Source organism: Granulicella sp. dw_53 (genome assembly GCF_018449545.1).
Classification (GTDB): domain Bacteria; phylum Acidobacteriota; class Terriglobia; order Terriglobales; family Acidobacteriaceae; genus Edaphobacter.
In genome coordinates this window covers 55,860-143,222 of sequence record NZ_JAAVUR010000015.1, presented here as the reverse complement: position 1 = coordinate 143,222, position 87,363 = coordinate 55,860, and the positions used below count along the sequence as shown (strand labels likewise).

75 protein-coding genes (1 of these 75 cut by a window edge) are annotated in these 87,363 nt (G+C 59.6%); 31 read left to right on the top strand and 44 right to left on the bottom strand.

From position 1 onward, the window contains the following. The 3 genes from HB393_RS20455 to HB393_RS20445 all read right to left on the bottom strand — a co-directional run bounded on the left by HB393_RS20455 (position 1) and on the right by HB393_RS20445 (position 3,578). Positions 1 to 459, bottom strand: a complete 459-nt coding sequence (locus HB393_RS20455) for a CVNH domain-containing protein (RefSeq protein WP_213807050.1) — start codon at positions 457 to 459, stop codon at positions 1 to 3. Between the two features lie 224 nt (positions 460 to 683). Continuing rightward, positions 684 to 1,322 (bottom strand): flavin reductase family protein, encoded by a 639-nt coding sequence (locus HB393_RS20450; RefSeq protein ID WP_213807049.1) that lies wholly within the window; start codon positions 1,320 to 1,322, stop codon positions 684 to 686. A 906-nt stretch (positions 1,323 to 2,228) separates the two neighbouring features. Then, the gene (locus tag HB393_RS20445; protein ID WP_255551412.1) at positions 2,229 to 3,578 is read right to left on the bottom strand and encodes a YncE family protein; all 1,350 of its coding nucleotides are present in this window, start codon (positions 3,576 to 3,578) and stop codon (positions 2,229 to 2,231) included. 123 nt (positions 3,579 to 3,701) lie between these two features. Here HB393_RS20445 and HB393_RS20440 point away from each other — a divergent pair, with 123 nt between their 5' ends. Next, on the top strand, positions 3,702 to 4,577 hold the full coding sequence (locus HB393_RS20440; protein ID WP_213807048.1) for a DUF92 domain-containing protein: 876 nt from the start codon (positions 3,702 to 3,704) through the stop codon (positions 4,575 to 4,577). A 262-nt stretch (positions 4,578 to 4,839) separates the two neighbouring features. Here the strand turns inward: HB393_RS20440 and HB393_RS20435 are convergent, their stop codons facing one another. Both HB393_RS20435 and HB393_RS20430 read right to left on the bottom strand, forming a co-directional pair. Beyond that, positions 4,840 to 5,502, bottom strand: a complete 663-nt coding sequence (locus tag HB393_RS20435) for a YdcF family protein (RefSeq protein ID WP_213807047.1) — start codon at positions 5,500 to 5,502, stop codon at positions 4,840 to 4,842. A 25-nt stretch (positions 5,503 to 5,527) separates the two neighbouring features. Then, on the bottom strand, positions 5,528 to 6,172 hold the full coding sequence (locus HB393_RS20430; RefSeq protein WP_213807046.1) for an L-threonylcarbamoyladenylate synthase: 645 nt from the start codon (positions 6,170 to 6,172) through the stop codon (positions 5,528 to 5,530). A gap of 198 nt (positions 6,173 to 6,370) precedes the next feature. On the opposite strand from HB393_RS20430, the gene HB393_RS20425 reads away from it, so the two are divergent. Beyond that, entirely contained in the window at positions 6,371 to 7,132 is a 762-nt protein-coding gene (locus HB393_RS20425; RefSeq protein WP_345945344.1) for an RNA methyltransferase, read from the top strand. Beyond that, positions 7,129 to 8,484, top strand: a complete 1,356-nt coding sequence (locus HB393_RS20420) for a replication-associated recombination protein A (RefSeq protein ID WP_213807045.1) — start codon at positions 7,129 to 7,131, stop codon at positions 8,482 to 8,484. Before HB393_RS20425 ends, HB393_RS20420 begins: the two co-directional genes overlap by 4 nt. Before the next feature lie 53 nt (positions 8,485 to 8,537). Here the strand turns inward: HB393_RS20420 and HB393_RS20415 are convergent, their stop codons facing one another. The 8 genes from HB393_RS20415 to HB393_RS20380 form a co-directional block, all read right to left on the bottom strand. Continuing rightward, positions 8,538 to 9,248, bottom strand: coding sequence for a nucleoside deaminase (locus tag HB393_RS20415; protein WP_213807044.1), 711 nt, complete (start codon positions 9,246 to 9,248; stop codon positions 8,538 to 8,540). Positions 9,249 to 9,323: 75 nt separating this feature from the next. Further along, on the bottom strand, positions 9,324 to 9,938 hold the full coding sequence (locus HB393_RS20410) for a thioredoxin family protein (RefSeq protein WP_213807043.1): 615 nt from the start codon (positions 9,936 to 9,938) through the stop codon (positions 9,324 to 9,326). An 83-nt stretch (positions 9,939 to 10,021) separates the two neighbouring features. Then, positions 10,022 to 12,130, bottom strand: coding sequence for a thioredoxin family protein (locus HB393_RS20405; protein WP_213807042.1), 2,109 nt, complete (start codon positions 12,128 to 12,130; stop codon positions 10,022 to 10,024). A gap of 91 nt (positions 12,131 to 12,221) precedes the next feature. Continuing rightward, entirely contained in the window at positions 12,222 to 12,638 is a 417-nt protein-coding gene (locus HB393_RS20400) for a CoA-binding protein (protein WP_213807041.1), read from the bottom strand. Between the two features lie 16 nt (positions 12,639 to 12,654). Further along, positions 12,655 to 13,164, bottom strand: a complete 510-nt coding sequence (locus HB393_RS20395; RefSeq protein WP_213807040.1) for a DinB family protein — start codon at positions 13,162 to 13,164, stop codon at positions 12,655 to 12,657. Positions 13,165 to 13,242: 78 nt separating this feature from the next. Then, a protein-coding gene (prfB, locus tag HB393_RS20390) for a peptide chain release factor 2 (protein WP_213807039.1) occupies positions 13,243 to 14,377 on the bottom strand; the annotation gives its coding sequence in 2 pieces (ribosomal slippage) (positions 13,243 to 14,307 and positions 14,309 to 14,377; 1,134 coding nt in all). An 11-nt stretch (positions 14,378 to 14,388) separates the two neighbouring features. Continuing rightward, on the bottom strand, positions 14,389 to 16,035 hold the full coding sequence (gene lnt / locus HB393_RS20385) for an apolipoprotein N-acyltransferase (protein ID WP_213807038.1): 1,647 nt from the start codon (positions 16,033 to 16,035) through the stop codon (positions 14,389 to 14,391). A gap of 189 nt (positions 16,036 to 16,224) precedes the next feature. Then, positions 16,225 to 16,380: a hypothetical protein gene (locus HB393_RS20380; protein WP_213807037.1), complete on the bottom strand. Its 156-nt coding sequence runs from the start codon at positions 16,378 to 16,380 to the stop codon at positions 16,225 to 16,227. Positions 16,381 to 16,443: 63 nt separating this feature from the next. On the opposite strand from HB393_RS20380, the gene HB393_RS20375 reads away from it, so the two are divergent. Together HB393_RS20375 and HB393_RS20370 are read left to right on the top strand one after the other, a co-directional pair. Beyond that, positions 16,444 to 18,882, top strand: coding sequence for an APC family permease (locus HB393_RS20375; protein ID WP_255551409.1), 2,439 nt, complete (start codon positions 16,444 to 16,446; stop codon positions 18,880 to 18,882). A 140-nt stretch (positions 18,883 to 19,022) separates the two neighbouring features. Then, the gene (locus tag HB393_RS20370; protein ID WP_213807036.1) at positions 19,023 to 19,289 is read left to right on the top strand and encodes a hypothetical protein; all 267 of its coding nucleotides are present in this window, start codon (positions 19,023 to 19,025) and stop codon (positions 19,287 to 19,289) included. 116 nt (positions 19,290 to 19,405) lie between these two features. On the opposite strand, the gene HB393_RS20365 is transcribed toward HB393_RS20370, so the two are convergent. Both HB393_RS20365 and HB393_RS20360 read right to left on the bottom strand, forming a co-directional pair. Continuing rightward, on the bottom strand, positions 19,406 to 20,047 hold the full coding sequence (locus HB393_RS20365) for a class I SAM-dependent methyltransferase (RefSeq protein ID WP_255551408.1): 642 nt from the start codon (positions 20,045 to 20,047) through the stop codon (positions 19,406 to 19,408). 20 nt (positions 20,048 to 20,067) lie between these two features. Further along, positions 20,068 to 20,466 (bottom strand): polymer-forming cytoskeletal protein, encoded by a 399-nt coding sequence (locus tag HB393_RS20360; protein ID WP_213807035.1) that lies wholly within the window; start codon positions 20,464 to 20,466, stop codon positions 20,068 to 20,070. 169 nt (positions 20,467 to 20,635) lie between these two features. On the opposite strand from HB393_RS20360, the gene HB393_RS20355 reads away from it, so the two are divergent. Continuing rightward, the gene (locus HB393_RS20355; RefSeq protein WP_213807034.1) at positions 20,636 to 21,661 is read left to right on the top strand and encodes a hypothetical protein; all 1,026 of its coding nucleotides are present in this window, start codon (positions 20,636 to 20,638) and stop codon (positions 21,659 to 21,661) included. A gap of 19 nt (positions 21,662 to 21,680) precedes the next feature. Here HB393_RS20355 and menC read toward each other — a convergent pair whose 3' ends face one another. The 3 genes from menC to mazG form a co-directional block, all read right to left on the bottom strand. Beyond that, entirely contained in the window at positions 21,681 to 22,811 is a 1,131-nt protein-coding gene (gene menC / locus HB393_RS20350) for an o-succinylbenzoate synthase (protein ID WP_213807033.1), read from the bottom strand. 127 nt (positions 22,812 to 22,938) lie between these two features. Next, on the bottom strand, positions 22,939 to 23,778 hold the full coding sequence (locus HB393_RS20345) for a GNAT family N-acetyltransferase (protein ID WP_255551407.1): 840 nt from the start codon (positions 23,776 to 23,778) through the stop codon (positions 22,939 to 22,941). Beyond that, entirely contained in the window at positions 23,775 to 24,695 is a 921-nt protein-coding gene (mazG, locus tag HB393_RS20340; RefSeq protein ID WP_255551406.1) for a nucleoside triphosphate pyrophosphohydrolase, read from the bottom strand. The genes HB393_RS20345 and mazG overlap by 4 nt, the downstream gene beginning before the upstream one ends. Before the next feature lie 119 nt (positions 24,696 to 24,814). On the opposite strand from mazG, the gene HB393_RS20335 reads away from it, so the two are divergent. Beyond that, positions 24,815 to 25,024 carry a DUF3311 domain-containing protein gene (locus HB393_RS20335; protein WP_345945342.1) on the top strand — a complete coding sequence of 70 codons (210 nt, stop codon included), beginning with the start codon at positions 24,815 to 24,817 and terminating at the stop codon, positions 25,022 to 25,024. A 65-nt stretch (positions 25,025 to 25,089) separates the two neighbouring features. On the opposite strand, the gene HB393_RS20330 is transcribed toward HB393_RS20335, so the two are convergent. After that, positions 25,090 to 25,875 carry an OmpA family protein gene (locus HB393_RS20330; RefSeq protein ID WP_213807031.1) on the bottom strand — a complete coding sequence of 262 codons (786 nt, stop codon included), beginning with the start codon at positions 25,873 to 25,875 and terminating at the stop codon, positions 25,090 to 25,092. A 312-nt stretch (positions 25,876 to 26,187) separates the two neighbouring features. On the opposite strand from HB393_RS20330, the gene uvrC reads away from it, so the two are divergent. After that, the gene (gene uvrC / locus HB393_RS20325) at positions 26,188 to 28,176 is read left to right on the top strand and encodes an excinuclease ABC subunit UvrC (protein ID WP_213807030.1); all 1,989 of its coding nucleotides are present in this window, start codon (positions 26,188 to 26,190) and stop codon (positions 28,174 to 28,176) included. A 3-nt stretch (positions 28,177 to 28,179) separates the two neighbouring features. Here the strand turns inward: uvrC and HB393_RS20320 are convergent, their stop codons facing one another. Then, a complete protein-coding gene (locus HB393_RS20320; RefSeq protein ID WP_213807029.1) occupies positions 28,180 to 29,079 on the bottom strand; it encodes a neutral zinc metallopeptidase in 900 nt (299 codons plus the stop codon). Between the two features lie 183 nt (positions 29,080 to 29,262). Here HB393_RS20320 and HB393_RS20315 point away from each other — a divergent pair, with 183 nt between their 5' ends. The 3 genes from HB393_RS20315 (at position 29,263) to HB393_RS20305 (ending at position 36,062) form a co-directional block, all read left to right on the top strand. Then, positions 29,263 to 30,855, top strand: a complete 1,593-nt coding sequence (locus tag HB393_RS20315) for a glycosyltransferase family 39 protein (protein WP_213807028.1) — start codon at positions 29,263 to 29,265, stop codon at positions 30,853 to 30,855. 48 nt (positions 30,856 to 30,903) lie between these two features. Beyond that, positions 30,904 to 32,268 carry an APC family permease gene (locus tag HB393_RS20310; RefSeq protein ID WP_213807027.1) on the top strand — a complete coding sequence of 455 codons (1,365 nt, stop codon included), beginning with the start codon at positions 30,904 to 30,906 and terminating at the stop codon, positions 32,266 to 32,268. Between the two features lie 428 nt (positions 32,269 to 32,696). Next, a complete protein-coding gene (locus tag HB393_RS20305) occupies positions 32,697 to 36,062 on the top strand; it encodes a sugar-binding protein (RefSeq protein WP_213807026.1) in 3,366 nt (1,121 codons plus the stop codon). Positions 36,063 to 36,185: 123 nt separating this feature from the next. On the opposite strand, the gene HB393_RS20300 is transcribed toward HB393_RS20305, so the two are convergent. The 7 genes from HB393_RS20300 to glgA form a co-directional block, all read right to left on the bottom strand. Next, positions 36,186 to 37,775, bottom strand: coding sequence for a glycoside hydrolase family 28 protein (locus tag HB393_RS20300; RefSeq protein WP_213807025.1), 1,590 nt, complete (start codon positions 37,773 to 37,775; stop codon positions 36,186 to 36,188). Positions 37,776 to 37,807: 32 nt separating this feature from the next. Beyond that, the gene (locus tag HB393_RS20295) at positions 37,808 to 38,977 is read right to left on the bottom strand and encodes an endo-1,4-beta-xylanase (protein WP_213807024.1); all 1,170 of its coding nucleotides are present in this window, start codon (positions 38,975 to 38,977) and stop codon (positions 37,808 to 37,810) included. 56 nt (positions 38,978 to 39,033) lie between these two features. Beyond that, on the bottom strand, positions 39,034 to 40,620 hold the full coding sequence (locus tag HB393_RS20290) for an alpha-L-rhamnosidase (RefSeq protein ID WP_345945341.1): 1,587 nt from the start codon (positions 40,618 to 40,620) through the stop codon (positions 39,034 to 39,036). Between the two features lie 81 nt (positions 40,621 to 40,701). Further along, on the bottom strand, positions 40,702 to 43,383 hold the full coding sequence (locus tag HB393_RS20285) for a glycoside hydrolase family 3 protein (RefSeq protein ID WP_213807023.1): 2,682 nt from the start codon (positions 43,381 to 43,383) through the stop codon (positions 40,702 to 40,704). 229 nt (positions 43,384 to 43,612) lie between these two features. Beyond that, positions 43,613 to 46,981, bottom strand: a complete 3,369-nt coding sequence (locus tag HB393_RS20280) for a carboxypeptidase regulatory-like domain-containing protein (protein ID WP_213807022.1) — start codon at positions 46,979 to 46,981, stop codon at positions 43,613 to 43,615. Positions 46,982 to 47,283: 302 nt separating this feature from the next. Beyond that, on the bottom strand, positions 47,284 to 48,594 hold the full coding sequence (locus HB393_RS20275; protein ID WP_213807021.1) for a hypothetical protein: 1,311 nt from the start codon (positions 48,592 to 48,594) through the stop codon (positions 47,284 to 47,286). A 383-nt stretch (positions 48,595 to 48,977) separates the two neighbouring features. After that, positions 48,978 to 50,426, bottom strand: a complete 1,449-nt coding sequence (gene glgA, locus HB393_RS20270; RefSeq protein WP_213807020.1) for a glycogen synthase GlgA — start codon at positions 50,424 to 50,426, stop codon at positions 48,978 to 48,980. A 100-nt stretch (positions 50,427 to 50,526) separates the two neighbouring features. Here glgA and rsmA point away from each other — a divergent pair, with 100 nt between their 5' ends. Then, a complete protein-coding gene (rsmA, locus tag HB393_RS20265) occupies positions 50,527 to 51,333 on the top strand; it encodes a 16S rRNA (adenine(1518)-N(6)/adenine(1519)-N(6))-dimethyltransferase RsmA (protein WP_345945340.1) in 807 nt (268 codons plus the stop codon). A gap of 24 nt (positions 51,334 to 51,357) precedes the next feature. Here the strand turns inward: rsmA and HB393_RS20260 are convergent, their stop codons facing one another. From HB393_RS20260 to HB393_RS20250, 3 genes are all read right to left on the bottom strand, one after another. After that, entirely contained in the window at positions 51,358 to 52,092 is a 735-nt protein-coding gene (locus HB393_RS20260; protein ID WP_213807018.1) for a hypothetical protein, read from the bottom strand. Beyond that, positions 52,089 to 52,598: a crossover junction endodeoxyribonuclease RuvC gene (gene ruvC, locus HB393_RS20255; protein WP_213807017.1), complete on the bottom strand. Its 510-nt coding sequence runs from the start codon at positions 52,596 to 52,598 to the stop codon at positions 52,089 to 52,091. The genes HB393_RS20260 and ruvC overlap by 4 nt, the downstream gene beginning before the upstream one ends. A gap of 61 nt (positions 52,599 to 52,659) precedes the next feature. Then, positions 52,660 to 53,439, bottom strand: coding sequence for a thiazole synthase (locus tag HB393_RS20250; RefSeq protein WP_345945339.1), 780 nt, complete (start codon positions 53,437 to 53,439; stop codon positions 52,660 to 52,662). Between the two features lie 414 nt (positions 53,440 to 53,853). Here HB393_RS20250 and HB393_RS20245 point away from each other — a divergent pair, with 414 nt between their 5' ends. The 3 genes from HB393_RS20245 (at position 53,854) to HB393_RS20235 (ending at position 56,422) form a co-directional block, all read left to right on the top strand. After that, positions 53,854 to 54,072, top strand: a complete 219-nt coding sequence (locus HB393_RS20245) for a DUF3185 domain-containing protein (protein ID WP_213807015.1) — start codon at positions 53,854 to 53,856, stop codon at positions 54,070 to 54,072. Between the two features lie 46 nt (positions 54,073 to 54,118). After that, positions 54,119 to 55,522, top strand: coding sequence for a carbohydrate porin (locus tag HB393_RS20240; RefSeq protein ID WP_213807014.1), 1,404 nt, complete (start codon positions 54,119 to 54,121; stop codon positions 55,520 to 55,522). Positions 55,523 to 55,591: 69 nt separating this feature from the next. Further along, positions 55,592 to 56,422, top strand: coding sequence for a rhamnogalacturonan acetylesterase (locus tag HB393_RS20235; protein WP_213807013.1), 831 nt, complete (start codon positions 55,592 to 55,594; stop codon positions 56,420 to 56,422). 172 nt (positions 56,423 to 56,594) lie between these two features. Here the strand turns inward: HB393_RS20235 and HB393_RS20230 are convergent, their stop codons facing one another. After that, on the bottom strand, positions 56,595 to 57,125 hold the full coding sequence (locus HB393_RS20230; protein WP_255551404.1) for a DUF3224 domain-containing protein: 531 nt from the start codon (positions 57,123 to 57,125) through the stop codon (positions 56,595 to 56,597). Positions 57,126 to 57,277: 152 nt separating this feature from the next. On the opposite strand from HB393_RS20230, the gene secA reads away from it, so the two are divergent. Further along, complete coding sequence (gene secA / locus HB393_RS20225; RefSeq protein ID WP_213807012.1) at positions 57,278 to 60,355, top strand: preprotein translocase subunit SecA; 3,078 nt, start codon at positions 57,278 to 57,280, stop codon at positions 60,353 to 60,355. Between the two features lie 627 nt (positions 60,356 to 60,982). Here the strand turns inward: secA and HB393_RS20220 are convergent. The 3 genes from HB393_RS20220 to HB393_RS20210 are packed head-to-tail and all read right to left on the bottom strand — an operon-like array spanning position 60,983 to position 65,034. Beyond that, positions 60,983 to 61,579 (bottom strand): hypothetical protein, encoded by a 597-nt coding sequence (locus HB393_RS20220; RefSeq protein WP_213807011.1) that lies wholly within the window; start codon positions 61,577 to 61,579, stop codon positions 60,983 to 60,985. Further along, positions 61,576 to 63,570, bottom strand: a complete 1,995-nt coding sequence (locus HB393_RS20215; protein WP_213807010.1) for an ATP-binding protein — start codon at positions 63,568 to 63,570, stop codon at positions 61,576 to 61,578. Before HB393_RS20215 ends, HB393_RS20220 begins: the two co-directional genes overlap by 4 nt. Before the next feature lie 3 nt (positions 63,571 to 63,573). After that, complete coding sequence (locus tag HB393_RS20210) at positions 63,574 to 65,034, bottom strand: sigma-54 dependent transcriptional regulator (protein ID WP_345945338.1); 1,461 nt, start codon at positions 65,032 to 65,034, stop codon at positions 63,574 to 63,576. Positions 65,035 to 65,192: 158 nt separating this feature from the next. Between HB393_RS20210 and HB393_RS20205 the strand changes: the two genes are divergently transcribed. Then, a complete protein-coding gene (locus HB393_RS20205; protein ID WP_213807008.1) occupies positions 65,193 to 65,522 on the top strand; it encodes a rhodanese-like domain-containing protein in 330 nt (109 codons plus the stop codon). Positions 65,523 to 65,624: 102 nt separating this feature from the next. Continuing rightward, a complete protein-coding gene (locus tag HB393_RS20200) occupies positions 65,625 to 66,170 on the top strand; it encodes a hypothetical protein (RefSeq protein ID WP_213807007.1) in 546 nt (181 codons plus the stop codon). Between the two features lie 22 nt (positions 66,171 to 66,192). Here the strand turns inward: HB393_RS20200 and HB393_RS20195 are convergent, their stop codons facing one another. The 3 genes from HB393_RS20195 to HB393_RS20185 form a co-directional block, all read right to left on the bottom strand. Continuing rightward, positions 66,193 to 67,170 (bottom strand): tyrosine-type recombinase/integrase, encoded by a 978-nt coding sequence (locus HB393_RS20195; RefSeq protein ID WP_213807006.1) that lies wholly within the window; start codon positions 67,168 to 67,170, stop codon positions 66,193 to 66,195. A 104-nt stretch (positions 67,171 to 67,274) separates the two neighbouring features. Then, positions 67,275 to 68,228: a site-specific tyrosine recombinase gene (locus HB393_RS20190; RefSeq protein ID WP_213807005.1), complete on the bottom strand. Its 954-nt coding sequence runs from the start codon at positions 68,226 to 68,228 to the stop codon at positions 67,275 to 67,277. 122 nt (positions 68,229 to 68,350) lie between these two features. Beyond that, the gene (locus tag HB393_RS20185) at positions 68,351 to 69,049 is read right to left on the bottom strand and encodes an EAL domain-containing protein (RefSeq protein ID WP_255551403.1); all 699 of its coding nucleotides are present in this window, start codon (positions 69,047 to 69,049) and stop codon (positions 68,351 to 68,353) included. Between the two features lie 202 nt (positions 69,050 to 69,251). Between HB393_RS20185 and ffh the strand changes: the two genes are divergently transcribed. The 3 genes from ffh to HB393_RS20170 all read left to right on the top strand — a co-directional run bounded on the left by ffh (position 69,252) and on the right by HB393_RS20170 (position 71,360). Beyond that, positions 69,252 to 70,637 carry a signal recognition particle protein gene (gene ffh, locus HB393_RS20180; protein WP_213807003.1) on the top strand — a complete coding sequence of 462 codons (1,386 nt, stop codon included), beginning with the start codon at positions 69,252 to 69,254 and terminating at the stop codon, positions 70,635 to 70,637. A gap of 85 nt (positions 70,638 to 70,722) precedes the next feature. Further along, positions 70,723 to 71,046 carry a type II toxin-antitoxin system RelE/ParE family toxin gene (locus tag HB393_RS20175; protein ID WP_213807002.1) on the top strand — a complete coding sequence of 108 codons (324 nt, stop codon included), beginning with the start codon at positions 70,723 to 70,725 and terminating at the stop codon, positions 71,044 to 71,046. After that, positions 71,043 to 71,360, top strand: coding sequence for a helix-turn-helix transcriptional regulator (locus HB393_RS20170; RefSeq protein ID WP_213807001.1), 318 nt, complete (start codon positions 71,043 to 71,045; stop codon positions 71,358 to 71,360). The genes HB393_RS20175 and HB393_RS20170 overlap by 4 nt, the downstream gene beginning before the upstream one ends. A gap of 49 nt (positions 71,361 to 71,409) precedes the next feature. Here HB393_RS20170 and HB393_RS20165 read toward each other — a convergent pair whose 3' ends face one another. The 4 genes from HB393_RS20165 to HB393_RS20150 all read right to left on the bottom strand — a co-directional run bounded on the left by HB393_RS20165 (position 71,410) and on the right by HB393_RS20150 (position 73,795). Further along, positions 71,410 to 71,943, bottom strand: a complete 534-nt coding sequence (locus tag HB393_RS20165) for a cytochrome P460 family protein (protein ID WP_213807000.1) — start codon at positions 71,941 to 71,943, stop codon at positions 71,410 to 71,412. Between the two features lie 204 nt (positions 71,944 to 72,147). Then, complete coding sequence (rpmG, locus tag HB393_RS20160; protein ID WP_213806999.1) at positions 72,148 to 72,300, bottom strand: 50S ribosomal protein L33; 153 nt, start codon at positions 72,298 to 72,300, stop codon at positions 72,148 to 72,150. 2 nt (positions 72,301 to 72,302) lie between these two features. Beyond that, positions 72,303 to 72,536, bottom strand: a complete 234-nt coding sequence (gene rpmB, locus HB393_RS20155) for a 50S ribosomal protein L28 (RefSeq protein ID WP_213806998.1) — start codon at positions 72,534 to 72,536, stop codon at positions 72,303 to 72,305. 44 nt (positions 72,537 to 72,580) lie between these two features. After that, positions 72,581 to 73,795, bottom strand: coding sequence for a GTP-binding protein (locus HB393_RS20150; protein ID WP_213806997.1), 1,215 nt, complete (start codon positions 73,793 to 73,795; stop codon positions 72,581 to 72,583). A 135-nt stretch (positions 73,796 to 73,930) separates the two neighbouring features. On the opposite strand from HB393_RS20150, the gene HB393_RS20145 reads away from it, so the two are divergent. Then, entirely contained in the window at positions 73,931 to 74,323 is a 393-nt protein-coding gene (locus HB393_RS20145) for a transcriptional repressor (protein WP_213806996.1), read from the top strand. Between the two features lie 119 nt (positions 74,324 to 74,442). Here HB393_RS20145 and HB393_RS20140 read toward each other — a convergent pair whose 3' ends face one another. Beyond that, a complete protein-coding gene (locus HB393_RS20140) occupies positions 74,443 to 74,943 on the bottom strand; it encodes a hypothetical protein (protein WP_213806995.1) in 501 nt (166 codons plus the stop codon). A gap of 453 nt (positions 74,944 to 75,396) precedes the next feature. On the opposite strand from HB393_RS20140, the gene HB393_RS20135 reads away from it, so the two are divergent. Next, positions 75,397 to 75,759, top strand: coding sequence for a diguanylate cyclase (locus HB393_RS20135; RefSeq protein ID WP_255551401.1), 363 nt, complete (start codon positions 75,397 to 75,399; stop codon positions 75,757 to 75,759). A gap of 86 nt (positions 75,760 to 75,845) precedes the next feature. Next, positions 75,846 to 77,096: a beta-ketoacyl-ACP synthase II gene (fabF, locus tag HB393_RS20130; RefSeq protein WP_213806993.1), complete on the top strand. Its 1,251-nt coding sequence runs from the start codon at positions 75,846 to 75,848 to the stop codon at positions 77,094 to 77,096. 1 nt (position 77,097) lies between these two features. Here fabF and HB393_RS20125 read toward each other — a convergent pair whose 3' ends face one another. Next, positions 77,098 to 77,670: a GNAT family N-acetyltransferase gene (locus HB393_RS20125; protein ID WP_345945336.1), complete on the bottom strand. Its 573-nt coding sequence runs from the start codon at positions 77,668 to 77,670 to the stop codon at positions 77,098 to 77,100. A gap of 111 nt (positions 77,671 to 77,781) precedes the next feature. Here HB393_RS20125 and HB393_RS20120 point away from each other — a divergent pair, with 111 nt between their 5' ends. The 3 genes from HB393_RS20120 (at position 77,782) to HB393_RS20110 (ending at position 80,268) form a co-directional block, all read left to right on the top strand. Further along, positions 77,782 to 77,925 (top strand): DUF3309 family protein, encoded by a 144-nt coding sequence (locus HB393_RS20120; RefSeq protein ID WP_213806992.1) that lies wholly within the window; start codon positions 77,782 to 77,784, stop codon positions 77,923 to 77,925. An 89-nt stretch (positions 77,926 to 78,014) separates the two neighbouring features. After that, positions 78,015 to 78,962 (top strand): dienelactone hydrolase family protein, encoded by a 948-nt coding sequence (locus HB393_RS20115; protein WP_213806991.1) that lies wholly within the window; start codon positions 78,015 to 78,017, stop codon positions 78,960 to 78,962. Positions 78,963 to 79,596: 634 nt separating this feature from the next. Further along, on the top strand, positions 79,597 to 80,268 hold the full coding sequence (locus HB393_RS20110; protein WP_213806990.1) for a peroxiredoxin-like family protein: 672 nt from the start codon (positions 79,597 to 79,599) through the stop codon (positions 80,266 to 80,268). 612 nt (positions 80,269 to 80,880) lie between these two features. Here HB393_RS20110 and pgi read toward each other — a convergent pair. Beyond that, positions 80,881 to 82,521 carry a glucose-6-phosphate isomerase gene (gene pgi, locus HB393_RS20105; protein ID WP_213806989.1) on the bottom strand — a complete coding sequence of 547 codons (1,641 nt, stop codon included), beginning with the start codon at positions 82,519 to 82,521 and terminating at the stop codon, positions 80,881 to 80,883. 227 nt (positions 82,522 to 82,748) lie between these two features. Here pgi and HB393_RS20100 point away from each other — a divergent pair, with 227 nt between their 5' ends. The 4 genes from HB393_RS20100 to HB393_RS20085 form a co-directional block, all read left to right on the top strand. Then, positions 82,749 to 83,678, top strand: coding sequence for an IclR family transcriptional regulator C-terminal domain-containing protein (locus HB393_RS20100; protein WP_213806988.1), 930 nt, complete (start codon positions 82,749 to 82,751; stop codon positions 83,676 to 83,678). 197 nt (positions 83,679 to 83,875) lie between these two features. Next, positions 83,876 to 84,976 carry a hypothetical protein gene (locus HB393_RS20095; protein ID WP_213806987.1) on the top strand — a complete coding sequence of 367 codons (1,101 nt, stop codon included), beginning with the start codon at positions 83,876 to 83,878 and terminating at the stop codon, positions 84,974 to 84,976. Positions 84,977 to 85,030: 54 nt separating this feature from the next. After that, the gene (locus HB393_RS20090; protein ID WP_213806986.1) at positions 85,031 to 86,656 is read left to right on the top strand and encodes an MBOAT family O-acyltransferase; all 1,626 of its coding nucleotides are present in this window, start codon (positions 85,031 to 85,033) and stop codon (positions 86,654 to 86,656) included. An 87-nt stretch (positions 86,657 to 86,743) separates the two neighbouring features. Beyond that, positions 86,744 to 87,363: the 5' portion of a carboxypeptidase-like regulatory domain-containing protein gene (locus tag HB393_RS20085; RefSeq protein WP_213806985.1), read on the top strand. Its footprint extends 493 nt past the window's final position; the window shows 620 of its 1,113 coding nt (coding positions 1-620); its start codon is at positions 86,744 to 86,746; its stop codon lies off the right edge, out of view.

The following is an 87,363-nucleotide window of genomic DNA, read 5'->3' as shown; positions in this document are numbered from 1 at the left end:
TCAATCAGCGCCGGCATACGAGATTGCCATTGTCATTGTCGACCCCACTCCCGCGTGGACAACCGTTAGTCTGAGTTGAGTGCTGCGGTAGTTTCCGTTGCTATCTTTGCACTGCGCGGCAATACTCTTTTGGTCATTAGCGACGATGATGTTCTTGCAGCTATCGATATAACTTCCGCGTGGGATGGCGCGGCCACTACCCCAACCTTGCCGGGCAAAGCATTGAAGACCACCATCACGATTGAATATCTCAGCGCCGCATGCACGGATATCAATCTGACTGGTAGTGAAGTTGGGACTGTTCTCCGGTTTGCAGTGCGCCGTCAACACAGAATCCTTAAAGCTCTGGACTCCGCATGTCTTTCGATAGCTCCCGTTGGGAGGATCGGCCGCGTGTGCAACAGCCGAAAAGCTCGCAACAAAAAGAGCTGTAGATAAAAGCATTGAGGTAGGTGTCATGGTAATCGGTCTCCTAACAGCCGATCACTCTACCACAGCGCATTAGGACGCAATAGCTAATTAGTTCTAAGACATTCCTCCACTCAGTCCTGGGTCTGTGAAGCCACGGTCACGAACGAGTTGCGAGCCAATCCGGAATTGGGAAACTCGCCTGGGATCACGAGGAGCAGTTACAGAAAACAAATAGCACGCGTTTATAAATCTTCCTAAACTCGCCGCACACTCTACCGCTCGCCCCTCTGCCATGCCTCATACGAGATCCGTGGCATCGTCATCAGCGCATCCCTAGTGTGGACATACAAACCCTTCCCATTCATCCTCCCGACCTGATGCATCTCGTCCGCCTTCACATAGGGCCCTGCGGAATCGATAAATTGATCCTCCACATAAATCCCCACCACCCTGCCCAGAACGATCCGCGTCTCGCCAATCTCGATCGTCAGGTGCTCCACGCACTCAAACGCCGCATGCGCCTCCGCGATCCGTGGCACCTTCACATGCTGCGACGGAGCAGTCGTCAGCCCCGCCAGCTCCAGTTCATTCACCTCCTCTGGAAACTCCGTAGAGCAGATATTCATCTTCTCCATCAGATCCTCCGTCACGACATTCACCACGAACTCACCCGTCCGTCGAATATTGCGCGAAGTATCCTTGGGCACCAGAGTCCTTCCAGGTCGATTCACGATCCCCAAACCCAAAATCGGCGGCTCCCTGCAAAGGTAGTTATACGAACTGAACGGAGCAGCATTCATCCGTCCGTCCACATCCATGCTCGTCACCAACGCAATAGGACGAGGAGCCACTAAACCGACCAGCAGGTTATAAACCGTCTGCATCGGGACCTTCGCCGGATCAAATTCCATTTCACTGTCTCCATTCTTGAGCAGCCAGCCTAGACAGCATCAGCCAAGTTGTAAAGAATTCCCCCCACACCCCACTTTCGGCTGGGCGGAGTCGGGTTTGCTGGACGGCAGCTCGCAAACACTGGACAGACTCGGAACAACGCGACGCCTCCCTCAAGCCCTGGAACAACTTCTACAACCTCCAAGGGCCTCATGGTAGCCTCGGCTACTAGCCGCCCATCAAACGGAGCCGACAACGGTGCAACGTCTCGATCCCACCCCCCTTGCCTGGGCGTAACTCGAATGGTTTCAATCAGCTGGCAGGCCTTCCCCTGGCTAAAATATTCCAATCATTAGGATTACGTCCAAATAGGTGTTTCCAAATGACTTACAGACGATGAAAAGCACCCGGTGCATTGGGGGCTTTTCATCTCTTGTTCTATTTTATGGGTTTGACCGAAACTAACGTGCCACTTTTATTTCTTTTGTTTTGATGGGGTTAAGTTGTTTTGGGGGTTGACATTTGATTTTGCTGGGTTTTTGGGGGATTAAAAACTGAGGTGAGAACACCGACAATAGATCTTTCGTCTTGGCTTCGGATGGGTACCCTGTATGTGGCTGTGGGAGAGCGGAGAATCCCACCCTTCGCGAGAGACAGAGGCGCGAAGGATGGCGTACCCGGGCTTGGGGGGTGCGTGAGAGAAAGACAACGGTGTTTGGGTTGGGTGGAGGGCTTGGTTCAACCGGAGTTGTGGGCTGGGCGAGGAAGGCGGTCGTGCTTTGCACGATACCCCACCCTATTTGCGATGAAGCTGCAAAAAGGGTGGGGCACCCGTTTTTGTGGTGGTCCCCACGTTTTGGTAGTTGCAGATTTTTATGGGGCTTGAGATTTTGTGGGTCGGATGTCCAGGCTTCCGTTTTCGGTTGTTAGGGTGCTGTTACGCGGACTGAGACGCCGATGCCTTGCAGGTTGATGGTGGTTCGCACGGTGTCGGTGTCGGTGTTGATGATGGTCATGACGCTGTTGCCGGTGTTGGCGACGGTGTCGGCAGTGACGACGTAGACCTTGCCGGTGGGCGTGCCCGAACTGGAGGCGATGTAGATGGGGTGACCGGTTACGGGGATGGTCGCGGTGACGGTGTTGGTGGTCAGGTTAACCACGGAGACGGTGCTGTCGGCGAAGTTCGCCACGTAGGCCCGAGGGTTGGTGACGTCTTGCAGGACGGTGACCATGACCGGGCTGTGGCCGACGGGGACGTTTGCCAGAACCTGTCCGAAGCCCGTTGCGTCGATGGGATTGTTGACGTCGCAGAGTGGATTGGAGACCTGGGCCGCAGCGTTGCAGAGCGGGATGTTGACGATGCTGAGAGTGCCGGGGTTGGTACCGTCTCCGGCGTTCGCGACGACGACCTCGGTTCTGGTCGGTGCGAGGTCGGCCCAGATGGGATTGACGCCGACGGGAATGGTGGTGTTGGGCGCATCCAACTGGTTGGTCTGCGCGTTGATGACGCTGAGGGTGCCATCGGTCTTATTGAGGACGAAGGCTCGCTTGCCATCTGCCGTCATGACGCCATAGACGGGACCACGGCCGACAGCCAATACGCTGGAGAGTGTGTTGGTGGTGGTCTCGATTCCACTGACCTCTCCGTTGGCCACGCCGGGATTGGCTCCCTGGCTGATGGAGTAGGCACGGGGAGCGTTGGTGGCTCCGACGACGTAGACCACGTTGGGCGCGACGGTGAAGGACTGCTTGAGGGCGAGAGGCAATCCAGTCAACTGAGCGACCGCGTTGAGACCCGGCTCTGCGATGTAAGTATTTCCACCCTGATTGAGGATGCTGACGGGCTTGGCGCCGGTGAGGAGCGTGGTCTGAAGGACGTCCTTGGTCTGCAGGGTGGTGGAGATATCGAAGGAGGTGACGGTGCCGTCGCCGTTCAGCGTATAGCCATTCGTTCCAGTGGGGTCGACCGCAAGGTAGTAGGGCGCGACACCGACCTGCGGCGTTACCACGATGGTATCTCCGGAGAAGTTGACCAACGTCATGAGCCCGGGGGTTCCGGCGTTGGGCGAACTGGAGATTGCCACGGCGTACTTCGTAGGCTGGAGTGCCGGGCCAACGGGGTTAATGGCTGTGACGACCGGGCGGTAGTTGTTGCCGCATCCGACCACAGAGACCAGAGCTGCGGCCGCCAAGGCGAACCGGCCGGCGGACTGAATCATGTGCCGGTATGCCCGCGGCCTGGTGGTTCCTGATGCTTCGATTCTTGCTAAGTGCAAAACTGCTCCTGCGTTGCAACCGTTAATGGCTATGCTCTAGGGTTGATTGTAAATCACGGCGGCTAAGGGCGGGAGATGATGGACAGATTGTGGCGAAAGGCGATACCGGAGGCGCGGGACGGGGTGCAATCGCGGGTCCTGGTCTGGGTGATGGGAACGGTGCTGGTTGGGCTGAGTGTCTGGACATTGCTGCTGGGCTGGCCGATGACCATTCACTCTCCGCTGTTCGGGGCTGTGGCGGTGAGTGCCTGTTTTGCAGGGCTGGTTTGGAGGCTTAGATCCGCGACTCCTGGGGGCGCGGTCAGCGGCGGGATGACCTGTCTGTTGCTGATGTTCGGGACGGCGTCCTATGGTGATTCCATTGCACGGACCGCGCTTACGCCGCTGCTGTTGCTGTTTGTCCTGACCTTTGTTTCGACTCGGGCTGGACGCAGGAAGAAGGCCAAGGCAGGGCTGGCGGAGAGCCGAAGAGGCAGAAGCGCCAGCCAGGTGATCGCCAATCTCTCGGCTGCGGCGCTGTGCGTTACGCCGGTGGCTTATGTTGGGATTCATGCCTGGGCACGCTTCTTCGATAGCTCCGTGCCGGTGCAGCTTTGGATCGAAGAGGCGATGAAGGTGATGTGTCTGGCGGCGCTGGCGGAGGCTACGGCGGATACGGTTTCGTCCGAGATTGGTCAGGCTTATGGTGGGGCTCCGGTGATGCTGCTGAGTCTGCGGCGCGTTGAGCCGGGGGTGGATGGGGCGGTGACTCTGCTGGGGACGGTGGCAGGCGTAGCTGGGAGCGTGCTGGTCGGGGTGGCGGGAGCGTGGGCGATGCATCTTTCGGCTCGGGTGGTGGGGATCTCGGTGGGGGCTGGGGTGTTAGGTTTGTTCTTCGATAGTGTGTTGGGTGGGACGGTGGAGAGGAGAGGGTGGCTGGGAAACGATCTGGTTAATTTTTCTTCTACGGTGTTTGCTGCGGGGGTGGCTGGGTGGGTTTATTGTTGGTTGGTTTTGTAGGGTGTGGTTGGGGTCAGTCGTAAATGGGAAGAGGGAGAGTGGGCTTTTCTCGATCCCACCCTTCGCTAGAGACAGAGGCGCGAAGGATGGGGCACCCGAGCGGTTTGGGTTGGGTGAGGAAGGCGGTGGGTTTTGTCTGAGGTTTCCCCATCTAGGCGGCTGTGAGGTGGGAAGGAAGGCGGTCGTGCTTTGCACGATACCCCACCCTATTGCGGTGAGACTGCAAAAGGGTGGGGCACCCGGATTTGGGGCTTCCTGATGTTTAGTCGTCGTTCTTGCCGTCCAGCCAGTGGTGCATCCAGGTTTCGTTGATGTGGAGGCGGAGCGAGGTGTAGCTGAGGATCTCGTGGAAGTAGCGCATGGCGAGGTCGTAGTTGCTGATGTGTCCGAGGGAGGGGCGGGGGGAGGTCAGGACGGTGAGGCCAGCGTCGCTGCAGAGCTCGCGGATGCGGAAGAGGTGGGTGGCGTCGCTGACGACGACGATGAGGTGGAAGTCGTTCTCGCGGGCGATAGAGGCGAGGCGGTGGACCTGCTGCTCGGTGTCGATGGAGTGGGTCTCGGCGATGATGTCGGAGAAGGGGATGCCGTTGGCGAGGAGGTAGTCGCGGCCTACGCCGCCCTCGGTGTTGCCGGAGTCTTTATCGCTGCCGCCGCCGAGGGTGATGACTACGGGGGCGATCTTTTTGCGGTAGAGGCCGACGGCGTGGTCGAGGCGGGCGTGAAAGACGGGCGAGGGGCGGCCGGAGTACTCTGCCGCGCCGAAGACGGCGATGGCGTCGGCGGGCTGGGCCTCGTCGTCGTGGGCTACGGCGTCGATCTGGAGGTAGACCCAGACGCACCAGCCGAGCGCAGCCAGAAGCAACAGCGCCAGAAGAAGGCGCGGAAAGAAGCTGGAGCTTGGGCGGGGATCGGATTTTGGAGCCATGACGTTGCGGATGACTCGAATGGTATCAGTGCTGTAGCGCCAATGCGATCTCGTGGGTGGGGATGGCTCCCTCGCGCAGGATCATCCAGGAGTTGCCGCCGCCGGAGAGATCGACGATGGTGGTGGCGGTGGAGCGGGCGGTGGGACCGCCGTCGACGATGAGGGGGATCTGGTCGCCGAGCTGGTCGCGGACTCCGGCGGCGTAGGTACACTCCGGGAGGCCGGAGAGGTTGGCGGAGGTGGCGGTGATGGGAAGGCCGAGGCGGGCGACGATGGCGCGGGGGATAGCCGCCTCGGGGACGCGCAGGGCGAGGTTGCCGGTGTTGGCGGTGACGCGCAGGGGCAGCTTGCCGCCGGCTTTGACGATGATGGTGAGGGGTCCGGGCCAGAACTTTTCGGCGAGGCGGTCGAAGGCGGTGTCGAGGGAGCGGGCGAGCTCGTAGGCCTGGGCGACCTCCGCGATGAGTAGCGAGAGGGGCTTATGGCGGGCGCGGGTCTTGATGTCATAGATGCGGTCGACGGCGCGGAGATTGACGGGATCGACGGCGAGGCCGTAGAAGGTGTCGGTGGGCAGAGCGACGACGTTGCCGCTGTTGAGGCTCTTGACGACGATTTCTATGAGCTCCGGCTCGGGTTCGTCGGGATGGATGCGGAGGGTCTCTGCCGTCAAATCTGGCTCCTGTGCCTGGTGGGGTCTGTTGTCGCGGGGAATGGGGCTCCGCAGTTCCGCTCCTTAGCATACCAATGCCGGGGCTCGGGCGGGGGATGTGTCTGCGGGCTGGCTGCCTGGCAGCGTAAGATTCAAGCAATGTCTGAGCGAGGATTTGCCCCGAATTTGCCTGTGATTACCAGCCGAACGAACAGTCGTGTGAAACAGCTGCGCGCGGCTTTTGCAGGGCATGCGCGGTTGAGCGGAGGGTTGGTCGCGATTGAGGGCGATCATCTGCTGGAGGAGGCGCTGCGGAGTGGGATGGTCTTCAAGACTGTCTTTCTGGCTGAGGGGCGGGAGGTTCCGCGGATTGTTCCGCGGGGGGTGGAGGTGTTGCGGCTCACGGAGGAGATCTTTGCGAGCACGGTGGAGACGCAGTCTCCGCAGGGGATAGCGGCGCTGCTGGTGCCTCCGGTGCGGGAGCTGGAGGATGTGATGGTAGGGGTGCCGCTGATTCTGGTGGCGGCGGGGTTGCAGGATCCGGGGAACCTGGGGACGCTGGTGCGGTCGGCGGAGGCGTTTGGGGCGAGTGGAGTGTTGACGACTCCGGGGACGGTGAGTGCATGGAATCAGAAGGCGCTGCGGGCCTCGGCGGGGAGCGTGTTTCGGGTGCCGGTGGCTGGGATGGATTTAGAGGCGGCTGCGGGGCTGAAGGCGCGGGGGGTACGATTGCTGGCGGCTGTGGGGGCGGATGGGTATGGGGTGAAGGCGGCGCAGGAGGAGGACTTTACCGGGGCTTGTGCGGTGTTGATTGGGAATGAGGGTGCGGGGTTGGCTGCGGAGTGGCTGGAGATGGCGGATGGGTTGGTGACGATTCCCTGCCCGGGGCCGGTGGAGAGCTTGAACGCTGCGATTGCGGGGAGTCTGTTGTTGTATGAGGCTTCGCGGCAGCGGTTGGCGGCGGTTGGGGGTGGGCGATGAGTCTGTTTGGGGCGGAGCCGATGGCGGCAGCGGCGGCCCATGCTCGGCAGGCTCCGCTGGCTGAGAGGATGAGGCCGAGGAGTTTGGCGGAGTATACGGGGCAGGAGCATCTGTTAGCGGCCGGGAAGCCGTTGCGGTTGGCGATTGAGCGGGACGATCCGGCTTCGATGATCTTCTGGGGGCCGCCGGGCGTGGGTAAGACGACGCTGGCGAAGATTATTGCGCAAGTGACGGAGGCGAGCTTTATTGAGTTCTCGGCGGTGCTGTCGGGGATCAAGGAGATCAAGCAGGTGATGGTGGAGGCGGAGAAGGCGGCGGGCTTTGGGTCGCGGACGATTCTCTTTGTGGATGAGATTCATCGGTTCAACAAGGCGCAGCAGGATGCGTTTTTGCCCTATGTGGAGCGGGGGACGATTCGGCTGATTGGGGCGACGACGGAGAATCCTTCGTTCGAGATCAATGCGGCGCTGCTGTCTCGGTGCAGGGTTTATACGCTGGTGGCGCTGACGGAGGAGCAGATCGTCGGGCTGTTGCAGCGGGCTTTGGCGGATAGCGAGCGTGGGTTGGGGGCGATGGGTTTGGAGGCGGATGCGGAGGCTCTGGCTACGATTGCTTCTTATTCGAGTGGGGATGCCCGTAATGCGCTGAATGCTTTGGACGTCGCAGCTTCGCTGGCAGAGGGGCGGGGGGAGCGGGCGATTACGAAAGCGCTGGCGGCGGAGGCTTTACAGCGACGGGTGTTGCTCTACGACAAGAAGGGGGAGCAGCACTACGACATCATCTCGGCGCTGCATAAGAGTGTAAGGAACTCGGATGCGGATGCGGCGCTGTACTGGCTGGGGCGGATGTTGGAGGCGGGCGAGGACCCGATGTATGTGGCGCGGCGGGTGGTTCGGATGGCGGTGGAGGATATCGGGCTGGCGGCTCCAGAGGCTTTGAATCTTTGCCTGAGCGCGAGGGATGCGATGCACTTTCTGGGGCAGCCGGAGGGTGGGCTGGCATTGGCGCAGGCGGTGGTGTATCTGGCGCTGGCGCCGAAGTCGAATGCGCTTTATACGGCCTATGGTGCGGTGCAGGCGGATATCGAGGCTACGGCGGCGGAGCCGGTTCCACTGCATCTGCGGAATGCTCCTACGAAACTGATGAAGGAGTTGGATTATGGGAAGGACTATCAGTATGCGCATGACGTCGAAGGCCGGGTGGCGGATATGGAGTGTCTGCCGGCGGGGTTGAGGGGACGGCGCTACTATCAGCCTACGAATGAGGGTAGAGAGAAGCTGCTGGCGCAGCGGATGGATGAGATTGCTCGGATCAAACGGGAGAAGAAGGCGGGCGGTAGTGGCGGAGAATGATGGATGGCTCTTGCTGCCTGCTTACTTTTAGTCGGCGGTGCGGGCTATGGGTTTCACTTCTGTTTGGCTTGGGAGCCTTGCTTCCAAAGCTCGAAGGCCTTGAGCATGTTGGGGTGGGTGAAGAGGGTTGTGTAGGCGAGGTCGCGCTCGACCGGGCCAGTGATCTCGCACTTGATATCGCTGCGCCGGACTACTTCGGCGGCGGAGATGTGGATCTGAAGGCAGTGGCGACTGGCGTCTTCGATGGTTGCGCCGTAGACGACGCGGTCGATGCCTGCCCACAAGAGGTCGGCCATGCACATGGGACAGGGCTCGCAGGTGGTGTACAAGGTGTATCCGTGAAGCGAGGACGATCCTAGTTTTTTGCAGGCGAGACGGACGGTGCGGAGTTCGGCGTGACTGCTGGGGTCGTTCTCTTGTCCGACGGCGTTCACAGCTTTTTGCAGGAGCTCCCCGGTCGCTGTGTTGACGATCAGCGCGCCGAAGGGGATGGGATGGTCGGTGGTTAAAGTCTCCGCGGTGAAGCGAACGACTTCGGCCATTCTAGCGGAGTCGAGCTCGCTCTGAGAGGTTCCTGGGGTTGGGCTTGACTCTGCTACGCGACGGTCGAGTTCGTCTCGGTTTGTCTCAGCCGACGATGTGCTGGGTGGGACTGCTGCGATCCCTACCGCTGCTAATCCTTTGAGCATGGTTCTGCGGGATAAGCCTTCTGCGGATCGGTATTGCTCGCTGGGATCCTGCGTTGGCAATTCACTTTTCTTCATGGTCTTACTCTCCCGCTAGATAAATTTACTGGATCGTCTTTTATTCCGGCGGGAGGTAAGGGGTTCTAGAGAGACTCAGTCGGCGTACTTTACCGAACATCCATAGGCGCGGGTGGAGGCGGTGGATACGGGTTTTCCAGCCATTGCGGATCTGAGGGCTTCCTCGAGGTAGTTATGTGCGCCCTTCAGGTCGGCTTGGTCGGTGGTGGGCTTGTCGTCGATTGCGCCTTGGTAGATCAGCTTTCCGGTGGGATCGATGACGAACATGTGCGGGGTGGTCTTGGCCGAGTAGAGACGGCCGATTTTGCCGCTGGGGTCGAGGATGGCGGCGGTGGGAGCGGCGTTCATCTTCTTGAGGTATTCGTTCTCTTCAGTTGGGGAGACGAAGCCCTGTTGGCCGGGAGCGGAGGAGATGACGGAGAGCCAGACGACGCCCTTGCCGGTCCACTTCTTCTGGAGCGACTCCATGCTTCCGCTGAGGTAGTGTTTTTGATCGAAGGGACAGCCTTGATTGGCCCACTCCAGCACGACGTACTTGCCCTTGTACTGCGAGAGGGAGTGGGTCTTGCCGTTGGAGTCGGTGCCCTGGAAGTCCGGCGCCGTGGAGCCCGGAGCGACGGCGAGGGCCGATGCGGACAGGAGGAGGGTGAAGGTTGAAGTTGCGACCCATTTGCGTATTGACGAAACCATGGGATCCTCCGCGATTGGAATGCGTGCTGGGTTATGAGACGTCTTCGAGGTGCAAAAGTCAAAATCTCCGGTAATTTTGCACTTTATTTGAGATCTTTGGCTAGAGCGTCGACGACGATGGACTTGGTAAGGACCTCGGGCAGGACATCGGGCATGGCCTGAGAGCTGGTGGGATAGATCACGTATGTCGGTACGCCGCTTCGATTTACGGCGGCGAGTTGTTTGGTGATCTCGGGGTCGTACTGGGTCCAGTCGGCTTTAAGAAGCGTGACGTTGTGGGCGGTGAACTGCTTCTGGACCTCGGCGGACTTGAGGACCAGCCGCTCGTTGACCTGACAGCTAAGGCACCAGGCGGCGGTGAAGTCGATGAAGACGGGGTGGCCGGAGGAGCGAGCGGAGTCCAGTGCTTGCTGGGTGTAGGGCTTCCAGACGAGCGTTGTGTCTTTGGGCTGGTAGAGCGGAATGGCGATTGCGATGACTGCCAGGACCAGAGCGGTGATGGCACTGGACCACTTGGCGGGCCATTTGCCGAGCGCCCAGCCGGCGATCGCCAGGATGAGGAAGCACCAGAGAAGGCGGGCCAGGTGGTCGACGCCGCCAGCGGAGGCTGCTCCACCGGAGTAGAGGTTGCCGTAGACCCACGCCAGCCAGATCGCGGAGCCGAAGAGGAAGATGGAGGTGAACTGCTTGAGGGTCTCCATCCATGCGCCGGGACGGGGCAGAAGGCGCGTCCAGGCGGGGTTGAAGCTGAGGAGCAGATAGGGTGCGGCGAGGCCTAGACCGAGCGCGGTGAAGACGGCGAAGGTGATGCCAGCGGGCTGCGCAAGGGCGAAGCCGATGGCCGCGCCCATGAGCGGAGCGGTGCAGGGTGTGGCGACGATGGTGGCCAGGACGCCGGTGAAGAAGCTGCCGGTATAGCCCTGCTTCTGGGCCAGTTCTCCACCTACGCTGGTGAGCGAGAGGCCGAGGTCGAACTGTCCGGCGAGCGAGAGTGCGAAGAAGAACAATCCGGCCGCGAGGACGGCGATAAAGGTTGGGGATTGGAGCTGGAAGCCCCATCCAGCCTGGCTGCCTCCGGCGCGAAGCACCAGCAGCGCGGCGACGATGACCCAGAACGAGACGAGAATGCCGAGGGTGTAGACCAGGCCATGGCTGCGCAGACGGCTGCGGTCTTCGCCGGAGGACTGGACCAGCGCCAGGCCCTTGAGGAAGAGCACCGGGAAGACGCAGGGCATCAGGTTGAGGATGATGCCGCCAAGAAAGGCCAGTCCGATGGCTGTCACGGTGGTGACGGCGCTGGCGTTCTTGCTGCCATCGATGACAGGGTTGGCAACAGGCACCTCTCCGGGGACGACCGGGGCGGTGACGTCGTAGGCCTGGGTGTCACTGAGGCGGATGAGACCGTGCAACTGCGCGGGCAGGGTCTTGAGATCTTCGGAGCGTTTTACGCGGATGCGGATGCCGTTGGGAATGACCTCGGCGATCTGGTCGGCGGCGTTGTTGATCTGCTCCTGATCGAAGGGGTAGAACTCGGCGTCGGATTCGGTGTCGCCAGTGATGAGGGTTACGACGAAGTCGGTCTTGCCGCCGGCTACGGTGTACTTCATGGAGGGCGGGAGCGGCTTGGGGAGCAGCGTCAGTGCGGTGCCAAGGGCTCCTACGGTCTGAGGCGGCGTGGCGGTGGGTGTCGCCTGGAGGTTGAGGCCGAGGTGGGCTTTGCCGGGGATGCAGACCTCACGGCAGACGAGCCAGTTGACTATGGCATCGAGATGGATTGGGCCGGGTTTGACGGACTTTGCAGCCGAGAGCTGGACGGGAAAGGCGACGGTGTCTTCGTAGCCGAAGTCCATCAAGGGGCCGAGCGGAAGGCGGCTGGGAATGGGAAACTGCATGGGTCCGGCGGTGATGCCGGCGGGAAGGGTCCAGGTGATTTTGGGCGGTTCGCCGGAGTCGCCCGCGTTGATCCAGTAGACGTGCCAATGCTCTTCGAGGGTAATTACGAGACCGGCCTGCAGGGTACCGCCGGGCGCGATGGAGGGCGAGAGCGTGACCAGCTCCGCGGTGAGGTGCTGTGCCTTGACCGGGCCGGGGCCGCCGTCTCCGACGACGGCGAGCTGAGCCTGGGAGAGCGGCGACGCGATCAGCAGACCGAGGAGGACAGCGAATGTTCTAAAAATTGTGCGAAGGGTCATCTTTAACGATTGTATGGGTCCGACTGTGAGACGTGGGTGGAAGCGGCTTGGTTTCGTGCGATCCCGACCATTCGGTCCCGATTGGAGCATTTCAGATCCGGTTGCGGCGATGTTCGGTCATGATGCAGCGGTCCATCACGACGCGGATGCCTCCTGCCTCGGCCCGGGCGGCGGCCTCGCGGTTGACGATTCCCTGCTGAATCCAGAGGTCTTTGAGGCCGAGTGTCAGCATCTCCTCGACGATGGCTGGGATGAAAGAGGGGAGGCGGAAGACGTTGACGATATCGGGTTTGACGGGCAGGCCGGTGAGGGAGGGGTATGAGGTCTCGCCCAGGACGGAGGCGATGGCGGGGTTAACGGGAAAGATCTGGTAGCCGCGCTGCTGCATGTACTCGGAGACGTAGTGGCTTGGCTTGGACGGGTCTTCGGAGAGGCCGACGACGGCAATGGTGATCTTTTCGGTTTCGGGATCGCCGAGCATGTCGCGGATCAGTTCAGGTTCGTTCATCGAGTCTCCAGGCCGGTTACTTGTGCCAGGCGCCGAGCAGGCGGCGCAGGACGATAAGTTCGCCCAGATGATAGGCGGTGTGGTCGGCGATGAGGAGGGCTTCGCGGAGGAGGTTCTGGCCGTCGCCCCAGCGGAAGGGCTTGAAGAGGTCGGCGGAGGGGTTTTCGAGGAGCGCGATGAAGTGCTTGAGGTCGCTGTGGACGGCGGCGATGGATTGGTCCCAGGCCTGGGCGGAGGGTGGCTCCTTTTCCTTGGGCCAGTAGTCGTCCGGCCATTGGATGGGGTGGTAGCCACCGGTGGGAGGGGCGCTGAAGTTGAGGATGTCGCGTTGGGTGATGCGAAGATGCTCCAGCAACTGCCAAGCGGAGTACGGAAGGCTCTCGGGAACCGTGCCGCGCAACTTGGCGGGAAAGTCCCTGACGGCGTCGTCGAAGGTGGCGTGGGCCTGACCGCCGTTGAGGAGCGCTAGAAGCTGTTTTCGAAGCTCTGTGGTTGCGACGGGCTCTGCAGCGGCTTTGCTGGGCATATGCGGGTTCAACCTCCTGATGCAGCTAGTTGGATGCCGGGAGCTATCCCGGGATGCACCAAAGAGGTTGGACGTTCGTCAGCCGAGGTCGTCGTCCTCCGCGGTCTGTGCGGGAAAGTTGCCCTCGCGGCGCATGCGCAGGTAACCGCGGATGAAGGGCTCGAGCGCGCCGTCGAGGACCTTGTCGACGTCGCCGACCTCCACGCGGGTACGGAGATCCTTCGCCATGCGGTAGGGCTGCAGGACGTAGCTGCGGATCTGGGAGCCGAACTTGATGTCGAGCTTGGAGTCTTCGAGTTTGCGGCTGATGGCTTTTTTCTTGTCGAGCTCGTACTCGTAGAGGCGGGATCGGAGGAGCTTCATGGCGCGCTCCTTGTTCTTGTGCTGGGAGCGCTCGTTCTGGCAACCGGCGACGAGGCCGGTGGGGATGTGAGTGATGCGGACGGCGGAGTCGGTGGTGTTGACGTGCTGGCCGCCCTTGCCGCCGGAGCGGTAGGTGTCGATGCGGAGGTCGTCGGGCTTGATGTCGATGACGATGGTGTCGTCGATCTCAGGCGAGACGAATACGCTGGCGAAGCTGGTGTGGCGGCGCTTGGCGGAGTCGAAGGGGGAGATGCGGACGAGGCGGTGGACGCCGGTCTCGCCGGAGAGCAGACCGAAGGCGAAGTCGCCGGAGATGGTGAAGGTGGCGGATTTAATGCCAGCCTCGTCGCCGTCCTGGACCTCGTTGATCTCGACCTTGAAGTTCTGACGCTCGCCCCAGCGGATGTACATGCGCATGAGCATCTCGGCCCAGTCTTGGGACTCGGTGCCGCCTGCGCCGGGGTGGACGACGACGATGGCGTTGAGCGGGTCGGTCTCGCCGGAGAGCATGGTCTTCGATTCGAGGGCTTCGGAGAAGTCGATGAGAGAGGGGATCTCGCGGGTGAGGTCGGGCTCGGTATTCTCGCCTTCGCGGGCGAGCTCGAAGTAGGCTTCGATGTCGTCGGAGCGGCGGGCGAGCTCTGCGTCGTCGGCGAGGAGGGTTTCGAGGCGCTTGCGCTCGCGCATCAACGGCTGCGAGCGCGTGGCGTCAGCCCAGACGGTAGGGTCGGAGATCTTTTCTTCGAGGATGGCTAGTTCGCGGCGGAGACGGGCGGAGTCAAAGATACTCCCGCAGTTCGCGGACTCTGTCGCGGACCGGGGAGTAACGGAATTCGAGGTCATCAAGCATAAGGTTTGATTCTATTGCATCCTGGCGGTGGAATCGTGGCGACGCAGGAGGCCGTAGGTGAGGGCCAGTACGGAGATGAGGACGCAGGTCCAGGCGAAGAGGTCGCCGTGAGCGGTGTAGAAGGTGATGTCGGTCTCGTAGCCGAAGGCGACGCGGAGCGCGGTGCGGATGTGGCGGGGTGCAGCGGATGTGACGCGGCCGTAGGGGTCGATGGCGGCAGTGACGCCGGTGTTGGTGGCACGCAGGACCCAGCGGTGGTTTTCGATGGCACGCATGCGGACCATGTTGAGATGTTGCCAGGGGGCGCTGGTGTCGCCGTACCAGCCGTCGTTGGAGATGTTGACCAGCACGTCGGCTCCCTGCTTGGCGAACTGACGGACCTCGTCGCCGAAGATGGATTCGTAGCAGATGAAGGTGCCGTAGTGGTGGTCTCCACTGGAGAGGACGGTGCGGTGGGTGCCGGAGTCGAAGGTACCTACTTCGCCCAGGAGGTTTCCGGCGAAGAAGAAGAGGGATTTGAAGGGGACGTACTCGCCGAAGGGGACCAGGTGGATCTTGTCGTAGCGGGCGGTGAAGGTACCGTCCGGGGCGATGAGGTCGGCGGAGTTGTAGAGCGAGTAACCTCGCTTGGTCGCCGGGTTAGGGTCGATGCCGATATTGCCGGCGATTACGGGGGTACGCATCGCGTGGGCCAGGGTGGACATGGTACTGCGGAAGGCGGGGTCGCGCTCTTCAAAGTTGGATGGGGACTCGGGCCAGACGATGAGGCTGGTGGGCAGGATGGCGTGGAGGCCTTCGACGGAGTTGTTCTGGCCTCCGGTGGGGTCAGCGCAGCGGGTGGCGGGGAGCTCGGGGATGCCGTTGCAGCGCATCGCCGGCGGGAAGAGGCTGAGGCGGGTGAAGGAGTCGAGCATCTGCCGGGTGGACTCTTGTGTGTCGGTCTGGGTGCCGACGCTAAGATTGTGCTGCACGAGCGTGGCGACCGCCGTGGTTGGAACGTGTGCGGGGGGCTGGACGCGGCGCAGCACCGCCAAGTAGAGCAGCACCAGAACGACTCCCGCGACGGTGAGGATCGAGCGGGTGTGGCGGCGCTCCTTCAAGCGGATGCGGACCAGCCAGAGCGCGTTGACTCCGGCGATGACGAACGAGAGGCCGTAGGCTCCGGTGAGGGGGGCCAGCCGGCTCAGGAGAGGGTTGTCGACTTGTGCGATACCTAACAGATCCCAGGGCAGACCGGTGATGCGGGCGCGGGCCAATTCCACGGCAACCCAAACAAACGGAACTAGTAAGAGGGATCCCTGGATGTGCAGCCGGGAGCGGCGGAGAGCTGTAACTATAGCGGCGAAGAGCGCGTGGTAGAGGCCGAGATAGAGGCAGAAGAGTACCAGGATTCCGGCGGCGATGGGCTTGGCCAGGCCGCCGTAGAGATACATGGTCTGGTAGATCCAGTAACAATTTCCTAGATACCAGACAAAGCCGCAGGCATAACCCAGAATCGCCCCTTGAAACGGAGTAAGTGGGTCTCCTTGCCGGTTTGTCCGGGTAAGAGCGGCTAGAAGCGGAAGCAGCGCGATCCAGCAGAAGGTGGTGCGCCACAACGGCACAGGTCCGGCGATTGGAAACGGAAGAACCTGAAGCACGCCGGAGAGCAAGGCCAAGGCCCATAGCCTTGCGGGAATAAGTCGCATCTCAAAGCGAAGTCTAACATTCACATGATGACGGTACGGTAACTCGTAGCCCCTCAACGTAGCTCGGGAGGTTCCTATTGGCAGGGCGCCCGCTCCGAATCAGGCAGCCGGGCTTTACAAAGGGGATACAATCTTTGTGGCATGGAATTTTTTATTCAGTTAGTCGCAAGGATTGTCGTCCCACTGTTCTTTATCGGAATGGCTGGTTCGGCAATCGTAATCGCGGTCAGCGTGGTTGGTGACCTGAAGGAGCTGCTGGAAGAGGACGAGTAGATCGTTGCAGGGTGGGGTGCAGCTAAATTCTCCATAAGACATGATCCATCTCTTCGATTCAATTCTGATGGCTGAACGAGTCTCTTGCAGGGACAGCCTTCGGGAATGGAACAACGCACTGCGCTCACGATAATGGACATCAAGCAAAGCATCTCCAAACCGCAATCCAATCGAGTCCGTCTGGTGGTGGCCTCGTCGGTCATGCTCACCTTCATCTCCTTTTGGCGGGCAGCGGCTATCGTTCTGAACGATCTTGGCTCCTCGGCCTTCTATGCCGGCGGTATCGCGGAGGAGGCGGTCGGTAAGTCGGCTCCCTGGTTCATCCTGGGCGTGATGCTCTTTAGCTTTGCGGTGCGGAAGGTCTACGTCGAGAGCTGCAGCATGTTTACTCGCGGCGGCGTGTACCGCATCGTCAAGGAGGCGCTGGGTGGGACCTTCGCCAAGCTAAGTGTCTCTGCGTTGATGTTCGACTATGTGCTGACCGGACCTATCTCGGGCGTCTCCGCCGGACAATACATCATCGGTTTATTGAATGAAGTTTTGAGGCTCTGTGCGGACCGGCATTGGATGACGTTGCTGACGGTGCATGTCGATGGCACTGCACGCCAGTTTCCGATCAACGGAAGTTCAGCCTGTATTGCGGTACTAGTTACGATCTATTTCTGGTGGCAGAACACCAAGGGTATCGAAGAGTCGAGCGACAAGGCTCTGAAGGTCATGAAGATTACTACCGTGATGGTAGTTATTCTGCTGGCCTGGGGAATCTTTACCGCACTCTTACGCGGCGCGCATCTACCGCCTCTACCTATCCCTGAGAACTTACATTTTTCCGACGATGCGATGGGTTTCCTGAAGAATACCGGCTTCATGAAGACCGTTGGATTGTTCGGTGTACTTATGGCGTTTGGCCACTCTGTCCTGGCGATGAGCGGCGAGGAGTCGCTGGCGCAGGTAAATCGCGAGATCGAGCATCCGAAGCTGAAGAATCTGAAGCGCGCGGCGATCGTTATCGCGATCTACACTTTCTTCTTTACCGGCCTCGGCTCCATGCTGGCGGTGATGCTGATTCCGGATTCGGTCCGCGTGCCGGTCTACCGCGACAATCTCATTGCCGGAATGGCGATGTATATGGCGGGTCCGCTGGCCCTGCGCATCGCCTTCCGTGTCTTCGTCGTGATCGTGGGATTTCTAATTCTAGGTGGAGCGGTCAATACTGCCATCGTAGGTTCGACCGGCGTACTTATGCGCGTCGCCGAAGATGGGGTACTCGCAGACTGGTTTCGTAAGCCGCAGCGCCGTTTCGGAACCAGTTATCGAATAGTAAATCTGGTTGCGGCGTTACAACTGCTCACGATCATAGTTACTCGCGGAAATGTAATTATGCTCGGCGAGGCTTACGCCTTCGGTGTGATCTGGAGCTTTACCTTCAACTCCCTCGCCATGCTTGTACTGCGCTGGAAGTACCATGGGGAACGCGGCTGGAAGGTTCCGCTGAACCTACGGATTGGAAAGACCGAGATACCCCTGGGGTTACTTTCGGTCTTTCTCGTCCTGCTCACAACGGCGCTCGTGAACTTGTTAACTAAAAAGGTAGCCACAGTAAGTGGAATTCTTTTTGCCGCTAGTCTCTTTGTGATCTTTTCGTTGTCGGAGCGCGATAACAAGCGTAGACACGACATGACCAAAGAACAGATGCGCGAACACTTTCAGTTAGAGCACCAAGATACTGTTGGCAGAGAGTCCCTGGAGATTCGCCCCGGCGCCGTTATTGTTACGATGCGGGATTCCGCTACTCCCTTCGCGTTGAAGTGGGCACTTACACGTACCGACACTGAGGAGCAAGACCTGGTTGTACTGGCTGCGCGCATGATGGGGGCCGGAGGTCCAGACTATGTCGACGCGTCAGAACAACTCTTCAGTGAACACGAGCAGATGCTATTTACCAAGGCTGTCTCGGTCGCGGAGAGTTTTGGAAAACATATCTCTCTGCTGGTGGTGCCAGCGGGAGATATCTTCGCGGCATTAGTACAGACGGCTAACTCGCTGGATGCGGCAGCTGTCGTCTCTGGCCTATCTACAAAGCTCACCGCTCAGGAACAGGCTTACCACGTAGGTCAGGCTTGGGAGGCGTTACCAGAGCCTAAGCGCCAGTTCACTTTCTATGTGGTAAAGCCCGACGGGGATTCTTTAAGCTTCCACATTGGACCGCACGCGCCGGCTATTCAGCCCGATGAGGTGGAGTTAGTACACCGTCTATGGTTGAATCTACGACGCGCGCCAGATATGCAAAATCTTCACCATAGCGACATTTTGACCTATGCACTTACTCACATGGCGAAAGAGTTTGCACAGGACAAACAAGCTACTTTGCAAGGACTGAAACAATCTGTCGAAGATTCGACTAGACGTCGCGGACTAGGTAGCACGGCACGTTACGAACTATTAGATGAGGCTGGTCCAGGATATTCCATTCGTACGGCACAACCTGCAGTAAGTTTGCCGGATAACGATGTAACAACTCCGAATGGAGCAGTTAAAAAGTAGAGGAAATATTCCTACCTTTTTTAGTTTTATTCCACTTCTCATTTACAAATCACCAGATACTTCTGTATGGTTCAAGAGTGGTACTTCGTACAATTGATCATTTCGATCAATGACGGATGTCCGCCTACAGGAGGTAGTACGTGGCCCTAAGTGGGATCATTGCAGAGATCGACGCTGAGATAGCGAAGTTACAACAGGCCCGTGCGGTGCTGGCCGGAACTCAGGTTGGACAGTCCGGACGCGGTAGACCTAAGGGCAGTAAGAACGTGAAGTCAGTTGCGACCGTAGCGGCGTCTCCTGCGAAGAAGTCGGCAAAGCGCAAGCTTAGCCCCGAAGGACGCAAACGTATCGCCGACGCGATGAAAAAGCGTTGGGCAGATCGTAGAAAGCAGCTCGCAAAGGGCTAATCGTACAGGGTTCCTGTTTCGAAACGGGTTTAGAAGTGTAAAAAGAGGGCGCGCGCCATAAGTCATTGGCACCGCCCTCTTTTGATTGCTTCCTTCCTTCTAAAATTCGCAGGAATTTAACGAGTAACAATGACCTCGCGAAGACTGTCTTTCGCCAGAAAAAATTTGTAGCTACTAAATTCGTTCAACATATTTTCAATCTGACGATTGTTATAAGTACGAAGGATAGGATAGCTCCCGGCCCGCTGCATCTCGACCGCATCTGTCTCCGTCAGGTGATAGCGTGAGAAGGCCGTCTCGGGACCTTCAGCCTTGGTATGGAAGAAGGCAAGCATCAAGCCGCCCTCCTGCATGACGCTATGAATTCGGTTGAGTACCGCGGGTAGCAGTATCTCCGGCAGATAGTCTGCTGTATCCCAAAGAATGACTACATCGAAGATGCGTCCCGAGAAGTTGAGGTTCGAGGCTAGAAAGCCGTCGACGTCGAATCCGGCGGGCTCACCTGGTTCTCCTGCGGTGATCCATTCCGGCTTAGCAGCCTCCTCCACCAGATTCGCCATGTAGATACTGTGGCCGATGCTGGTGATGAAGTTGATATTCGTCGAGGAGGTAGGGCCGATGTCGAGGATGCGCAGCGACTCTTCGCCGCGCAGATGCTTCAACAGCTCCTTCCATCCGCTGGAGTGACGGGGAATTCGCTCGTTGCCCTGGCCCTTGGAGTTACCTGAATTATCGTTACCGCCGAAGAGGTTGCGCATCGTCCTCGCTTCCCTCCTGCCTAAGCCTGTGGCTCGAGCGCGAATGTCGCGCTGGGCTCTGCGGCTTCCCTCGTGGAGTGCTTCTCAGAGGCGGTAGTCAGCTCGACGCGGCCCTGGATCAGGGCGCTCTCTTCGATGGAGAGCCTGCTGGCGACCAGATCGCCACTGACGACGGCGGACTGGCGCAGATCGATGCTCCCCGTGGCCCGAACATTGCCTGTCAGTCGACCGAAGACGACCAGATCACGAACGTTCAGGTCTGCCTTGACCCTTGCATTGGGTCCGAGCGTAAGACGGCTCTCGGTCAGCGTAATGGTTCCTTCAAGGTCGCCATCTAAATACAGGTCTTCGTTGCCGGAGAGTTCTCCTCGAACGACGACCGACTTCCCGATGGCGGTGGAACCCTCGTTTGGCTTCATGGGCTTCTGTTCTCCCGGTGATGTGAATCTGATTTGGTGCGTCTTGCCCGAACTATACGCAAGCCTCCGCCGCAAGGCAAACGCAGAGGCATTGTGGCGAGGCGGCAAACTTTGGCGCGTCGGCGTACGTCTTACCCTAGCAGTACGCTGTCTCAATTGGGCAATCGAAATGCAAAATGCGAGACAGGAGGTTCCGGTTCTGTTTCATTGCGGCGGGGAAAAAGACGGCGGCTCGAGGCGGATTCCTGCGGGACGCCGGGAGAGCCAACTCAGCAGTTCTATTAGCGCACGTACTCTGTCTTCTTGGCGGCTGCGGAGTTGGTGCGTCGGGGTATCCATTCTCTCCGCGCTTACGGTCATTCCTTCCAACAGAGAACTCGTCGCGCGTGCCGCGCAGGCTCCAAGTAACTCCGCCGATCTGGCGGTAGAGCCTCGTAGCTGGGTCGTCGATGCGGCCGCGAATGAGCTGATCGACCTGCATCATCGCGACTCCTATTTACGTTATCGAATGCATGTTCGCGACGACAAAGGGGAGCTGGAACGCGACGTCATCGAAAGCAAAGATGGAAGTGTTGCCAGGCTGGTCTTGAAAAGCGGCCGAGCCCTTACAGAGGATGAGGACAAGGCTGAGCGCGACCGGCTGAACTCCATGATCATTTCGCCGTCGGACTATTTCAAACACGTCAAGAACGAAGAGTCGGGCCGAAAGCTTGCGGACTCCATGATCCGGCTGCTGCCCGATGCCATGATCTATACCTATACTCCGGATCAACCGCAGTCCGGGGCAAATCATGGAGCGGTGGAGATTGTGATGGACTATGAACCCAATCCACATTGGAAGCCTCCGACGACGACCTCCGCTGCGCTGACCGGGCTCAGGGGCAGGATGTGGATCGACGCGAAGACCCGGCAACTGGTTCGGATGGAGGGAACCATCTTCCAAGGCGTGAACTTTGGCTGGGGGATGCTGGCCCATATCTATCCGGGGGGCAAGCTGGTGCTCGAACAGACGGATGCAGGTGGGGGGCGGTGGATCTTCACGCACTTTATCGAGCAGGTAACGGTACGCGCTTTGATGGTGAAGACGCTGAACGTTCGCGCTAATGTGGATGCGTCTGCCTTCCAGAGGCTGCCACCGCTCAGTTATCAAGATGCGGTTCGAATGTTACTCAACACGCCTTTGCCGACGCGCTAGGCTGTCTCGGCTTCACGATTTAGACCGTGACGCGGGCCTTGGCGTGCAGCGAGGTGCGCCGCACGGTCAGAGACTCGATGCGATCCTTCAGGATGGGGTAGCCGGAGCCAGAGGTGGTTGGGACGAGGATCTCACCCTTGGCGCTCACCGTAATTGGGGGATCGACGATGTCCTGTGCCCAGTAACGGCTGGAGGCGGAGACATCGCCTGGAAGCGAGAAGTTCGGCAGCGAGGAGAGAGCGATATTGTGAGCGCGCCCGATGCCGGTCTCCAACATGCCACCGCACCATACAGGGATGCCGCGCTCTGCCGCCGCGTTATGGACTGCTATGGCCTCGCTGAAGCCTCCTACGCGGCCTACCTTGATGTTGATGATGCGGCAGGACTCCATATCAATGGCAGCCAGCGCGTCGCGGCGGTTGCGGATCGATTCGTCCAGGCAGATCGCGGTCTCGATCTGCTTCTGTAGCATGGCGTGAAAGTAGAAGTCGTCGTACCAGAGCGGCTGCTCGATCATCAACAGGTTGAACTGATCCCAACTGGCGATGTGGTCGAAGTCTCTCATCCGGTACGCGGAGTTGGCGTCGCAGCTCAGCAGGATCTCCGGCCAGCGTGCGCGGACTGCCTCGAAGATGCGCGTATCCCAGCCGTGTTTGCACTTCAATTTGATGCGCTGGTAGCCGGCGTCCAGTTCGGTGGCGATCTTGTCCAACAACTGCTCCAGCGAGGGCTGGATTCCGATCGAGACGCCACAGGGAATCACCTTGCGCGTTCCTCCCAGCAACTCAGAGAGAGCAACGCCCTCTAGCTGCGCCTCGAGGTCCCAGACTGCATTTTCGATCGCCGCCTTGGCCATGCGGTGGCCACGGACGGGCTTGAAGAGATCCGGACAACTCCCTCCGCCGGAGAGCTCAGCCTCCAGCAGGCGCGGGGCAAGCTCGGTCTCGGTGATGATCCAGGCGGTGTCGATCATCTCGTCGCTAAAGTAGGGGTGTTCCCCGGCGACACACTCGCCCCAAGCCGTCAGACCATCGGACTCCAGCTCAATCAGCAGGATGCGTCTCCCCGTGGTGAGCCCGAAGCTGGTCTCAAATGGGTACGCCAGGGGCATGTTGATTTCGCGCAGGTGGATGGCATCGATCTTGAGCATGTGCGGTTTCCTGTCCGGGTAATGTGCAGGCGTGGCGATGGGGATTAAGGCAGAGCGCCAGAACATCGTACCGCGAACCCACAAGAAGTATTCAACTGGAAATAAACGATTAGAGACATTTTACCTGCTAAGGGAGGATGTCCGCTACGTTTGGAGCGATCTCCGCCGAATCGATAGTACCCAAGAGAAAATGCCCATCTCCATTGCTTTCACGGCGGTAGCCTACAATGGCAAGCCCGCGGCTGAAGGCAGACTGCAGCGCTTCGCGGTTCGCAAGCTGGCGGGCGCTGGCCAGATTTCGAGTCGCCTCCGCTTGTTTCCACTGGTATAACTCGTGCGGGACGATGACCTCCTCCGAAATCGCCTGGGTTTGCTGCTCGGGCCCGGTTTCGTTCAGGATTCGCGTCACGCGGGGAGAACGCAGCCACCATTCGGCGTAGAGCCGGTCGGTCGGCAGACCGCCCTGCAGCGGCGAAGAGGATGGGCCATAGAAGTCGGGTTTGTAACGGCGGGAGATCGCGCCCAGACGGGCGATGTTCAGGTGAGCGTTCTTGATCTCCAAGGGATCGAAGGTCCACTCCATCAACTCGAAGCCACGGGCCAGGGCATCGTCGCGTTGGGCGAGCTTCAAACGGCGCCCGAGGCCCAGGTTACGGTACTCCGGTAACACTGCCAGCATATGCGAGTGGAGGTAGGGCTGACCGTTGCGATATCCCGGCAGACCCATGGCAAATCCGACGATCTTTTCGCCGTCGAAGGCACCTAAGACCTGTCCACCGATACGGTCAGCCAGCAAAAATACCCGCCGCGGAATTACGTCTCCTTCGCTGTATCCCCAGACTGCGACCTGGAGATCCACACAGATCTGAAACTGTGCCAGATCGTGCAGAGAAGCGATGCGAATCGAAGGTGTTTCGTCCCTCTGCTCCGCGTGTTCCTGCACCACTGGCGTTTGCTGCATACTCATGGCCTTTGCTCCTCAAGCTTGTTCATGCTCTCGCGTTCCTTCAACTTGGCTTCGTTCCACAACGCTTCCAGATCCGGTGGGGAGAGCGCTTCGAGGCCCTCTCGACCGCCTCCAGCGAACTCCATGGTGGCGAAGCGTTTGCGGAACTTCGCGTTCGCAGCACGAAGCGCGGACTCCGGGTCGACCTTCAGATGCCGTGCAAGATTGACCGCCGTGAACAGTACATCCCCTAACTCCTCCTCGATCGCTGCGTTCGATACTGTGCTCTTCGATTCGGCGGAGGCCGGAAGTTCGGCCTTTAATTCTCCGATCTCCTCCTGCAACTTCTCGAAGAGCCCTGCTGCGTCCGGCCAGTCGAAGCCTACCTTTGCTGCCCGTGAACCGAGCTTCGACGCCTCCAACAAGGCAGGCATGGATCGGGGGACATCGTCCAGCATGGAGGTTTGCGTGTCGGCAGCGGAGACTTTCTCTGCGCGTTTGATCTGCTCCCAATTGCGTAGAACGGTGGCAGAATCGCTCACTTCCTCTCCGGCAAAGATGTGCGGGTGACGACGGATGAGCTTGGCGTTCAACCCAGCCGCGACGTCAGCTAGTGTAAAGTAACCCGCCTCGTCGGCCATCTGCGCGTAGAAGAGCACCTGAAGCAGCAAATCGCCAAGTTCGTCACGAAGATCCGGCCAGGCCCGGCGCTCGATCGCGTCGAAGACCTCGTAGGTCTCCTCCAGCGTGTGCTTCTTGATCGAGTCGAAGCTCTGCTCCCTGTCCCACGGGCAGCCATCGGGCCCGCGCAGGCGAGCCATGATCGTAACGGCTTCCGCAAGGGGCGCAGCGGCCTGACGCGCCGATTCGCTGGGGGCTCCGGGAGGCTCCGTAGCTGGATCGGACGAGACGAGGTGCTCTGGAGAGCGAGGTGCCATTCGTTAACTTTACCCGACAACCGTCCGAAATCGGGCCGTGCAGATATTCCCTCACTAAGTCGAATTTCCAGTATTCTCTTCAAAGAAACAGTTCAGGAGAAGCAAGCATGGAGCAACCGGTGAAGAAAGCACGGGGAACTAAGTGGTGGTTGGCTCCGCTGGTGTTGCCGTATGTTGCCCTGCTCTTCCCGCAGATCTATGCGCGGTCGACACCTGCGCTCTTTGGGTTTCCGTTCTTCTACTGGTATCAGTTTTTGTGGGTGATTCTTGCATCGGCCATCATGGGATTGGTCTATCTCAAGATGAGGCTTAGCTCGAGTTACAAATAAAAAGCCTGCCATCTGAAAGATCAGACTGGCAGGCTTTGTTGTAACTGGTTGGAGGCTAAGTAAAACTACATACCGCTCGGTTGACCACTACGAGCCGTCGTACCATTGCCCGAGGTTTGATTCGAGAGCAGCTTGATCTCCACACGGCGATTCTGGGCACGGCCTGCGGCGGTGCGATCACTTGCTACCTGCTGATCCTTTCCGATACCTACCAGATAAAACTTATGCGGCGGGATGTTGTACTTAGTCGCGAGATAGTTCACGACGGCATCGGCACGGCGCTGGCTCAACTGATAGTTATAGTTCGCGTCGCCCGTAGAGTCCGTGCCACCAGTTACTTGCAGGATGTAACCGCGTGCGGACTGCACCGTCGTGGCGAGGTCGTCGAGCTGCTTGCGGTCAGCGGCAGTTAGAACCGATTTGTCGAAGCCGAAGGTTACATTCACCTCCGCCAGGGGCTTGTAGTTATCCAAGTTGGCGACGACACCGCTTAGGCTATCGACCCGGTTATATGCCTCCTGGGCCGATTGATTGGCGGTATTAGCAGCCTGTCCTGCCGCGAGGGCATGCTGATCCGCAGTGCTCGCTGCACTTTGTGCTCCAGCGATGCCGCTCTGAGCACGCTGATCCGTATCTACGATGTTCCTGTGATCCGCCGCTGTCTTGGTATCCAGTTCATTGGTCTGCTGGATGATCGGGGTCGTTTGGGACTTCACATAATTCTTCGTCGAGCAACCTACCGTAAGTGCCAGCACAAGACTGCCTGCGAGGACAGTACCTGCCGCCGTAATCGCTCGATGGACAACCGACTCCCTACTTTGATTTGGAGCTTGGATCATACTGGGATTCATCGCGTCATCTCCTTATAAAACCGTTCTTTCAATGGACTTCCAATAAAAAGCTGTCTCTTGCAACGCTTCTGGTGATGCAATTTCCATGCCAAACAAAAGGTCGACTTAAGTGCTTTGCATTGTTGGATCTACGGGAATTTGCAAAGATTTGCGCCGTTTCGGGACTAAAACGGCTCGGAACTTTTGGGGGACTATAGAGTCAAATCTACCGGATCTCGTTGGAAGACTCCTAATCCGTAACTCACTCATTCTGCACATAAGCCTAACGAACTAAACTAGGAATACGCCTTCCCCCTTGGCGCTGCCAGCTACATGGATCTGCTCGAGAAAATACGCACGCTCCCCACCCAACCGGGTTGCTACCTCTATAAGAACGCGGAGGGAGAGGTCATCTACGTCGGTAAGGCGAAGAATCTGCGGGCTAGGGTGCGCTCCTACTTCCTCGAAGCCTCGCAGGCTAACGCCAAGACCGGCTCCCTCATGCGCGAGGCGGTCGACCTCGAGTACATCACCGTCGACAACGAGCGCGAGGCGTTGGCGCTTGAAAACAACCTCATCAAGCAGCGCAAGCCCCGCTTCAACATCCTGCTGCGCGACGACAAGACCTATCCCTACATCAAGCTCACCATGGGCGACCGCTACCCCAAGGTCTTCGTCACGCGAAAGCTCCGCAAGGACGGAGGTCAGTACTTCGGCCCGTACTTCCCCGGCAACCTGGCTTATCGTCTCGTCGACCTTATCCATCGCAGCTTCCTCATCCCAAGCTGTAAGGTCGACCTCTCACGCTACCATCCGCGCGCCTGCCTGCAGTACTACATCAAGCGCTGCCTCGGGCCTTGCGTCGAGGGGCTGACGACTCCCGAGGTCTACAAAGAGACCATTCGCGATGTGCAGCTCTTCCTCGAAGGCCGCACCGGAGAGCTCGAATCACTGCTGACCAAGCGCATGGCGGCAGCGGCTCAAAACGAGCAGTTCGAGCTCGCCGCAAAACTACGCGACCAGGTCGTCACCGTCCACCAGATGCAGGACAAGCAGCGCATCGCGACCACCGACAACGAAGACGCCGATGTCTTCGGCTTCCACTACGAGAATGACATGCTGGCCGTGAACCTCTTCCACATGCGTGGAGGCAAGATCGTCGACCGCCGCGACTTCTTCTGGGAGGAGCTGCCCGAGTCACTCTCGACTCGTTTGAATGAGGGCACCGAGGGCGGGACCGCGGTCGAGTCCGTACCGCGTCTTGAACCGGACCCCTCGCAGCCTGCCCCCGAGGTCGCGGAAGACGTCCCCGTCACGCAGCACTCTGGCCTCACGGAGCTCAACGGCGCATTCTCTCCGGCTGCCTTCTTCTCCGCGCTGGTCAAACAGCTCTACCTCGATCAGAGTTACGTACCACGATCGATCCTGGTGCCGGTGGACTTCCCCGACCGCGCCCTTCTCGCCGAGCTGCTGACCGAACGCGCCGGCCACCGGATCGAGATCGCCGCACCGCAACGGGGAGAGAAGCGGTCGCTCGTCGACCTCGTCTGCCAGAACGCCAAGCAATCGTACGACCAGCGCTTCCGCGTTCTCCAACCAAGCATCAAGGCCATTCAGGAGTCACTGCAAGAGGCCCTCACGCTGGAGGAGCTGCCCCGTCGCATCGAGTGCTTCGACATCTCGCACATCCAGGGCGCGGAGACAGTCGCCTCCATGGTCGTCTGGGAGGACGGCGCCATGAAGAAGGCCGACTACCGCAAGTTCCAGGTAAGAACCGTCACGGGAGTCGACGACTTCGCCAGCATGCGCGAGGTGATCCAGCGCCGCTATAAGCGTTTGCAGGAAGATAAGAAGCCCTTCCCCTCCCTCATCCTGATCGATGGCGGACTCGGGCAGTTGCACGCGGCCTACGCGGCGCTCGAAGAGATCGGCGTCACCTTGCAGCCGCTCGCCAGCATCGCCAAGCGCGAGGAGATCATCTACGTCCATGGGCAGGAGGACGACCCCGTCGTGCTCGATCGCCGCTCTCCTGTACTGCACCTGATGCAAAAGATTCGAGACGAGAGCCACCGCTTCGCCGTCACCTACCATCGCAAGCGCCGCGAGATGCGGGACCGCGACAGCGAGCTACTCGCCATCCCCGGCGTCGGTCCGCGCACGCGGCAACGCCTGCTGGAGCACTTCGGCAGCCTGCGCGGTATCCGTCAGGCTCCGCCGGACGCGCTGACGGCAGTGGTCAATGCGGCTACTGCGGAGAAGATTCGCAGGTACTTCGACGGAGACGTTGCGAAGGCGAACGAGACGTTGACCGTATTGCAATAGCTCCTACTGAGCGTCGTCGCTCGAAGCACTGCCGCCTGCCTTGAAGGTATTGCAATTTGCCACAGTCCCACCCTCAAGCCCTCGGCGGAACCACATCTGTCGCTGCGCGCTTGTGCCGTGAGTAAAGCTCTCCGGGCTCACAGTGCCACGCGACATCCGTTGGATATGGTCGTCTCCTACCGCGGCCGCGGCCTTCAGGCCCGCGTCGATGTCGGACTCGTGCACGATCTTCCGCTCCTCCGTGCTGTGCGCCCATACTCCGGCAAAGCAGTCTGCCTGCAACTCCAGATCTACGGAGAGATGATTGCGCTGTGCGGGATCCTGGCTGCTCAGCCGCCGCACCTGCGACTCGATGCCGAGGATCTTCTGCACATGATGTCCTAACTCATGCGCCACCACGTAGGCCTGCGCGAACTCGCTCCTTCCGCCTCCGAGCTTGGCCAGTTCGTCCCAGAAACTTAGGTCGATGTAGACCTTCTCGTCCGCCGGACAATAGAAGGGTCCCGTCGCCGCCTGCGCGGTCCCGCAACCCGAGTAGGTTCTTCCCCGGAAGAGCACCAGCTTTGCCTTCCGGTAACGCACGTTTTGTTCCGCGAGAATCGCTGGCCACGTCTTCTGAACATCGTCCAGCACGAAGGACACGAGATGCGCGGAGCGATCCTCCTCGGCAGACTCCGACAATCGGCCACCACTCTGCGCCGGTGCTGAACGTGTCTGCGGCGCGGCTCCGCCCCCGGAGAGGTAGCTGCCGATGTAGTTCCGTCCCGTCACCAGGCTAATCAGGATCAAGACGACGAAACCGACGATTCCGAGACCGCCTCCGCCAAAATTGAATCCACCGCCGCCCGAATCGCTGCGCCGATCCTCTACATCGTCACTCATTCCACCCGAGTTCCAGTCCATACTTTTGCTCCGATCCTGAGATACGTTTGAAAACCCACCGCTCTGTCGCCCGTGTAGCCGTCGCTGCGCCGAGACATACTCTGAGATGCAAACTTAATGGGAATAAATAAATTCTATCTATAACCGTGGAACTGTAGGCTGCCTGTCACCGTATGCCATGCTAACCCCATGGAGACTCAGCAAATGCCCGGAACCCGCACGACCGTAGTTCGACCGGCAGATCCGACGCTCTCAGCCGCGCTACGACTTGCCTTTCTCTTCAGCGCCTTCAAGCTGGTATTCCATATCGTAACGAACCTCTGGCAGGCGCACCTCGGCTACGGCTACTTCCGTGACGAGATGTACTACATCCTCTGCGGACGGCACTTCGCCTGGGGGTACGTCGACCACGGCCCTGGAGTCGCCATTCAAGCCAATCTGGCCCTGGCTCTCTTCGGAAAGTCGCTGGCTGGAATCCGCATGCTCTCCGCAGTGGGTGGCGCGGGAAGGGTGTTTCTTACGGGAATGCTCGCATGGGCGCTGGGCGGACGCCGTCCCGCACAGGCGCTGGCGATGATCGGGGTTCTGGTTGCTCCACAGTATCTAGGCACAGATAGCTTCCTCTCCATGAACTCTATGGAGTCCTTCTTCTGGATGACCTGCCTGCTCGCCCTGATTCTGATCGTTCGTGCTGGAGACAACCGCTACTGGCTGCTCTTCGGGCTCTCCGGCGGACTTGGCTTGCTGAACAAGCCATCCATGACCTTCTTCCTTGTCGCGCTTTTAGTCGCCCTGCTCCTGACTCCGCAGCGCCGTCTGCTAGCCAGCCGGTGGGCCGCTGCTGGAGTCGCACTTCTGATCCTTATCGCGCTGCCCAATCTCCTCTGGCAGATCCACAACCACTGGCCGACGCTTGAGTTTCTCCACAATGGGCAGGTCGAGAACAAGAACATCAAGCTCGCGCCGATCCCCTTTCTTGGCAAGCAGATCCTCAACCTCCATCCCGTCACCCTCCTCATCTGGGGCGCCGGACTTATCTGGCTGCTGCGAAATCCGCTGGCAAAGAGCTGGCGCTGGCTTGGCCTAATGTTTCTTTTCTTCCTCGTAGGAATGATGGCCCTGCATGCCAAGGACTACTACGTTGCTCCGGTCTACCCCATCCTCTTCGCCGCAGGGGGTATCGCCTGGGAGAGGAGATTCGCCTCACGCCGTGCCGTCGCGGACGACCGGGTCTTTGCCTTCCCCATCCTGGAGTCTGCGCTCTTGTTAACAGGAGCGCTTATTCTGCCGATGGCAATCCCTGTGTTGCGTCCCGATACGTGGCTGGCTTATACCAAAGCAACCCACCTCTACGATACGGAGGGCAACACAGAGAACGCGTCCAGCGGCCCCTTGCCGCAGTTCTACGCCGACCGCTTTGGCTGGCAGGAGGAGGTGGATCAGGTCACCCGCGTCTATCAAGCGCTCTCTCCCGCCGATCAAAAGATCGTCAGCATCTACTGCTCGAACTACGGCGAAGCCAGCGCCGTCGACTTCCTCGGCCAGAACCTTCCCACAACGATCAGCGGCCACAACAGCTACTACCTCTGGGGACCGGGCGATGCGACAGGAGAGCTCATGATCGTCATCAACGGTGCAAAGCCAGAAGAGATGCGCAAGTTCTACCGCTCCGTCGAGGTCGTCGGACAGATGGGGACGACTTACTCTATGCCCTTTGAACACCGCAACATCTACCTCGTCCGTGGCCGCATAAAAAACGTCCTCGACGATTGGCTCTCGTTCAAGATGTATATCTAGCCGTCCGATGGGAAAAACAGGCCATGTGCTAACCTGCCTCAGACCACCATGGCCCAGCTCGACGAAGCGCACGAACTTCCCCGCGTCCTGAACGCCTCTCACGCGACCTCCATCGTGGTCGGCATCATCATCGGCAGCGGCATCTTTCTGGTGCCTCGCGAGATGATGGCCGCCGTAGGCTCCTCCGTCACGGTCTACGCCGTCTGGATCGTCGGCGGTCTGCTCTCCCTCTTCGGTGCCATGACCTACGCCGAGATCGCCTCCTCCCGCCCGAAGTATGGCGGCGAGTATGCCTTCCTGCGCGAAGCTTACGGAGACCTGACTGCCTTCGTCTTCATGTGGACGCAGGTCACCATCGCCAAACCCTCCTCCATCGCGTCCATCGCATCGGGCGTCGTCCGCGTGTTGGGAAACTTCTCCGCCTTCTCGTTTCTCTCCGGCACCGTCGTGCCCCACGTCGTCTACGGTCAACTCGTCGCCATCGCCTTCGTCTGGCTCATCACTGGCCTCAACATCCTCGGCACACGCAAAGCCGGCAACACCCAACGCGTCCTGATGGGTCTGAAAGTAGCGATGGTCCTTACCGTCGTTGGACTGTGCTTCTTCGGCGGCCACGGCACCACCGCCAACTTCTCCACACACTACGCGGGAACGCGCGGCGGCTTCTCCGGATTCATGGTCGCCCTCATCGCTGCCCTCTGGGCCTACGACGGCTGGTCCGACGTTACTCACACCGCCGGCGAGATCCAGAACCCGCAGCGCAGCCTGCCCTTCGCCCTCATCGGCGGAGTCAGCATCGTCGGCGTGCTCTACATGATGACCAACGCCGCAATCCAATACGTCCTGCCCGCGACCGCCATCGCCCACGCAGACCGCCCCGCCGTCAACGCCATCCTCCTCAGCGCAGGTCCCGCCGCAGCGTGGCTGTTCTCGATCGGCCTGGCTATCTCCTACGGCTCGACCTTCATCGGCTCCTCCCTCACCGGAGCCCGCATTCCCTTCGCCGCAGCTCGCGACGGCCTCTTCTTTCGCGGCCTCGCCTACGTCCACCCCCGCTTCAAGACACCCTCCCGAGCCCTGATCCTTCAAGCCACTCTCTCCTCGGTCCTCCTACTGCTCATCAATACCTTTCAAGGCCTCTTCTCGCTGGCCATCTTCTCCGAGTGGCTCTTCTACGGCGCGGTCACCGCCTCCGTCTTCGTCTTCCGCCGCCGCGAGACCGCCGCAGAAAGGGCGACCCGCCCCTACAGCGTCTGGGGATACCCCGTCGTTCCGGCGCTCTTCATCCTGGCAGCGCTGATACTCCTGGTCTTCTCCTTCGCCGACCAGCCCCGCAACTCCCTCATCGGCACAACGATCATCCTGTTAGGCATCCCGCTGCATTACCTCCTGCAGCGGCGACGGACAGCCTGACTGCCATCACAAATCAATTCCCGAAGACGGACGCTCGTTAGGGCGCATCAATGGCACTCGAAATTGCTGCTGAAGGTCGAGAGACTTCCAGAACAAAATCTCATCTACCCAACCTCCCTTAGCCTCTCGCCCAGGACCTAATCCTCACAGCTCCCCTCGACGAAACGGTGCCTTCTGCGGCGGCTGTAGTCAACTCCGGCCATGTACTCGCGACGATCAGCGTTCCCATACCCTCCAGAAGTCCGGATTTCGCAGTTCCTGACAGTCAGGAACCGTATCTGTCTCTCACGTCGCCGATCTCGAACTATAAAAATGCGCCCGATTCGATAAGACCTTCTTCCCCGTTGCGAACGACAGTCTGTATCTTCATCTTCGCTTTTAACTTCCCATAGCCCTGGTTGTCGATTTCCCTTTTAGGAGAGCTCAGAGTGAACAAACTGCGATTCATCGCAATCATACTAACCATCACCATAGGCATGGTGGGAGCGGTCGAGGCATCGGCGCAGAACGCAAAACTCTATGCGCAGTTTACCTCTACCCCAATCACTGTCGACGGCGTAGCCGAGACGGCCTGGAACAGTGCCACTCCCTCCAACATCGCCATCTGCATGAATCCCACCCTAACCACCCAACTCACAGACTGTCAGACGTCCGGGACTGTCCAGGCGGTCTGGAACGGTCCGCTTCTGTATCTGCTGTTCCAGGTTAATGACACCAACGTCACCACCTCGGCCGCGGCCGTTACAAACCGGTCCGGCGTCCAGATCTTTGTCGATCAATATGATGACAAGTTTCCGAAGTTTGAAGAAGACGACACTACCATAACCGTCACAGCGGCTGGGCAACAATCCGGAAATGCCACCAACGCCGGGTTGACCATCTATCCCACCGCCTGGTCCCAACATCTCAAGTCCTATGCGGCTGCGCTCACCCCGACCGGCTACACCATCGAGATCGCCTGGTACATCGGCGATCGTCCTCTGGTAAACGACACGAAGATCGGGATGGACTTCGCCATCTTTGCCGCCTCTAAGACGACCAATACGAACCAGTATCAACTCTTTTGGAGCAGCGGAGCCAACAAAGGAACGGACAGCAACACCATGTGGGGCGATGTCGTTCTCGCCGGCTATGACGGCGCCAGTGCCATGCAGTTGAACACATATATGCTGAACATCAACGTCGCCAAGGCGAACGCCCTCGTTCGCGGCGTATGGAAGGATGAGACGGCGCTTAACAAAGCGCTCACGGACGCAACCAATGTCCAGACGACCGCTACTACTCAGGCCCAGATCGATACCGCCAATCTAGCGCTCGACGCCGCTCTCCGCGGTCTCCGCAGAACTGGGAAATACCCCGATCCCTACGACCTGCCAACGGTCAACAACCTGCCTGATCCATTCACCTTCTTCGACGGAACCAAGGTCAAAAACCTTGCAGATTGGAATAAGCGAAGCGCCGAGATCATCGATCTCGCCCAGTACTACGAGTTCGGCTACATGCCGCCGGCACCCAAATCGCTCACCGCCGTCTCCACAAGCCAGACAAGCGGGGCGCTCGCCTACAAGTCCATTGCCCTAACCATCCAGGACAACAACAGGTCCGCGTCTTTCACCCCAGTCCTCTATCTTCCGACCACCGGACAGCCACCTTATCCCGTCATCGTGGAGGAAGACTTCGCTTCTTCTCCCTTATTCGCTCCACCCAACTCGGCGTTCCTCAGCGGCGGATACGCTGTGCTCAGTATTCCAACCTCGGACTTCCCTTCCTTCGGCCTCCCGGGTGTCGCCAGTGACGACGGCAACCACACCGGAGCTTTCTTCAAACTTTACCCTTACGCCCTCGACACCGCTGGAGACGACCGGGGCGTCCTACTCGCCTGGGCATGGGGTGCCAGCCGTGGGGTCGACGCCCTGCAGTACCTCGCGGCAAACGATCCCTCCTATGCGAATCTACTCAACTTGAACAAGCTCGTCGTCACCGGCTTCTCGCGTTACGGCAAGGCATCGCTGGTGGCTGGACTTCTCGACAGCCGCTTTCTGGTCACTGCTCCCGGCGGCTCTGGAAGCGGCGGCGCGGCGCCCTACCGTTACGACTCCTTCGGCAACACCCCCTTTCGGCAGGCGCCATTTGGAAACGTCTACCCCTGGGGCACGTCGCCCGGAGCGGAGGCCATGGGCGATCACGTCCGTCACCAGACCCACAACTCCAACGAGATGATCCGGCGCTTCCTGAACGATATCGTCCCCGCCGCAGTAGAGCCGCGTATGTACAAGACCGATACGTGGGGCTATGGAGGCAGGATGCCGTTCGACCACCACGAGGAGATCGCGGCCATCGCACCCCGCGCCGTCCTCATCGACAACACCAACGACGACTACGCCGATAACGCAGAAGGAGATGCGATCGGATACGAAGGCGCGATGCCTGTATACAAGTTCCTGGGCGCTCCACAGAACCTTGCGCTGGACCTCTTCATGGGCGGAGGCGGACACTCGCTGAAGCCCTCACAGGCACAGAACATCGTGACATTCTCTAACAGTGTGCTCTTCGGGACCGCGTTGGACTCGGCCACGAATACCCAGCTCACCACGGATCCCTACCTGAACGCCGGCACCTATACCACTTACTACGGCGGCTTCTCAACGATGATGCCATGGCTTACCGCGCTCCCTCATGCAAACCTATTGACCGGTCTGAGCGTAAGCGCAGGAGCTCTCAGCCCGGCCTTCAGTCAGGATGTGACCAGCTACAACTTCAATGTCCCAAGCGGCGTTTCAATAACCACAGTGACCGCCACAGCCGAAGACCCGAAGGCGAAGATCACCGTCAACGGCCTAGCCATCATCAGCGGTCAGGCTTCGGCGGGCCTTCCGCTCACCATTGGCTACAACACCCTGAACATCATCGTGACCTCACAAGACGGCGTCGCGAAGACCTATCAGGTCGTCATCAACAGGAACGATCTCCTCACAACAACTACGCTGGACTCCTCGAACCTCAGCTCCAATCTCAACGGCTCGGTCACCTTCACAGCGACAGTGACGGCGAGCACAAGTCTCAACGCACCCGCCGGCACAGTAACGTTCCTCGATGGCGGAAGCGTCATCGGAACTGGAGCTCTGACCGCCACCAGCACCACCGCGTCCAAGGCCACTTACACCACAACGGCACTCACGGCAGGTACCCACACGATTACGGCGACGTTCCCGGGAGCTCTCGGATTCAATTCGTCGAGCTCCGCAGCCATCACACAGATTGTTACGGCGCCTGCCTACCAAGCCGCCTTCTCCCCCACCACCATCACAATCGCACGCGGGTCAAGTGGAACCAGCACGCTTACCGTAAAACCGATAGGCGGGTTCACAGGGACCGTGACCGTTGGTTGCGGAACACCACCCTCTCACATGTCCTGCAGCTTCTCCACCTCAACCCTTACCTTCACCGCGGCTTCGACGGCATCGCAAACAGCAACCATCACCATCGGGACAACCGGCATGGCTGGGCTTCAACTTCCACAGTCACCAGACTCCACGAACTCCCATCGCACCATGTGGGCCTTCGCGCTTCCTTGCATCGGGCTGGTCGCACTGTTCCGCCGCCGCAGTTCCGGGTTGCGTAACATGCGCCTTCTCGCCGCGATACTGGTGTGCTCAGCGGCTGCAATGCTCGGAATCTTGGGCTGCGGAGATGGCGGCAGCAAGCAAGCTGCCGCTGGAACGTACACGATGAATGTGAACGTCACCGCCAACAACGTCACCAGCAACGTACCTCTCACAGTCACCGTGCAATAGAACAAGGCGAACTGCACAAAGATGGGCCAAGCTGGTTTAGCAGCCAGCTTGGCCCATCTCTCTTTTTGAGAATAAGGTTCGATGCAAAGAATAGTATGGAGCTTGCCAGCACCAGAACCGAGATCAAAACTTCTCGTCGTTTGCGACATCGAGAGTCCGGTCACGGCCATCTCTCGCGCCGAAGGTCCGGAAGGAACGTGTGTTCCGCAGCCGAAAAGCATCGACGGATCTCGCGCTGCGTAATCGGAAGACATCCAGCCCATCGACGTCCTCGGCCCAGAACGCGGGACGCACATCAGGCTTCTCGGTAGCAATCTGCACGTTCGTAAACTCCAGGTTGCGTGCATGCCGAATGAAGAACCCACTGGCGGGAAGAGTCCCAAACATGTCTGCCTCAGGGTAGGCCTTCGCCGCCTCAGGTGGAGTCCTCGCAGCCCACTCCGCTGAGCCGCCTCCGAGTTGATGCAGATAAACGTCGCTGATCTTGATATCCTCGATCGGCGCATCCGCCAGTCCCGCAATGATAGAAGGGTACTCCGAGACAGCGCCCGAGCTGGTGATGTTCGATAGCAGAATGCGCCGCATGACTCCGAGCCCTACACCCTGCGGTCCGCGCATTCGTGCACCGAGACGAAGAAAGATCGGCGAATGAACCACGCCACGCATGCTAATGTTCGTCACGGTAATGTCTTCGATGCGCGCACCGTCGACTGTCTCCAACGCAAAGCCGCGGCACCGGTCGAGGATGCAGTTTGAAATCGTGATGTTCTTGAAGCCGCCGTTGGACTCCGTACCGCACTTGATCCGTCCCACCGCCTTGCGCACCTCGGAGTAGGCATGCACCTTCCAGGTGCCATCCAGCATAGTGCCGTACTCGTAAGCTCCGGTCACATAGCAGTTCGTGATCGTCACGTACTCCGTGACCCGCGCATAGCCGAGGGCGAAGGAGCTCTTGGGACAGATCGCGTCGTCCCAGGGCGAATTGACGGCGCAGTTCGCGACACGCACGTTGCGGCAGCAATCGATATCGACGCCGTCGCGGTTGGTGTCGATGGTCAGGCCATCGATCACAACGTTATCTACTCCGGTCAACAGGATCGCAAAGTGCCCGCCCATCAATATGCTGAAGTCGCGAAGGTTCACGTTCCGGCAGTTCTTGAGAGCGATCGCTTTGTTCCCGACTCCAGGACTCTCAGCTCGGGGTAACTCGTTTGCCTCGCCGCGGCTCAGGCCTTTGCCCCAGATCAGTCCAGTTCCACTGATGGAGATATTCTCGAGGCCATCGCCCCAGATAAGGCTGTTAGGCCAATGTGCATGACCGAAGTCCTGGTACGCCGCCCATGCCGGCGGAGGGCCTGCAGCATCGTACCCGCCACTCGTCGTGCCTGCATCAGGAACCGATGCCGCAAGGATCGTCGCTCCCGCATCGAGGAACAACGAGACGTGGCTCTTCAGACGAATGGTGTAGCACGCATATACCCCCGCAGGAAAATGCACCGTACCGCCACCCGAAGCAGCAGCGGCTTCGATGGCGCGATTGATAGCCGGAGTATCGATCGCCTTGCCATCTCCCACAGCGCCAAATACTCGTACGTCAAAGCGTGTGGCCGGTGCACCCTGTCGCGGCGCCTCCGCAGAAGCCTCCACAGCCGAAGGCAGCAGAGCAGCAATGGCGCCCGTAGTTCCGTTGCGAAGAAAATCTCTGCGAATCATCGATACTCCTGTTCGTGCAAAATTAAACTGGATCAGACGCGCCTGGCATCATAGGCATCGCGTATGGCGAAGAAAGCCTCTTTAGGCCGATAGTCGCGGTCAAACGGAAGCGAGCGTTGCGGTCTGTTGGGCTGTTTGCGCTGGTGGGTTGGACCGTTGTTCAACCACGTAAAGCGATCGCTGAAGTCCCATGTAAGTACGAGCTTCACTGCAGGGTTCGCTAACGCGACATCGAGGAATTGACGGTAGGTCTTCGCGATCTCCGCGTCTCGCTGAGCCACATCATCGGTCTTGATATCGTCTTCATTGACGTCAAGCTCGGTCAAGTAGATCTGCAGCCCCATCTGCTGAACGCTCTCCATAAACTCGGAGAGCCCCTTTCCTATCGTGTAGGGCTGTGCGGCTTTGATATGGCTCTGGATACCGAAAGCATCCAGCGGAACCCCGCGTTGCTTCATGCCGCGAAGTAAGGCAAGGATCTGTTTTCTGCGTGCGCCATCGTCTTCGTTGTCATACTCGACACCGTAGTCGTTGTAAGTGAGCAAGGCATGGGGATCGGCTGCCCGCGCAGTATGAAAGGCGAGGTCAATATATTCAGGCCCCATCTGCTCGAACCAGAACGACTTGCGCAATCCATCGGCTCGCCCATCCTTGGGAAGGATCGCCTCGTTCACCACATCCCAGGAATGCATGCGTCCAGCGAAGTGTTTGCACACCGTCCGGATGTGTTCCACGAACAGTTGACGCGTGTCTTTGGCGTTCTCCGGTAGCTTGATCCAGTCGGGAACAGACTCGTGCCAGCAAAGTGTATGGCCTCGAACGTGGATATGGTTGCGGTCCGCGAACGCAAGCAGCGCATCTCCTGGCGCGAAGTTAAATTGATCTCGTGCTGGCCGCAGGCCAACCCACTTCAGTTCGATATGCGGCACCAGGATGTCGCATTGTTCGCTTAAAACGCGAGCGTACTCTGGGTCCGTCGAGATCTTGTCGACGTGCACCGCGGAGCCCGACAGCAGACCCTTCTTCCGTGCATGAGCGCGAAGCGAGCGGCGGCCCTTTACATCATCTAGAGAGCCCAGTAGACCCGCATGCGGAGCCATGTGATGAACGCAACCCGTCAGCAAAGGAGACGCCATCGAAAGCGCTCCCAGCGCTGCCGTACCCTTCAACCCAGCTGCCACAAAACTTCTTCTACTGACCATCTTATGCACTCCTACGCAACCCGGTCTTGGCCGGCAGCGTTACTCGCCATGCGAGGTTAGAGACGTATCCGTTGATTCGGCAGCAAAGAGAACGACTGCACCGCATGACCGGGGAGCTTCAACGAAACCTTCTGCGGTTGCTCATGAATACCTAACAGAGCAACCGGCTTCCCTGCCTTGTCCGTAACCAGGCGCGCCGTGCCCGATTGCACACTGCCAACGATTTGGCTATTAAGTTTAAGCACAGCACCCCGGCTCTCGTACTGCACCTCCGCAACGCGGCCAGCATCGGTCGCAATGCGAAAGTGTGCTGCCTCGGCGGCGGGATGCCCAGGACGAATATTCCACTGCAACTCCTCCACCTCTTCGCAAACTCCGGCAAGTCTCCAGGTGTACTCCATCATCACCAGCGACGCCGGCGAGTAGCTTGGCATATCTTCCTTGGTGAAATCGCCACTGAGCGGATCGAGTTGCTGACGGAACGTCATGTCGCGTTGCAGCGCGTCGCACCAACGATCCATCATGAAGCTGAACTCCGCGGAACGTCCATAGTGATCGAACCAGCGGATCGCACGCAACGCAGTCAAAGCCTGCGATGCTCCTCCCCACGAGTTCCGCGGGATCGGCCGCACAAAGCGAGGATCGTCCAACGCCACCGACGGCAGTGGGAAGGGAGCCCAGAACGCCTTAGGGTTATGAATCTGGCGTGTCCACAGCTCATCGAAGAGCCTCTGATCCACCACATGCTCTCCGCACATTCGGCTAAGTATGTCGGATCGAACCTTGACGAAGTTGTTCTCGGCATCGAGATCGTAGAAGGTAGCATCCTCGGACACGTAGAGCTTAGAGAGGATGAGACCGCGAATTCGTTCCGCACTGTCCATCCAGCGTTGAGCCTCCGCAGACTTCCCCAACGCCTGCGCCATGGCCGATAAGGCAACGCGCGCACCGTACACAGTGGCAGATAAATCCGGGCAAAGGCGCGGAAGACTAGGCAGTGGAGGATATCTCTTTGCATCCTTACCCGGACATTGTGGAGGAATCCCCTCCCACCTCGGACTGTTATCGTGGCCCGTGTCGTAGGTGCAGAAGCCCTCGACCAACCCCGTCCCGCGAGTATTGCGATACTTTCCGAGCCAGTCGTCCCAGCGCGAGCACGACGCATAGGCCGTGCGAAGCAACTCGTCATCGCCCGTTGCGCGTGCAAGCTCCCAGGCCGTCGCGGCGATCGGAACCACCATCTGGATCTGACCGAAGCCCGTCTCCGTCAGCTTATTATTGGCAGGAATCTGTCCGTCCGGACGCTGCAGAGCAAAGAATGTCATGTGGCTATTGCGCGCCACGTCCTTTCGAAAGTGCCGATACACCAGCGACTCATGCGGTCCGCACTCCTGCCAGATTCCTGCATAGTCGGCGCCTTCGATAAGAATTGGCTTGTCATACCTCGGCATCACCCGCACGTTATGCGCGAGCACGCTCAGCGCCTTATCGTATGCGCCCTGCCATCTCGCATTCGATGTGCGAAACTCGGGTGCCGCGCCGGAGACCTCCACAACCTGCCCAAGAGCAGGCAGCCCACTCAGAGCCGCAAGCGATGCCACTCCTCGCTCCATGAAGACCCGTCTGCTTATTCTGGAAGGCACGTCACACCTCCTCACAACACTGCGCAGTTTGAGACTCCGTCGTCCAGATACTGTAAGTCATTCGCATATCTTATCCGCCACCTACGGCGCCACCCTGCTGGAGCCGTTGATCTTGAAAGGAAGAAAGATACCAGCATCGTGCCTTGGCTGGCTTCCCCCGACGTAGATCTCGTACTCCCCCGCTTGAACGCTCCGCGTACCGTCTTGCGCAACCAGACTAAGTTGGCGAGGATCGATCGTGCACTGTACGGCCCTTGTCTCACCCTTGCGGAGATGTACCTTCTCGAAGCTGGCCAGCGCGTGGAGAGGCGCATTCGCCTTCCCCTTGGGCACCAGGTACACTTCAACCGTCTCATCGCCATCAACATCTCCACTGTTCTTTACCGCTACGCTCACGGAGAGAGGCGCACCAGCCTGCAACTGTGTCGTAGAAAGCTTGCCCGAAGAGTAAGTAAAATTCGTATAACTCATACCGTATCCAAAGGGATAAAGCGGGGCTCCTGCAAAGTAGCGGTAAGTACGATTTTTCATAGAGTAGTCATCGAACCGCGGCAGTTGATCGGTTCCCGCATAGAAGGTAATCGGCAGCCGGCCGGACGGATTATTTTCGCCGAGCAACGTCTCAACAATGGCCGTTCCCCCATCCTGCCCTGGGTACCAAGCCTCTAGAATCGCAGACGCCTTCTCGGCCGCGCCCTTAAGCGCAAGCGAACTTCCATTCATCAGAACGATGATCAGTGGTTTACCCGTAGCCGCAAGCGCCGTAACAAGCTCTTGCTGCGCTGCGGGCAGTTCGATCGTGTTGCGATCTCCACCATCGAAGCCGTCCACATGCACCGGCATCTCTTCGCCTTCAAGTTCAGGACTCAAGCCCAGGAAGGCGATCACCGTATCCGACTTCTCTGCCGCGGCGACGGCCTGCTGACGCAGTACTGCAACCGGAGGCTTCCAATTGAAGGTCAAGCCAGCTCCAAAGTGCGGTGCATCGTGCGTATATTCGATCCGGATGGCATGCGGTAGTACGTCAGTAAATGTCAGGTCAAACGGACGAGTCGGAGCCCGTCGTCCGTGAGTAGCAGGATGGTTGAAGTCGTAGGCCAGCTTTCCGTCCAGCCAAACCTTTACCGTCTCGGAATCCTCGCAGGTGCTGCAGTGCGCCATGGAAAATCCAAAGCCAATCGTGCCAGGCGCGGGCGGAGTCAACGTGCCGGTCCAGCGCACCGAGAAGTTTGTAGGCGAAACTCCCTCCACCGGCGCCGCACCGTTCCAGTCGAAGTCGATGTGCCGGTCGACTCGGCGTGCAACCGGTTCGCCGCTAAGGCCGCTGCCATTGAAGAACTCCGCCTTCAGCCCGTGCTCCCCCGCTCCGGAAGAAAAGACCGTCTCAGGGACAGGAACCGGCAGCCCCTCAACGTATGGTGCCCCTTGGGCATACTTCACGCGGCCTGGAAAACGTTCCTCCAGAGCCATGAGCGGCATCGCCGGATGAGCCGCAATCGCGTTGTAATTCCCCTCAAGCGCAGGCAACGCCGCAGCGTTCGGCCCAATGACGGCGATCGAGCGCAACGACTTGCGAAGAGGCAATGCACCCCGTTCATTCTTCAGCAGAACCATGGAAGCGCGTGCGCTCTGTAGCGCAAGCGCAGCATGCGCAGGCGAATTGTTCTCGCTAAAAGGAATGCTGTTGTAAGACATCCGCTCCACCGGATCGAACATACCCAGCCGGAACCGTGCAGTGAAAAGCCGCTTCACCGCAGCATCGAGCGCAGCCTCGCTAACCAATCCTTGCTGCACCGCCTCCGTGAGCGCGGCGTATTCTTTACCACAACTCAGATCCGTACCAGCCTTCACAGAAGCTGCTGCGGCGTGTGCCATATCGACGGCGAACTTATGCCCCACAGCAACATCGGTAATAGCCGCGCAGTCCGAGACGATATATCCGCTAAAGCGCCAGTCGCGTTTCAGAGTCTCCTGCAACAGCGGTGTGCTGGCACAGGCCGGCGAACCATTCACAGAGTTATACGCACACATCAGGCTGGCAGCGTGCGCATCGACGATCAGCTCGCGGAAGGCAGGCAGATAGGTATCGGCAAGATCGTACGCCGAGATCACCGCATCGAAGGTATGCCGTTCGGACTCCGGTCCGCTGTGAACTGCAAAGTGCTTCGCCGTAGCCACCGTCTTCAGAAACCTAGGGTCAGTTCCCTGCAGACCGCGGACGAACGCAGCCCCAATCTCTCCGGTCAGGAATGGGTCTTCGCCATAGGTCTCCTGTCCCCGGCCCCAACGCGGGTCGCGAACGATATTGATGTTGGGAGACCAGAGCGTGAGGCCATAGTAGATAGAGTGATTCCCCTGCCGCTGCGCTTCGTTATACTTTGCGCGTGTCTCGGTCGAGATCGTATCGGCAACACGATTGATCAGCTTCTTATCCCAGGTAGCAGCTAGGCCGATCGCCTGCGGAAACACCGTTGCATAGCCCGATCGAGCCACACCATGCAAGCCTTCATTCCACCAATCGTATTGCACAACATGAAGCCGCGGAATCGCCGGCGCTTCACTCTGCATCTGAGCAATCTTCTCGGCCAGCGTCATGCGATGAACCAAATCCTCAACACGTCGTTCCACCGGAAGCGATGGATCCAGATAGGCATCGCCACTCGCAGCCGTCTGACCATGCACGGGCAGCATAAATAGAAAAGAGACAAGCAGAGTTGCAGCCGGAACGAGTTGCTTTCGAATCAATGCTGGTACCAAAATCATGGATTTCCTTTTGTGCTCTGCCCAACGCGCTGAAGTAGCGTATCCCATGCCATTGGGCTCAACGGGCAACTCGCTTGAACTCATCAGCAGTTGAAGATATAACCGATACCAATTCGACGTCGGCATCCGCTTCGTCAGCGTGCTTTATAGGATTGAAAGGAGAGGGCCACAGCACAGTGCCGAGAAGCATGCTGTGACCCTTTTGAGAGCGCCTTGTCCAAGCAACCTCCTAGAAGAGGAGCTTGAGGGAGAGTTGCGCGATGCGAGGATCATTGGCCTGGGTAATGCGGCCAAAGGCCGTGTTGGGCTGCGATAGCTGTGGATCCATGAAATTCGTATGGTTCAGCACGTTGAAGTACTCTGCACGAAACTGGAACTGCGTACCTTCATGCACTGGGAACAAGCGCATAAGGCTTACATCCCAGGACGTAAATCGCGGCCCAACAAAGCTGCCTTTGACGATATTTCCATACGAGAGCGGCACGTTCACCGTGGCTGCAGGATTCTGCGAGAAGCTCGCCGGGTTCAGGAACGATTTGCAAGATGCGGAGACTGACGCACATGCATTGCCACCGTATGGGTTCTGCCCATTCCAGATGGCACGATCACGATTGACCCCGGTTCCGCTTACATTCGCGCCGGTAACGGTCAGTGGATCGCCACTACGCAGTTGGAAGATACCGTTCGTCTGCCAATTGTTCGCGACGTAACGAACGATAGAGTTTCCATTCGTCATCTTGGGGAGCAACCAGACGTACGAGATCGCGATCACATTGCGGTGATCGTAGTCCGAAGGGCCGCGATCGAGCCGTTTGTAGTCGCGCTCGTAGACCGGAAGAACATACGAGGAACCAGGAACCACAGCCGTGACAGAGGATCCGAAGGCGTTATCATCAATCGCCTTGGACCAGGTGTAGTTCAGGAACCCGGTAAGTCCGTTAGTCACCCGCTTCTGCAGCGAAGCCTGCAGCGAGTGATATGTAGCGTTGCCACCCGTATCTACAGTCGCGATCTGCTGCGTGTAGTTCTGGACGTTATTGGTCGAAGCGAAGACCCGCTGACCGACGTTCGGGCCCTGATTGTAGATAGGGTTGATGTCAGTCGGATTGATCTGGTGCGAGCTCTTCGAAGCAACATAGGCGATGCGGCTTGAAATCGTGTTCGACAGTTGCTGCTCCACCGCCAGATTCCATGAGTAAGTGACAGGAATCCGAAAGGTATTCGGATTGAATGTGGTGAAGCTGGAGTTCTGGTAGTTTGCAGTGGTGAAGTAGTTGGCGGGCGGAGGTTGCGGTGCGGGAAATACGTTACCGCCCGGGATGTTCGCATAAGGGTTAGAGAAGTTGCCCAAACTAGCCGCTGCATACGTAACGTTGACCGATGCAACATAAGGCACCGAGTTAGCGAAGATGTTATTGAATACTCCCGGCAGACGTGTGTCATAGAACTGCCCGATGCCACCGCGAAGGCTGGTCTTGCCATCGCCGAAGACATCGTACGCAAAGCCCAGGCGCGGCATGAAGTGGGTATAGACCGGATCGACCATATTGTGAACAAAGCCCATATCGCCCGGGAAGAGTAGTCCGGCAAGGGCGGTCGGGTGAGTCGTGGAGATCTGTCCTGCAGCGCGTGCAGCCGGGCTGAACATTCCCTCGCGGCCAAGCTTCTCTTCCTGAGGTAAGAAAGGCTCATATCGGACGCCAAAGTTCAACGTCAGGCGTCGACTGGCCTTCCAACTATCCTGCGCATAGTAGCCGGTCACCTTGTAGCGATTGTTGAAGAACTGCCCGGAGGCCTGCTGGAAGGTCGTAAGTGCACCCAGAAGGTAGTCGGCCATTGGATCGGCGATAGTTGCGTTGCTATCGAACTTGAAGGCTCCCGGCTGCTGGAACTGGTTATCGACGTCCACCTTGGCGAGTTCTCCGTGGAAGCCGAAGCCGAACGTGTGGTTCCCCACGACCCAGCGAAGATCGTCGGCGAGCGTGTAGTTATTACGGCGGAAGGTCGCCGCAGGGTTATCCCCGATGGTGAAGAAGTTTACGAGTTGGATCTGGTTGATCTGCTTGAAGGCTGGTTGCCAGATATTGACACCCAGGTCATTGACATCGGGCGCCCCCGCGACCGGACCGCGACTCGCATTCTCGATCTGATAGCTCACGATGATGGTATTGAACAGCTTGTCCGTGAACGTGTGGGTCTCAGAGATCAGAGCGTTGTGGTATCGGATGCCAGCCTGGTCAGAGTAGCTGAGTAGATTGGTGGTATCGAGGACACCAGCGTTGTCGAAGCTGTCGTAGTAATACCGCAGGGAGAGACGATCCTTAGAGCTAAGGACCTGGTCAACACGCCCAAGGTACTCGATAAAGTTCTGATTGACGGGCCGGAAGAACTGGGCCGTCCCGTCGGTTCCTGTGATCTTGGGAAGGAACTTGAGCAGCGCGAGCGAAGACTGGTTGAAATCGGCAGGATTGACCTGGCAGGTAAAGGTGGTGCCGGTCGGAGTGCAGGGGTAGGGAGCCAGAGTCTTGGGATTCCTGATCGCGGTGGGCGAGGCCAGACCGGTAAAGGTTCCCGCAAGCTGTGCCGGTGTGGGAAGGGTCGCCGTGCCGCTGACGCCGTTGGTACGAATGCGCGTCGACTGGACGCCAAAGGAGAAGAAGGTCTTGTCCCCTCCGTGGTACAGATGGGGAATGATCACCGGGCCATTGAGTGTGCCGCCGAACTGGTTCCGTTTCAGCGGATCGACAGTCTTGACTCCGTTCACATAGCTGAAGTAGTTGGCGGCATTGAAGACGCGGTTGCGGACGTACTCGAACGCGTCTCCGTGAAACTTGTTTCCGCCGCTGCGGGTGACAATATTGACCACCGCGCCGGCGTTCTGCCCGTACTCGGCGCTGTAGTTACTCGTCTGGACGCTGAACTCCTGCAGTGCGTCCGGGAACGGAAACGGAGCGTTGACATTCGTATATTCATCGACGTTATTGCCGCCGTCGAGCATGTAGTTCACCTGATTGGCTCGGGTCCCGTTGATGGTGACCGTTACCGCGCCAGGGAAGGTCTTCGTCTGACCCTGATCGATATTCAGATTGGAGGCGTTAACCACACCCGGGACCAGGGTCGTAAGGGCAGCGGCGTTCCGGCCATTGAGTGGAAGATCGTTGACCCGCTTCTCGTCGATCACCTGGGCGAGCGTACCCGTGGTGGTATCCACCTGGGGCGGAGCCGAGTCGACGTTCACCGTCTCCGTACTGCTGCCGATCTTCAGAATCACGTTGACGGTAAGCGCCTGATCAGCCTGCAGGGTAACGTTCGTCTGCAAAAACCTGGAGAAGCCTGTGGAGGTGACGTCGATGCTGTACTCGCCCGGAACCAGCGAAGGGAAGACGTAGGCGCCGTCACCGTTCGCCGTGACCGAGGTCTTGGCCCCGGTAGCAACCTGGCTGGCAACCACGGTGGCATTCGGAACAGTGGCGCCGGTGGGGTCCGTTACAGTTCCAGAGATCCGAGCCAGACCCTGGGCAAATCCATACAGCGGGAGAAGAAAGACTACGGCGCACAAAAGTGCGGACAGGTGAATCAACTTGCTGCGGTGTTTCATCGAGGTCTCCTGAATATCGTGCCTACGGGAGCTTTACTTTGAGCAGAAACCGTCCGGCGACAGGACGACCCGCAGGCAGACTCTGGCGCGACTGGATGGACGGTCTGATCTTTTTGATCGTTCCCGGCTCGCCTTGCCCCGAATTTCACAACCGGAAAAAGGGTTTTAGCTAAGCGTGGAGTTTCTACAGAGCCGAAGAGACAACAAAATAGACAGGTACGGTTCCTGACCGTCAGGAATTGAGAAATACGGGGAGTTTTCGCTTTTCGACTCAGATTTGGACACCCAGGACGGGCGTCATTTTATTCTGCGGAGACCGCCAGAACGCGGGGTGGTCCAGGAGTGTTGTCGGTCACCGTGGTGCCCAGCACAATCTGGAGATTTCGATGAGGGTCTGCCAGTGGCGCCACCTTCGCCACCTCCCGCATCAACTGGGCATCGCTGAGGAGCTCCCCAGCCGCCTCCGTGCCATACGTATAAAGTCCGCCGATGATGATCACCACATGCCCCGTCTCGGAGTTCCATATCCTGGAGATGAGGGCATAGTCCTGAACCGCAGGCCCGTCCGCCCTGCCCTGTTGACCGGTGGCCTGGTCCGTCGCCCAGCTCCAATTTCGAGCCGTCGGATTCTTGGCATCCCTTATATAGATAACGTGTCTCTGATCGTCCAGAGCCAACGTATATTGCAGTTGCCGCGTAAGGCGCAGGCTCCACTCATTGTTGAAGGCGCCAATCAGCACCACAGGCCCCTCCCGAAGATCCGAAAAAGAGGTCAATCCCTCCTTCCGGATGATGACCTTCTTCCCATGCGACTGCAAAATCGCGAACACATGGGCAAACGTCACCGCATCCGAGAACGGCACAGTCAGCGCACTGGTCTTATGGACGATGGGGATCGACGTCCCCTGATCCCCCTCCGGCGCGGAGGGCGTCGGAGGCCCATTCGGCACATTACCGACCGCAAGCAGCACCGATCCGGGAGACTCCAGCACCGGCATCCAGAACAGATCCGAATCGTTCCTCGAATGCAGCCGGGCATACCCGTACCCCGCCGTCAGGACCAGAATCAGCAACGCCACCACGCCAAAACCCACCCTGAGCCCCATACGGCTCAGCAGGTTTACCGGCGCCGGAGGCAAATCCTGGGCAACCGCAACCTCGGGTTCCACGTCATGAGGCGAAATCTGAAAAGAGAAATGAGCCGCTTCCGAACTCCCAGCCACCTTCGATACCACCGGAGGCGCTTGCGGAGGCAGTGTAAACCTTGGAATATAAGAGCCCGGCACCAGGCTCATCCGCAGTTCGGACCGATGCCGCTCCTCGTCATAGTATGTGGCAAGTCTCTTGCGAAGTTCGACAGCCGCCGTACGCACCACATGGTCGACGTTCGTATCGTAGGAAGGCTCCCGCCCAAAGACCTCCACCCCGATGGTGCGTTCTTTGATCTGGTCAGCCGAACCCTTCAGGGTCTGCTCTACAACGTAGGTAAGAAATTGGACCGATCTCTTACTGGATCGAAAACCTTGATCTTGGACTAACAGGTCCAACTGCTGGCGGATCGCCTCGGCGCTGAACTCCACGCTGGGACCATCCGTCGCTTCATATTTAAGCATAGTGAATCCAATGAACAAAAATCTAGCATTTCGCTTCTATGCTGTACGGACTAGAGGGTGATGAGCGCCTATCGCAAATCGAACTACACACATTTTAGGTTGATATCTCTGGAATAGATTCAAAAACGATGGGAATAGTGGGCCGTCACCCTGGACCAAATGCCGAATCCCTTGGATGAACTCATTGGGAGGCCGACGGAACGCGGTCACGCGATCCTCGAGTTGAATGCGCACATAGCGACAGTATCAGAAGAGCACGCAAGCCTTGTCAAGCATTCAGTTTTAGGGAACACCCCTGATTACTTCCGAAAACATGGCCTAGGAGTTCGGTCTCTGGCGAATTCTCACCAGAGACCGAGCCCCAATTTTCCACGACAATCCCATCAACTGCGGTTCTCGATCACCCGTTCATAAACCCGAACATACTCGTGCGCCGGCTTCTCCCAGGAGAAGTCCTGCGCCATGCCGCGCCGCATCATCCGAGTCCACTCATCTTTATTCTTGAAGGTCCCCAGCGCCCGCTCCAATGCATCCATCAAAGCCCAAGGACTATAGCCCCAGAACTTGAATCCGTTGCCTCCTCCGAACGGCTGCTCGTCGATCGTATCTTCGAGGCCTCCCGTCGCCCGCACCACCGGAATCGTCCCATACTTCAAGCTGTAGATCTGGTTCAACCCGCAGGGCTCATAGCGCGACGGCATCAGGAACATATCCGCCCCAGCCTCGATCTTATGCGCCAGCACATTGTCGTACTTCACCTGCACCCGTACCTTATCCGGATAACGCCCCGCCATCTCCGTCAGAAGGCGCTCGTAGTACTCCTCGCCATTGCCGATGATCACCAGCACCATGTCATGCTGCACCAGCCGGTCCATAATCTCCACGATGAAGTCGAAGCCCTTCTGCGTCGCAAACCGCGATACCACCCCGATCACCGCCGTCTCATCGGAGATACCCTGCAATCCGAAGGCATGCAACAGATCGCGCCGGCACTCCTTCTTGCCGTCCAGCTTGTCCATGGTGTAGTGCGCCGCGATGTGCGAGTCCGTCGCCGGGTTCCACTCGTCATAGTCGACACCGTTCAAAATTCCAAACAAATCCCCGCTGCGTCCCCTCAGCACATCCTGCAAGCCGTTGCCAAACTCCGCCGTCTGGATCTCTTCGGAGTACTTCTTGCTGACGGTCGTAATCGCATCGGCGTACACGATACCGCCCTTCAGGAAGTTCAGCGTATCGTTCTGCTCCAACTTCTGGAAGGTGAACATATCCCAAGGCAACAGCAGCAACTCCGTAGTCCGCGGCGGAAACCACCCCTGATAGCCCGCATTATGGATCGTCAACACCACCGGAACTCTGCGCATCACCGGATCGAAGTAGTACGTCGAGCGCAGCAGCACCGCGATCATCGCCGCCTGCCAGTCATGCACATGGAAGACATCCGGCACACCCAGCACCTTCGTCGCTTCGATTACCGCCCGGCTGAACAGCCCGAACCGCTCCGCATTGTCCCAATAATCCCCCGACGGCGTCCCATAGAAGCTCTCCCGGTCGAACATCTCCGGCGAGTCCACAAAATAATGCTGCACACCCTCTTGCACCCCGCCATCCAGAATCCGGACAAAGCGGTTATAGGAAGGAAACGGAATCGTAACGCTGGCCAGTACGATCGGTGCATCCGACACCGCCTTGGCTACCTGCCGGTAGTACGGAAGAAACACGCTGACCTTGTGCCCGAGCTTGACCAGCGCCCTCGGAAGAACTCCCACTACATCTGCCAAACCGCCGGTCTTCGCCCATGGTGTGCACTCCGAGGCCGCAAATACAATATGCATCCTTCATCCTCTATCCTGCCGGGAGCTCTTTGGCATACATCCACGCCATCTTCCCGGCCAAACCGTTAGTCTATACAAGCCGTTCCACGATTGGATGCACATGCCCCCTAAGCCGAAGCTCGGACAGAACTTCCTCGTCGACGACTCTGCTCGTCACGCCATCGCCGATGCCCTCGGCGACATCACGCAGCGCACCGTCATCGAGATCGGGCCCGGACACGGCGCGATTACCGACATCCTCGCCGGGCGCGCCCAACACCTCATCGCCATCGAACTCGACCATTCTCTCGCAGCCGAGCTTACCTTCCGCTTCCGCGACCGCAAAAATGTCGAAATAATCGAGGCCGATGTCCTCGAGGCCGACCTCGAAGCCTTGATCCCAGCCGGCGAAACCGCCGATGTCATCGGCAACCTGCCCTACTACATCACATCCGATATCCTGCTCAAACTCTTCACCGCAGGCTCCGCCGGCCGCGTCGCCCGGGCAGTCCTCATGATGCAGCGCGAGGTCGCCGAACGCGTCGCCGCAGCCCCGGGAGTCCGCGACTACGGCCTGCTATCGGCCACCGCCCAGATGAACGCCCAGGTCGCCTCCCTCTTCACCCTGCCGCCAACCGCCTTCTCTCCTCCGCCCGACGTCTTCTCCACCGTCCTGCGCCTGGAGTTCGCACCCCGCTTTACAGAGCTTGGTGTGGACGCCGCAGGCTTCGACGCCTTCCTCCGCCAGTGCTTCAGCCAGAAACGCAAGACCCTGCGCAACAACCTCCGCTCCGCAGGCCACACCCCGGAGGCTCTCGCTCAAGCGTGGCCGCACTCCATCCCCGAGCAGGCCCGAGCCGAAGGCCTCGCCTTGGAACCCATGGCCGAGCTATACCGCGCCCTCAACAGTATTCAGAAAGAAAATTAAACCGAAACGACCAGCACCCGCGAGCTACTGCGCAGCCGGAGCGTTCTGCTCCAGCATCTTCGCCGCCTTCATCCGCACCCGCTGCATCAGCTCAGAATCGTCCGCGATTTTGCGTAGCGTCACCGATATATTCCCCAGCTCCAGCGCGTTCTTCGCCTCCACCGCATGCTCCAGAGCGAGCATCTCCGCATCCAGCCCCAACCGGTCGAATCGCCGCTCGAAGTCCAGCCTGCGCCCCACGTCCATCGTGTACGCGATCGCGTAGAAGGTATCGGTCAACGTGCTCACACCCTTCTCGTCCGAGTAGTTATAGGTGCAACTCCCCGCGCCATCCGCCCCGCTATAAGTGAGCGTCTTCTTGCCCGTATCGGCGATGTTCTTTGCCTTGGTCCCGCAGAAGAGATTGAAGTGATTCAGCGCCCGTGCCGCCTGAAAGATCTTCGCCGTCGTCTCCGCCGTCAAGCTGATCGTGCGGTCGATCTTCTTCACGCTCACCTGCTGCAGCACCGAATCCGCCGACCGCCGCTCCGCCTCTTCCGCCTGATACGTGCCGCTGCCATCCTCATGCAACACAATCGTAAAACGAGGCACCTGCAGACCGTTCCGGTCGAAATCAAACGTCACCGTCGGAGAGCTGGAGGGAGCAGGAGTCGAAGCACCACTCGCCGCAGCGCTCTGCAACATCCCACTCGCACTCGCGCCACTACAAAACGTCAAAGCAGCGACCAAGATCGTTCCCAGCCCGGCCTGCCTCTTCAACGTCTTGCTCCTTGCGCCAGCAACGTCTGCGAAGTATGGATATGGCAGATCGCAATCGCCAATGCATCTGAGGCATCCGCAGAGTCCGGCGCCTTATCTAGCTCCAGCAGCCGCATCACCATAAACTGCACCTGCTCCTTCGCCGCAAGACCATACCCCACAACAGAGCTTTTAATCGAGAGCGGAGCATACTCCGCCACCGGCATATTGCACGTCGCCGCGGCCAGCATCGCCACGCCGCGCACCTGTCCCAGCTTCAACGCTGACTTCGCATTCGCCGAGAAGAACACCTCTTCGATCGCCACCGCCTCCGGCTCATGCAGTGTCATCAACCCGACCAGCTCCGCATACACCTGAGCGAGCCGCTGCGGAGTCTTCTCCTTCTTGTTCAGCCGGATCGTCCCCGCCGCAAGATGGATGAGCCTGGGCAGACGAGCGTCAAAGTCCACCTCGACCACGCCATACCCGGTGAACTCCGTGCCGCAATCGATACCAAAGACCCGCATGGCCGAAGTTTACTGCATCCACCCCTGCAAATCGGCTATCGAGCTGGATTCACTTTCCCGCTCAGCGCGAGATCCCCTCCAGCGGAGAGCTCGCTGTTGCATACAGCTTCCTCGGCATCCGGCCCGCCAGAAACGCCTGCCGTCCCGCCAGCACAGCGTGCTGCATCGCCTCTGCCATCAGAATCGGATCCTGCGCCCCAGCAATCGCCGTATTAAGCAGAACCGCATCGAAGCCCAACTCCATCGCCAGCGCCGCATCCGAGGCCGTTCCCAAACCCGCATCCACAACCAGCGGAACCTCGGTGATCAGCTCCCGCAGAATCCGCAGATTGTTGATATTTGAGATTCCCAACCCCGTCCCAATCGGAGCTCCCAGCGGCATCACCGCCGCCGCGCCCGCATCGATCAGCCGCTTCGCAAACACGATATCGTCCGAGGTATACGGCAGCACCGTAAAGCCCTCCTTTACCAACACCCGCGTAGCCTCCAGCGTCGCCTGCACATCCGGATAAAGCGTCTGTTGGTCCCCAATCACCTCGATCTTCACCCAATCCGAGAGACCCACCTCGCGCCCCAGCCGCGCCGCGCGGATCGCCTCATCCGCCGTATAACAGCCCGCCGTATTCGGCAGCAGGAAGTATCGTTGTGGATCGATATAGTCCAGCAAAGACTCGCTCGAACGGTCCAGGTTCACCCGCCGCACCGCGACCGTGACCATCTCCGCGCCCGACGCCTCGATGGCGGCCTGCATCTCCGCGCCGTTCTTGTACTTTCCGGTTCCAACGATCAGCCGTGACTGAAATGCCCTGCCTGCGATGACGAGTGGTTGCATAATCCCCATTCTAAAGCCGCGAATACGTGGATTTCCACCCCTGCCCTATCCTCCGCCAAAACGCAGACGGCCCGCGCTCTAGGAGCATCGGGCCGTCTGGCGGTGAACTGTGGGGATTGACCTGAGGCGTCCCTACTCGGACATTGGGCCTCGGCGGAAAACGTCTTGATAACGCCAGGTCTAGAGCAAGGACGCTCTAAGCCTCAGTCACCTCACGTACATTGTTGATGCAACTGTTACTGTCAATTTTCATAGGCTGGATCATCCTCCTTTCCCGTGTAAATCCACACTACTACGCAGACTCATACGAATCAAGTCCCTGAAACCTGACGCCCGCACATCCTCCTCTCGGCAAATCCGCATCCAACAAAACGATTTGAGATTATCAAAATCCTTGAAGGAAACATCGAAGGAAAGGTGTTCATGAAACCTGCAACCATCATTGGAATTGTCTTGATTCTCCTTGGCATCGTTGGCTTCGCAGTAGGCGGGGTCAGCTTCACGCACGAAAAGAAGGACGTCGACATCGGACCCGTACAAATCGGACACAAAGAGACCAAGACCATGCCCATCTCGCCCATCCTTAGCACGGTCGCTCTGGTCGCCGGTGTAGGCCTCGTCGTCGTCGGCAGCAGAAGCTAGTTCATCCGGCCTTCATTTTGTTTTCTGTAGACTCAGAGATGGCGCAATGACCATCTCACTCTCTCATAGACTGCTCTTGGGTCTCTTCATCCTGCTTGCGCCACTCTCCGCAGTGGCGCAGGCAGATGCCCCATTGCCGGACGCCCCGGAAGCCACCGAGCCCCTCACCCTCTTCCCCCACTCCGACACCGCCCGCTACTTCATCGCCGGCCAGGCCAACATCATCTTCCAGGCCCATGGCCCATTCCACTCCCCCTACGAAGACGTCAACAGCCTCGTAGGCCGCGGCGAGTATAAGACCTCCCTCATCGGCACCCTCTACCTCGGCCTGCAGGTCTTCCGAGCCCCCCGCGCCGCCACCGACCTCATCCTCGACGTCGAATCCGCCGGAGGACGCGGCATCTCCCAGGCTCTCGGCCTCGCCGGCTTCACCAACCTCGACGTCGTCCGCAACCCCAGCCTCGGCTCCAAGCCCTACATCGCCCGCGTCCAGCTCCACCAGACCATCGGCTTCACCAGCAAGCTCGTCGACAACCCCCGCACTCCCTTTTCCCTCTCCACCAAGGTCCCCGAGCGCCGCCTCGAGTTCCACATCGGCAAGATGAGCCTCCCCGACTACGTAGACCTCAATACCATCGGCACCGACAGCCACCTCCAGTTCATGAACTGGACCGTCGACAACAACGGTGCCTGGGACTACGCCGCCGACACCCGTGGCTACACCTACGGCATCGTCTCCGAGTACATCGACAAGTCCTGGTCCGCCCGCTACGCCCTCGCCCTCATGCCCACCGTGGCCAACGGCATCGACCTCGATTGGAACCTACGCCGCGCCTCCGGCCAGAACTTCGAGTTCGAATCCCGCCACCCCCTCCTCAATCCCAAACGCAAGACCACCCTCCGCGCCCTCACCTTCGTCAACCACGCCCACATGGGCCTCTATCGCGACGCCATCAACGCCTTCCTCTCCGGCCAGGACCCCACCCCCAACGTCGACGCCCACGCCCGCTTCAGCACCGTCAAATACGGCTTCGGCCTCAACGCCGAGCAGGAGCTCACCTCCAACCTCCGCCTCTTCGGACGCTTCGGCTGGAACGAGGGGGCCCACCAGTCCTACGCCTACACCGAGGTCGACCAGACCATCGCCGTCGGCGGCGACTACTCAGGCCGCGCCTTCTCCCGTCCCAACGACAAGATCGGCCTCACCTACGTCACCAACGCCATCAAACACGACCACCAGCGCTACCTCGCCCTCGGAGGTCTCGGCTTCCTCCTCGGCGACGGCAAGCTCAACTACGCCCGCGAAGACATCATCGAGAGCTACTACAACATGCACACCTGGCGCGGCGTCTTCTACGCCCTCGACGCCCAGTACGTCACCCACCCCGGCTACAACAAAGACCGCGGCCCCGTCCTCGTCGAATCCGTCCGCATGCACGTCGACTTCTAGCCCACACTTTCTAGCCCACACTCCTAATTCCGGTGACGAAACACTTTCAGCAGTGATACGCTCTCCCCCATGCGCCGTCACGCCCTGCTTCCGCTCCTCCTACTCGCCACCACCCTCCACTCCCAGACCCCCAGCACCACCCCCGACGCACCACCCCAGACCGCCCTCCCCACCGACGCCCCCCTCAACCCCAAACTCCCCACCCTCTTCATCGTCGGCGACTCCACCGCCCGCAACAAGACCGACCTCGGCTGGGGCGACCACCTAGCCCCCCTCTTCGACACCTCCCGCATTAACGTCGCCAACCGCGCCGTAGCCGGACGCTCCTCCCGCACCTACATCAACGAGGGCCGCTGGACCGCCGTCCTCGCCGAGATGAAACCCGGCGACTTCGTCCTCATCCAGATGGGCCACAACGACGGCGGAGACCTCGGCGGAGCCAAGCCCCGCGGCACCCTCAAAGGCATCGGCGAAGACACCAAAGACGTCCCCCAAACCACCGGCCCCCTCGCCGGCCAGACCGAGACCGTCCACACCTACGGCTGGTACCTTCGCAAATACATCGCCGAAACCCGCGCCAAACAAGCCACCCCGATCCTCCTCACCGTCACCGTCCGCAACATCTGGACCTCCGGCCCCGACGGCAAACCCCACATCGAACGCGACATGGGCTTCCGCGACTTCGAGTACCAAATCGGAGCCGCCGAACACGTCCCCGTAATCGACATGGCCACCGTTGCCGCCGACGGCTGGGAAACCCTCGGCCGCGAAAAGACCGTCACCTACTTCCCCATCGACCACACCCACACCAGCGCCGCCGGAGCCGACCTAAACGCCCACTCCGTAGTCACCGCCCTGCGCAACGCCCACTCCCCACTCGTCACATACCTAAAACCCTAGCACTCAACGTTGGAACTTAACCCCGGCAACCTCGGCTTTGAACTCAGAATTTCAGCCCCCCCCAAAAAAATGTCATCCTGAGCGAAGTAACTCGCAGCTTCATCGCGAGTTACGCAGTCGAAGGACCCGCAGTTCGCTTTTCGTGGCAGCCTATCATCCATTGCAAGTCGCCCTACTCCGGCAAGCTGTAATCGAACACATAAGAATGCTTGCCACCCTCCATCACAATATCCATCTTCCCCACCAACCCCACCAGCTCCCCCGTTCCCGAATCAGGAACCACCGTCAACACCAACGTAGGCACCCCACGATTCATCGTCCCGGAGTGCTGCAACGCGAACGTGCCCTTCTTCCCACCCAGAGCACCCGTCACGATCTCCATCGCCACATAGCCGCCCGACCCCGCCGCCGAACCCGCCGCCAGCATCTGCCCCTTGCTCGTCGCGTCCAGCTCCCCATGGAAGGTCTTATCGATCAGCATCCTCGCAACCCCCGCGCCTCCACCACTCTCCTCCGCCGCCTGCGGAGCCAGCTTCACCTCAAACGCTCCCGTCACATGCTTCATAGTCATCCTCTCCCCCGGTCTCCCGGACAAAACCTTCCCCGAAGCCGTACCGTCTCCGGTTTGCGAATACCCAACCGGCCCCATCAAGACCAGAGCCGGCAAAACAACTCCAGCCGCCTTCTCAAATAGCCTCTTCAAAGCCACTCACCCCACTCGTTACTATGTCAGCAAGCCCCAACGATACCCCATGCCTCCCGTCCCGCACCAGACCTTGTCACGTTCCCCTAACCCCAATGCACCCTGACCATTTACACTAGAGCTTGGGGCGAGTGCGCCCGAAGGACACCAGTTTGCTCAATTCAGTCATCGCCAAGGTATTCGGAACCAGTAACGAACGCGCTGTAAAACGAATCCTGCCCATCGTGGAGCAGATCAACGCCCTCGAGAACACCATCCAGGCGCTCTCGGACGACGAACTGCGCGGCAAGACCATCGAATTCCGCCAGCGCATCGAAGCCGCCCGCAGCGCCATCGAAGACACCAAAGAAAACGCCGACGCCCGTTATGAGGCTGAAAAGACGGCTCTCGACGCCATCCTCCCCGAGGCCTTCGCCGTCGTCCGCGAAGCCGGCAGGCGCATCGTCCAGATGCGGCACTTCGACGTCCAGCTCATAGGTGGAACCATCCTGCACCAGGGCAAGATCGCCGAGATGAAGACCGGCGAAGGCAAAACCCTCGTCGCCACCCTTCCCTGCTACCTCAACGCCCTCGCCGGGCGCGGCGTTCACGTCGTCACCGTCAACGACTACCTCGCCAAACGCGACGCCGAGTGGATGGGCAAGATCTACGGCTTCCTTGGCCTCTCCGTCGGCGTCATCGTCCACGACCTCGACGACCAGCAGCGCCGCGAGGCCTACGCGGCCGACATCACCTACGGCACCAACAACGAGTTCGGCTTCGACTACCTCCGCGACAACATGAAGTTCGAAATCAAGGATCAGGTCCAGCGCGGACACTACTACTGCATCGTCGACGAAGTCGACTCCATCCTCATCGACGAGGCCCGCACCCCGCTTATCATCTCCGGCCCTACCGACCAGACCACCGACAAGTACGCCCGCGTCAATCTCATCATCCCCAAGCTTGAGCTCGGCGAGCTCGTCGAGACCCTCGAGAACAAGACCTGGACCGGCGACTACGTCGTCGACGAAAAGACCCGCTCCATCACCGTCACCGACGACGGCTGGGAGAAGATCGAAGAACTCCTCGGCATCGGCAATATCGCCGACCCCGAAAACTGGGACCTCAAGCACCACGTCGAGACCGCCATCAAGGCCCACTCCCTCTACAAGCGCGACGTCGAGTACGTCGTCAAAGAGGGCGAGGTCATTATCGTCGACGAATTCACCGGCCGCCTCATGCCCGGCCGCCGTTGGTCCGACGGACTCCATCAGGCCGTCGAAGCCAAGGAAGGCGTGGCCATCCGTAAGGAAGATCAGACCCTCGCCACCATCACCTTCCAGAACTACTTCCGCATGTACAAAAAGCTCAGCGGCATGACCGGTACAGCCGAGACCGAAGCCGCCGAGTTCGACAAGATCTACAAGCTCGAGATCGTCGTCGCCCCCACCAACCGCAAGATGCTCCGCATCGAAAACCCTGACGTCGTCTATCGCACCGCGCAGGAGAAGTACTTCGCCGTCGCCGACGAGATCACCCGCCTCCACGAACTTCGTCAGCCCGTCCTGGTCGGTACCACCAGCATCGAAAAGTCCGAGCTCCTCTCCGAAATCCTCAAGCGCAAGGGCGTCCGTCACGTCGTCCTCAACGCCAAGTTCCACGAGAAGGAAGCCGAGATCGTCGCTCAGGCCGGACGTCTCGGCATGGTCACCATCGCCACCAACATGGCCGGTCGCGGTACTGACATCCTCCTCGGTGGCAACTCCGACTTCATGGCTCGCCAGGACCTAGTCCGCAAACAGCAGGCTCGCTCCGTCTCCGCCGCCGAAGGCACGATCTCGCCCGTCGCCGGACCCGGCATGTTCCGCTTCTACTACCAGTCGCAGGAGTTCGAGACCACCCAGGAAGCCTGGGACAACGCCGTAGCCGCCCACGCCGCGGCCGCCAAGTCCGAGCACGAAGCCGTCGTCGCCGCCGGTGGCCTCCACATCCTCGGCACCGAGCGCCACGAGTCTCGTCGCGTCGACAACCAGCTTCGCGGACGCGCCGGACGTCAGGGCGACCCCGGTGCCTCACGCTTCTACCTCTCGCTCGAAGACGACCTCATGCGCATCTTCGCCCGCGAGTGGGTCTCCACCCTGCTCCAGCGCCTCGGCATGGAAGAGGGCGTCCCCATCGAGTCCGGCATGATCTCCCGCCGCATCGAGGCCGCCCAGAAGGCCGTCGAAAGCCAGAACTTCGAGTCCCGCAAACACGTCCTCGAGTACGACGACGTCATGAACAAACAGCGCGAAGCCGTCTACGGCCTCCGCCGCCAGCTCATGGAAGGCGTCGACCAGAAACAGCTCATCACCGACGACTACCTCTCCACCATCCTCTCCAACATCCTCGACGAGGCCATCCCCGAGAAGGCTCATCCCGACGAGTGGAAGACCACCATCCTCTTCGACCAGCTCTACGACGTCTTCGGAGCCCGCTTCGACCAGGAGCCCGAGAAGGTCGACATCGCCTCCCTCAACCGACACGAGCTCGGCGAGACCATCTACGACCGCCTCCGCTCCCGCTACGACGTTAAGGAGCAGATCCTCGGCGCAGAGCAGATGCGTTACCACGAGCGCATCGTCATGCTCTCCGTCCTCGACGGCCTCTGGAAGGATCACCTCCTCGCCATGGACCACCTCAAGGAAGGCATCGGACTCCGTGGCTACGCCCAGCAGGACCCCCTCGTCGCCTACAAGAAGGAGTCCTTCGAGATGTTCGAAGCCATGATGATCCGCTTCCAGGAGGACACCGCCCGCCACCTCTTCCGCATGCAGATCATCGGACCCGACGGCACCCCCATCGAGACCGCCGAGCAGCTCGCCCGCATTCAGAACACGCCTCCTGTCATCGAAGGAGATCTGGGCGGCGGCGCGCCTCCCGCCCAACTGCCACCCCCCGCATCCTCAAACGGGGCATCCCGCGTCCCCTCCAGCACCAACGACCGCAGCGCGACGCAGCCGCCCCCACGCCAGCCCGTCCCCGTCGTCCCCACACGCGCTCCGGCCACCACTATCGACGCCCTCGAGCGCGAGTTCCACAAGAAGAAACAGCGCGAGCTCGACCCGGCCCGCGCCGCCAGCTCCTCCGCCGCCTCAGCCAGCAACGGCAACGCCCCACGCCTCACCGGCGAAAAGGTAGGCCGCAACGACGACTGCCCCTGCGGCTCCGGCAAAAAATACAAAAAGTGCCACGGCGCCAACACCTAACCCACCCCACACCCCCTCAGGAAGCCTACGGAAATCTCCAGGGAAGCACCCAAATCCGGGTGCCCCACCCTTTTGCAGTCTCATCTCAAATAGGGTGGGGTATCGTGCAAAGCAGGACCGCCTTCTTTCCAAACCCACAACCGCCCGGGTGAGGAACCTCAGACAAAAGCCCGAACGTTTCTTCACCCACCCAAAGCCCGGTGCCCCATCCTTCGCGCCTTTGTCTCTAGCGAAGGGTGGGAAGTAAACCATCCCCCAACCCCAACGCCGATTCCCCACCACCCGAACCCAATTAGCCCAAACCCAACAACCACTTACAACCATCTCCCCCAAAAACACCAACAAAACAACCTGTCAACCCCCAAATCCCACTAACCCCAACAAAAACAAAGACATCCAAGTGGCACTTTAGTTATGCTCCACCCACTAAACTAGAAGTAGAAAGTAAAAATCCGCCCAGCACGGATAGCACCACTTAGCTCTTTCCCAACTCAACCAGCGGCATAACCCAAGCCAAATCAATATTTTGAGCACAACCCATGTAGATAGAGCCACTTACAGCAGACCCAATTCGGCAACCCGCTCAAAATAAATCACTTATGCCCCAAAGGGGGGAGGGGGTAGCCCCTAATTACTTCCACCCCGGTCAAGATCATAGAGCAACAACCGAGCCTTGGTAGCCAGAGTCTTAGCACCCTCCGCATCTCCGGAGTCCAAAGCCTGCTGCGCCTGCCGCTGAAAGTTCCGTATCTTGCTGATCTGCGACCGCTGCGCACTCACGGTCTTGGCTGGCAGCGCCTTCAACCGCCTATCGTTCGAGGCGATCAGGTCAGCCGCCTCCTGCCGCCGTTGCGGACTGGCATCGCCACCGGCAGTAAGCTCGCCGATCGCTGACTCCTCCGTCGCCCCTTCGGCAGTCGTGACCTGCGCCGGAGGAGTATTCGCCGCAGGAGCCGTAGCCGCGCCAGCCTTCGGAGGAACCCGTCTCCGAACTCGCGGCCTGGATGCGGCAGCGGCGATAGGCACCGGCGGAACCTCGATCTCCGGCGTCTCCACCAACGGCAGATCGTCGGAAGAGGCAGGCAGCCAGGCAATCGGCGCCTGAGCTTGTGGCAGAACCACGGGCTTTGCCTTCTTATGAAGACATCCACTCAACCCTAGGGGGACCACGGCGTAAAGCAACGCCAGCCTTAGCCCCCTCATCCTCGCGTCCTGCAGGTTCAAACGTTCTCCTTACTCAACGAGCCAGACTCGCTTCGAGCCATTCCTGCTGTGATCTTGCGTCCTTCGCCAGTCGTTCCTGCCGCGAGCGGAACCTTCAAAGTAAACGTTGTGCCGCGATCCGCAGCCGCCGGGTCCGCATTGGACCGCACATCCATGGCTCCGCCATGCATCTGGAGAATCCGATACGTAGTAGCGAGGCCGATGCCGCTGCCTTTAGGTTTAGTTGTGAAGTACAGTTCGAAGATACGCGGTAACACCTCCGCAGGTATACCCTCTCCTGCATCGGCGACCTCGACCACCGCAAACTGCCCGTCCCGACGCACCGCGACACGTATCGCTCCACCTCGCGGCATCGCCTGCATCCCGTTGAGCAGCAGGTTGAGCAACGCCTGGCGCATCAACTCGCCGTCCACACGGACCAGAACCGCCTCTCGCGACAGATCCATCGTCACCTGAACGTTGTTCTCCGCCATCTCCGCCCCGGTCAGCTCGATCACGGAGTGAACCACCCGCCGCATATCCTGCTCATGCAGATGCAACTCCATCGGACGTGAAAAATCAGCCAGCGTCTGCACAACCCGGTCCAGCCGCTGCATCTCGCCTACCAGAATCTCGACATGCCGTTGCGCTCCCCGGAAGAGCTCACCATCCATGCTGCTAGCCTTGCTCTCCCCAGCAGACAGCTTCCCTCTCAGCAACTCCAGGTGAACCACCATCGCGTTGATCGGATTCTTCACCTCATGCCCAACGCCCGCAGTGAGCCGCCCGATCGCCGCCAACCGCCGCGAGACCTCCAACTCCTGTCCCAACTGGAGAGCCGACTCCGTATCCCGCAGAGTCAACAACGTCCCCATATTTCCCTCGCCGCCGCGCCCATCGTTAATTCGATCCAACGAGATCTGAACCTCGCGGCCATCCTCCAGCGTGACTCCCTCGGCGATCACCTCACGGCCACTCGCAAACGCCTCTAGAACCGCGGTCCCCAACGCCGTCTCCGGCGCGAAGATCTCCTCCAGCCGCCGTCCCACCATCTCCCCTTCCTGCCGGCTCACGAAGTTCTCCACTGCATCGGACACCATCACCGCCCTCCGATCCGCCGTGAACAACAGCACTCCATCCCGGAGCGTATCCAGCATCTGGTTCAAATTGGCCTGCAAGGCCGTGTATCCAGCCTCCTTCGTTCGCATCTGCTCGCCGAGCCGGTCGATCGTCTTCGTCACGCGCACCACGGCATCGCTCTTCTCCTTGCCCGCGCCGAGAACGGGCAAGTCTGGCTCCGCCGAATTCAGTCCAAGCTCAGAGGCCAGAGTCAGCCGTTCCAGCCGTCGGCTGATCTGCTCAATTGGAAGCAACGCAAGGTTAGCAAGCAATCCGGCAGCCAAAATAGACGCAAACCCAGCAATCGCCGCGAATATAAACGCCGCCCGCAGCCAGGGAGCATAAGAGTTCTTCAGGAAGGTCGATCGCACCCCCACATGAACCACCAGAAAGGAGCGTCCATTCCGGTCAAGCGACTGCGTCAGATCCAGAACCCGCGGCCTTCCAAACACCTGCCTGGTCTGGTAGACCACTCCTCCGTCCCGCACAGACTTCAGTCCATCCCGGTACGAAGCCTGCTGATTCAAAGTGTCTGGATCCGTACTCACCAGCGTCATTCCATGCGCGTCCGTCACGCTCACGTCCTGCACCTCGGTCGAGTAGCGAACCACCGCATTCATCACGTCCATCAGCGCATCGTTGCTGCGCAGCGCGTCCAACACCGCTTCATGCAGCGCATCCTCGCTGCGGTCCAGTGGAGGATGCTCTTTGATTCCGGTCTCCACCGCCTGCCGCGTCATCAGCAGAACCTCGTGCGCAAGCACATCGTTCGCCGCGACCGTCTGTTCGATCCTCTGTCGCAGGAGCTCAGCTACAAAGAGCGACGAGAGCAACACCACGATCGCAAACGTCAGCGCCGACACCGACAACACGAGCTTGGTCTTCAGCCGCATCCATTACTCCGCCGCATCGTCCGCCGCAGCGCTGGAGTACTCCTTCAGCTTGTTCTGCAGCGTCTTTGCACTGATGCCCAGGATCTCCGCCGCCTTCGTCTTGTTGTTATGAGTCGAGTCCAGCGTCCTCAGAATCAGTTGCCGTTCCGCCTCGTTCACCGTCGTTCCCACCTCGACGTGAACCGTCTTGCGATCGTCCAGCATCCTCTGAGCCTCCGCCTTGATCGCCTCCACGTCGCGCACACCAGACTCTCTGCCTGCTTGCCGAGGCCGCGTCGTCAGCGGAGAAAATCCCACCTCCCCAAAGTGAGGCGGCAGATGCTCCACCCCGATCAGACCCGATCCCGCCAGGATCGTCGCCCGCTCAATCGTATTGCGCAGCTCACGCACATTTCCCGGCCAGCCGTAGTCTTCCAGCCGCTTTAGCAGGTTGTCCTTCATCCCGGAGACCATGCAGTGATGCCGCTCGTTCATGTCCTGGATCATCTTCTCCGCAATCGCCTGAACGTCCTGCGGATGATCCCGCAGCGGAGGCATCTGGATGTTGAACACATTCAGCCGGTAATACAGATCCCCGCGCAGCTCGCCATTGGCCACTGCCTCCTCGGGATCCTTATTCGTCGCCGCAACCACGCGCACATCGACAGGAGTCTCGACCTTGCTGCCCAGTCTTCTCAACTTGCGGTCCTCGAGCACTCGCAGCAGCTTGGCCTGCGTCGCCGCCGGCATCTCGCCAATCTCATCCAGCAGCAGAGTGCCTTCCTCCGCCAGCTCGAAACATCCCGCTCGGCGCTCCAACGCGCCCGTAAACGCGCCCTTCTCATGCCCGAAGATCTCGCTCTCGATCAGCGTCTCCGGAATCGCCGCACAATTCACCGCCACGAAAGGCTTAGTATGACGTCCACTGAGCTCGTGCAGAGCCCGCGCCACCAGCTCCTTACCAGTACCGCTCTCCCCCGTCACCAGCACACTTACATTCGAAGGAGCCACCCGTTCGATCAGCGAGAAAATCTCCTTCATCTGCGGAGAAGATCCCACCAGCGGCCCCAACCTGCCCGTATCCCGCAGCTGCCGCCTTGTTACCTCCAACTCCAGGTCCGATTCCCTCTGCCGGCTCGCATTCTGCAGAATCGTCCTGAGCCGGATCGGATCTACTGGCTTGGGGATATAGTCATACGCGCCCTTCCGCATCGCCTCCACCGCCGAGTCGATCGACCCCTGCGCGGTCAGCATCACCACGACCACCCGTCGCGGCAGCTCGCCGATCCGCGCCAGCAGCTCCATTCCATCCATCCGCGGCATCTTCAGGTCTGTCACCACAATCGAGGGAGACCACTGCACGATGCGTTCCAGCCCTTCCACTCCGTCTGCAGCGCCCTCCGTCCGGTAGCCCCAGCTCTCGATCAGCTCGGTCAAACCGGTCCGTGCGTGCAGCTCATCCTCGACAATCAGTACCTTTTCCAATCTTCCTCCAGCCATACAACGCCGCTCAGGGCCTGTGAAAATCCCAACGGGTCCAGCCAATTCTCCAGATTTCGCACTGAGTGGCCCGATATTCGCGATATCCGTTGGATGCAAGCCAGCCTACAGTGTACCGTTCCCTCCTTGGTATCCTTTTATCCATGCTAGATCCAGAGATCACAGCCCAAGCCTACCTCCAGCAACGCACCCAAACCTCCGCCGCCCCTCTCCTCTTGGACGTTCGCGAACCGTGGGAGTTCCAGACCGCCAGCCTCCCCGGTGCGCTCCTCATGCCCATGGGCGAAGTCACCTCCCGCGCCCACACCGAGCTCGACCCCGACCAGCCCATCGTGGTCCTCTGTCACCACGGAGCCCGCTCCCTCTCCGTCACCATGTGGCTGCGCCAGCAGGGCTTTGACCACGCCCAGTCCCTGGCCGGCGGCATCGACGCCTGGTCGCGTACCATCGACCCCACCATCCCTCGCTACTGAGGCACACCACATCCTTCAACGCGGGATTCATCATTCAACACTAGATTGAAGCCCTCTCCCATGTTAGGGTCAACACACAAAGCCAGGCACTTGGGAGCAGTCATGAACAAGCAGTTCCGCGCCTCCGTCATCTCAGCCATAGCTCTGATGATGTCCTTCGCCTCTCTCACCAGTTACTCCCAAGCACAGTCGCCGACTTCGGCCCCCGCCACCGCGGCGGAGTCATCCAAAGCTGACTTCAACGGAACCTGGAAGCTCAACCCCACCAAGAGCGAGTTCAGCCCCGCCCCGCTGCCCAGCGCTCAGAGCGAGGTCATCACGCTCACCGGCGACGATCTCACCATCCTCTTCACCTCCGAGTCCACGGACGGCAAGCAGAAGTCCACGAATATCTTCAAGCTGGGCGGCCCCGAAGCTCCTGCCGCGAAACCGGAGATCAACGAGACTCCCCTCGCCGTTCTCAATGCCAAAGCCGAGTGGAAGGGCAGCACCATCGTCATCACCCAACACGTCACCTACCAGGGAGGGCCAGGAACCATGGCGTTAACGTATAGCCTCTCCGCCGATGGCAAGACCCTTACCAAGGCCATGAGCATCTCTCTCGATGTGGGCCAGTACGATCTCAAGGCCGTCTACGACAAGGTCTGATTGCCGGTCGAATATAGGGTCGTCATTTGGCCCGAGGATGGGTCTCGTCGTACACCCGCTGCACCTGGCCTACCGTCAACTGCGTATAGCGCTGCGTCGTCGACAGCCGCTCATGCCCCAGCATCTCCTGGATGGCTCTCAGGTCCGCGCCCTCTTCCAGCATATGCGTCCCAAAGGCGTGGCGCAGCGTGTGCGGATGCACATCCGCCGCCAGACCACGGCTCAGCGCAATCGCCTTCACGATCCGGCCCACACTCCTGGTCGTCAACCTGCAATCTCCGCGCATCCGCAGATTTGTGACCAGCGGCCCATCCTGGATCAGTTTGCCCTTCCCAGCCGCAGCGAGCTTCGCCTCGCGTAGCGGCAGGAAGATCCGTAGCGCCGCAGCAGCCTCGTCCCCGAGCGGAACCAACCGTTCCTTCTTCCCTTTTCCCCGCACCAGGATGGCATCGTCCTTCCAACGGACGTGCCCCATGTCCAGTCCTACCAGCTCCGAATTCCGTATCCCGCATCCATAGAGCAGCTCGAAGATCACACGGTCCCGCTCCGGCCAGGCAGCCGTCTCTTCTTTCCCCTTCTTCTCCGAACCCTCGACCGACCCTTCCAGCGAATCCAGAACGCGGTTGACCTCCTCCATGCTCGGCACGCGCGGCAGATGCATCGGACGCTTCGGGGTGCTCACCAGCAGCGCAGGATTCTGCACCACCTTCCCTTCCTTCGCCAACCACTTGAACCAGCTTCGCACCGCCGCCAGCGCCCGCGCCGCACTCGCCTTCGTCAGGCCGCGCTCATACAACACCGCTAGATAAGCCCGTATATGCAGGTGCTCTACCGCCGCGATGGAGCCACCCGTTCCCAAAGCCTCTTTCAGATGAGCGGCGAAATTCCTTACCTCCCGCGCATACGCCCGCACCGTATGCTCAGAAGCCCCTCGCTCGTTCGCCAGCATCGCCAGGAATCGCTCTGCCAACGCCTCTATCTCACTCACAGCCTCGGACATCTCAACCCCTCGAGCGGTAACCAACTCAGTTCGCCCAACAGCTAACTCAAACCACTAACTGCATGTGTCTCGATTCCTAAGAACTACCGTCATTCCCGCCGCGCTCAGGCGCCATGATTCGCTCCCTGCCTCATCTTTCCCCTGGGATGATGCATCCGATGAACCTGCTTTAGATGTCCCAGAGCCACATGCGTATAGACCTGGGTCGTCGCAATATCCGCATGACCCAGCAGCGTCTGAACGCTCCGCAGATCCGCCCCATGTTCGACCATATGGGTGGCGCAGCTATGCCGCAGCTTGTGCGGACTCGCCTTCTGCCCCGGCCCCGAGACCGCCCTTACCATCTCCCAAACCCACTGCCGTGTCAGCGGCTTGCCTCGTACAGAAAGAAACAACGTGCGCGGAAACGGCCTCGCCTTCACCAGCCCTGGCCGGCCTATCGAGATATAACGCTCCAGCGCCGCAATCGCTCTCACTCCCAGCGGCACAATGCGCTCCTTATCTCCCTTGCCTCGAACCTGCACTCTGGCTTGATCGACATGCAGATCCTCCTCCCGCAACGAGCAAATCTCGCCTACCCGCAGACCGCCCGCATACAGCAGCTCTAAAATCGCGTGGTCCCGCAGCGCCAGGCCATCCGCATCCGCCGCCCGCGCCGCCGTGCCCGTCCGCTCCAGCATCTCGGCGACCTCGCTCTCGGCCAGCGACTTCGGCAGAACCTTCCAGCTCGCCGGAGACTCTACATTGACCGTCGGATCGTGGGTGATCCTCTTATCCAGCAGCAGCCACCGGAAGAATCCCCGCAGCGCGCTCAACTTCCGCGCAATCGACCGCGAATCGACCCCATTCGTCCGCAGTCCTTCCATAAATCCACTGACATCCGCCTGCGTCGTCCCCACGAGCAGGCCGTTGCGCCCCTCCACATGCTCCGCCAACTGCTCTAGGTCGCGCTGGTATGCCTCGCAGGTCGCCGGCCGCATGCCCTTCTCCACCTGCAGATAGGCACAGAACTCCCGCACCACGCGAACATTCCCCGAAGCCTGGCCCGATTCCGTCATAGAAGACGATTATCCGCGCTCGCAGCCGTCTGCGTCGCTTCCACCGAATCCACAGTATCCGCCTTGCCAGCATCCCATTCGCTACTTGCAGACCGCCCAAGTACGTTGCAAGTGGAGCGGATTCAGACTCCAGCCGGAAATGAGACCTCAGGCAGACTCTCAAAGCTCGGGTGGGCAAACAGAAACCCCTGCATCAGATTCACCCCGCACCCCCGAACAGCCCTGAACTCCTCGACCGTCTCAATCCCCTCGGCGATGATGTCGATCTTCATCGTCCGGCAGAGATCCACCATCGACCGCACGATCGCCAGCGCCGCCGGCCGCTCCTGAATCTTACGAATCAACCCCATATCCAGCTTCACGATCTCGATCCGCATATCCGCCAGCACATTCAGCCCCGCATAGCCCGCTCCAAAATCGTCCATCGCCATCCGGAAGCCATGCTTCCGGTACTCGTCGACGATCCCCAGCAGATGCTGCCGGTCCACAATCTCCTCCGACTCCGTGATCTCGAAGATGATCCGGTCCAGCGGAAACCCCAGCCTGGTCGCCGTCTTCAGCGTCAACTGAATACAAGCCGCAGGACTGTACACCGCACCCGGCATGAAATTAATCGACAGCATCGCACCCGTCTGCTGCAGATTCAGCTTCACCGCCAACTCGATCGCCTTCACCCGGCAGCTCTGATCGAACCGGTACCGGTTCTCTGCCGTCACCCGCTCTAGAATCGAAGCCGCAGACTCGCCCTCCAGACCTCGCACCAGCGCCTCGTACGCAAAGATCCGCCTCGCGTTTACATCCACGATCGGCTGAAACGCCATGCTGAAAGGAAATGGCTCTTCAACCCCTCCCGAACAGGCGCCACAACCCGAACCTTGCGGCATGATAGTCATAGCTCGATACTATGTACGCAAGCCAACTCTCAGCGTCACCCAACATACATAGCGGGTAACACTTTCGAATTAGTCCTCTAGCCTCGCCCGGAAATCCCATCTCCACGCCGCTGGTAAACTCAAGACAGTTATGTTTGAAAACCTAAGCGACAAACTCCAGCGCTCCTTTAAGAACCTCCGCGGTCAAGGCACCCTCTCCGAAGAGAACATCGCCGACGCCATCCGCGAGATCCGCCTCGCCCTCCTCGAGTCCGACGTTAACCTCAACGTCGTCAACGACCTCGTGGACCACATCCGCGCCCGGGCGCTCGGTACCCAGGTGACCACGGCCCTGTCGCCGTCAGAGCAGATCGTCAAGATCGTCCACGACGAGCTCGTCAACGTCCTCGGCAAGGACACCGCCCGCTTCAAGACCTCCTCCCAGCCCCCCAGCGTCATCCTGATGGCCGGCCTGCAGGGCTCCGGTAAGACCACCACCTCCGGCAAGCTCGCCCAGTGGCTCAAAAAGTCCGGCCACCGGCCCATGCTCGTCTCGGTCGACGTCTACCGCCCCGCCGCCCGCGAGCAGCTCGCCATCGTCGCCCGCTCCACCGGCTCCAACATCTACGAGGGCGACCTCAAGGGCGAGACCCCCAACTCCGACCTCGTCCTCCGCCTCGCCAAAGAGGCCAAGCGCGACGCCGCCAACTTCGGCTGCGACATCCTCATCGTCGACACCGCCGGCCGCAACCAGATCGACGCCACTCTCATGGACGAGATGGCCGCTCTCAAAAAGCTCCTCAACCCCTCCGAGATCCTCTTCGTCGCCGACGCCATGACCGGCCAGGACGCCGTCAACTCCGCCAAGGCCTTCAACGACCTCCTCACCATCACCGGCTCCGTCCTCACCAAGATGGACGGCGACGCCCGCGGCGGCGCTGCCCTCTCCATCCGCCACATCACCGGCGCGCCCATCAAGTTCCTCGGCACCGGCGAAAAGCCCGACGCCTTCGAGCCCTTCCACCCCGACCGCATCGTCTCCCGCATCATGGGCATGGGCGACATCGCCACCCTGCTCGAACGCGCCGAAGAAAAGCTCGACCGCGGCAAAGCCGAGCAGTTCGCCAAGAAGGCCCTCTCCGGCGACGGCTTTACCCTAGAAGACTTCCGCGACCAGCTCCGTCAGATCAAAAAAATGGGCTCCATGCAGTCCATCCTCAAGATGCTCCCCTCCATCGGCCCCTTCGCCGGCATGGCCCAGGCCGCCGAGAACGTAGACGAAGGCCAACTCACACGCGTCGAGTCCATCATCAACTCGATGACCAACAAGGAGCGCCAGGACCACGAGATCATCAACGGCAGCCGCCGCAAACGCATCGCCACCGGCTCCGGAACCACCGTCCAGGACGTCAACAACCTGCTCCGCCAATACGCCCAGATGCGAAAGATGTTCAAGACCATGGGCAGCGGTGGCGGCCTGAAAGCCCAACAGCGCATGATGAGCCAGATGCAAGGACGGCAGAAGTTCGGCAGATGATCGTTTGACATAGAAAGCCTTACTTCAATGCCTGATCATAGCCATTTACCCAACTTCCAATATTGCAAAAAAGGTATAATAGGTCATGTCATGGACCGTAGAGTTTTTCAACCAGGACGTGAAGTTGTCCCTCGATGCCTTGCCCCTTGATATTCGCGCCAGCTTTCAACGCATCGTGGAGTTGATCCAATCCCATGGTCTGGAGCGTGTGCGTGAGCCATACGTCAAGCACCTTGAAGGAGCGCTCTGGGAGATGCGCATGAAAGGCCGAAGCGGAATCGCTCGTGCCGCGTATGTCACCGTAGTTGGCAAACGCATCGTCGTCGTCCATGCCTTCGTAAAGAAGACGCAGAAGACGCCAAGGCGTGAGATTGAAATCGCCCTGAAACGGGCCAAGGAGGTTCTATGAAAAGCCCAGCAAAGCGTAAGTTCATTCCCGTAGGAGAGTCCTTCACCCAATGGAAGAAAGACCCTAAGTACGTCGCCTCCTACGCCGCGCTCGAAGAGGAGTTCGCCTTGGCCTCTTCCCTGATCAAAGCCCGCAGCGCAGCCGATATGACCCAGGAGCAAGTCGCCCAGGCCATGGGAACAACCCAGGCGGTCGTCGCGCGGCTCGAAAGCGGCAAAGCATTGCCCTCCACTCGCACTCTGCAGCGCTTTGCTAAGGCGACCCGCACACGTCTGCGTATCACCTTTGAACCCCAACTCAAGGCCACTCGTTGAGATAGCTCGCATGGAAATCACCATGCATCTGGCTATCTGCGGGTGCAGCTCAACGCTTCTGATACGGATGGAAGATATAGTCCTTCGCCTTCACCGCCACATGGCACTTATGCCCGCAGTCTGAAGGGCTGGGATCCGCCGTGAACTTGTCCGATGCGGCTGCGTAGTTGAACAGCGCATAACCCCATCCGCCGCTCTTCGGAAATCTCTTGCTGTCCTTTTCCATAACGAAGGCCTGGCTAAAGATATCTGGCACATCCACGACAAAGGGAGCATCTGTGCTCTTCTTCGGCTTCCACTGGAGCTTCACGATCCGGGAGCCATCCGGGAAGGGCTGACCATTACCCGGAACGCCGTCCTTATACGCCTTGATCATGATTGGATTGGCGACGATCACCTTGAGCACTTCGTCGGTGCGGGCGGACGAGACCACCGCCCAGTCCTCGTATCCCTTGAAGTCGGAGAACGCAATTCCGTCCGGCGATTTCAGCGTGTACTTTTCCTGCGAGTGAACGGCCACGCCGCAGAGGAGGGCGAGCACTGCCGTAGCTCTTGCAACTGTGAGCATGCTTTTGCGCTTCATGGCTGATCTCTTCTCAAAGAGGATTTCCACTGGGGGCCGAATGCGGCAAAGCATATCACACTCAACCACGTCCCGATTCGTCGACGCGAGTCTCGCATCCACTTGCAAAAGATAACGCAAGGTCGAAAGAATAAAATGAGCGGACGCACGTTCCTAACACAAGCTGGGCCGGCAGATCCACCCGGCCCAGCCCACCCCCACCAACTACGCCTTCGCCTCGCGATATATCACATGCTTCCGCACAATCGGATCGTACTTCCGCAATTGCAGCTTCTCGCTCTTCAACTTCGGATTCTTCGTCGTCGTGTAAAAATGCCCCGTCCCCGCCGTCGATTGCAACTTGATAATCGTTCGCATTCCTAACTCCCTCTCTGCTTGCTGCCCTTAGCCATCGCAGCGTCGTAGCCGATCTTCCCAATCGTCCGTAGGGCATGCATGCTGATTCGCATCCGCACCCACCGGCCCTCCGACGGCACCCAGATCCTCTTCCACTGCAAGTTCGGCTCCCACCGCCTCCGGCTCTTGTTATTCGCGTGGGATCTCTTGTTGCCGCTCATCGGACGCTTGCCCGAAACCGCACATACCTTCGCCATTCAGTCCTCTCTTTCTCTCTACCGAAACACCGCTTGCAACCTGGTTAAGCCTCGACCGCCTGCTCCCGCTCCATGAACATAGCGGCAAATGGATTGTCGAACAGCCGCCAAGCCTCCGCGCCCCCGGCCATCTCCTCCTCCGTCAGCAAAGCCGCATCCAGCCGCGCCTCTATCTCTGCGCGGTCCATCTCCACCCCAATGAAGACGATCTCCTGCCGCCGGTCGCCCACCTCCGGATCCCACACCTTGCCGACATAGTCCGCCAGCTCCGGATCGTCCAGATCCTCCGCCGAGTCGGCCGCGAGCCACAGTCCCGAAGGCTCCACCATCAACGTGCGCCCCGCCACCGAGAACAGGATCGTCTCATCAGGGTTCGAAGCCAGCCACGCAAACCCCTTCGCCCGCAGCACCTCCGGAAAGCCCTCATCCGTCAGCGTCTCGAATCGCCCCGGATGGAACGGCCGCCGCGCCCGGTACACAAAGCTCCCAATCCCGTACTCCTCCGTCTCCGGAATATGCTCTCCATTCAGCTCCTTCACCCAGCCCGGAGCCGTCTCCGCCTTCTCCATATCGAACAGCTCCGTATTCAAGATCACATCCAGCGGAACCTTCCCCCGCACGCAAGATACGATCCGCGCATCCCCATTCAGATGGCCGATAATTCCAGCCAGCCGAGCCAGATCCTCGGCGCTCACCAGATCGGCCTTGTTCAACACGATCACATTCGCGAACTCCACCTGATCGATCAACAGATCGCCGATCGTCCTCTCATCCTCGTCACTCAACGCCACCCTGCGTTCGCGCAGATCCTCCAGCGACCGGAAGTCCTCCAGGAACGTCACCGCATCCACCACCGTCACCATCGTGTCCAGCTTCGCGACCTCAGCCAACGACCTGCCCGTCTCATCGATGAACGTAAACGTCGCCGCCACGGGCATCGGCTCAGAGATGCCCGTGGATTCGATCAGCAGATAGTCGAACCGGTCCTCCCGCGCCAGCCGCGACACCTCCTGCAGCAGGTCGTCCCGCAGCGTGCAGCAGATGCAGCCGTTCGTCATCTCGACCAGCCTCTCCTCCGTGCGGCTCAACTGTGCGCCGCTCTGCTCCACCAATCTCGAATCGATATTGATCTCGCTCATATCGTTAACAATCACAGCCACACGCAGACCTTCGCGGTTATTAAGAACGTAGTTGAGCAAGGTCGTCTTGCCTGCCCCTAGAAAACCGGAGAGCACTGTCGTCGGAAGTTTCTTTTGCATACGGATCACCTCTACCCACAAACCTAACACTAATGATAATTCAAATTCAATAACACTTCCAAAAATGTCCCTTTTAGGAAAGTCCTCCAGAATGGAGTTGAGACTGGCTTCGCAACACGTTAGGATAGATCCGACATGTCGACTGCCATCCAAACTCGAAATACACGTCAAAAAGAAGCGATCCGCGCGGCCTTTCTAGAAGCTGACCGGCCCCTCTCACCCGAAGAGGCTCTGATCGGCGCGCAGAAACAGGTCCAGGCCGTCAGCATCGCAACGATCTATCGCAACATCGCCAGCCTGGTGGAGGAGCAATGGCTTACCACAGTGGACGTGCCCGGCCACTCCTCCCGTTACGAAGTCGCAGGCAAAGCCCATCACCACCACTTCCAATGCACCTCCTGCAACACAGTGCATGAGCTCGCAGGCTGCGTCATGCAGACTCGGCCGAAACTACCCCGTGGCTTCACCTACACAGCCCACGAGTTCTTCGTCTACGGAACCTGCGCGGACTGCAAAAATAACAGCTAACGGCAGTAAAGATTCCAGGCTTCGTTCGAACTAGCCTCGAGTCAAAAACAGCTCGCTCCAAACGAAAGCGCCCACCTCATGCCGAGGTGGGCGCTTCAATCGTTCAATGCGGGTAGGTCTTACCGGTGTCCTCCACCGCCATGGCCGCCGCCACCGCCGTGGAATCCACCACCACCGCCACCACCATGGAATCCGCCGCCACCGCCACGGAATCCGCCAGCGCCGCCACGGAACCCACCACCACCGAAGCCACCTCGTCCTACGCCGCCGTAGCCGCCTCGGAAGCCGCCAACTCCTCGTCCATAGCCGAAGCCACCGCCGCGAACGCCACGGAATCCGTAGCCGCCGAAGCCGCGTCCATAGAAGCCGCCGCGGAACCACGGACCAGCACCGATGAAGATGCCGCCGTTAAACCACGCCGGACCATAGTAACCATAGGGAGCACACGCATACGGGTAGTAGTTGTAATACCCATACGAGCAGGCGGGCGGCCCATAACCGTATCCGTCATATGCCCCCACCCCTGGACCCACCCCGATGCCCACAGCAACCTGCGCATGGGAGTAAGCCACTGGGATAAACAGAATTGACAGTAGCGCGAGATACCGTAGATATTTCATTCGATCCTCCTCCTCAGAACCCGGCATCAATTCCGTAATCCTGAAGGGCCCAAACGCCTGTTCGAGCCTATCCATTAGAACCCACCCTAACCGGAAATGTTGCTCGGCCTCCCGGACACCGAACCTGCAAACCCTCACCCGCCAAGGCTTTCCGTATTCCAGACGACTCTCAGGTAGGAACACGAGCATAACAATCCCACCTAGAAGTTGACAACCAGAACCCTCCCAAAAACGCACCAAAATGGACCAGCCTCGCCACCGCCCGCTCCGGTCTCTCCAAATCAGAGCCGTAACCCATTCCAGGCGAAGGATATAGACAATTTGGCCAAAGAAGGGGATGGAACACAATCGCTTCTCGGGTAAAATCCAAAATGTCCCCACATAGCATAAGATCGTCTCCACCGAGAGCACTTCCCTCTGCGCGTCCTCAAAGCCGTATGAATTCAATCGGCATTGAAATCCGCAGAAAAATCGAGCAAGCGAAGGCCTGGGGAACACGCTGAGCAAACCGCACTTCGAAGATGTGTCGCAAAAGAAAGCGATCCTAGTACGCTCCCCCACACCCCCATGGAGACCGCCACCGAAGTCGCCGAGCGCCTCCGCTCCTCCATCGAAGCGACCGAGATCCTCTACGGCCACATCCAGACCCGCATCACCGCCAGCTTCGGACTAGGACAGCTCCAAAGCTCCTCCAACACCTGGGAGCACCTCTTCATGAGCTGCGACAAGGCCCTCTACGAGGTCAAGAGAGCCGGCGGAAACCTCTCCGAGCCCAGATCCAGCAAAACCTCAAAACTCACCCTCCTGGGCCATTGAAACCGAATCCATCAAACCATCCATATCCTCATGTAAAATAAGACCGAGCGGTCTCATCCGGCGAAAGGCCGACGACACCGACACACATGACCACAAAGCGCCGCATCGTAGTCACCGGAGTCGGTCTCGTAAGCCCCGTAGGCATAGGCACAGAGCAAACCTGGCAGGCCCTCCAGCGCGGTCAGTCCGGCATCGCTCCCATCACCCTCTTTGACGCCACCGGCTACGCGTGCCAGATCGCCGGCGAGGTCAAGGACTTCGTCCCCGAAGACTTCATCGATCGCAAAGACATCAAGAAGATGGGCCGCTTCATCCAGTTCGCCCTCGCCGCCACCGACTTCGCCATGAAGCAGTCCGGTCTGCAGATCCTCCCCGAAACAGCCGAGCGCACTGGCGTCTACGTCGGCAGCGGAATCGGAGCCTTCGAGGTCATCGAGCGCGAGCACACCAAGCTCATGACCGCCGGGCCCGGCCGCGTCTCACCCTTCTTCATCAACGCCTCCATCGCCAACCTCGCCGCCGGCCAGATCTCCATCCGCTACGGAGCCTCCGGGCCCAACCTCACCCCCAGCACCGCCTGCACCACCGGAGCGCACGCCATCGGCGAAGCCTTCCGCATCCTCGAGCGCGGCGACGCCGACGTCATGATCTGTGGCGGCAGCGAAGCCGCCGTAACTCCGCTCTCCATCGCCGGATTCGCCGCCATGCGCGCCCTCTCCACCCGCAACGACGACCCCGCCACCGCCTCCCGCCCCTGGGATGACGACCGCGACGGCTTCGTCGCCGGGGAAGGCGCAGGCATCCTCATCCTCGAAGAGCGCACACACGCCCTCCGTCGCGGCGCCACCATCCTCGCCGAGCTCGTAGGCTACGCCGCCAACTCCGACGCCTTCCACACCAACGCCCCACCCGAAGACGGCCGCGGCGTCCGGCGCGTGATGCAGCTAGCCCTTCAGGACGCCTCCCTCGAGCCTCACACCATCCAGTACCTCAACGCCCACGCCACCTCAACCCCCTTGGGCGACCGAGCCGAAGCCACCGCCATCGGCGTCACCTTCGGCGACCACACCCCAAACCTGCTCGTCAGCTCCACCAAGTCCATGACCGGCCACCTCCTCGGCGGAGCAGGCAGCCTCGAAGCCGGCATCACCGTCCTCGCCCTCCGCGACCAGCTCGCCCCACCCACCACCAACATCCAGCATCTGGACTCCGCCTGCACCTTCCAGGTCGTCCAGAACCAGGCCGTCGCCGCCCCTATGCAGTACGCCATGACCAACTCCTTCGGCTTCGGAGGAACCAACGCCTCCCTCATCTTCCGCCGCCACGAGATCGACTAGCCTAAACCTCCTTCACCATCCGCACGATCTCGATCGTCTCTCCACCACCCACAGGCACGTTCGCTCGACTCACCTCGCGATACCCCTTCAGCGTATAAAGGGCCACGCCCGTCAGCGTGCTCCCCATCTCCAGCCGTCGAAACCCCGCCTCCACCGCCGCCCGCTCCGCAGCCTCTAGAATCAAACTCCCCAGCCCCATCCGCGCAAACCGTGGATGCACAAAGATCGCCCGAATCTTCGCCGCATCCACCTCCGGGTCCAGCCGCTCCGGTTCGATCCTCTCCATCTGCTTATCGCCGCCATACAGCGTCTTCCTGAAGCTCCACCCGCCGCACCCCGCCAGCGTCCCATCCTCCGCCACAGCGACGAAGTAAGTCCCATCCGCGATTAACTGGCTGTCCGTCGTAAATACCGTAGCCAGCGCCCCTTCAATCTGCGCCGCGTTATAGTCGCCTGCCTGTAGCATCCGCACCGACGCATCGATCAACGCGGCAATCTCCGCAACGTCCTCTGTCTTTGCTACTCGCAGCTTGAAGTCCATTCCCAAAAGTGTAAGTGCTTGGATCCTCCGCACATATTTTCGCAACTCGAAACCTTAAACACAGCCTTTCTGCAAAATCTGCATCCTACCTTTCATACGGTCCAACAGAACCTCAATAAATCGACCGCAACGGAGAAAGAAAAAATGCTCCTTTTACTGATCATCTTGATTTTGGTCTTCGGCTTCGGAGGCTATCGCATGGGTCCCGGCCTCGGCTACTACGGCGGCGGCGGTATCAGCCTTATCCTCGTCATCGTCCTCCTTCTTCTTCTCCTTCACGTCATTTAGGCCCGGAAACTAAGGCGGCGCGGGCAATTGCAGGCCATAAGGATCGAAACTGCTTGTCGATCGCGCAAGGGCGGTAATACACTCCCCCCATGTGCCGACAAGCCTTCAAACTCCTGACCGTCCTGCTACTCTTGCCCTTCGCCGCCTCCTCGCTCCGTGCTCAGGACTGGGCTAAGGCCAACCTCGAAAAATCCCCCCGCCATCGCGAGTGGGTCCCCATCAAGCATGGAGACCGCACCGTCAACACCTACGTCGTCTACCCCGAAATCAAAGACAAAGCCCCCGTCGTCATCCTCATCCACGAGATCTTCGGCCTATCCGACTGGGCTCGCGAGATGGCCGATGAGATCGCCGCCGCCGGCTACATCGTCGTCTCGCCCGACCTCCTCTCCGGAGCCGGACCCAACGGCGGAGGCACAGACTCCTTCACCAAGATGGAAGACACCACCAAGGCCGTCTCCAGCCTCAACGCCGATACCGTCACCGCCGACCTCGACGCCGTAGCCAACTACGGCAAGACCATCCCCGCCGCCAACGGCAAACTCTTCGTCACCGGCTACTGCTGGGGCGGCGGCAAGTCCTTCCTCTTCGCCACCCACCGCCACGACCTGACCGCAGCCTTCGTCTTCTACGGACCGCCACCACCCGACGCCGAACTCAAGAACATCACCGCCCCCGTCTACGGCTTCTACGCCGGCAACGACGCCCGCATCGGAGCCACCATCCCCGGCACCATCGACGCCATGAAGGCCGCCGGCAAGAAGTATGAGCCCGTCACCTACGACGGCGCAGGACACGGCTTCATGCGGGCAGGCGAAGACCCCACAGCAGCCACCGGAGCCAACGCCGCCATGGCCCCTGCCAACAAAAAAGCCCGCGACGAAGCCTTCGCCCGCCTAACCTCCCTCCTCAAACAGCTCAACCAGAAGACCGCCTCCACCTCTCCACGCAGCGCACACACCACAAAACCCGTCACAGCCAAGGCCACCAAAGCCATCCTCTGCCACGATCCAGCAATGAACATGTCAACAATGTAACCATCAACCGCCCAAGTCACCCACCAAAACAAAACAGAGCAGCACAAAAGCGGGTGCCCCACCCTTTTTGCAGTCTCATCGCAAATAGGGTGGGGTATCGTGCAAAGCACGACCGCCTTCCCTCCCAAGCCCCAACCCCCCAAGCGGGAAACCTCAGACAAAACCAACCCGTTTTTTCTTCATCCCACCTCAACAGCCCGGGTGCCCCATCCTTCGCGCCTCTGTCTCTAGCGAAGGGTGGAAACCACAACCTCTCCCCAGCCAAAACGCGTCAAACAAGCACAAACATAATCTGTCACAAACACCCCCCACACACACAAATTGTCATCCCAAGCGAAGTAACTCGCAGCTTCACCGCGAGTTACGCAGTCGAAGGACCCGCGGTTGCATTTGCAGTTGTCCTTGTCGTTGCAGTTGCCGTTGTCTTTGCAGTTGCCGTTGCTTGTTTTACGCCGTCATCCTGAACGAAGTGAAGGACCCCTGTATTGGCAGTTGCAGTTTGGATCAGCATAGGACTTCAGCCCCACAAAAAAGAACCAAAACCAAAAAGAACTTTCAGCCCGCAAACCCACAAACCCTCCATCCCCACCGCGATCCAAACAGCCAAGCCCTCGTACAATAAAAACCAGAAGCCATGCCTCTTCAAGACCTCCTAGACGCCATCACCACCAACACCCGCAGGCTCGTCCAGCCCGAGCGCCTCGCCGTCTCCGAACAGGCCACCGTCGACCTCTTCAACTCCGGCATCGAAGACCGCATCCTTCCCCCCGGAGCCCAAGCCCCCGCCTTCTCCCTGCAGGACGCCCGCACCGGCCGCACCGTCAACTCAGCCGACCTCCTCGCCCTCGGCCCCCTCGTCATCAACTTCTTCCGTGGCCGCTGGTGCCCCTACTGCGTCACCGAGCTCGAAACCTGGCGCGAGCTCCAATCCGAGGTCCGCGCCCGCGGAGCCCTCTTCGTAGCCATCTCTCCCCAGACCTCCCGCCAGAACGACTTCACCCTCCAGCAACACGCTCTGCCCTTCCCCCTGCTCTCCGACCCCGGCGCCACCATCGCCGAAGCCTTCGGCATCGCCTACTCCGTCCCCGCCCCTCACCGCCGCTACTTCCAATCCATCTTGATCAACATCCCCCACAACAACGCCGGCCTCAGCTACCACAACGCCACCGAAGCCAGCTGGCACCTCCCCGTCCCCGCCGTCTTCGTCATCAGACAAGACAACACCATCGCCTTCAGCGAAGGCCACGCCGACTTCCGCGTCCGCCCCGAACCCGCCACCATCCTAACCACCCTGAACAACCTATAACCCACCAACACAGCGAAACCACAACCCCAGGCCTATAAAAACTGGGCACTAACTCAACTCCTAAAGGAAGCCACAAAAGCGGGTGCCCCACCCTTTTGCAGTCTCACCGCAATAGGGTGGGGTATCGTGCGAAGCACGACCGCCTTCCTCCCCTCGCCAACACCATCAAGGATCATTCTCCTCACTCCACCCAAACCGTCCGGGTGCCCCATCCTTCGCGTCTTTGTCTTTGCGAAGGGTGGGATCACAAACCTTCCCCAGCCCCAACAGCCGTTACTCGTTCTACTCAACCCGCTACTCCATCCTTATGGAGCTATCTTTCACGAAAACCCCAGCAAAATCACATGTCAAGCCCCAAAACCACCTAACCCACATCAAATGAAAGAGATCCAAGTGGCACTTTAGTTATGCTCAACTCACTAAACTAGAAGCAGAAGTAAATATCCGCCCAGTGCGGAGAGCACCACCCGATCTTTCTAAAAGCAACGGCGAAAAATCCACCCCCAAGCCAAATCAAAAGAAGATTTTGCGTCAAAAACCCGGGGGAGGGGGTGCACCCACACAAACAAAGATGCCCGCCCCAAAGGGACGGGCATCTTCACCGCCAGCAGGCTACTTATTCTGCCGGTACTTCTTGATCAGGTGATTCGTAGAGGTATCGTGCGATCCATCCGGATCACTAGAACTCTCCAGCTCCCCAAGAATCCGCGTAGCCAGGACCTTGCCCAGCTCGACGCCCCACTGGTCAAACGAGTCGATATTCCAGATGGCTCCTTGCGTAAAGACGTTGTGCTCATACAAGGCAACCAGCTTGCCCAGCACCTCAGGAGTCAGCTTCTCGGTAAGAATCGTATTCGACGGACGATTGCCCTCGAACACCCGATGCGGCACCAGCGCCTCCGCCGTTCCCTCCGCCTTCACCTGCTCCGCTGTCTTGCCAAAGGCCAGCGCCTCGGCTTGCGCAAAGACATTCGCCATCAACATGTCGTGATGCCGTCCCAGCGGATTCAGCGTCTTGTAAAAACCAATGAAGTCGCAAGGAATCAGCCTGGTCCCCTGATGGATCAACTGATAGAAAGAGTGCTGCCCGTTCGTCCCCGGCTCGCCCCAGTAGATCGGTCCCGTCTCGGCAGTCACATGCGTTCCGTCGAGAGTTACATGTTTGCCGTTGCTCTCCATCGTCAACTGCTGCAGGTAAGCCGGAAACCGCTTCAAGTACTGCTCATACGGCAGAATCGCCACCGTCTGTGCGTTGAAGAAGTCCGTATACCAGACCGTCAGCAAGCCCAGCAGCACCGGCAGATTCTTCTCAAACGGCGTGGTCCGGAAGTGAACATCCATCGCATGGAATCCGGCCAGCACCGCCCGGAAGTTCTCCGGCCCAATCGCCAGCATCGTCGACAACCCGATCGCCGAATCCATCGAGTATCGTCCGCCGACCCAATCCCAGAACCCAAACATGTTCTCGGTATCGATGCCGAACTTCGACACCTCCTTCGCGTTGGTCGAGATCGCCACAAAGTGCTTAGCAACCGCCTTCTCGTCGCCACCCAGCCCCGCCAGCGACCACTCCCGCGCCGAGTGCGCATTCGTCATCGTCTCCAGCGTCGTGAAGGTCTTCGAAGCCACCAGGAACAGCGTCTCATCCGCCTTCAGGTCCTGCACAGCCTCGGCAAAGTCGCTTCCATCCACATTCGAGACGAACCGGAACACCAGATCGCGCTGGCTGTAGTGCTTCAACGCCTCATACGCCATCACCGGACCAAGATCCGATCCGCCGATCCCAATATTCACCACATTGCGGATCTTCTTGCCCGTATGTCCCTTCCACTCGCCGCTGCGAACCCGGTTCGCAAAGCCAGACATCTTGTCCAGCACTTCATGCACCGCCGGAATCACATCCTCGCCATCTACAACGATGGACTCGGTCTTGGGCGCACGCAGCGCAACATGCAGAACTGCACGGTTCTCCGTAATGTTGATCTTGTCCCCACGAAACATCGCCTCGATCTTCTCGCGCAGACCAGACTCTTCCGCCAGCGCAATCAGCAGCTTCAACGTCTCGTCGTTGATCCGGTTCTTCGAGTAGTCCAGAAAGATCCCAACCGCCTCGGCGGTATAACGCTCGCCGCGCCCCGGATCCCCATCGAACAACTGCCGCAGATGGGTCTCGTGGATCTGCTGAAAATGAGTTTGAAGGGCCTTCCACGCTGCGCGTTCGGTCAGAGGTACGAGTTTTGTTGCCGTCTGCATACGCTTTGCTTCTCCTTTTGTTAGTACCGCTCCGTTAGTACATGGATAGTTTAGTGCCGGAGTGGCGAACGTTCGATGAAATGCTTCCATTCTCCGTCCATCGGCCTCTCGTCAGCGCTGCCGCTTGCCTTCCACCTATATGTGCGTTTACCGTAGGTATAGTCCGGCTATCGCACACCGAAGCCGTTTCGTGCTCAGAAGAAGCACGTAGAAAAGGACGCCTCACCATGAGCCTCCCGCTTCGCCGCACTCCGATCTCCTCCGAACCAGCCCCTCGTCTCTCCGCTTCCCCTGCCGCAGTAGCGCCCTCCGTCGAGCCAACAGCACCAGCAACGACACCAGCCGCTCCTCTAGCACCTCCAGCCAAAGCGACTCCCGCTTCCTCGCTGGACATCTACGCTGGCGATCCCAATTTCATGACCTCGCTCGCCCGCGGTCTCATCGTCATCCAGGCCTTCACCCAGCAATCCCCTCAGATGACCATCTCGCAGCTAAGCATCCGCACCGGCCTCTCCCGCGCCGCCGTCCGCCGCTGCCTCTACACCCTCACCAAACTAGGCTTCGCCGGAGCCGAGGATGGCTCCCGCTACTCCCTCCGCCCGCGCATGCTCACCCTCTCCCACACCTACACCGCTTCGAACACCCTCTCCACCGCGGCCCAGCCCATCCTAGAGCGCATGTCCGCCGCCCATCGTGAGTCCTTCTCCGTCGCCACCCTCGACGGCGATGACATCGTCTACGTAGCCCGCACCACCGTCACCCGCGTCATGGCAGTCGACCTCCACATCGGCAGCCGCCTCCCCGCCTACTGCACCAGCATGGGACGTGTGCTGCTCGCCTATCTTCCCTCCGAGCAGTTGGAGCAGTACCTCGCCCGCGTCGTACTCACACCTCACACCACCCGGACAGTGACAACCGTCGACAAGCTCCGCCTCGCCCTCCGCAACGTCCGCCGCAACGGCTACGCCCTCGTCGACCAGGAGTTCGAAGTCGGCCTCCGCTCCCTCGCCGTACCTGTCTATGCTCCTTCCGGCAGAGTCGTCGCCACCGTAAACCTAAGCGGCAACGCCCCGCGACTCTCCGTCCTCGAGATGCAGAGCCGTTTCCTCACTCCTCTTCGCAACGCGGCCAACGAGCTCGGCATCTACCTCCGCTAGTCTCTGAAAGCAAGTACTTAGCCCCAAACCCCACCGTGCCTGGACTCAGCCAGCGTGCAGCCCCGTGTCGCGCTCGCCTCCCTCCGAATAAGAGGTGATTCACCAACCCTCAATCCAGATACAATATTTTTAGTGTCACCTCTTCCTCACTTCGCAGCGTCTAAAACAGGTACTAGAGCACTGCGCTAAGAGAATCAATGACCGTCAACGGATCCACCATAGCCGTCTACGAAGAGGAAAGCACGATTCAAACACGATCAGCCGCTCTTGTCCCCCTGGTACGCAGAGCATCCCTCAACTATTGTTTCGTTCTTTTGCTCCTGCCGCTCTTAGCCATTCCCGCCTTCATCGCCCTCGGACGCTCCGACTTCTTCATGCACCATGGAGCCAGTGTCTGGGTCCGTTCGAACGACTCCATCTTCCAGATGACCAATCGCAACTGCGACGTCCTCATCTTCGGCGACTCTACCGCCATGACCGGCATCAATCCCGAGGTCGTCGAGAGCAATACCGGCCTCAAGACCTGCAACATCGCCGTCACCAACGCCGTCCTCGCCGTCACCGATAACCTCACCCTCAATCACTATCTGGCCCACAACGCCAAACCTAAGGTCCTGCTCGTCCAGTTCAGCCCAGACGGCTTCCAGCGCGAGAGCAAGACCTGGCATCGCACCATCTACGCCGAGGGCCTCCTCGAACTCCTCCGTCACGGCACTCCCCAACAGGCCCACCGCATCCTGCTCACCCACCCGCAAGAGTCCATCGCCTTTGCCGGATACTCCGCTGGATTCAGCGCCTTTTACGTCATCAAAGATGTTTGGTTCCACGCCACCCATCTTCGTTCCGAAGAGGACACCCTCACCGTCCGCAACGGCTTCTTTACCCCTCCCGCACCGCCCCGAACCTCCTGCGACACCGCCGCGCCGCTCTCCGGCTCCTCACAGGCGACAGACTTCTCCCGGGCCCTCGTCGACGACTACCACTCTCAATACGATCAGCAAAGCGGAGTGGTTCTGGTCAACGTCGCTCCCATTCCATCCTGCGATCAAAATCTCGCGGTCTACAGCTCCGAGTTGAACGGCATCACAAGCAACGCCTTGCTCTCCCTTCCCATCGGACTCTTCAACGACAGCCGCCACTACACCGCCGTAGGCTCCACCATCGTCTCTCGCCTCGTCTCCGAGGAGCTCAACGAGGTCGCCGTCCGCAATCCTTCCATCGTCGCCCACACGCCAACATCTCCTCGGGTCATCGCCTCCCTCCGCAACGTTCGTTACCCTCCTATCGGCATTCGTTGATCCCAATACCTGCTTTGTTCGCCATAACCCTGTACCCTTCGAGCCTGAACTCCAATGCTCTTTAACTCCCTCAGGTTTCTCTTCCTGTTCCTGCCCATCACCATGGTGGGCTTCCACCTCCTCGGCCGATACGGCCGGCGGCCAGTCATCGTCTGGCTTGCGCTCATGTCCGTCATCTTCTACGCCGCATGGAACGCGGTCTTCGTCATCTTTCTGCTCGGCTCCATCCTGGTCAACTTCCTCGTCGCCAGCGCCATCGATGCCTCCCCGTCTCAGAACAACTCGCTCGACTCGCCTGACTCCCTCCGCCGCAAACGCTTACTCTTCCTCGGAGTAACCCTCAATCTCCTGGCCCTCTTCTACTTCAAGTACCTCTTCAAAGCCCTTCTCCTCGTCAAAGCGCTCCACCTCGCCAATATCCACCCGCACCCGATCCTCCTGCCCCTGGGGATCTCGTTCTTCACCTTCACCCAGATCTCCTACCTCGTCGACCTCGCCCAAGGCCAGGCCGAGCGCCAGGACTTCCTCTCCTATCTCCTCTTCGTCACCTTCTTCCCTCACCTCATCGCCGGCCCCATCCTCCACCACAAGGAGATGATGCCGCAGTTCGGCAAGATCCGTCCCGAAGACACCGCCACCAGCCTCGATCAGGCTCTTACGCCCGTCCCACTCTCTCGCCGCTTCGCCCTCCATCCTGAAGACGTCTCCCTCGGCCTCACCTGGTTCCTCATGGGCCTCGCAAAAAAAGTCCTCATCGCCGACAAGCTCGCCCCCACCGCCGATCTCGCCTTCTCCCACGCCGGCACCCTCTCCGCCGCCTCCGCCTGGACCGGGCTCATCGTCTACTCCATGCAGCTCTACTTTGACTTCTCCGGCTACTCCGACATGGCGCTCGGGCTCGCCCGCATCTTCTCCATCCGCTTCCCGCTGAACTTCGACTCGCCCTACAAGGCCACCAGCGTCACCGAGTACTGGCAGCGCTGGCACATCACCCTCACCCGCTACATCACCCTCTATCTCTACAACCCCATCCTTCTCTCCGTGCAGCGTCGCCGCCTCGCCACCGGCAAGAAGATCTCCCGTAAAGCCCTGACCACTGTCAGCGGCTTCACCGCCATGGTCGCCTACCCCACCTTCATCACCATGTTGATCACCGGTCTGTGGCACGGTGCCGGTCTACAGTTCCTGATCTTCGGTCTCATCCACGGCGTCTACCTCACCGCCAACCAGGCATGGCGCCACTTCCGCCGCCGCGAACACAACGCCCCGGCAAACGCCCCTCCCACCGGAGCCGTTCGTCTCGCCCTGATGCTCGGCGTCTACCTCCAGGTCACCTTCGCCCTCATCTTCTTCCGCTCCGACTCGCTCCACGCCGCCTTCGCCTTGCTCGCGGACATGGCTGGCCGCCACGGTGGCTTCGGACAGGTCAGCTCCCTCCTGGAAGGAGCCCTCGCCTTCGCCCTCTTTCCCGTCGTCTGGTTTCTCCCCAACACCCAGCAAATCCTCGGGCAAGAACCTCGCCGTCCCATCGGAGAATCCATGGTCCATCCCACTCCCACTGTGCTCTCACGCCTCCGCTGGGCCCCGAATATTCGTTGGGCCGTCCTGATGGCAGTCGTCTTATTCGCCGTTCTGGCGAACCTCGATAGCACGTCGTCCTTCCTCTACTTTCAGTTCTAGATCGTCAAACTCCCAGACGCGGCGTTCAGCAGTAGAACCCTAAGGCTAAAATCGATTCACAGCGAAGGTCCTTCCCCTAGAAAGGGAATGGATGAGGAACCAAATTTGGAATCGGATGGCAAGACCATAGCTATACCGAATCTTCGTAACTTGAGTCTTCTACTCCTCACCCTTTTCATTGGGGCGGCTCTTTGTCTAGAGACGCAGGCACAGGCGCCTCCCGCCGCCCAGCCAGGCGCTCTCCCCGACTCACCCGGCCAGCATACCGACGGCAGCATCAGCGGCGCTGTAACCGACACAGGAGGAGCCGAAGTCCAGGACGCCAATATCACCCTGGAGAACATCAACTCCAAAGTACAACGCACAGTCATCACCGACGCCGCTGGAGCCTTCCGCTTCCCTACCGTTGAACCCGGCACCTTCAGACTCACCGTCACAGCCGCAGGCTTTAGGCCTTGGGTCGCAACCAGCCTCATCCTCCAAAAAGGCCAAAGCTATGAAATGCCACCAATATCATTACAAATAGCCTCCACCAACACCAACGTCGAGGTCGTCTTCTCCCGCCACGATCTCGCCCAGGAGCAGATGAAGGCCGAGGAGAAGCAGCGAGTCCTCGGCTTCTTCCCTAACTTCTACGTCAGCTATGTACCGAACGCAGCTCCACTCTCATCCGGCCAGAAGTTCCACCTCGCGCTTAGAACCTCGGT

Bases quoted from the DNA above. Each gene is read 5' to 3' on its own strand.
- HB393_RS20405 (WP_213807042.1), bottom strand. From the start codon at position 12,130: ATGACCCTTCGCACAATTTTTAGAACATTCGCTGTCCTCCTCGGTCTG.
- HB393_RS20320 (WP_213807029.1), bottom strand. From the start codon at position 29,079: ATGGACTGGAACTCGGGTGGAATGAGTGACGATGTAGAGGATCGGCGC.
- HB393_RS20355 (WP_213807034.1), top strand. From the start codon at position 20,636: ATGCAAAATGCGAGACAGGAGGTTCCGGTTCTGTTTCATTGCGGCGGG.
- HB393_RS20455 (WP_213807050.1), bottom strand. From the start codon at position 459: ATGACACCTACCTCAATGCTTTTATCTACAGCTCTTTTTGTTGCGAGC.
- HB393_RS20195 (WP_213807006.1), bottom strand. From the start codon at position 67,170: ATGTCCGAGGCTGTGAGTGAGATAGAGGCGTTGGCAGAGCGATTCCTG.
- HB393_RS20190 (WP_213807005.1), bottom strand. From the start codon at position 68,228: ATGACGGAATCGGGCCAGGCTTCGGGGAATGTTCGCGTGGTGCGGGAG.
- HB393_RS20410 (WP_213807043.1), bottom strand. From the start codon at position 9,938: ATGGTTTCGTCAATACGCAAATGGGTCGCAACTTCAACCTTCACCCTC.
- HB393_RS20215 (WP_213807010.1), bottom strand. From the start codon at position 63,570: ATGCGGCTGAAGACCAAGCTCGTGTTGTCGGTGTCGGCGCTGACGTTT.
- HB393_RS20115 (WP_213806991.1), top strand. From the start codon at position 78,015: ATGTGCCGACAAGCCTTCAAACTCCTGACCGTCCTGCTACTCTTGCCC.
- ffh (WP_213807003.1), top strand. From the start codon at position 69,252: ATGTTTGAAAACCTAAGCGACAAACTCCAGCGCTCCTTTAAGAACCTC.
- rpmB (WP_213806998.1), bottom strand. From the start codon at position 72,536: ATGGCGAAGGTATGTGCGGTTTCGGGCAAGCGTCCGATGAGCGGCAAC.
- HB393_RS20250 (WP_345945339.1), bottom strand. From the start codon at position 53,439: ATGGGGATTATGCAACCACTCGTCATCGCAGGCAGGGCATTTCAGTCA.
- HB393_RS20420 (WP_213807045.1), top strand. From the start codon at position 7,129: ATGAGTCTGTTTGGGGCGGAGCCGATGGCGGCAGCGGCGGCCCATGCT.
- HB393_RS20145 (WP_213806996.1), top strand. From the start codon at position 73,931: ATGTCGACTGCCATCCAAACTCGAAATACACGTCAAAAAGAAGCGATC.
- HB393_RS20285 (WP_213807023.1), bottom strand. From the start codon at position 43,383: ATGATTTTGGTACCAGCATTGATTCGAAAGCAACTCGTTCCGGCTGCA.
- HB393_RS20170 (WP_213807001.1), top strand. From the start codon at position 71,043: ATGAAAAGCCCAGCAAAGCGTAAGTTCATTCCCGTAGGAGAGTCCTTC.
- HB393_RS20095 (WP_213806987.1), top strand. From the start codon at position 83,876: ATGACCGTCAACGGATCCACCATAGCCGTCTACGAAGAGGAAAGCACG.
- HB393_RS20380 (WP_213807037.1), bottom strand. From the start codon at position 16,380: ATGTCTTATGGAGAATTTAGCTGCACCCCACCCTGCAACGATCTACTC.
- HB393_RS20280 (WP_213807022.1), bottom strand. From the start codon at position 46,981: ATGAAACACCGCAGCAAGTTGATTCACCTGTCCGCACTTTTGTGCGCC.
- HB393_RS20395 (WP_213807040.1), bottom strand. From the start codon at position 13,164: ATGCCCAGCAAAGCCGCTGCAGAGCCCGTCGCAACCACAGAGCTTCGA.
- rsmA (WP_345945340.1), top strand. From the start codon at position 50,527: ATGCCCCCTAAGCCGAAGCTCGGACAGAACTTCCTCGTCGACGACTCT.
- HB393_RS20100 (WP_213806988.1), top strand. From the start codon at position 82,749: ATGAGCCTCCCGCTTCGCCGCACTCCGATCTCCTCCGAACCAGCCCCT.
- HB393_RS20435 (WP_213807047.1), bottom strand. From the start codon at position 5,502: ATGGCTCCAAAATCCGATCCCCGCCCAAGCTCCAGCTTCTTTCCGCGC.
- HB393_RS20375 (WP_255551409.1), top strand. From the start codon at position 16,444: ATGGAACAACGCACTGCGCTCACGATAATGGACATCAAGCAAAGCATC.
- HB393_RS20300 (WP_213807025.1), bottom strand. From the start codon at position 37,775: ATGATTCGCAGAGATTTTCTTCGCAACGGAACTACGGGCGCCATTGCT.
- HB393_RS20315 (WP_213807028.1), top strand. From the start codon at position 29,263: ATGCCCGGAACCCGCACGACCGTAGTTCGACCGGCAGATCCGACGCTC.
- pgi (WP_213806989.1), bottom strand. From the start codon at position 82,521: ATGCAGACGGCAACAAAACTCGTACCTCTGACCGAACGCGCAGCGTGG.
- HB393_RS20345 (WP_255551407.1), bottom strand. From the start codon at position 23,778: ATGAGTATGCAGCAAACGCCAGTGGTGCAGGAACACGCGGAGCAGAGG.
- HB393_RS20165 (WP_213807000.1), bottom strand. From the start codon at position 71,943: ATGAAGCGCAAAAGCATGCTCACAGTTGCAAGAGCTACGGCAGTGCTC.
- HB393_RS20330 (WP_213807031.1), bottom strand. From the start codon at position 25,875: ATGAATCCCAGTATGATCCAAGCTCCAAATCAAAGTAGGGAGTCGGTT.
- mazG (WP_255551406.1), bottom strand. From the start codon at position 24,695: ATGGCACCTCGCTCTCCAGAGCACCTCGTCTCGTCCGATCCAGCTACG.
- HB393_RS20415 (WP_213807044.1), bottom strand. From the start codon at position 9,248: ATGAAGAAAAGTGAATTGCCAACGCAGGATCCCAGCGAGCAATACCGA.
- HB393_RS20175 (WP_213807002.1), top strand. From the start codon at position 70,723: ATGTCATGGACCGTAGAGTTTTTCAACCAGGACGTGAAGTTGTCCCTC.
- HB393_RS20275 (WP_213807021.1), bottom strand. From the start codon at position 48,594: ATGCTTAAATATGAAGCGACGGATGGTCCCAGCGTGGAGTTCAGCGCC.
- uvrC (WP_213807030.1), top strand. From the start codon at position 26,188: ATGGATCTGCTCGAGAAAATACGCACGCTCCCCACCCAACCGGGTTGC.
- ruvC (WP_213807017.1), bottom strand. From the start codon at position 52,598: ATGCGGGTCTTTGGTATCGATTGCGGCACGGAGTTCACCGGGTATGGC.
- HB393_RS20150 (WP_213806997.1), bottom strand. From the start codon at position 73,795: ATGCAAAAGAAACTTCCGACGACAGTGCTCTCCGGTTTTCTAGGGGCA.
- glgA (WP_213807020.1), bottom strand. From the start codon at position 50,426: ATGCATATTGTATTTGCGGCCTCGGAGTGCACACCATGGGCGAAGACC.
- HB393_RS20245 (WP_213807015.1), top strand. From the start codon at position 53,854: ATGAAACCTGCAACCATCATTGGAATTGTCTTGATTCTCCTTGGCATC.
- HB393_RS20185 (WP_255551403.1), bottom strand. From the start codon at position 69,049: ATGGCGTTTCAGCCGATCGTGGATGTAAACGCGAGGCGGATCTTTGCG.
- HB393_RS20400 (WP_213807041.1), bottom strand. From the start codon at position 12,638: ATGAACGAACCTGAACTGATCCGCGACATGCTCGGCGATCCCGAAACC.
- HB393_RS20110 (WP_213806990.1), top strand. From the start codon at position 79,597: ATGCCTCTTCAAGACCTCCTAGACGCCATCACCACCAACACCCGCAGG.
- rpmG (WP_213806999.1), bottom strand. From the start codon at position 72,300: ATGCGAACGATTATCAAGTTGCAATCGACGGCGGGGACGGGGCATTTT.
- HB393_RS20120 (WP_213806992.1), top strand. From the start codon at position 77,782: ATGCTCCTTTTACTGATCATCTTGATTTTGGTCTTCGGCTTCGGAGGC.
- HB393_RS20200 (WP_213807007.1), top strand. From the start codon at position 65,625: ATGAACAAGCAGTTCCGCGCCTCCGTCATCTCAGCCATAGCTCTGATG.
- HB393_RS20360 (WP_213807035.1), bottom strand. From the start codon at position 20,466: ATGAAGCCAAACGAGGGTTCCACCGCCATCGGGAAGTCGGTCGTCGTT.
- HB393_RS20365 (WP_255551408.1), bottom strand. From the start codon at position 20,047: ATGCGCAACCTCTTCGGCGGTAACGATAATTCAGGTAACTCCAAGGGC.
- HB393_RS20140 (WP_213806995.1), bottom strand. From the start codon at position 74,943: ATGAAATATCTACGGTATCTCGCGCTACTGTCAATTCTGTTTATCCCA.
- fabF (WP_213806993.1), top strand. From the start codon at position 75,846: ATGACCACAAAGCGCCGCATCGTAGTCACCGGAGTCGGTCTCGTAAGC.
- HB393_RS20240 (WP_213807014.1), top strand. From the start codon at position 54,119: ATGACCATCTCACTCTCTCATAGACTGCTCTTGGGTCTCTTCATCCTG.
- HB393_RS20310 (WP_213807027.1), top strand. From the start codon at position 30,904: ATGGCCCAGCTCGACGAAGCGCACGAACTTCCCCGCGTCCTGAACGCC.
- HB393_RS20090 (WP_213806986.1), top strand. From the start codon at position 85,031: ATGCTCTTTAACTCCCTCAGGTTTCTCTTCCTGTTCCTGCCCATCACC.
- HB393_RS20450 (WP_213807049.1), bottom strand. From the start codon at position 1,322: ATGGAATTTGATCCGGCGAAGGTCCCGATGCAGACGGTTTATAACCTG.
- HB393_RS20295 (WP_213807024.1), bottom strand. From the start codon at position 38,977: ATGGTCAGTAGAAGAAGTTTTGTGGCAGCTGGGTTGAAGGGTACGGCA.
- menC (WP_213807033.1), bottom strand. From the start codon at position 22,811: ATGCTCAAGATCGATGCCATCCACCTGCGCGAAATCAACATGCCCCTG.
- HB393_RS20235 (WP_213807013.1), top strand. From the start codon at position 55,592: ATGCGCCGTCACGCCCTGCTTCCGCTCCTCCTACTCGCCACCACCCTC.
- HB393_RS20205 (WP_213807008.1), top strand. From the start codon at position 65,193: ATGCTAGATCCAGAGATCACAGCCCAAGCCTACCTCCAGCAACGCACC.